This window comes from Collinsella stercoris DSM 13279 (assembly GCF_020735465.1).
Taxonomy (GTDB): domain Bacteria; phylum Actinomycetota; class Coriobacteriia; order Coriobacteriales; family Coriobacteriaceae; genus Collinsella; species Collinsella stercoris.
Window position 1 is genome coordinate 1,381,196 of the sequence record NZ_CP085935.1, and the last position, 115,343, is coordinate 1,496,538.

General features: G+C 61.7%; 98 protein-coding genes, 1 tRNA gene and 1 pseudogene (2 of these 100 running past the window's edge). 39 read left to right on the plus strand and 61 right to left on the minus strand.

The features are described from left to right. The 7 genes from LK434_RS05915 to LK434_RS05945 all read left to right on the plus strand — a co-directional run. Positions 1-211, plus strand: the 3' portion of a protein-coding gene (locus LK434_RS05915) for a restriction endonuclease subunit S domain-containing protein (RefSeq protein WP_040360511.1). 1,358 nt of this gene lie to the left of the window's left edge; 211 of the gene's 1,569 nt are visible here — the last part of the coding sequence; its start codon lies beyond the left edge, outside the window; its stop codon occupies positions 209-211. Positions 212-416: 205 nt separating this feature from the next. Beyond that, a complete protein-coding gene (locus LK434_RS05920; RefSeq protein WP_050754942.1) occupies positions 417-3,950 on the plus strand; it encodes a CAP domain-containing protein in 3,534 nt (1,177 codons plus the stop codon). A gap of 169 nt (positions 3,951-4,119) precedes the next feature. Then, on the plus strand, positions 4,120-5,259 hold the full coding sequence (locus tag LK434_RS05925; RefSeq protein WP_006720117.1) for a Wadjet anti-phage system protein JetD domain-containing protein: 1,140 nt from the start codon (positions 4,120-4,122) through the stop codon (positions 5,257-5,259). A gap of 56 nt (positions 5,260-5,315) precedes the next feature. Then, positions 5,316-5,789 carry a hypothetical protein gene (locus tag LK434_RS05930; RefSeq protein WP_040360510.1) on the plus strand — a complete coding sequence of 158 codons (474 nt, stop codon included), beginning with the start codon at positions 5,316-5,318 and terminating at the stop codon, positions 5,787-5,789. Then, on the plus strand, positions 5,779-7,008 hold the full coding sequence (locus LK434_RS05935; protein ID WP_148334453.1) for a restriction endonuclease-related protein: 1,230 nt from the start codon (positions 5,779-5,781) through the stop codon (positions 7,006-7,008). Before LK434_RS05930 ends, LK434_RS05935 begins: the two co-directional genes overlap by 11 nt. Continuing rightward, entirely contained in the window at positions 7,008-10,202 is a 3,195-nt protein-coding gene (locus tag LK434_RS05940) for a pPIWI_RE_Z domain-containing protein (RefSeq protein WP_006720114.1), read from the plus strand. The genes LK434_RS05935 and LK434_RS05940 overlap by 1 nt, the downstream gene beginning before the upstream one ends. Continuing rightward, positions 10,199-12,841 (plus strand): pPIWI_RE module domain-containing protein, encoded by a 2,643-nt coding sequence (locus tag LK434_RS05945; RefSeq protein WP_006720113.1) that lies wholly within the window; start codon positions 10,199-10,201, stop codon positions 12,839-12,841. The genes LK434_RS05940 and LK434_RS05945 overlap by 4 nt, the downstream gene beginning before the upstream one ends. A gap of 60 nt (positions 12,842-12,901) precedes the next feature. Here LK434_RS05945 and LK434_RS05950 read toward each other — a convergent pair whose 3' ends face one another. From LK434_RS05950 to LK434_RS05960, 3 genes are all read right to left on the minus strand, one after another. Next, the gene (locus tag LK434_RS05950) at positions 12,902-13,849 is read right to left on the minus strand and encodes a hypothetical protein (protein WP_006720112.1); all 948 of its coding nucleotides are present in this window, start codon (positions 13,847-13,849) and stop codon (positions 12,902-12,904) included. A gap of 482 nt (positions 13,850-14,331) precedes the next feature. Continuing rightward, positions 14,332-14,538 carry a hypothetical protein gene (locus LK434_RS05955; RefSeq protein ID WP_148334449.1) on the minus strand — a complete coding sequence of 69 codons (207 nt, stop codon included), beginning with the start codon at positions 14,536-14,538 and terminating at the stop codon, positions 14,332-14,334. A 51-nt stretch (positions 14,539-14,589) separates the two neighbouring features. Next, positions 14,590-15,048, minus strand: a complete 459-nt coding sequence (locus LK434_RS05960) for a VOC family protein (protein ID WP_006720109.1) — start codon at positions 15,046-15,048, stop codon at positions 14,590-14,592. 187 nt (positions 15,049-15,235) lie between these two features. Here LK434_RS05960 and LK434_RS05965 point away from each other — a divergent pair, with 187 nt between their 5' ends. Next, positions 15,236-15,505 carry an ATP-binding protein gene (locus tag LK434_RS05965; protein ID WP_198002268.1) on the plus strand — a complete coding sequence of 90 codons (270 nt, stop codon included), beginning with the start codon at positions 15,236-15,238 and terminating at the stop codon, positions 15,503-15,505. 389 nt (positions 15,506-15,894) lie between these two features. On the opposite strand, the gene LK434_RS05970 is transcribed toward LK434_RS05965, so the two are convergent. From LK434_RS05970 to LK434_RS05980, 3 genes are all read right to left on the minus strand, one after another. Next, positions 15,895-16,890, minus strand: a complete 996-nt coding sequence (locus LK434_RS05970; RefSeq protein WP_006720107.1) for a nucleotidyl transferase AbiEii/AbiGii toxin family protein — start codon at positions 16,888-16,890, stop codon at positions 15,895-15,897. Further along, positions 16,874-17,491, minus strand: coding sequence for a DUF6088 family protein (locus LK434_RS05975; protein WP_006720106.1), 618 nt, complete (start codon positions 17,489-17,491; stop codon positions 16,874-16,876). The genes LK434_RS05970 and LK434_RS05975 overlap by 17 nt, the downstream gene beginning before the upstream one ends. A 607-nt stretch (positions 17,492-18,098) precedes the next feature. Then, a complete protein-coding gene (locus LK434_RS05980) occupies positions 18,099-18,836 on the minus strand; it encodes an alpha/beta fold hydrolase (RefSeq protein WP_006720104.1) in 738 nt (245 codons plus the stop codon). A gap of 770 nt (positions 18,837-19,606) precedes the next feature. Between LK434_RS05980 and LK434_RS05985 the strand changes: the two genes are divergently transcribed. Both LK434_RS05985 and LK434_RS05990 read left to right on the plus strand, forming a co-directional pair. Next, the gene (locus LK434_RS05985) at positions 19,607-19,741 is read left to right on the plus strand and encodes an iron dependent repressor, metal binding and dimerization domain protein (protein WP_083784177.1); all 135 of its coding nucleotides are present in this window, start codon (positions 19,607-19,609) and stop codon (positions 19,739-19,741) included. Between the two features lie 583 nt (positions 19,742-20,324). Then, on the plus strand, positions 20,325-20,744 hold the full coding sequence (locus LK434_RS05990) for a YjdF family protein (protein ID WP_040360509.1): 420 nt from the start codon (positions 20,325-20,327) through the stop codon (positions 20,742-20,744). A gap of 308 nt (positions 20,745-21,052) precedes the next feature. On the opposite strand, the gene LK434_RS05995 is transcribed toward LK434_RS05990, so the two are convergent. Together LK434_RS05995 and LK434_RS10520 are read right to left on the minus strand one after the other, a co-directional pair. Continuing rightward, positions 21,053-21,253 carry a restriction endonuclease subunit S domain-containing protein gene (locus LK434_RS05995; RefSeq protein ID WP_006720100.1) on the minus strand — a complete coding sequence of 67 codons (201 nt, stop codon included), beginning with the start codon at positions 21,251-21,253 and terminating at the stop codon, positions 21,053-21,055. A gap of 252 nt (positions 21,254-21,505) precedes the next feature. Continuing rightward, the gene (locus LK434_RS10520) at positions 21,506-21,640 is read right to left on the minus strand and encodes a hypothetical protein (RefSeq protein WP_006720099.1); all 135 of its coding nucleotides are present in this window, start codon (positions 21,638-21,640) and stop codon (positions 21,506-21,508) included. A gap of 162 nt (positions 21,641-21,802) precedes the next feature. Here LK434_RS10520 and LK434_RS06000 point away from each other — a divergent pair, with 162 nt between their 5' ends. From LK434_RS06000 to LK434_RS06025, 6 genes are read left to right on the plus strand one after another with little or no spacing between them, the layout of a single operon-like run. Next, positions 21,803-22,531: a lantibiotic protection ABC transporter ATP-binding protein gene (locus tag LK434_RS06000; RefSeq protein WP_006720098.1), complete on the plus strand. Its 729-nt coding sequence runs from the start codon at positions 21,803-21,805 to the stop codon at positions 22,529-22,531. Further along, complete coding sequence (locus LK434_RS06005; RefSeq protein ID WP_006720097.1) at positions 22,528-23,298, plus strand: ABC-2 family transporter permease; 771 nt, start codon at positions 22,528-22,530, stop codon at positions 23,296-23,298. Before LK434_RS06000 ends, LK434_RS06005 begins: the two co-directional genes overlap by 4 nt. Beyond that, the gene (locus tag LK434_RS06010) at positions 23,298-24,113 is read left to right on the plus strand and encodes an ABC-2 family transporter permease (protein WP_227917660.1); all 816 of its coding nucleotides are present in this window, start codon (positions 23,298-23,300) and stop codon (positions 24,111-24,113) included. The genes LK434_RS06005 and LK434_RS06010 overlap by 1 nt, the downstream gene beginning before the upstream one ends. Then, entirely contained in the window at positions 24,106-24,507 is a 402-nt protein-coding gene (locus LK434_RS06015; protein WP_006720094.1) for a hypothetical protein, read from the plus strand. The genes LK434_RS06010 and LK434_RS06015 overlap by 8 nt, the downstream gene beginning before the upstream one ends. 45 nt (positions 24,508-24,552) lie before the next feature. Then, positions 24,553-25,215, plus strand: coding sequence for a response regulator transcription factor (locus LK434_RS06020; protein ID WP_227917661.1), 663 nt, complete (start codon positions 24,553-24,555; stop codon positions 25,213-25,215). Then, positions 25,203-26,630, plus strand: coding sequence for a sensor histidine kinase (locus LK434_RS06025; protein WP_227917662.1), 1,428 nt, complete (start codon positions 25,203-25,205; stop codon positions 26,628-26,630). Before LK434_RS06020 ends, LK434_RS06025 begins: the two co-directional genes overlap by 13 nt. A gap of 87 nt (positions 26,631-26,717) precedes the next feature. Here LK434_RS06025 and LK434_RS06030 read toward each other — a convergent pair whose 3' ends face one another. The 5 genes from LK434_RS06030 to LK434_RS06050 all read right to left on the minus strand — a co-directional run bounded on the left by LK434_RS06030 (position 26,718) and on the right by LK434_RS06050 (position 29,905). Beyond that, complete coding sequence (locus LK434_RS06030; RefSeq protein ID WP_147351882.1) at positions 26,718-26,969, minus strand: histidine kinase dimerization/phospho-acceptor domain-containing protein; 252 nt, start codon at positions 26,967-26,969, stop codon at positions 26,718-26,720. A 52-nt stretch (positions 26,970-27,021) separates the two neighbouring features. Continuing rightward, entirely contained in the window at positions 27,022-27,648 is a 627-nt protein-coding gene (locus tag LK434_RS06035) for a GyrI-like domain-containing protein (protein WP_006720090.1), read from the minus strand. 437 nt (positions 27,649-28,085) lie between these two features. Continuing rightward, the gene (locus tag LK434_RS06040) at positions 28,086-28,592 is read right to left on the minus strand and encodes a TIR domain-containing protein (RefSeq protein WP_006720088.1); all 507 of its coding nucleotides are present in this window, start codon (positions 28,590-28,592) and stop codon (positions 28,086-28,088) included. Then, positions 28,582-29,424, minus strand: a complete 843-nt coding sequence (locus LK434_RS06045; protein ID WP_040360667.1) for a macro domain-containing protein — start codon at positions 29,422-29,424, stop codon at positions 28,582-28,584. Before LK434_RS06045 ends, LK434_RS06040 begins: the two co-directional genes overlap by 11 nt. A 22-nt stretch (positions 29,425-29,446) precedes the next feature. Continuing rightward, positions 29,447-29,905 carry a helix-turn-helix domain-containing protein gene (locus LK434_RS06050; RefSeq protein ID WP_006720086.1) on the minus strand — a complete coding sequence of 153 codons (459 nt, stop codon included), beginning with the start codon at positions 29,903-29,905 and terminating at the stop codon, positions 29,447-29,449. A 119-nt stretch (positions 29,906-30,024) separates the two neighbouring features. On the opposite strand from LK434_RS06050, the gene LK434_RS06055 reads away from it, so the two are divergent. The 7 genes from LK434_RS06055 (at position 30,025) to istB (LK434_RS06085) (ending at position 36,795) form a co-directional block, all read left to right on the plus strand. Next, positions 30,025-30,228, plus strand: coding sequence for a hypothetical protein (locus LK434_RS06055; protein ID WP_006720085.1), 204 nt, complete (start codon positions 30,025-30,027; stop codon positions 30,226-30,228). After that, positions 30,209-31,282, plus strand: coding sequence for a site-specific integrase (locus LK434_RS06060; RefSeq protein ID WP_006720084.1), 1,074 nt, complete (start codon positions 30,209-30,211; stop codon positions 31,280-31,282). Before LK434_RS06055 ends, LK434_RS06060 begins: the two co-directional genes overlap by 20 nt. Before the next feature lies 1 nt (position 31,283). Then, complete coding sequence (locus LK434_RS06065) at positions 31,284-31,652, plus strand: plasmid mobilization protein (protein WP_006720083.1); 369 nt, start codon at positions 31,284-31,286, stop codon at positions 31,650-31,652. A gap of 253 nt (positions 31,653-31,905) precedes the next feature. Then, the gene (locus tag LK434_RS06070) at positions 31,906-33,039 is read left to right on the plus strand and encodes an Abi family protein (protein WP_006720082.1); all 1,134 of its coding nucleotides are present in this window, start codon (positions 31,906-31,908) and stop codon (positions 33,037-33,039) included. A 517-nt stretch (positions 33,040-33,556) separates the two neighbouring features. Then, complete coding sequence (locus tag LK434_RS06075) at positions 33,557-34,399, plus strand: hypothetical protein (protein WP_227917663.1); 843 nt, start codon at positions 33,557-33,559, stop codon at positions 34,397-34,399. A 169-nt stretch (positions 34,400-34,568) separates the two neighbouring features. Next, positions 34,569-36,041, plus strand: coding sequence for an IS21 family transposase (istA, locus tag LK434_RS06080; protein WP_227917664.1), 1,473 nt, complete (start codon positions 34,569-34,571; stop codon positions 36,039-36,041). Next, positions 36,025-36,795, plus strand: coding sequence for an IS21-like element helper ATPase IstB (istB, locus tag LK434_RS06085; protein WP_227917665.1), 771 nt, complete (start codon positions 36,025-36,027; stop codon positions 36,793-36,795). The genes istA (LK434_RS06080) and istB (LK434_RS06085) overlap by 17 nt, the downstream gene beginning before the upstream one ends. Positions 36,796-36,887: 92 nt before the next feature. Here the strand turns inward: istB (LK434_RS06085) and LK434_RS06090 are convergent, their stop codons facing one another. After that, positions 36,888-37,298 carry a hypothetical protein gene (locus LK434_RS06090; RefSeq protein ID WP_006720079.1) on the minus strand — a complete coding sequence of 137 codons (411 nt, stop codon included), beginning with the start codon at positions 37,296-37,298 and terminating at the stop codon, positions 36,888-36,890. Between the two features lie 653 nt (positions 37,299-37,951). On the opposite strand from LK434_RS06090, the gene LK434_RS06095 reads away from it, so the two are divergent. Next, entirely contained in the window at positions 37,952-39,598 is a 1,647-nt protein-coding gene (locus tag LK434_RS06095) for an Alw26I/Eco31I/Esp3I family type II restriction endonuclease (RefSeq protein ID WP_050754941.1), read from the plus strand. Here the strand turns inward: LK434_RS06095 and dcm are convergent. From dcm to LK434_RS06125, 6 genes are all read right to left on the minus strand, one after another. Further along, positions 39,580-40,788 (minus strand): DNA (cytosine-5-)-methyltransferase, encoded by a 1,209-nt coding sequence (dcm, locus tag LK434_RS06100; protein WP_006720076.1) that lies wholly within the window; start codon positions 40,786-40,788, stop codon positions 39,580-39,582. The genes LK434_RS06095 and dcm overlap by 19 nt on opposite strands. Positions 40,789-40,798: 10 nt before the next feature. Next, a complete protein-coding gene (locus tag LK434_RS06105) occupies positions 40,799-42,376 on the minus strand; it encodes an N-6 DNA methylase (protein ID WP_187371191.1) in 1,578 nt (525 codons plus the stop codon). Between the two features lie 217 nt (positions 42,377-42,593). Further along, the gene (locus tag LK434_RS06110) at positions 42,594-43,235 is read right to left on the minus strand and encodes a DNA-3-methyladenine glycosylase family protein (protein WP_040360507.1); all 642 of its coding nucleotides are present in this window, start codon (positions 43,233-43,235) and stop codon (positions 42,594-42,596) included. Positions 43,236-43,257: 22 nt separating this feature from the next. Further along, the gene (locus LK434_RS06115) at positions 43,258-43,584 is read right to left on the minus strand and encodes a hypothetical protein (RefSeq protein WP_006720073.1); all 327 of its coding nucleotides are present in this window, start codon (positions 43,582-43,584) and stop codon (positions 43,258-43,260) included. Next, a complete protein-coding gene (locus LK434_RS06120) occupies positions 43,581-46,085 on the minus strand; it encodes a hypothetical protein (protein ID WP_006720072.1) in 2,505 nt (834 codons plus the stop codon). Before LK434_RS06120 ends, LK434_RS06115 begins: the two co-directional genes overlap by 4 nt. A gap of 236 nt (positions 46,086-46,321) precedes the next feature. Further along, on the minus strand, positions 46,322-46,630 hold the full coding sequence (locus LK434_RS06125; protein ID WP_227917666.1) for a hypothetical protein: 309 nt from the start codon (positions 46,628-46,630) through the stop codon (positions 46,322-46,324). A gap of 170 nt (positions 46,631-46,800) precedes the next feature. On the opposite strand from LK434_RS06125, the gene istA (LK434_RS06130) reads away from it, so the two are divergent. Both istA (LK434_RS06130) and istB (LK434_RS06135) read left to right on the plus strand, forming a co-directional pair. After that, positions 46,801-48,267 carry an IS21 family transposase gene (istA, locus tag LK434_RS06130; RefSeq protein WP_227917667.1) on the plus strand — a complete coding sequence of 489 codons (1,467 nt, stop codon included), beginning with the start codon at positions 46,801-46,803 and terminating at the stop codon, positions 48,265-48,267. After that, entirely contained in the window at positions 48,257-48,991 is a 735-nt protein-coding gene (istB, locus tag LK434_RS06135) for an IS21-like element helper ATPase IstB (RefSeq protein ID WP_006720070.1), read from the plus strand. The genes istA (LK434_RS06130) and istB (LK434_RS06135) overlap by 11 nt, the downstream gene beginning before the upstream one ends. Positions 48,992-49,043: 52 nt before the next feature. On the opposite strand, the gene LK434_RS06140 is transcribed toward istB (LK434_RS06135), so the two are convergent. Together LK434_RS06140 and LK434_RS06145 are read right to left on the minus strand one after the other, a co-directional pair. After that, the gene (locus tag LK434_RS06140; protein ID WP_227917668.1) at positions 49,044-49,313 is read right to left on the minus strand and encodes a hypothetical protein; all 270 of its coding nucleotides are present in this window, start codon (positions 49,311-49,313) and stop codon (positions 49,044-49,046) included. Continuing rightward, positions 49,262-49,819, minus strand: a complete 558-nt coding sequence (locus LK434_RS06145) for an IS1/IS1595 family N-terminal zinc-binding domain-containing protein (protein ID WP_227917669.1) — start codon at positions 49,817-49,819, stop codon at positions 49,262-49,264. Before LK434_RS06145 ends, LK434_RS06140 begins: the two co-directional genes overlap by 52 nt. A gap of 46 nt (positions 49,820-49,865) precedes the next feature. Between LK434_RS06145 and LK434_RS06150 the strand changes: the two genes are divergently transcribed. Then, entirely contained in the window at positions 49,866-52,547 is a 2,682-nt protein-coding gene (locus LK434_RS06150; RefSeq protein WP_227917670.1) for a DUF4116 domain-containing protein, read from the plus strand. 370 nt (positions 52,548-52,917) lie between these two features. Here LK434_RS06150 and guaA read toward each other — a convergent pair whose 3' ends face one another. Beyond that, positions 52,918-54,528, minus strand: a complete 1,611-nt coding sequence (gene guaA, locus LK434_RS06155; protein WP_040360659.1) for a glutamine-hydrolyzing GMP synthase — start codon at positions 54,526-54,528, stop codon at positions 52,918-52,920. A 188-nt stretch (positions 54,529-54,716) separates the two neighbouring features. Between guaA and LK434_RS06160 the strand changes: the two genes are divergently transcribed. Beyond that, positions 54,717-55,862, plus strand: coding sequence for an asparaginase (locus LK434_RS06160; RefSeq protein WP_006720065.1), 1,146 nt, complete (start codon positions 54,717-54,719; stop codon positions 55,860-55,862). 4 nt (positions 55,863-55,866) lie between these two features. Here the strand turns inward: LK434_RS06160 and LK434_RS06165 are convergent, their stop codons facing one another. Next, positions 55,867-56,571, minus strand: coding sequence for a nucleoside-diphosphate sugar epimerase/dehydratase (locus tag LK434_RS06165; protein ID WP_148334443.1), 705 nt, complete (start codon positions 56,569-56,571; stop codon positions 55,867-55,869). A 611-nt stretch (positions 56,572-57,182) separates the two neighbouring features. Between LK434_RS06165 and LK434_RS06170 the strand changes: the two genes are divergently transcribed. Continuing rightward, the gene (locus LK434_RS06170) at positions 57,183-58,688 is read left to right on the plus strand and encodes an ATP-binding protein (RefSeq protein WP_006720063.1); all 1,506 of its coding nucleotides are present in this window, start codon (positions 57,183-57,185) and stop codon (positions 58,686-58,688) included. Between the two features lie 221 nt (positions 58,689-58,909). Beyond that, on the plus strand, positions 58,910-59,368 hold the full coding sequence (locus LK434_RS06175; protein WP_148334441.1) for a hypothetical protein: 459 nt from the start codon (positions 58,910-58,912) through the stop codon (positions 59,366-59,368). Positions 59,369-59,451: 83 nt separating this feature from the next. On the opposite strand, the gene LK434_RS06180 is transcribed toward LK434_RS06175, so the two are convergent. The 7 genes from LK434_RS06180 to LK434_RS06210 all read right to left on the minus strand — a co-directional run bounded on the left by LK434_RS06180 (position 59,452) and on the right by LK434_RS06210 (position 63,481). Further along, positions 59,452-59,799, minus strand: coding sequence for a hypothetical protein (locus LK434_RS06180; protein WP_006720061.1), 348 nt, complete (start codon positions 59,797-59,799; stop codon positions 59,452-59,454). A gap of 15 nt (positions 59,800-59,814) precedes the next feature. Continuing rightward, complete coding sequence (locus LK434_RS06185) at positions 59,815-60,294, minus strand: hypothetical protein (protein ID WP_156777677.1); 480 nt, start codon at positions 60,292-60,294, stop codon at positions 59,815-59,817. An 8-nt stretch (positions 60,295-60,302) separates the two neighbouring features. Then, the gene (locus LK434_RS06190; RefSeq protein WP_040360503.1) at positions 60,303-60,794 is read right to left on the minus strand and encodes a hypothetical protein; all 492 of its coding nucleotides are present in this window, start codon (positions 60,792-60,794) and stop codon (positions 60,303-60,305) included. Positions 60,795-60,845: 51 nt separating this feature from the next. Then, a complete protein-coding gene (locus tag LK434_RS06195; RefSeq protein ID WP_040360502.1) occupies positions 60,846-61,076 on the minus strand; it encodes a hypothetical protein in 231 nt (76 codons plus the stop codon). A 156-nt stretch (positions 61,077-61,232) separates the two neighbouring features. Continuing rightward, a complete protein-coding gene (locus tag LK434_RS06200; RefSeq protein ID WP_006720057.1) occupies positions 61,233-62,027 on the minus strand; it encodes an FxLYD domain-containing protein in 795 nt (264 codons plus the stop codon). Positions 62,028-62,129: 102 nt separating this feature from the next. Next, a complete protein-coding gene (locus LK434_RS06205; RefSeq protein WP_050754939.1) occupies positions 62,130-62,810 on the minus strand; it encodes a DUF4230 domain-containing protein in 681 nt (226 codons plus the stop codon). After that, positions 62,786-63,481 (minus strand): MerR family transcriptional regulator, encoded by a 696-nt coding sequence (locus tag LK434_RS06210; protein WP_040360501.1) that lies wholly within the window; start codon positions 63,479-63,481, stop codon positions 62,786-62,788. The genes LK434_RS06205 and LK434_RS06210 overlap by 25 nt, the downstream gene beginning before the upstream one ends. 411 nt (positions 63,482-63,892) lie before the next feature. Between LK434_RS06210 and LK434_RS06215 the strand changes: the two genes are divergently transcribed. From LK434_RS06215 to LK434_RS10560, 7 genes and pseudogenes are all read left to right on the plus strand, one after another. Continuing rightward, on the plus strand, positions 63,893-64,255 hold the full coding sequence (locus tag LK434_RS06215) for a YccF domain-containing protein (RefSeq protein WP_006720054.1): 363 nt from the start codon (positions 63,893-63,895) through the stop codon (positions 64,253-64,255). Between the two features lie 384 nt (positions 64,256-64,639). Further along, positions 64,640-65,800: a DUF389 domain-containing protein gene (locus LK434_RS06220; protein WP_227917671.1), complete on the plus strand. Its 1,161-nt coding sequence runs from the start codon at positions 64,640-64,642 to the stop codon at positions 65,798-65,800. Between the two features lie 234 nt (positions 65,801-66,034). Beyond that, entirely contained in the window at positions 66,035-66,631 is a 597-nt protein-coding gene (locus tag LK434_RS06225) for an HD domain-containing protein (protein WP_006720052.1), read from the plus strand. Positions 66,632-66,636: 5 nt separating this feature from the next. Then, entirely contained in the window at positions 66,637-67,650 is a 1,014-nt protein-coding gene (locus tag LK434_RS06230) for a putative ABC transporter permease (RefSeq protein ID WP_006720051.1), read from the plus strand. Positions 67,651-68,007: 357 nt separating this feature from the next. Then, positions 68,008-68,865, plus strand: a complete 858-nt coding sequence (locus LK434_RS06235; protein ID WP_006720049.1) for a metallophosphoesterase — start codon at positions 68,008-68,010, stop codon at positions 68,863-68,865. A gap of 56 nt (positions 68,866-68,921) precedes the next feature. After that, entirely contained in the window at positions 68,922-69,779 is an 858-nt protein-coding gene (locus LK434_RS06240; RefSeq protein ID WP_148334439.1) for a hypothetical protein, read from the plus strand. A gap of 96 nt (positions 69,780-69,875) precedes the next feature. Next, positions 69,876-70,023 (plus strand): annotated as a pseudogene (locus LK434_RS10560) (YccF domain-containing protein). Between the two features lie 203 nt (positions 70,024-70,226). Here the strand turns inward: LK434_RS10560 and LK434_RS06250 are convergent. The 6 genes from LK434_RS06250 to ligA all read right to left on the minus strand — a co-directional run bounded on the left by LK434_RS06250 (position 70,227) and on the right by ligA (position 82,798). Then, positions 70,227-71,462: an IS256 family transposase gene (locus LK434_RS06250; protein ID WP_006722195.1), complete on the minus strand. Its 1,236-nt coding sequence runs from the start codon at positions 71,460-71,462 to the stop codon at positions 70,227-70,229. A 545-nt stretch (positions 71,463-72,007) separates the two neighbouring features. Further along, a complete protein-coding gene (locus tag LK434_RS06255) occupies positions 72,008-76,825 on the minus strand; it encodes a 2-hydroxyacyl-CoA dehydratase (RefSeq protein ID WP_006720045.1) in 4,818 nt (1,605 codons plus the stop codon). 2 nt (positions 76,826-76,827) lie between these two features. Next, positions 76,828-77,628: a TetR/AcrR family transcriptional regulator gene (locus LK434_RS06260; RefSeq protein WP_227917673.1), complete on the minus strand. Its 801-nt coding sequence runs from the start codon at positions 77,626-77,628 to the stop codon at positions 76,828-76,830. Between the two features lie 351 nt (positions 77,629-77,979). Next, positions 77,980-78,834, minus strand: coding sequence for an HAD-IIB family hydrolase (locus tag LK434_RS06265; protein WP_006720042.1), 855 nt, complete (start codon positions 78,832-78,834; stop codon positions 77,980-77,982). A 69-nt stretch (positions 78,835-78,903) separates the two neighbouring features. After that, complete coding sequence (locus LK434_RS06270) at positions 78,904-79,965, minus strand: serine hydrolase (protein ID WP_006720041.1); 1,062 nt, start codon at positions 79,963-79,965, stop codon at positions 78,904-78,906. A 619-nt stretch (positions 79,966-80,584) separates the two neighbouring features. Continuing rightward, complete coding sequence (ligA, locus tag LK434_RS06275) at positions 80,585-82,798, minus strand: NAD-dependent DNA ligase LigA (RefSeq protein ID WP_040360644.1); 2,214 nt, start codon at positions 82,796-82,798, stop codon at positions 80,585-80,587. Between the two features lie 492 nt (positions 82,799-83,290). Between ligA and LK434_RS06280 the strand changes: the two genes are divergently transcribed. Further along, positions 83,291-84,052 (plus strand): SDR family NAD(P)-dependent oxidoreductase, encoded by a 762-nt coding sequence (locus LK434_RS06280; RefSeq protein ID WP_006720039.1) that lies wholly within the window; start codon positions 83,291-83,293, stop codon positions 84,050-84,052. Between the two features lie 349 nt (positions 84,053-84,401). Here LK434_RS06280 and LK434_RS06285 read toward each other — a convergent pair whose 3' ends face one another. The 14 genes from LK434_RS06285 to LK434_RS06350 form a co-directional block, all read right to left on the minus strand. Next, positions 84,402-85,073, minus strand: coding sequence for a helix-turn-helix domain-containing protein (locus LK434_RS06285; protein ID WP_227917674.1), 672 nt, complete (start codon positions 85,071-85,073; stop codon positions 84,402-84,404). Between the two features lie 514 nt (positions 85,074-85,587). After that, on the minus strand, positions 85,588-85,788 hold the full coding sequence (locus LK434_RS06290) for a hypothetical protein (RefSeq protein WP_006720036.1): 201 nt from the start codon (positions 85,786-85,788) through the stop codon (positions 85,588-85,590). Between the two features lie 13 nt (positions 85,789-85,801). Further along, entirely contained in the window at positions 85,802-86,398 is a 597-nt protein-coding gene (locus tag LK434_RS06295) for an Rnf-Nqr domain containing protein (protein WP_006720035.1), read from the minus strand. Then, the gene (locus tag LK434_RS06300) at positions 86,395-87,057 is read right to left on the minus strand and encodes an Rnf-Nqr domain containing protein (RefSeq protein WP_006720034.1); all 663 of its coding nucleotides are present in this window, start codon (positions 87,055-87,057) and stop codon (positions 86,395-86,397) included. Before LK434_RS06300 ends, LK434_RS06295 begins: the two co-directional genes overlap by 4 nt. Further along, positions 87,057-87,650, minus strand: a complete 594-nt coding sequence (locus LK434_RS06305; protein WP_227917675.1) for an FMN-binding protein — start codon at positions 87,648-87,650, stop codon at positions 87,057-87,059. The genes LK434_RS06300 and LK434_RS06305 overlap by 1 nt, the downstream gene beginning before the upstream one ends. After that, positions 87,637-88,569: an RnfABCDGE type electron transport complex subunit D gene (locus LK434_RS06310; RefSeq protein ID WP_006720032.1), complete on the minus strand. Its 933-nt coding sequence runs from the start codon at positions 88,567-88,569 to the stop codon at positions 87,637-87,639. The genes LK434_RS06305 and LK434_RS06310 overlap by 14 nt, the downstream gene beginning before the upstream one ends. A 4-nt stretch (positions 88,570-88,573) precedes the next feature. Then, on the minus strand, positions 88,574-89,959 hold the full coding sequence (gene rsxC / locus LK434_RS06315; protein WP_227917676.1) for an electron transport complex subunit RsxC: 1,386 nt from the start codon (positions 89,957-89,959) through the stop codon (positions 88,574-88,576). Between the two features lie 522 nt (positions 89,960-90,481). Then, positions 90,482-90,859, minus strand: a complete 378-nt coding sequence (locus LK434_RS06320) for a DUF1648 domain-containing protein (protein WP_006720028.1) — start codon at positions 90,857-90,859, stop codon at positions 90,482-90,484. Positions 90,860-90,874: 15 nt separating this feature from the next. After that, positions 90,875-91,954 carry a redox-regulated ATPase YchF gene (ychF, locus tag LK434_RS06325; protein WP_006720027.1) on the minus strand — a complete coding sequence of 360 codons (1,080 nt, stop codon included), beginning with the start codon at positions 91,952-91,954 and terminating at the stop codon, positions 90,875-90,877. Positions 91,955-92,264: 310 nt separating this feature from the next. Beyond that, the gene (locus LK434_RS06330; protein ID WP_006722195.1) at positions 92,265-93,500 is read right to left on the minus strand and encodes an IS256 family transposase; all 1,236 of its coding nucleotides are present in this window, start codon (positions 93,498-93,500) and stop codon (positions 92,265-92,267) included. Positions 93,501-93,963: 463 nt separating this feature from the next. After that, a complete protein-coding gene (locus LK434_RS06335) occupies positions 93,964-95,229 on the minus strand; it encodes a 4Fe-4S binding protein (RefSeq protein WP_006720026.1) in 1,266 nt (421 codons plus the stop codon). Positions 95,230-95,370: 141 nt separating this feature from the next. After that, positions 95,371-96,033 (minus strand): hypothetical protein, encoded by a 663-nt coding sequence (locus LK434_RS06340; RefSeq protein ID WP_040360499.1) that lies wholly within the window; start codon positions 96,031-96,033, stop codon positions 95,371-95,373. A 159-nt stretch (positions 96,034-96,192) separates the two neighbouring features. Next, positions 96,193-97,536, minus strand: a complete 1,344-nt coding sequence (locus LK434_RS06345; protein ID WP_040360498.1) for a 6-phospho-alpha-glucosidase — start codon at positions 97,534-97,536, stop codon at positions 96,193-96,195. Between the two features lie 178 nt (positions 97,537-97,714). After that, positions 97,715-99,307 carry an alpha-glucoside-specific PTS transporter subunit IIBC gene (locus LK434_RS06350; RefSeq protein WP_006720022.1) on the minus strand — a complete coding sequence of 531 codons (1,593 nt, stop codon included), beginning with the start codon at positions 99,305-99,307 and terminating at the stop codon, positions 97,715-97,717. Positions 99,308-99,617: 310 nt separating this feature from the next. On the opposite strand from LK434_RS06350, the gene LK434_RS06355 reads away from it, so the two are divergent. Beyond that, positions 99,618-100,340, plus strand: coding sequence for a UTRA domain-containing protein (locus LK434_RS06355; protein WP_006720020.1), 723 nt, complete (start codon positions 99,618-99,620; stop codon positions 100,338-100,340). 123 nt (positions 100,341-100,463) lie between these two features. Here the strand turns inward: LK434_RS06355 and LK434_RS06360 are convergent, their stop codons facing one another. The 10 genes from LK434_RS06360 to LK434_RS06405 form a co-directional block, all read right to left on the minus strand. Further along, the gene (locus LK434_RS06360) at positions 100,464-102,113 is read right to left on the minus strand and encodes a hypothetical protein (RefSeq protein ID WP_006720019.1); all 1,650 of its coding nucleotides are present in this window, start codon (positions 102,111-102,113) and stop codon (positions 100,464-100,466) included. 363 nt (positions 102,114-102,476) lie between these two features. Further along, on the minus strand, positions 102,477-105,689 hold the full coding sequence (locus LK434_RS06365) for a LamG-like jellyroll fold domain-containing protein (RefSeq protein WP_227917677.1): 3,213 nt from the start codon (positions 105,687-105,689) through the stop codon (positions 102,477-102,479). A gap of 476 nt (positions 105,690-106,165) precedes the next feature. Beyond that, entirely contained in the window at positions 106,166-107,803 is a 1,638-nt protein-coding gene (groL, locus tag LK434_RS06370; protein ID WP_006720015.1) for a chaperonin GroEL, read from the minus strand. A 123-nt stretch (positions 107,804-107,926) separates the two neighbouring features. Then, complete coding sequence (gene groES, locus LK434_RS06375; protein WP_040360497.1) at positions 107,927-108,214, minus strand: co-chaperone GroES; 288 nt, start codon at positions 108,212-108,214, stop codon at positions 107,927-107,929. Between the two features lie 146 nt (positions 108,215-108,360). Beyond that, positions 108,361-109,602, minus strand: coding sequence for an ATP-binding protein (locus LK434_RS06380; RefSeq protein WP_040360496.1), 1,242 nt, complete (start codon positions 109,600-109,602; stop codon positions 108,361-108,363). 339 nt (positions 109,603-109,941) lie between these two features. Further along, positions 109,942-111,594, minus strand: a complete 1,653-nt coding sequence (locus tag LK434_RS06385; protein WP_006720012.1) for an amidohydrolase — start codon at positions 111,592-111,594, stop codon at positions 109,942-109,944. A gap of 229 nt (positions 111,595-111,823) precedes the next feature. Further along, positions 111,824-111,899, minus strand: a tRNA-Thr gene (locus tag LK434_RS06390). A gap of 101 nt (positions 111,900-112,000) precedes the next feature. Then, on the minus strand, positions 112,001-112,822 hold the full coding sequence (locus LK434_RS06395; RefSeq protein WP_006720010.1) for a purine-nucleoside phosphorylase: 822 nt from the start codon (positions 112,820-112,822) through the stop codon (positions 112,001-112,003). A 212-nt stretch (positions 112,823-113,034) separates the two neighbouring features. Continuing rightward, a complete protein-coding gene (locus LK434_RS06400) occupies positions 113,035-114,207 on the minus strand; it encodes a hypothetical protein (protein ID WP_006720009.1) in 1,173 nt (390 codons plus the stop codon). 382 nt (positions 114,208-114,589) lie between these two features. Continuing rightward, a protein-coding gene (locus LK434_RS06405) for an isocitrate/isopropylmalate dehydrogenase family protein (RefSeq protein ID WP_006720007.1) crosses the window boundary here: on the minus strand, positions 114,590-115,343 show its 3' portion. Its footprint extends 332 nt past the window's final position; the window shows 754 of its 1,086 coding nt (coding positions 333-1,086); its start codon lies off the right edge, out of view; the stop codon is at positions 114,590-114,592.

Consider the following 115,343-nt stretch of genomic DNA (forward strand, 5'->3'; position numbering starts at 1 on the left):
AATCAGAGAGCTGGAGAAGCCGGATTGGCTTGAAGAGGCCAAGCTTGCCCACAAGATTCGGAAGAAACGGAATCTCGTTCACGCAACCCTATGCGTTAAAGCCGATGATGTCAACGAGCAGACCGCACGCATGGTAATTGAATATCTCGACCGGGTGCTGCGCACGCGTGGCGCCAGCTGCCTTGAGCAAGTTACCCGCAACGAGCAGTGAATCTATGACTTGATCCGTTCAGCCCAACCTTATCATCGGCATTATTGGGAGTGCCGTTATTTGGCAGCACATGGCACCTTTGCAGCAATCTAAGATTCCTAGCATGGAATTCGAGAACGAGGCGATGACGGACGCCCACATCACATGTGGTTCGCGTTGTCGCCCCCTAGTTTCGGAGAATCCCGAAGGAGCAAAGGAGCAGGCCATGAAACACACCACCCACGCCCACATCACCCGCGCCATTACGGCGGGGCTCGTCGGAGCCATGCTCACACCGAGCATGCTGGCGCCGGCATCCGCTATCGCGCAAGAGGCAGGATCTCATGCGAGCCAACGCGCGGCCGTGCGCCAATCCATCGCGCCGACGCCCGCATCGCGCGCCCTCGCCACGCTTGTCACCGCCGCCAACGGCCAAGCAATCATGACGCTCGAGCAGGCGCGCGCATTGCTTGCCCAAATTGAAGCCGAGGCGGCGGCTGCCCAGCAGGCGGCGGTGCAGCAGGCAAAAGCCGCACAGGACGCTCGGCAGGCGCTTCAGGCCGCGGCTTCTCAAGCGCGAGAATCCGCCGAGCAGGCAGCAGCCGAGCTTCAGGCTCAAATCGGCGGGCTCAAACAGCAGTTAACCAACGCTCAGGCAGAGGCGGACGCCCTGGCACAGCAGAAGACCGATGCGGAAGCGGCGCTTGTCGAACTCGACGGCAGGCTCACCGCAGCCAAGGACGATGCCAGGTCGAAGCAAACCGCGCTCGATGAGGCGCAGCAGAAGCTCGACGCCGCCCAGCAGGCGCTCGACGCCCTTGGCGACAATCCCACTGCCGACGAGCAGGCCGCCTACGACGCCGCCAAGCAGAAGGTCGATGCAGCCGAGGCGGCGCACGCCGCGGCGCAAGATGCACTCGACGCCGCAACAACAACACTCTCCCAGCTTACCGGCGAACTCGCGCAGGCCCAGGAGGAACTCGCTGCCGCGCAGGACCAACTCACCGCAAAGCAAACCGCTGCCGGACAGGCCCAGCAGGCCCTCGACAACGCCCAGGCAACCTATGACCAGGCGCTCAAGGATGCCGATGTTCAATCCATCGAGGAGGCAGAGCGAAACCTCGCCACTACGCAGGCTGCAGTCGACAATGCAAATAAGGATGTCGCGGACACGCAGGCGCGGATCCAAGCACTTTCCGGTCAGATTGAGCAGATCGATGCGCAGATCGTCAACGAGCAGGCGAAGGTGACCGCAGCGCAAGACACCGCCGCCACGGCAGAAACCAACGTCATCTCCGCCCAAGCAAAGCTCGACCAGGCCGCATCGGCACTCGACGACCTCAAAGGGGCCCAGGAAGCATGGGACAAGCAGGCCGCCCAGCTCAAGCAAGATGTCGAGTCCGCACAGGCGGATGTCGCGACAAAACAGGCGGAACTCGACCAAGCGAACCAAGCCGTTGACGATCTCGCCAAACAGACAAGCGACCTGCAGCGCCAGATCGATGGGCTGAAGGCCCAAATCGGGGAGGCCGCGAGGCTCTCAGTCGAGGACTTCGGCGATTTCCTCATCTGGTGCATGCAAACGGGAAACCAGTCGGGAAGATACGGCCTCAATAACGCCATCATGACGCTTTACGGCACCGTTTGGAATGACCTCGAACCCGGCCCGGACGGCCGCCCCATGCGCCCTGGATCGCCCCAGCAAAACGGCAACATCCAGATGGACGACAAATGGGACGGCGAGCTGCACGTCGGCAACGTGATCAGCGACTTCACCGACCTCACGGACGCAGCCGATGCCAGCTCAATCGACAACATACTCAAAGCACTCGACATCATCGAGGCCGCAAATAAGATCCGCACGGAGGCAGGGCTTGATGGGCTCATGATCACGCAGGACATGATGGTCATCTCCATTCTGCAAACCAACTGGTCGAGCTGGAACCTCGAGAGCAACCATGTGCTGGATCATGCCGCAAACATCATCTCGAAGTACAACCCGAACATGTCGAACGGAATGAACGTGGCGGAGAACCTCGCGGCGGGATTCACACCCGAGGGAGCGGTGAATGCCTGGTACAAAGAGCGCGAGGTTTTCCAGCAGCTGTGTCGTGAACACCTGGGGCATGAGGTCTCAGATGCCGAGGCATGGGAGACGTTCAGCAACACGCCCGAGCTTCAGGCGCATTTTGCCGAAATCGGCCACTACATCAACATCCTCGATCCCTCCTACACCGTGACGGGCGCTGCCGTTAGCGGGCAGGTCTCGGGGCAGGTCTACAACTACTCCAACGCCTTCAAAGATCGCGTACAGTACTGGTCCGAGGGTTACAACGACGGCAATCGCTACACGGTTGCCGAATACCGCGCGCTGATTGAGCGCGCGGTGGCCGAGGGCGTCAACGACCCGTTCGGGCCCGTACCCGAGGACTCCCCCGCGGCGGAGAGCATCAAGAAGGAAATCGCCAAGCTGAAAGAGCAGTTGGACGGCGCGAACGAGAATCTCTCCGCCGCCCAGCAGACGGCTCAGGATTTTACCGCGGGACTTGCAGGGGCGACTCAGGAGCTTAAGCAAAAGCAGCAGGCCCTCAAGGACCTGGGCGAACGGCCGACGAACGAATCCCTGCAAGGAGCCTATGACCAGGCGCTCAAGGAACTCGATGCCGCCAAGCAGGCACACAAGCAGGCCGATGCCAACCTCAAAGACGTGCGGGCGTCCGCCGAAAAGGCGATCGGAGACCTCAAGGCCGAGAAGAAGGGGGAGCAAGACGCACTCTCAAACGCCCAGGGGGCGCTCGATGACCTCAAGCAGGCCGCAAAAGATGCCCAAGCGAAACTGGATGAGACCAAAGCTCATTACGCCGATCTCATGAAGGTGCATGCCGATCTCGAGCAAGCCGCGAGCGATGCGGATGACGCCCTGAAGACACTGGCTGCAGCCCAGGCGGCCGTCAATGGACTCACGGAACAGATTGCGCAATGCGAACGCGATGTCGATGCCGCAAAAACCGCCGTCGCCACAAAACAGGCCGAGCTTGCCGCACATCCAGGCGCCTCCAAGGAGCAGCTCAAGGCCCTTGAGGACGCGCGCACGTCGCTTGATGCCGCAAAAGCAAAGCTCGCCGAGCTCACCGCCGCCCGCGATGAGGCACGAACGGCACGTGACAAGGCGGTCGCCGCAAAGGAACTGGCAGACGCACGCGTTGCCGAGGTTCAAAACGACATCAAACTCAACGAAAGGCTCCTCGCGGAGGCCGAAGCGGGGCTGCCCGCCGCACAGCAGAACGCCGCACACTGGCAGGATGTCTTTGCTCAGCAGGATGCCCATGACATCGTCGTTGATGGGTTCAACGGTAGCGTGCAAGACCCCGGCATTTCCCAAGCGCTCGCTCGAGCGCATGATACATACGTGGCAAAGCTTGAAGCCGCAAATGCAGCCAAGGCGCACGTTGCAGCCGCACAGGCGGCCCTCGACGAGGCGCTCTCCAAGCAGGAGACGACCGACACGGAGCTTGCGGAAAAGCTCGCCGATCTTGCCATGGCGCAAGACGCGTACAGGCGCATAGCAGCAGAGCTCAACTCGGCAGACAGCTCCTCCCAACAGCCCGGCGGCGTGGCAACCCAAGCTGTCTACGAAGCGGGCACTTTCGATGACCTGCCTCAAACCGGCGATGTCACCGCGCTCGCCGTAACGGGCCTCGCACTTGCGGGCGCGGTTGCGCTCGTGAGCGGCAAGCACTTCCGCCGCAAGGGGGAGTAAACAGCAGGTGCGGGACCTGGCGCTGTGGCTGCCGGGCCCCGCACCCCAGTGTGAACCGCCGCCCATCGAAAAGTTTTGTCCGGACGGAATTGCATGCTCATGCTGTGGGGGACTCTATCGAATCAAGTCGCCCGTGCATTTCATCGGCGCCTGAGCATGAGGAGGGAACATGGGATACGGAACACCCGAACGCGTTTTGGCAGAGGGGGCGCTGCTCACGTGGCTCACGGACTCAGCGGGACTGCCGGAGGGCAGGGCGCGCGGCGTGGCGAACAGCCTGGCGAATCGCCCGCAGCTCGCCATTAAGCGCAAGGCGCTCATGCACGTTCTGGACACGTTCGTGGGGCATGAACGCTCCGTCGAATTCTTCAACATGCTCATCGAATCCCACGTTCTCGAACTCCAGAAGGGCGACGGCGGACGCCCGGGGCCAAACGACACATTCGCCATTCGCCCTCCTGCCGCTTCGGACAACCACAAGACGGCAACAAGCAAACCCGCACCCCAAGCCTTCCGTCCTTGCTCCGCCTTCCTGCGCACCCGGAAGCTAGAGCTTGCGCAAGTCCCGCTCCAAACGGAGAGAAACCTCGAAAAGCTCCGCAGCCTTGACCGATGGCTCGCGCAGGCCGAGATCACCCCGCCAGTTCCCGCTACGGACAAGCAACGAGCCTACGAGATTTTCAACGACGAGAAGGCGCTCTCAGAGCACCTCGACGGCTCGTTCGGCCGCCTGCTCAAGCGGATCGGAGTCGACAACGACGCCCTCCACATCATCGATCTCGACAGGCAACGCCTTGAGGCCTTCATACCGCATGGCTCAGCCGCGCCCATATTGGTCGTTGAAAACGGCGACACCTATGAGAGCCTAAAGTACGTCTTGGGCGAAGCGGGACGTGACCGCGTGTTGGGACAGCAGCTGGGAGGCATCGTCTACGGGGCGGGAGGCGCCGTCTGCACGCCCGGGCTGCTCGACGAGACGCTCGACGGCGTCAACTACCGCAAAGACCACGTCCTGTACTGGGGCGACATCGACCGTTCGGGCGTCGCCGAGGTCTCGCGCGCACGCGAGGTCTGCGACGTCTCCATCCGCTTGGCGAAACCGTTCTACCGCAAGATGGCCCAACTCCAAAAGGAGCGCCTGCACAGGGGATTCGACATCGAGATGGCCCCGCGCCAATCGTTCCCCGAGCATCTCGACGAGATCTCACGCGAAGTGCCGCTCTTCGCCCGCTGGATGTTCCTGCAGACCATCCGCGAGGGGAAACGCATCCCCCAGGAGATCATCCCGTTGGAGGTGTTGCTGGAATAGGGATGGCTGCCAACCCGCAACGGCAAACCCACCAATCGGAAAGGACGCTCCCCACCATGCTCCTCTACGACCACTTCTTCGGCGCATACAAGAACATCTACCTCGACTACGACTACCCGCGCACCATGGACGGCCATGACGAGCTGCCTGTACGGTTCACGCGCATCAACATGCACGGCGACCACGACACGGCCGAGACCATCGCCCCGGCCTGCGACTCGTGGGATGCAAGCGGCTTCACCGATGCGGAACTTGTGAAACTCGAGCGCTTCCTTGCCGACAACATGGCCTCCCTGCTCGCCGAAGCCGAGCAGACACGGGGCGATGACGCCCACATGACCACCATGGACATCGAGTTCACGGAGTGGGAGCTATTGCGCATCTTGCGGGCGGGCTACCTGAGCGGCATGGCACCCGGGGAGTTCATCGTCAATGCCGCAGCCAACTACATGGTCGAGCTGGAGCGAGACGCCCTTTGCCCAGCCGGGCCCGAAGCCGATACGAGCGGAGGCGCCTCCCATGAACAATAGGCCTCCCAGCATGCACGACGGAGCGCAGGGCGAACCCGCAAGCAACGGCTGCGAGTCTACGCAGCTCCGCAACCAATTCCTCGAGACGGTGTTCCTCATCGCCGCTGGCCTGCGCAAACGCGAGGAACTCTTTGCGGCCAACCCTCGACGCTATCCCTACTGCAACGAGCTGCGGCTCGGCATCCAGCGCTTCGCAGCGCTACATGCGCAACACGCCGAGGACAACCAGGCGCTACGCAATCTGCTGGACGGTCTCAGCGAGTCAGGCTTCATCCGCACATGGTGCACACGCGACCTGTCAACGTGGATTGAGCAGTGGACCCCTGCCGCACGCGAGGAGCTCGGCAACCTGGAATGCCTCGAGCTCGGACCCTTCGCCGAAGTGGGTGGGAGCTTTTTCAACATCACCGGGGATTGCCTGGAGTTCCTCAGGCTCAACGGCAACGGCAACACCGATGACTTCCACGAGAACCGCGTGTATTCCATGCTCAGAGACGCTGGGCAGGCGGCATATGTGTTCGGCCGTAAATTCCTCATCTTGCACCCCACGCTCAGCTGGGAGGAGCGTACCGCGGCGGCTCACGCGAATCTCGCCGTGCTCGAGGTCGATCAACTCGATCAAGGCGAAGTGGCGCACATCGACGGCGCATGGGTCCAGGAGCTCGTCGACACCGCCTACGAGCGGGCGCCCCTCGGCCTTAAGGTCTGCCCCGTCTGCGGGTGGACCATGTCCCTGCACGGCCTGCGACCCATGTGCCTCGACGCCCGCTGCACCGTGCGTGTCGACGCAGATGAGTACGAAAATCTGCCCGATGTCCCGCCAAACTCGTACCGCCTGCGCCGAGGGGTGATGCGCTTCATTGCCAAGCCGGGCATCCTCGAGCTCCAGATCGCCCACAAGGTCCAGGCCTTCGGCCTCCCCTTTGAGCTCTGGCCGCTCCTGGACACCTGCGACATCCTCATCACCCTGCCAGGCGGTCACACCATAGCCGTGGACGCAAAAGACCACCACGATATCGACCGGCTCGTGCGCAGCATCGAGAGCGACGACATGCGCGAGGCCATGGCGGCCAGCGAGGCCATCTACGTTGTCCCCGCCGATACGCCACCACCCCGGCGACGGGCCGCGAATCGCCGTCTCGCTCACAAACCCGGCTACTCAATCAAAACGCTACGCGAACTCACCCAACACCTCAAGACCGAGATGGGGGATGCGTGATGGGTATGTCGGATGCGAGGAAGAACCTCGAAAAACTCCGGGCCGAGATTGCGATGCGCTTTGATGACCCCAAGGAGGGGTGCCGCATCGCGCGAACCATCACCGATGTCGAGCAGCTGCTCGTCCTCTCTCGAAGATACGATGGGCCGCATCGCGCCGATAAGGCCAACCTGCTGCTCTGCAACTACCACCTGCTGCAGCCCGAATCCTTTGGCGAGCGCGAGCACGCGCTCCAGATGGCGCGGCGGCACCTCAGGCACCTCTCCTCTGGATACAGTTGGGCAAACAAGCTCGAGGCCTACATGGAGGATGAGACGAGAGCCTTCCGCATGTTCGACATGGTTGACGGCAATATCGTCCGCCGCCAAACCGCCTTTGGCGAAGGTCCAGACGAGGGCGAGCGACGCGAGGACCTATACATGGTATGCGTGCTCGAACCCATCCCTTGCAAGCCCCGCGGCCCCCAAGTCAAAGCAGGCGTGCGCCACACCTACTGGGCCAAACCCGAGCGCGAGATGCGCGACAATCCCCGGAGCGCGAGCGATACGCCGCCCAGAAGCCCGCGCTCGATCTCGATTCCCCCGGCCATGCTCGAAATGGCCAAGGCGGCGGAATCACGCAAGGTCAATGACATCCCGCACAAGGGCGTACGCCCCGCCATAACCTTCACACTCGATGAGCTCATTTCCGCCGCGCGCGAGATGGGTGAACTCACAGGGCAGACGCACCTCGCCCTCGTGCTCGAGACCGCCCTCGAGCGCGGCTTGTTCAAGCGCCTCGAGGGCGCCACGGCGTCCGCCGCCGAAGGCATCACCATCGAGCGGGCGATCAACATGGTGGGTATCGTGGGATCGGGCAAATCCGTGTTCGCCAACGTCCTCACCTACGCCTGCGCTAAACGCGGGCTGCGCGTGGCGACGGTGCACAACTCCATCTCCGATGTCATCGAGTCGTTCGAGCTGTTTGAGAGCCTCGGCATCGAGGCCTCCCCGCTGATCTCCAAGAACCGCCGGCTCGAGCACCTCGATGAGCTCGCGTCAAAAACCGGCGGCATGCTGCTGGACAACGCTGTGGCGCGATACCTGGAGGCGCCCTGCCTGCTGGACGGCATGGCCGAACATGCGGACGCTCCAACCGGTTACGGCGATTGCCCCTGCTTTGGCCTCAAGGACCCACGGGGCAACAGGCGCGCCTGCCCCTTCTTCGACATATGCCCCGCGCAATCCATGGCCCGTGCGGCGCTCAGCTCGCGCGTGGTCATCACCACGACCGCGGGCTTTGCGCTGACCACCGTGAGCGCCGAGCGCCAACCGTTCTTCGAGCATGCCCTAGCCGATTTCGACCTCGTCATCTTCGATGAAGCGGACCGTGTCCAGTCCCAGCTCGACGCTCTCTTTGCCCCTTCCGAGAGCTTTGGGGCTTACATCCGCGAATCGGCCGATGCCGTGGCACGAGCGCTCAAGCGCCCGCCGCGCGAGAAGGTCGACGACCCCAACCTCGAGTACCTGCACGACCTGCGCGGCAGCTCCGACTCCATCGCCAAGGCCCTCTCGGCGGAGGCGCGCAAGCCCGCCATCGCGGAGTGGAAAGAGCTCAAGGGCCACACGTTCACCACGCTCTCTCTGCTCGAGATGCTCAAGGGAACCGACGAGGCCCCCGAGGACCAGCGCTTGCCCGATTCGCTCATCGAGGATCTGCAGCACTGCATCGACACGCGCGGCGATTATCGCCGCGAGGACGAAGACATGGGCGACGTGTACCTGCGCAGCGCCATTCACGCGGTGCGCGATGGGGCGAACGATGCGCACTTCAGGCAGGAATTCGACAGCTATCTCAAGCAGCGCGGGGTGGAGCTCTCCCCCACCCTGCGCGAACGTCTCGCCTTCGCTCTCAAGGCCGTGAGCTTTGACGGCCACCTGCACGACCTCGACCATGCGTCCGACATGCTCGCGTTTAAGGACGAGTCGATTGAGATGCTCTACGACTTCATCCACGCCTCGACCAGCCGCCAGGCCCCCTACCTGCCCGCCTCCCCCGTGGGCAATCTATGCGGCTTCAAGATCACCGACGAGCACGACATCGAGCTCTATCGCCAATTTGGAACCGGACGCGCCCTTATGACCGCGCTCCCATGGCTCGACACCGATGAGCAGGGCAATCCGTGCGGGCCGCATGCGCTGATGCTCTCGGGCTCGAGCTATGAGCCGGGCTGTTTGCAGTTCCATATCAACCAGCCAGTCGACTACCTGCTCGACGCGCAACCCGAGTTCGCCGAGTTCCTCACACGCTCCACCGTACGCGACCTGGAGCCGGGCGTTGCGGTCTCGGGAAGCGGCCCACAACGCGGCGAGAACCTTCGCCGCCTGCTCAAAAGCGTTGTGGACACCCTCGTTTTCGAAATGGACGATCCACACTCGCACAAAGCGCTCGTCATCGTCAACAGTTATGAACAGGCCGCCATGGCGCGCGACACCCTGCAGGGCGAGCTGCGCCGCCGCGGGCGTAGCGAGAGGGTGTGCAGGCTTGTCCCCCATCGCGAGGGCGCAATGCCCGACCCGTTCTCCCTGGAAAACGATGATAGCCTCCCACGCGCCGAGGTGCATCGATTCGCCCATCATGAAGCGCGCATCCTGGTAGCACCCGCCATGGCAATCGAGCGCGGATTCAACATCGTGGACAACCTCGGCCATTCCGCCATCGACACACTCATCTTTGCCGTGCGTCCCATGGGCATCCCGCAAGACCTGGTTGTCCGCTTCAAGCGCATGGTCGGCCTGATATGCGAGCAGTCGCGGCACCTCGACTCCCGGCCGCCCTCGTTCGAGCGCGAGATTCGCGAGGGCGCATGGCGGTGCTGGGTCACGCTCGAGCGCGATGAGGCCCTCCGCCTGAGCGACCACGCAGCACTCGACGACTACCTGACGCGCGACATCATAGCAACGCTCATGGTGCTGCTGGTGCAGATCTTCGGCCGCCTTGCCCGCGTTCGCGACCCGGAGCGCCGGCCGCCGCACATCTACTTCGCCGACTCCGCCTTCACCGGAGGCCAAGACACGACCCGCGCGTCATTCCGCACGCTCGAACTGCTCATCAGCTATATGAATGAGCTGATCGGCGGCAGCGGGCAACCCGTCGTGGCGCAAGCGCTCTACGGCCCGTTCTTCTCCGCCCTCACGAAGGGAATCCAACCATGACCAACTCAAACCAGCCCAAAGTGCAGGGCAGCGGCACTCAAGATACAAGCTCGCTGCACCTCATGTCGCTTGTCCCCGACTCCTCGTTCACCGCGACCTACCACCTGCTGGACATGTCCCCCGAGCTGCACGATGCACTCATCGATCTGGTGGGAGACGCGCGTATGGCGCACAACATCAGCAACAGGGCGCTCGATGACCAGCTGCTGCAGTACCTAGACCAGCCGGTGCGGGTCAAGCCCGTCTCGCGCTTCCGCAATGACCGCATTCCCGGCTGGCTCACCGCGAACGCGCCCATCGACCTGCCTCGACTGTGCGCGATCCTCACCAACTGGGTTGCGAGCGTATGCCCCAAAAGTAAGTTCGGAGATGCGGATTACAGCCGTGTCGTCAATCTCATCACGCCCAATGAGCTGGCGCGGCACACGCGCTCCGAATCCATCGCCCTTTTTGACGAGGACCGCCGCCCTGCCGGCAACCTGACCTTCACGGGGTTTTCCCTCTCCATGTCAGACAGGATCGACGGCAAGACCTGCCATCTCTCCTGCGGGCAGGACCTCAACTTCGAGCGCATCTTGAGCAGCGACGGCTCCCCTTGCGAGCTGCTCTCTCAGATTCTTTGGCACGACGGCTTCGCTTACGCCATCTGCCTCAAGCTGAGCACCCAGACGGTGCCGCCCCGCCAAGAGGCGCGCCTCAATGTGAAGGCCTCGATCCGCCGCTTTGCACAGGGGACCTGGACTTTTGGCAAGGGTCTTGAGCCGTACCTCCAAAGTGACGTCAACGCGCTTGTCCGCTGGCCCGGCTCGCGTTGGTGCCGCGTTCCCTATGGGTACGACCCAAAGGGCAAGAGCATTGACTGGAATAGGGCAAGCGCTCGCAACCTCAAGGACTTTGCCGGCGTTGAGCTGCCCGATGTGATCGACTACCTGCAGCACATGAACGACTGGACCCAACCTGGGCGCGAGCTTCAGATCCTGTCTCCGCAAGCAGTCGCGGCGACATGGCAGACCTCCCATAAGGTCAAAGCCGGACTGACCATCAACGACAGGGCGGAACTCTTTGAGTTCGTCGCCTCGTGCCTGGAGGGGATCGCAACCCCCTCTCCCGATCCCGTATGCGAGCGGTTCATGAACCTGATCAAGCTGCCCGACGAGAAGAAGCTCAAAACCGATGACGGGCGCGCTGCATGGGTGCTCGCCAACAGGCATCGCCTTGCCGCCGCAACGGGCAGCCAGCGCATCGAGCTCGAGTTCATTGGCACACAGGCCGATTCCCACGAACTCGATGCCGCGCGCAGGGAGGTCATCGCATTCCTCGGGCCCGAGGGCGAGGTCGATGGAGTCAGCATCGGCATGACCACACGCACCCCGGACCAGCTCCTCACCATGCTTCCGTCCAGCTCCATCGCCGACGTGCGCGAGCGGATGAACATGGTGCTCAAGACGCTGGGCACGGTGCACGGAGGCATCCCGACCGCATGCATCGTCATCCTGCCCAACTACTCGCTCGCCCACAAAACAAGCTCGTTTGATCCCAAGCAGGCGCTCCGCATGGGCCTTGCGCTGAGCGGGAGGTTGTCACAGTTCCTCGTCCCGAGCGTCAGCGGGAAGGCGCGCCGCGAGGACGACGAGCCCGTTGTCCATGGCGGCAAGAGCTCTCGGGGCAACAAGGCAGATGAACAGGCCGACACCTTCGGCTATCGAGTGACGGGTGCCGTGCGCGACCTCATGCGCCAGCTCGGATTCATATACCAGTTCAAAGACGCACCCGCCCTCAAGTCCTCGGCGCCCCTCTATGGCATCCACCTCACCGCCCTGCAAAAGACGCAGAATTGGGGAAAGGAGGCGCTCATCGCCACGCGGGTCAACTACAAAAGCGGCAGGACCGATGCGCTTCTTCCGCAGGTCAGCATGGACTGGATTCCCTATTGGAAGGCTCAGCTGGAGCTTGCACGCATGACCAGCCCCATGAACGCCAGCGCTCCCTCCCGCGCCGACGGCTTCATGCTCAAGCGACTGATTGACAGGTTGAGATACGAAGCGCCCCAGGATGCGCTCTTGCTCGTCCACTCGTACGGTCTCATCCGCACGAAACCCTGGTGGCCGGGCATCTCAGACGGAGGCCTTGCCAAGGGCGCGCTGCGCTATGGTCCCACCTGCACTCCCGACAAGCGAAAGGTGCCCATCCCGGACCACGTGTTCAACTGCGATGGCACGCAGCTGAACATCCTGCGCATTCGGCTTGGCGAAGGGGGCGAGGTGCCCGACTACTACACCGATCTCGCCTCAAAGAACACGGGCGATGGCGCCCGGGCACCCAAGCGGTCCCAAAAGCAGGGCATTTTCAAGGCGGACGGATACCTGCTCGCGCTTGCGCCCAGGCCGGGTGACCCGCAGTACCTCAACGCGATGTGCGGCTCAAGCGTCGTGCGCCCCAACGTGCTCGCCCATGCAAAGTCCCTGAGTGAATACGTGCTGCTCACCAGCGATGACGAGGACCTCGCGCTCGAATGCGTTCGCCGCGCCGAGGCGAGTCGCGGGAATATGGTGCAGCTGCTCAAGAGCGACATGAAGGTGAACCTTCCCGCGCCGCTTCATCTGGCGGAGAAGATGGAGGAGTATCTCTGGGGTCGTTAACGACAATCGCGACGAGCTGTCAACAGGGCACCCACCGAACTCCGCATGGCCACAGAGACGTCATGACTCCGCCGGCGCGCGACCGCCCAGCGCGTCATGCGGCATGACGTTCCATGCGGCCATCCAGACGCCCAGGATCTCGTCGAGGTCTTCCACCGTACTCACGCGCGTCTCCTCCAAATCCCCGAGGGAGCGCTTCATCAGCTCGGTGGGCATGATCTTCCCATCCTCATGGGCAATGTCGAACACGACGCTCTCCCATGTCGCCTTGAGGGCGAAACGGTCCGCGAGCTCGCGGTACCGATCCGCCAGCTGGACGCGGAAATCGGCGAGCTGCTCTGGATCTTCGAAGTCCACGTCGGGGAACTGCGCCTCGAGCGATCCACTCACCACGCCCCCACGGGGCCCGTACGTCTGGCGCACCAGCTCCAGGAACGAAGGTCGCTCTCCACCTTCTTCCCTAAGAACCTCTTTCATATGGTCCGCCATAACAACCGGATAGAAGGCGACCACGTTACCCGGAAAGAACCATGCACCGCCCGACTTTGTAAGGCGTGCCACGATGACCCCGCATGGCCCCTGCTCGCCCTCGCGGAAAAGCCCTTCAGAAAGCGAGTAGTCACGCACCCAAAACATCTCGCCCGTGTAAACATCCAGCAGCTCGAGGCGATGCGCGGCAATATCGACATGTTCGACGGAAAACATGCTGCTGAATTGATTATTCACCGCCTCGCGAAGCTTGCTCAGATAGCCGTTTCCGCGTCGGTCGGGATTCTCCTCGCAGTACAGCTCGATACCAGAGAGTCCGCCCTCCAAAGGCTTGTCGAAGATGGCCCGCTCCAACGCTAGCTCATGGAGACGCTCGACATGCTCATATGACAGCTCATCGAAATCAGGCTCGACGTGAGCGATGAACTCCTGGTACGCCGCCCCCGCGAAGCCGGGGTAACGACGCTTGAGAAAGCTAATCACGCGGCCAAACTCGACACCTGGTGCTTGCGAGGACATACGAGCTCCTAACTGGGCGCATTTCGGTGGCACCCAAAGCCAAGCCGGAGGCATGCGGACAAACGAGGGCGGGAAACAAGCGTCCGCGGAAGGTAAAATACATACCGTGCGGGCGTTATCAGATTCAATTTTTGCAAGCGCCGAGCCCGGTGTCAACGACCTGCGCAGGACGGTTTGCTCGTGACGTGGATATGTCCCGGTATGAGGGCATATCTTCCCAATCCGCTGGCTTATGCCCCCATAATCGTCAGTTTAAGACACTTATTTTTTCGATTTTGCAAAAGTTGGTTTCTTAACCCTCACTCCCGAGTTGGCGAGCAGGTTGGAGCTTCGTTGTTGGCGCGATCGCTTCGTGCGCATCCGATAGGCCTGTTTAACAAAAGGCCTATCGGATGCGACTGGCCGCCCATACGGCGACGGCGTTTCCCGTGCGGGAGCGAGCGGCCCCGCGTGCCCTATCGCGCGATATCCCCGCATGACGCTCAGAACACCTGCTCGCCGAGCAGCCACCTCGCGAGGTCCAGCACGAGAACGCCCTCCCGGGTATAGGGCTCATGCCTCGTGCGAGCGATGAGAATTCGGAGGCTGTTGGCGCACGAGACAACCCAGCAGCCCATGCCGGAATCGAATGGAACGACGGGATGTCCCCACGCCCCGACATCGTGCTTCACCCTGAGATCGATGAGCATGAGAAAACCTCCCATTTCCCAGGCACCGAGAAATGGTAGGCAGTTCGCCTATTAATCGTCCAGTGGCTGCATGATCTCTAGGATGATCCCATCAGGATCGCGGAAATAGAAAGCACGGCTGCGGCCAAAGCCATCGTGGCGAAAATCGAACTCCTGTGGCGAGGAGAGGCACTCCACGCCCTGCTCCATCAGCTTTTGATACACCGCGTCGGCGTCGTCGGCGTAAAAGCAAAGCTCCGAGATGGAGGTGGTGAAGAGGTCGGCTGCTTTGTGGGCAACCTCGTCGCCGACGAACTGGATCAGCTCCACGGGCGGCATATTCAGCTGGTCCGACCCGTTCAGGTACGCGACACGAGCCCTGCAGTTTCCCCGTTGGAACATCGCCTCGGTCTCTCCGCCTTCCATCAACAGCTCGCCCTCGTAGCGAAGCCCCAAGATGTCGCGGTAAAAAGCTACCGAACGATCCAAGTCGCTGACAGTCAACCCGACGTGATAAACCTGCCCAATCATTTCTTCCTCCTGCCTGGATTTTTTGCCCGATTTTATCAAGGGGCAGAATGAACGGTCAAAACCTCGTCGGCGTTACTTTGATGGAGGCTGCACCCTACCAGCTGGTTGCGACCATTCCGGAATCAATGCCCGCAGCATAGCGCACTTGGGCTGACATGCTGGATTGGCTCGTTGGCCGCAAGCATGAATCGAGCGGAGAGCCAGACAGAGGACCGCTGTTCACAAGGAGGGGGCGGACCTGCCGTTCCAGCTGGTGTCGAGGCGCTACGAGAGGAGGTCGACCATAGTGACCACGAACGTCGGGATAGGCGCGTGGGCGAAGGTGTTCGGGGACCCGGTGGTGGCGAGTGCCATCGCCGACCGCCTGTGCCACCACTGCACGGTGCTGAAGATCACCGGGAGGTCCTACCGCACTAAGGGCCTCGCGCCGGACCGGGACGCCGGAAACGGCGCCTGACGTCGGCGGAAACGGCGGGGATGCGTTGGCGCGATCGGCGCGATTGCGTTGGTGGAATCGGTGAAAGACGGATTGACATTAACAAAGCGGCGCATCCCCAGTGATCACCTTGATGCCCCGGGTGCCCTCGAGCGCCCAAAGCCGCTCCATATACGTATTGCGGTCTACCCAAGCCACCATCAGCTCCTTCTCGATTTCGAAACTCGAATATATCTAAAGTTTCGAAACCGAGAAGGCAACATGCGCAAGGGCGCGTCCGCGCGCAAGCAAGATCCTGTTCTCAACGCCGCCCGTCGAAAGGGAACACTCCGCTCCCGGCGGGAAAGCCGTCGCGTTGCCAGTTCCGCCTCTTCGATTCCGGCAGGCACCCGGGATTGGGGCGCCCTTGATCAGCTTAGCCCGTTGATGGTCTCCTCGAGCTCCGCCATGTAGGCGACTATCTCATCGATGCTCGGGTAGCTGCCGAACAGCATCGGCCTCATCGAAGCGTAATCGGCCGCCAACTCGTCGAGCCTGTCCTTTGGAGGGGCGAGCCTGAGCGTGCCGGGCCTCGCGTCGGCCAGCTTGGCCCACGGCGTGCGATAGAACTTCTCTTTGAACCTGACCACCTGTTCGAGAAGGCCAGGCTGCGCTACGGCGCGGCCGAGCACGAACGAGTGGCCAAGGCGGTACATGTCGTAGTAATGGCGGGAGTAGCGCCTGGGCATAGCCTTGCCCTCGGGCCTGTTGGCCTCCTGGTGCAGGATGGTGGCTTTCTCCCAGAACGTGCGCTCGGGACTCGCGGTGCGCACCGTGGTCGACAGCTCGGGTCCGAACGGAACCACGTCCGCCGCGTACGGGGTTATCGCCGCCTCCTCGGAGGACGACAATGCCGCCATAGGTCCTATCTCCAGCTTGATGGTGTCGAGTGTGCCCGCTGACTCGTAGGAGCGCGGGTAGTCGAAGTACACAGTCTCCTCCTCAGCCCCGCACCTAACGGACGCTTCGGTGCCGAGGGACTCGGAGAGCGTAGCCCTGAGCTTCGGGACGAAGGCATCGGCCAGGAAGGCGTTCGTGCGCTCGATGCTGTCGGCCTTGAACCGCTCCTGCGCCGAGTTGCTGCGCGGCTCCCACGGTTCGTCCTTGCCGTAGCCCAGGAGCCGCCAATCGAGTATGAGGTCGATGTCCTCCGAGAAGCGCTCGATGAGCCCGAAAGCCTTCGACAGGCTCGTACCGCCCTTGAACACCATGGACTCGGCGAAGCCGCTTCTGTGGAAAAGGTGGTCCAAGGTGTAGCACACCCAGAAGTCCTTCTCGACGACGGCCGGCGCAAGCGCCATCCTCCGCGCGGCGGCCTCGAAGACCAGCCTGCGCTCGTCGGTCGAGGCCCTAGCGATCCTGTCCATGCTTCGCCTCCCATATCTTCTTCGCGGCGTCGGCAACCCAGGAGGTGAGCCCCGCCGACTCTTCCAGGAACGCGCCGGCCTGCTCTTCCGTGAGGTTGCGCGCGAGCGTTCCGATTTCCTCGTCGCCCACGTTCTCGCGTCCGAGCGCCTTGAGGGCCTGCACGATGGTGCAGGTGATCTGCGAGCAGTCGAGCAGGTCGCGGTTGGCGCGGTGCCGGAGCTCGATATCGTACGGCCCGTACTCGTAGCGCTTGTACGGGCCGCTGCTGACGTAGACGAGCTTAGCGGGCACCTGCGTGTCGAGGCCCAGCGCATTGAGCGCCGCGTCGCCGGACGGTGCGACGATCCACTTGTTGGCACGGGCGACGGCGCGCACGACCTCGTCGGCGCTGGCCGGCACCTCGGTGCCCATGAGCGCGCTGCGCTCCGGCGCGTAGTAGACGCCGCGGATGGCGCGGGCGATCCCTCCCTTTGCATGCAAGCGCCCGAGCGCGTTGGCAGTGTTGCGTCGGCCTGCGACGTCGGAGAAGTCGGCGGCTGTGAAGGCCCTGCCGGCGCCGAAGCTCTCTATGCGCTTAGCGATGGCCTCTGCTTCTGTCATAGCGCTCCTCCTTTTTGATGAAAATAGTATATATCTTTTTCATCAAACTGCCTTTGATTGTCTTCGTCGCCCGCGCATCGCACCTGCGGTCCCTCGCCGCGCCGGCGCGCGCGTGCGCACGAAAGCGGTTGCGCCTCCCAATCGCGGCCTGGGATTAGCACCGAGACATCCCGAAGAAATCGTCGCTGGGCCCTTTCTCGCGCGTTGCACACTTTCCGGGCGGCGGGGCCTCGACGATCAGATTGTCCGCTTGCTATCAATCCTGTCATCGCCAGGTCAATATGCGTTGAATCGATGCAGCAGGCGCATAAAAGCAAATGAAGGCCAAAGACGCCCATTCAAGATCAGCCGCACGCAGGCGGGTATCGAAAGGAGGCATTGCCCTCCTAGAATGTCCTCTCTTCCCGCATGAACTCGGGGATGTTGGCATGAATGATGCCATCCCTTTGCTGAATGGGGTCACTTCACGTCAACAGATACTTGGGATAGCTGTCCTTAATCAGAGTGAAAGGCCGGTATATCAAATTAGAGGTTTATTGAGAGGCTTCGTGAGTTCGTGTGGGTAGGGATCACGAAGCCTCCTTTTTTCTTATCCAGGAAAACTTGCTTATGGGCGACCCTCGAGCGCCTCGAGATAGACCTCGGGATGCCACAAGCTCGCCTCGCCGTGCCGCCAGCCAGGGCGCTCGACGAGCGTGCTGTCCGGCATGGCCTTAGCCAGGGCGCGCGCCGAGCGCACCATGATGCGGGGCTCCTTCCCGCCGACGAGGATGGTGGCCCGCGCCCCGCAGCCCGCGAGCTCGGGCTTCAGCCGGTAGGAGCTGTTCGCCCGCATGAAGGCGATCATGTCCCGTTTTGATATGGCGCAGCTGTCACGGTAGTAGGGCTCGTAGAGCTCCTCGGGGAGGTGGAGGCTCGCGAACTGCGCCCGCGTGAACCAGGGACGCCGCACGAGCGGGTAGCTCAGGGCGACGGCGGGCGCGACGAGGGCGCGGGCAGCACGCATGGGGAGCACAAGCGCGCTCTCGATGACAGCGCGCTCCGCGATCCTCGGCCGCCGCGCAAGGGCCTCGAGAGCGACCTGCGCCCCAAGGGAGACGCCGCCGAGCGCGTCGACGTGCCCACCGAGCTCGCGGTCGATGAGGGCAACGAGCTCGGAGGCATTGTCCTCAATCGAGGTGAACGGGCGGTCCGAGCCAGCGTGTCCGTCGAGCACGGGGAGCACGACACGGTACCCATTGGCGGCGAGCAGGTCGGCGACTGCCCGGTAGTTCCACCACGAGAGGCCGCCCCCGTGCAGGAGCACCGCCGTCCGCAGGCCCGAGCCGAGCGTGTGAGTGACCATCTTGATCCTTTCGACGGGGACATTGCCCGGCCGCGCCGTTGGAGGCTCCCGCGAGCCTGGACCGACGCATGAGCGCACGGCTCTTCTCGTCCCGTGCGCTCCATTATACGGGCGGCATGCGGGAGTTTTTAACATTGGGCCCTCGGCATGTTCTTCTCGGCATGAGACGCTTTGGAACACGGGGCGACGCTTTGCGCGAAGCGCCGGGAGGTTATCGACATATTCTCGGACGAATGTGCAAAAGCGTTGATTGACGTGCATGGATGGTTGTTCTAATCGTTCTTCTCGTCCCCTGCGGAGCAAGACCCGGAACGGGGCTTGCGGAGCCCGCGCAGTGACCGCGTAGGGAGCGCGAGCGACCGGAGCGGGCACGGAGCGGTGCGGAGGGTGACAGCGGAACGCTGGCACCCTCGGCTGCGGAGGCAGACCGCTTGCGGGCTGCCGGAGCGTGGAGCAAGACGGGTCGGGCGCCGCCGTGTGGTCCGATGCGGGCGGGATCTTGCGCGGCGGCCGGGCTGGCTTGCGGAACAGGAGCGTCGACTCTGGCGGCGCGACGGGCGAGCGACCTTGGCGCGAGCCGCTTGCTTGCGTCGCTGCAGACCTCAGCCGCACGAGCAGGATGGGAAGCGGCTATAGGGACGGCATTGGCGCGCATGAATGGCGGCATGGGCGGGAGTTTGGGACGGGCGCGTAACCTGAGCGGCGATTGACGGAACCGTCCGGGAGGTGCGCTGTGGAGGGTCTGGATCGCGATTACTGGGTGCCGGAGCATGTTCGGCCACGACGTGCGCCTTACAGAGGAGGGCGAGCGTGCCGCGTCGGCGACGCTCGAACGTCATCGCTTCTTCGAGCGGCTGCTCATCGAGTCAGGCGTGGACGCCGAGACCGCCTCGGCGGAGGCCTGACGCATGGAGCGCTGCCTGTCAGAGGGCTCCTGCAGACGTTTCGCGGCCTATCACGGGAGATGGACGAGCTGCCGCTCGTCTATCTCCCTGTCGCACAATTACCTCTTTCAATAGGCCGCGCCCCAACGAATGGGTACCATTTATCCGGGTGCACTTGGGGCAACGGGTTGAAATACCTGCGCAAGGTCGCTCGCAGAACACGCAACATCAAACACGACAGATGCCGGACCCCGGACGACAGCACCGCGAAAGACGAGCATTCCGACCACAACCGAACAATTCCAGCTACTAGGCAGGCGCCCGCATGGGCGCCTTTTTTCAGGGAATCAGTCGCTCGTTCATGAACGCAGCCATCGGCCGCTTCATGAACGAGCGACCGGCTTGACCTAGATCGAACCGCCTTCATCTCCGTCTAGGCGCCGGCAATCAACATCGTAAATCCGCGCGTGCTACAATGCGGGCACCAGAGATGAAAACACAGTCCCCGTCGGGTAGTCGTGGGCGTGCGGGAGTCCGCATCAGTAACCTGCCTCCTTGGTTGTCCCTTCTCTGCATGGTCATCTATATAAAGGAGGAGCCAACCATGCAGATCAGCGTGTCGTCCACCCTGACCGTATATCACGACGGCCAATTTTGGGTCGGTCTGGCGGAACATGTCGAGGACGGAACATACGACGTCGCCCGCATCGTCTTCGGTGCGAAGCCGTCCGATGAGGAAATCCTGCGATTCGTTGTCAACAAATGGGCGAAGCTCTCGTTCTTCGGCGACGATTCGGCCGAGGCGAGCAAGCCCGCGAAGAACCCCAAGCGACGCGCTCGCGAGGCGTCGAGGGCCCTCAAGCAGCCGGCGATGGGCACCAAGGCGCAGCAGGCGCTCGCGAATCAGCGGGAGACGCTGAAGTGGGAATCGGCCCAAGCAAGAAGCCAACGCCGCGCGGACGAGGCGGAGGCGCGCTTCGAGCAGCGGAAGCTGAAGCGCAAGCGGAAGCATCGAGGGCATTGATCGCCATTTGCGGCGAGCCTTATGCAGAAGCCGCGTCGGTTCCACTCGAAACCGACGCGGCTATCCATTCATAACTCGTCAACAGTCGATCCCCATCTCACTCGTATTCGATATATGCATCCTGAATACGAGGCCGTCAGATCATAACGGCGAATGCCGGTTATCAATGCAAGAGTCTGCGGGAATGTAGATAGTGCCTCGCGGTTCAGGCCGGCAATTTTCCACCGCGTCGCCCATATGGCCCTCGAAGAGTTCGCAACCGTAACAAACGTTGGGAGGCCTTTAGCGGCAGCCCTGGTTCCATCGGACTATTCGGTTCCGATCGCTTTGCGCGGGAAGTCGAGCAGGCGGTCGCGGTAGTACTCGTATTGTTGATTCCGTGCCTCGATCTCGGCGGGGAGGCAGTCGGTCAGCGATGCCGTGGGGGTGTCGAAGCGGTCGAGGACATCGACGACCTTCCGCTGGGTGGCGATGGATGGGGCGGGTATCTCGACTCTCGCTAAGTCCACAGGCGCGACTTCGATTACCCTTGCCCTTTCGCCGCCTTTCGTTTGGATATCTGAAAGTCCTGAGCAGTAGCTAAATATGCTAGGTATCTCGGGATAATGCTTTCAGTCGCATACGCGCAAGAGTGTCCGCTGATTGCAACCGGCTGTTCGCCTTCCCACGCCAATGGTGTGCAAACATCTTCGATATTCTCGCTTGTTATGGCAATAATCACGTCTCCAGGGTTTGCCTTTTTCGATTTAGTGTATTGCTCTTCAGATCATCGTGGTGTGCTCGTAGCCGCGCTCCACGAGGAGCCGCTCGGCAACGTCGAGAATCTTCTCGACCGTCTCCTCCGGGTACTTATTGCGCGCCGCGGGCAGCTCCGTCCTTATTATCGCGATAAACATACCATGAGTGGCGTACGGGTCGAGAAGGGCTGGCGCCAAAAGAGCCCAACGGCCGTTACAGCTTCGTTAGAAACGCGCCCCACCATGGATGGTGAACCCGAAAGGTAAGGCGCGCGGGCACGGCGACTCGGCCCGCGCGCCCGGAAGAGAAAGGACGAACCCATGGGTTACATGCTCGAGACGCGCGGGCTCACCAAGCGCTTCGGCCGCGGCGACCAGGCGCAGGATGCCGTGGCCGACGTGAGCCTTCATATCCGCGAGGGCGAGGTGTACGGGCTGCTCGGCCCCAACGGCGCCGGCAAGTCGACAACGCTCAAGATGATCTGCGGAATGCTGCAGCCGACGGCCGGGGAGATCCTCTTCGCCGGGCACGCCTGGCGCCGCGAGGACCTCTACGCCATCGGCAGCCTCATCGAGGAGGCGCCGCTCTACCCCAACCTCACCGCGCGCGAGAACCTGCGCGTGCGCACCACGCTGCTGGGCCTTCCCGAGAGCCGCATCGACGAGGCGCTCGCCGCCGTGGACCTCGCGGACACCGGGAAGAAGCGCGCCGGGCGCTTCTCGATGGGCATGCGGCAGCGCCTGGGGCTCGCCCTGGCGCTTCTCGCCCGGCCGCGCCTTTTGGTGCTTGACGAGCCCACCAACGGCCTCGACCCCATCGGCATCGAGGAGCTGCGCGACCAGATCCGCGGCTTCGCGGCGGCGGGCACGACGGTCCTCGTCTCCAGCCACATCCTCTCCGAGGTGCAGCAGATGGCGGACACCATCGGCATCATCTACCGGGGGCGCCTCGCCTACGAGGACGCGCTTCGGCCCGGGCAGGACCTCGAGGAGCTCTTCATGAGCGTCTGCCGGGAGGGGCGGCGCTCCCGCGGGGAGGTGGCGGCATGACGGGCGAGAAGACCGGCCTGATCGCGGGCTTGCGCGCCGAGGCGCTGAAGTCGCGCCACGCGGCGCCGGTTCGCCTGGCCGTGCTCATGGCGCTGCCGATGCCGCTGCTCGGCGCGATGCCCTACCGGGGCGTCCAGTCCTTCAGCGCGTGGAACTACTGGTACGCGCTCTTCCTGCCCGTGGCGCTCTCGCTCGTGGTGGCGTGCGTCGCACGGGCGGACGCGCGCACGCGGATGCGGGGCCTGCTGGGCCTTGGCTTCCCGCTCGGGCGCGCCTGGTGGGCGAAGGCGCTCTGGTGCCTCGCGCTCTGCGCGCTCTCGAACCTCGTGGTCTTCGGCGTCTACCTCGCGGAGTCGGCGTTCTCCTCGCAGGGCCTCACGGCCGCCGGCACGCTCACGATGCTCCTCTGCGCGCTCGCCAACACGGTGACCGCGGCGTGGATGATCCCCGCGGGGCTCTTCCTCACGGCGCGGCTCGGCATGCTCGCGGGCATCTTCTGCCCGCTCGCCGCGCAGCTCGTGGGCGGGTTCGCCTGGTCGCTGGTGCCGCTGCCGCAGCTCTTCCCGCCGTCGGCGAGCATGGTCATCCCCACGAGCTTCATCCCCGTGCTGCCGAGCGGCGAGCCACTCGCGGCGGACATGGCGCTCGGCGGGGCGCTCACGGCGGACGGCATGCTCACACTGGCGGGCCTTGCGGTCTGCGCGCTCGCGTTCGCCGCACTCACGGCGGCGGGCGCGGCTTGGTTCGCACGCTCCGAGGAGAGGTGATGGCCATGACACGACTCTTCGACCCGACGCCGCGCATGACTCTCCCGCGGGCCCTGCTCTCCGAGGCCCTGCGCCTGGCGCGCTCCCCGCTCACGGCGGTGCACCTCGTCTGCGGTCTGGCAGCCGGTCTTGCCTGCGGCGAGTACTTCTCCGTAACCCGATGGGACCCGGCGCTGGGCGCGGACGCCTACGTCCAGTTCCTCGGCGCCCTCATGCCGCTCATGTCCGCCATCGTCTGCGGGCTCGCCGTGGACGAGGAGCGCGCTGCCGGGCGCCTCGCCAACCTCACGGCGGTCCCCTCGCGCGGGTGCGCCGTCGCGGCGAAGCTGCTCGCCCTTGCGACGCTCGGCGCGGGCGCGCTGGCCGTGGCGCTCGGCGTGTTCGGGGCCGTGCTCGCCGTCGCCGGGCGCCTGCCGCTCGGGCCCGCTCCGCTTGCGGCCGCCTGGGCGGGCATCGTGCTGGGCAGCCTGCCCCTCTATGCGCTGGGGCTCGGCGTGGCCCTGCGCCTCGGCCGCAACGCCGCCATCGGCGCCGGCGCGGCGGGGATGCTCCTCGCGTTCTTCTCAGTGGGCGGACTTGCGCACGGCCTCATGACCGGCAAGCTCACCGGTGCCCTGGCGACGCCCCTGAGCTGGGTGCCGCTCGCCTGGCCCGCGCGCCTGGGGTCGCTCGGGGTGGAGGCCTTCATCGACGCCGCACGCGCGGCGGCCCCTCTCCTCACGACTGCGCTCGCTGGCCTCGTGCTCACCCTGACAGCCGCCGCCGTCCTTCTCGCCTGGTTCTGCCGCTTCGAGGACGGGAGGGCAGATGCGTAGGAAGCCGCTCGCCGCCGTGCTCGTCCTCCTCTCCGCAGCGCTCGTCCTGGGCGGGAATGCCCTGCTCGACGCCGGCTGGGGGTCGGCGCTGCGCTCGATCGCCGACCGCGTGCTGCCCAACCCTGAGATCGCCATGTGGGCGCCCGCGCCCGAGCCCGGTAGCCACGCGAGCTCCTACGCCGACGCCACCGGGGCGGGGGCGAACTACGTCTACCTGGTGGACGCGGCGGACGATAGGGGCAATGTCCGAGAGCTCCAGCTCATCTTCTTCGGGCGGGAGTCGGACGGCGAGGGCTGGCTCGAGATCGAAGCGCACGGCGGCTCGGGCGTGCGCTACCGCGCGTGCGACGCGGCCGAGGCGCCCTCGGCTGCGCGCGGGGCTCTGGACCGCTGAGCGCGGCGCAAGTACAATGCCGACGGGAGTTTCAGGAGGTCGAATATGGCGAGGATACTGGCAGTGGATGACGAGCGGGCGATCCTCGACGCGCTCGCGCGCGTCCTCGGCCGCGACGGCCATGAGGTCGTCAAGGCAGCGGACCCGACGGCGGTCCCGGGGACGGACCTCTCGCGCTTCGACCTCGTGCTCTGCGACGTCATGATGCCGGGGCTCGACGGCTTCGAGCTCGTGCGGCGGATCCGCCCGGACTTCGACGGGCCCATCATCTTCCTGACCGCGCGCGTGGCCGAGGAGGACGCCGTGGCCGGCTACGGCCTGGGCGCCGACGACTACGTCCGCAAGCCCTTCGGGGCCGCGGAGCTGCGCGCCAAGGTCGCGGCCCATCTACGCCGTGAGCGCCGGCCGCGCTCGCACGCCCTCTCCTTCGGGGAGGTGCGGATCGACCTCGGGGCGCACGGCCTCGCCGTGGGCGGCGAGGCCGTGCCGCTCACGCCCACCGAGTACGCCATCTGCGAGTACCTCGCCCGCCACCCCGGGCAGGTCATGAGCCGCGCGCAGATCCGCGAGGCAGTGCTCGGCTGGGAGAGCGACGCCGACGACGCGGCCATATCCATGCAGGTCAGCCGCGCCCGGAGGAAACTCTCCGAGGCCGGCGCCGACCCGATCGCGACCGTCTGGGGGATGGGGTACAAGTGGCAGCTCTGAGGACCGGGGCGCGAGGTCGCGGGGGCATGCCGCTCTCCTTCGTCATCGCACGCTACTTCGCCTACGCGTTCGCGGCGGTCGCCACGGCGTGGCTCGCCTCGTTCATGGCGCTCTCCGCGGCGATCAACGCGGGCCTCGTCTACGAGGCGAGCTGGGGGCCGGCCAACGCGCGCGAGGTCGCGGAGGGCCTGGCACGCGACGGCGTCTGCGGGCAGCAGGACGTGCCGACGGCGTACCGCTACCTCATCCTGAACAAGAACGGATACGTGCTGATGACAGACCTCGAGGGCACGCGGCTCGAGGGCGCGGCGGAAATGGCCCGTGCGGCACTCGCCGCGGATCCGGGCACAGTGGAGATCGAGGGCGGGGGCTCGGGCCTCACCCATGCCGCGTTCCCGCTCAAGGGCGGCGGGGCCTGCGCGCTCGTCAGCGAGTACCTGCCGCAGTGGGTCTCGCGCGACCTTGCCGGCCTGCTTCCCAACCCGCAGAACCTCATGCTCGTCGGCGCCGCGGCGGGAAGCGCGCTCGCGCTCGCGCTCGTGGCGCGCCGCGCGAGCCGCGTGATCTCGCGCAAGATGGCGCCGCTCGCGGAGGCGGCGGGGCGCGTCGGCGCGGGGGAGCTCGACTTCGCGGTCGGCAGCACCAACGTACGCGAGGTAAACGACGTCCTCGCCGCGGTGGACGCCATGCGGGCCTCCCTCGCCGAGTCGCTCGAGGCCCGCTGGGCCGCGGAGCGGGGGCAGCGCGAGCAGGTGGCGTCGCTCGCCCACGACCTCAAGACGCCGCTCACCGTGCTGCGCGCCAACGCCGATTTCGTGGCGGAGGAGCTGGAAGACGAGAAAGACGCCGACCTCGCGGCCGCCGCGCGCGACATAGCCGGCGGTGTCGAAAGGCTCGACGGCTACGTGCGCCTGCTCATCGAGGCCTCGCGCGGGTCCGGCGGGGCGGAGAAGGCCCCCATGCGGCCGGCCGAGCTCTGCGAGCAGGTCCTCGCCGAGGCAGCCCAGATCGCCCGGGCGCGAGGCGTGACGCTCGACGCGGCCACGGGCCCCGCTGTCGCGGGCGCGCCCGAGGCCCCGCTCGACCGAACCGCCCTGGCGCGAGCCGCCGCTAACCTCGTGGCCAACGCCGCCGAGCACGCGCGCTCGCGCGTGGCGGTCTCCTGCGACGTCGAGGGCGGCCACCTCGTCATCGAGGTGTCCGACGACGGACCGGGCTTCTCTCCCGCCGCCCTCGAACGCGGCTGCGAGTGCCTCTTCACAGACGACTCCTCCCGCTCCTCGCGCGACGGAGGCCGCCACTACGGGCTCGGTCTCCACGCCGCCTCCGAGGCCGCGAGCGCCCACGGGGGCTCCGTCTCGCTCGCCAACAACCCCTCGGGCGGCGCGGTGGCCACCATCGTGGTCCCCCTGTGAGGGCCTGACGACTCAGGCCCTCACACCGGCGTGGCTCGCAACCAAACGCTTCCCGGATAATAATGCCCGTTGCGGGGATCGCCCTGGCTAGTCGCCGCCCATGTGCATGAGCATGTCAGCGATGCGAGTCGCCATCTCGTCCGCCGCTGCACGGATGTTGGCGACCCAGGACGCAAGGCCGGTCTGATCGGATGCCTCCGCTTCAAGCACGTCGTAGTTCGCGGTCACCGCCATGAGCGGGGTGACGAGGTCGTGCGAGGCGGTGCAAACGAACGCGCGCTCCCGCGCCTCGGCCTCCGCCACCGGTCGCAGGGCACGTCCCGCTGCCGCCCACGCCACGGCGAGCGCCCAAAAGCCGAAGCGATCGGCGTCACTCGCTTCGCTAAATCAACTATATGGGATGACGGATCACGGTCTTAAGCTTCTCCGGCGCGCACTTGCGCGGGTCGGAGAGGTAAATCTCGTGATACAGGCGAAATACGGAGAAGTCGGGGGCGTAGCCCTCCTCCGCTGCGAATGCACGCATGGCATCTATGGTCGTCGGCTCTTCGTCGTAAGGCCCAGTGTGCATGCACTGAACGCAAAGGCCCTCGTCGAGCCTCAGCAGCTCGACCGCCGAGAAGTCCAGCTTCTTCTTGGCGGCAGCTTCCGAAACGGCCCAGCCGAAGTCCTCGCGAGTGACGAAATCGGGCAGGCGGATACACGAGATGAAGTTGAAGTCGTCCTTCCTCGTGTAATCGATCTCGCCACCGGCGCGGTCTTGCCACCAGAAGCCCTCGAGCGGCGGCACGACGAAGTCGAAATAGCCTTCGATTTCCCGCGAGCCCTTCTTCGACATCTTGATGGTATAGGCAACGCCGTAGAGCAGCGGCAACGTTCTCTGGTACTCGCCATCTTCGGCATTGGGATTACCCTTGCCCCGCACGGCGACGTAGCTCATGGGCGGAACGGTAACGACGCCCGGCTTGCTCGACGGCCTGTAGAGCTCCCTGAACTCCTTCTTGAAATCGTATACCATCGCAACAAACCTCCCTGAGCTTGGATTTCCATCGAATCGGTTCAAATAGAGCAACGGACGCGGCTTCGGAAGAAACCGCGTCCGTTGGCAGACATTATATCATAGAATCGAACGTATGTTCTACTCCCACTCAGTAATCAAATCGTGCATTTCCATGGTCTCTCGTTTACGTGGTGCACCGCCGTCTCCCCACTCACCGGAATCGGATGGTTTTCGGGTACCCGAGTTGAACTCAAAATGAACTCAACACCGATCTTTCGGTCGGCGGCTTCTAGGACGAAAGGACCACGCGCTGCGCACACGATGAGAGCCCAGACGGCCATCGCATACACGCGAAGACTGGTACTCCAAAACCCGTACAGCCAAACCCGACTACAAGCTCATCGATAACCCACTGTCAAACCGTTCTCAAGATAACAGCACGATCTTGCTTCAGCTCAGAGCTCCTTTACGGCCTGATAATCCCAATAATATTTTCCGTTTTTGTAATATTGCATCGCCACGTGCTTCCCGGACCATTTGATACAGTCCGGGCATTTGTCCCTATCAACGCGTGTCGAGTTGTACAGGACAACGATAGCCAACCCGTCACTTTTCGCCTTCTCGCACTCGTACTCAACGTAGCTGCGATAATCGACATGGTGGCCACGGGCGCAAGCCCTGGTCCATCTGTTGTAGCTCGAGCACAGTTGGCAGCCGCCACTCCTGAGATCCTTAGTTTTCTCTCCCACAACGAGCACAAAACGTTTCGAGACATTAAGTCTCTGGCTAAGTGATTTTTTGATACTGCAATTCAAGCTCGTGTCCCGAGCCTGATGAAGGTCGTGGGCATCGATGAAGTCCAGCGAAAGATACTTGCTCTCCTTCCATTTGTACAGCTGCTCAATTGCATCTTTGTCCCCGTCCCAATCCCCGGCGATATACGTCTTCGTCCTATAGGCCATACCGTGAAACTCCCTTCATCTCATACAGATCAACTTTGCTCATTGCTTCACTGGTGAGAACGATACTGATAGGCTGCGAGAAATAACAGCCCGTCGATCTCAAAGTGCACAACATACACTTCAGCAGTTCGCTCACACTCTTTTGCCGGACATCATCAAATCGAGTAATTCCCGATCCCAGGAGCGGAAGCGATATTGGCCGTCCCGCATACGCCCTGCAAAGCTCTTGCCACATATTCATGAGACATCTCTCATATTCGGCCATCGTCAAACGAGCCTGTTTTTGCTCATCGAAATGCGAAAACGCGAGCAAGAGATAGTCCTCCCCAAACCGCTTGATTGTCCCAAGGTCATATTGACGGCGACCGTCGCGATCATATACAGGAAGAGGCGAACTCTTTTCGCTTTCAATTTCACTTCTTAATTCAGCCAAATCATCAACATGGCAATCGATGAACTTACCGTTCAACGAGGAATGGGAGATAACGATGTCGTCGACGTCGGAATCGAAGTACTCATTGAACGGAACAACCTTTTTCCCATCTTGGGCAAAAAGGTCTCCTTCGACTATCTCGATTCGATTGCCATTTATTTCTAGTTCGATATGCTCTCTGTAGAGACAGGCTAGAATAAAGCGGATGGATACTACGAGTGCAGCGAAAACAGCAAGCACAATGAGCAGATAGACCCACCATACTTGACCGGGAATCATGTCATGAAGTGAAATACCAGAAACCGCAAGCGCTGTCTCCACCACGGCTACAATTCCGGTAGCGACGGAAATCGCATCCTTTTTCAGAATAGATAATTTTGCACCCTGAGGCAGACCCATGTCTCCTCCGATCTCAACCAACTCACTCACCAAACCCGCGCTTCCAGTCGAGGTACTCCTCCTCGGAGATCTCCCCGGAGTCACGCCTCGCGCGCATCGCCGCCCACGCTCTGACCGCCGCGTCGAGCTTCTGGGCGCCGGGCGCCGCGGGGTCCACGGCGACCCGAGCCCCACCATCGTCGGCCTCGGGCGTCGCGCCGAACCCCTCCTCGAGCCGGAACAGGACCTCGAGCGCGTCCCGGGCAGTATCGACCCCGTAGTCGACGAGGGAAGCAGGATCTACCTCCAGGGCGCGAGCAATCGCCTTCAGGTGCTGCGGCCGGGGCGTCCTGAGCCCGAGCTCGTAGTTGCGAACCGCGGACTCGGTCACGCCCGCCATCTCGGCGAGCTCGCGCTGCAGGAGGCCGCGCCTCGTCCGGAGCTCGCGTATCCTGCTGCCGTCCGCCATGTCTCCCCTGTCTCTCTTGTATATCTGGTGCACCTGCTTATCTCAGGATAACGCATCAGGATATGAAGGATTGTCATGTTGACCGTTCGATTTCGTGCTGCTAGTATCCGAACTGACAGCACGTTTTCGTGCTGTCGCGAGATTGGAGAGAGATGGAGAGCAGAACCATCGGCGCGGACGAGGTCGCCGAGGCCCTCGGCATGTCGCGCGCCTACGCCTACAAGCTCATCCGCCGGCTCAACAAGGAGATGGAGGAGCGGGGGTGCATCACCGTGCCCGGGCGGGTCAGCCGCGCGTACTTCGAGAAGCGCCTGTTCGAGGGCGAGGGGGATTCCGATGTCGGTGACAAGGGATAAGCGGAACGGCACCTGGTGCGTCCAGGCCTGGTACAAGACCTACAACGGCAAGCGCGCCCACAAGGTGAAGCGGGGCTTCAAGACCAAGCCCGAGGCGCTCGCGTGGGAGCGCGACTTCTACGCCGTGCAGGCGGGCGACATGGACATGAAGCTCGTCGACTTCCTCGAGCTCTACAAGAAGGACATGGGGCCGCGCCTGCGCCTGAACACCTGGAAGACCAAGGAGTCCATCATCACGAAGCGCATCCTCCCCTACCTGGGCGAGAAGCGCATGAACCAGATCGCCCCGGTCGACATCGTGAGGTGGCAGAACGAGCTGATGGCCCTCGAGAAGCCGGGCGGGGGCGGGTTCTCCGCGACCTACCTCAAGACCGTCAACAACCAGCTCTGCGCGCTCTTCAACCACGCCGTGCGCTTCTACGGCCTCTCGTCGAACCCGTGCCGCAGGGCCGAGTCCATGGGCTCGAAGTCCGCCGACGAGATGAGGTTCTGGACCAAGGACCAGTACCTCAGGTTCTCGGACGAGATCATGGACAAGCCGCTCTCCTTCCACGCCTTCGAGACGCTCTACTGGTGCGGCGTGCGCGAGGGGGAGCTGCTCGCCCTGGAGCCGCGGAGGTTCGACTTCGAGCGGGGGACCCTCACCGTCGCGGAGTCCTACCAGCGCATTGACGGGCAGGACGTCCTCACCGACCCGAAGACCCCGAAGTCGAAGCGCGTCATCGCCATGCCGCGCTTCTACGCGGAGGAGATGGAGGCGTTCCTCTCCGCGCTCGACCTCGACCCCGACGAGCGGATCTTCCCCGTGACCAAGTACTTCCTCAGCCACGAGATGGCGCGCGGGAGCAAGGCGGCCGGCCTCGAGCCCATCCGCATCCACGACCTCAGGCACAGCCACGTGTCGCTGCTCATCGACATGGGCTTCACCGCGCTCGCCATCGCGGACCGCATGGGCCACGAGGCAGCCGACATCACCTACCGCTACGCCCACCTGTTCCCCAGCGTCCAGGCCGACATGGCCCGCGCCCTGGACGGGGCGAGAAGGGAGAACTGACATGCCCTGCCCCAACTCCGCCCGCGAGAGGAGCGTCACCATCGGCTTCCGCGTCACGCCCGAGCAGGCGAGGCGCATCGACCTCATGGCCCGCGCCTCGGGCATGACCAAGCAGGACTACCTCTACAAGCGGGCCCTCGAGGAGGAGGTCGTCGTCAAGCCCGACGTGCGCGTCTACAAGATGCTCCGCGACGAGATGGCGCGCGTGTACCGGGAGCTCAGGCTCATACGGTCCGCCGACGAGGTCGACGAGGGGCTCGCCTGGACGATCGACTTCCTCGCGCGGGAGTTCTCCGCCATGCGCGGCGAGGCGGAGCCCTCGGACGTCGAGCGGGAGGACGCCCTCATCTTCGGCATGTCCCGGAGGTGAGGGGCGAGCGTTCCGCCCTCTTCCGATGCGGGGCATCGCCTACGCCGCCTGAACCGCTGCGCTTTGGAAGCATGCTCCCGGCTCCCCGCTTCCGTAGGGCCAACGGAGTGCCACAAGCGTGTGGGTTTCCCCGAAGCCTTTATCTCTCAGGCGAAGTGGGGTATACTGCCTGCAGTGTGAAAAGCCCTCGGGCTTTTAGCGGCTGCGGGTACCTGTACCTTCAGCCGCATTTTTCTTTTTTGGAGGCACGACCATGAAGGATCGTCCGCTCATCTCGGCAGAGCGCCAGGTGGCCCACCTCGCGGAGCGGGGCGTCCGCTTCGACATAATGGGCCCCGAGGACGCTATCGCGTTCCTCCGCGACAAGAACTTCTTCTTCAAGGTCAAGGCCTTCGCGAAGTGCTTCTCGAGGTACTGGGACCCAGCGTCGGAGAACTACGGGCGCTACGTGAACCTCGACTTCGCCTATCTCGCTGAGCTCACAAGGCTCGACCACCATCTCCGCGAGGTCGTCCTCTCGATGACGCTCGACATCGAGCACTACATGAAGGTCCATCTCAACCGAGCCATGATGGACGACGGCGCCGACGGGAAGGAGGTCCTTGACCTCCTCTTCGCCCATGAGAGGGAGCGGAAGGAGAGGTTGCTTGAGGAGCGGTTCGACCCCCGGAGGTCGAGCGCGGCCATCGAAAGGATCGGGGCCATCGCCGACCGCCTGGACGGAGCGGACGGTGCCGAGCAGGCGAGGCTCCTCCTCGAGCTTCTTCACATCGCCGAAGACCAGACCCTGGGAATAGACCCTGAGCACCTCGAGCGCAGCATCTCCTACCTCGGGGACTCGAACTACACCCGGGACCTCGCGAATAAGTACGGCAGACGCGAGGACATGTACGTCTGGAACTACCTGGAGCTCGTCTCCTTCGGAGGGATCATCGTGCTCTACAAGTTCTACTTCTACGAGCTCAGGAAGGCGCGTAGCGAGAAGGCCGAGTCCGTCAAGCAGCTCCTGTTCCCCGTGAAGGCCCTGCGCAACGCAGCCGCGCACAACGGCAACGTTCTGAACACGATCGGGCAGCGCCTTCAGAAACCCGTCGGCGCCATCGCAACGGCGGCGAAGGAGGAGCTCGGAATCGATCGGGAGCTTGTCGCCCTCACGAGGCGCTTCCCCGTCGTTCACGACTTCACCGCGCTCGTGCTCTACTTCGACAGAATCGTCAATGATGCGGACGCGAGGTCGGAGAAGGCGGCGTGCCTTCACGCTCTGCGCGAGCGCTTCCTCAAGCGCGCCGACTACTTCGAAAAGCAAATCGAACTGGACCGGGGAATCAGGGTGCTGGGGGAAGTCATGCGTTCGGGGGCCGAGGCGATGTCCTCGGATTCCCTATGAATCGCCGTCCTGATTTCCGAGAAATTGGGCGCCTGCAGGGCCCGGCGAGACTCCAGGGCCCTGCAGGGCCGAGCGGGAAAGAGTAAGTCCGAGTAGGTCCGAGCAGCCCAGCAGTAACCCGTCTGCCAACAGCATAAAATCCGCAGCTCAGGCGCATGACATGCCGTCACGCAAATCGGCTGGTTCGGGTAAGAGTAAGTCCGAGTGGTCAGAGTAGAGCCCGACTTCCCCCTCTCGGCCGGGCGCAGAGCCGATAAGGCGAACTCCAGAGACAACCCAATAACGACGAGCCGAGGCCGGCGGATGCCGGTTATTCCTCGTGCGCGCAGCCTGTCACGGGCCCCGCTTTCCCCGCAAGGGCCGCGATGCTTTTCCGGCTTCTTTCGGGCTCGGCCGCCCCCGCTCAGAGCGACGCCGGCGAAGCTCCCCCGAAACAACCTGTTGATGTGCAATAAGAACTGGTCCGAGGGGACTGCGGTGGAGAACTTGGACCAAAGGAGTTCAAGGAGGCCATCGCATGGCATACAGCGAGGAGCAGAGAAGGAGCGCCCTCGAGACATTCATCAGGTTCGACCATAGCCATGCTGACGCAATTGCCGAGCTGGGGTATCCCAACCGGGGGACGCTCAGGGGCTGGTGGAGGGAATACGAGAGGACCGGCGTGGTGCCTGTCCGGAAGTCCGTCTCCGACCCGACATACACCGACGCGATGAAGCGCGCCGCGGTCGACTATTACCTCGGCCATGGCAGGGGCCTGGCACGGACGGCGAGGGCGCTCGGCTATCCCAAGAGCCGCCAGCTGCTCGGCGAGTGGATCGACGAATATGCGCCGGGCCAGAGGAAGCGCAGGGGCCCGGGCCCGGATCGGGGCCCCGTGCCCCTGGAGGGGAAGGTGCAGGTGGTCGCGGAGCTCGAGGCCAGGACGGGCACGGCGGCGGAGGTCGCCGAGCGGAACGGCGTGTCGCGGACCGCGCCTTGCGCATGGCGCAGGGAGATCATGGGCCATAATGGAGGGAGACACCAGGAGAAAGGGCTTCCCGTGGCCAAGGAGATCGACGAGCTTCCCGACGACATCGGGCGGCTGCAGGACATGCCGAGAGAGGCGAAGGCGCGCCTCAGGCAGGTGCAGCTCGAGCTGGACGTGCGCGAGGCGACCCTCGAGATCGTAAAAAAAGACCCGGGCACCGACCCGAACCGGCTGACGAACAGGGAGAAGGCGTCGATGGCGGAGGCGCTGAGGGGGAGGTGGAGCCTCCGGGAGCTGCTGGCCGCCGTAGGCATGGCCAAGAGCAGCTATGAGTACGCGAAGGGGGCCCTGGCCAGGGGCGAGGGCCCGGTGTTTTCTTTCAATAAGAAGTGACCAGAAATATCACCAGGACTTGAACATCCCGATGATCTGTTTCTGCACATCCCGTTCACGGGACATGGCGTCTCTCCGCACATGAGCCGGAGGGCACGGCCATGCCCCACAATTCCTTTCTGGCGGGCAAGACGGCGACGAACGTCCCGCCAGAAGGAGGAAAGGAAAGATGACCGTGTCCCCTGACGTACAACAATGTATCAGACGGATGGATGCCGACGGAGCCGGGCCGACCGAGATGGCGGGGGCCCTCGGCGTGTGCCGCAACAGCGTGTACAAGTATTCGAGGATGGAGGACCTCTCCCCGCAGCCGCCCGTGGCGGAAGGGAGGAAGAGGCCTGCAATCGACAGGTACGCCGGTTTTATCGTCGGCATGCTCGTGGACGACCGCTCCGTCCCCAGGAAGCAGCGCCACAGCGCGCAGAAGATCTTCGACAGGCTCGTCGCCGAGCAGGGCTACGCGGGATCCTATCCGACGGTGTGCCGCTTTGTGAGGGAATGGAAGCTCGCGCGGGAGCAGTCCCCACGCGACGGCTTCCTCGAGCTCGACTGGGCGCCGGGCGCCATGCAGGCCGACTATGGCGCCTTCACCGCCACCGTCGCAGGCGAGAGGCTCGAGCTGAAGCTCCTCGTCGCGACGTTCCCGCATTCGAACGCCCGCTTCTGCATCGCGATGACGTGCGAGAAGGCAGAGTGCTTCTGCGAGGGGCTCGCCGAGATATTCGAGATGGCGGGGCGCGCGCCGCGCCTCGTCGTGCTCGACAACGCCACCGAGGCGGGGCGGATGCTCTTCGGCAGGGTGACGGAGTCCAAGCTCTTCTCCCAGCTCAGGGCCCATTACCGCTTCGAGGCCAGGTTCTGCAACCCCGATTCCGGAAACGAGAAGGGATCGGCGGAGAATGCCGTGGGGTTCCTGCGCCGCAACCTCCTCGTCCCCGTGCCCTCCGTGCCGAGCCTCGACGCGCTGAACTCGATGCTGCTCTCCGGCTGCAGGAGGATCAACGCCGCGGCGGAGAGCAGGCTGCACGGACCTGCGCCCAAGGCCTTCGCCGAGGACCTCGCGGCGATGATGGCCCTTCCGGGCGTGCGCTTCGACTCCGTGAGATGGGTGCATGTCCGCTCGGACAAGAGGGGCTACATACAGCTGGGCGGCGTCTCCTGCTGCGCAGGCCCCGCCTGGCGCAGCCGCGACCTCCTTGCTGGCGCCGGAGCGCGCACGGTCGAGATCATGGACATGCACGGAAGGCATGCGGCATCCCTTCCGAGGTCGTGGAGGCAGGGAGAGCTCGTGAGGAATCCCGCGTCGCTCGTGCCTGCGCCGGTGGCGAGGCCGGGGGCGTTCGGCGAGTCGGTCATACGCAGGGACATGCCGGAAGCGCTCCTCTCCCATATGGACCGGCTGGAGAAGGATGACCTCAGGCGTGCGCCCAGGGCCATGGGGAGGGCATCGGACGCGTCCGGCTTCGATGCCGCGTGCCAGGCCGCGGAGCGCCTCTTCGCAGAGGGCAGGGTCCCGGACGATGCCTCGTGCGACGCGCTTGCGAGGAGGATCGCCTCGGGCGGCGCGGAAGGCGCGGGGGTCGACCTTGCCGCATACGACCGCCTCGCGGGGAAGGGGGGCTCCGATGGGAAGCGGCGCTGAGGCCCTTGCCGAGCGCGTCGCCGCCGCCGGCGCGAGATGCTCGCTCACGAAGTCGCTCCTCGCCGACTGGGGCGTGCGCGGCACGCCGAGGCAGGTAGAATACCTTGCCGAATACCTCGAGGCAGAATGCGCAAGCAGGGATGCCTCGAGGAGGGCATCCCTGCTCAGGAGGTGCGCGCTTCCGCAGGCGAAGACGTCCGACGGCCACGACTGGACATCCGCCTCCTGGCCGGAAGGCTTCGGCCGGGCGGACCTGCCCTCGCTCTCGTTCCTCGAGAGGCGCGAGGGCCTCGTGCTCATGGGCGATGTCGGCGCCGGCAAGACCCACATGCTCGAGGCGATCTGCTCGCTGTGCTGCCAGCAGATGCGCCCTGCAAGGTTCTTCACCGCATCGTCGCTGGTCATGCGCCTGAGGCGCGCACGCGATGCGGGATCGCTCGACCGCGAGCTCGCCCAGCTCGCGAAGGCCGACATCCTGGGGATAGACGAGCTCGGCTTCCTCCCCCTCGACACCGACGGGGCGAGGCTGCTCTTCCAGGTCATATCCGAGAGCCACGAGCGGCAGTCCCTCGTGATCACCACGAACCTCGAGTTCGCGCGCTGGGGCGCCGTCTTCGGGGACGGCCAGATGGCTGCTGCCGTGATAGACCGCATCTGCCATCACGGGAGGCTTCTGAAGTTCAGCGGCGAGTCCCGGCGCATGAGGCATGCCCTCATATCGGGAGATAGCACGCCTGGAGGGCAGCTGGCCTAGCAGTCTCCATGCGGCGCATTCAGGCACAGGAATTGAACACCGGATGTCCGGTTCCCGTGCCTGCAGCGTTCAATTCCTGGTGATATTACCGTTCACTTCTGCTTGACAAAACACACCAGCGTCGGGAATCCCTCGGCGTCCCTGCGGCCGCGCTCGCGGGCCATCTCCTCGCGGCGGCGCTTGACGTAGCGCTGCACGGTGGAGTAGCCGCCCGTGTAGCCCTCCTCGTCGCGAAGCCTCACGTAGACCCTCGTCGCCGTGTGGCGCTGCTTGCGCCAGTTCCTGCAGTCGTCGTCGAGCCAGGAGTCGATCGTCTCCTCGTATGGCGCGAGGACCTCGCTCTCGTGCTCGCGGCGCCTCGGGGGCTCGGGCGACAGGTCCTCCATCCTGGCGCGCTTCCTGACCGTCGGCTCCGACGCGCCGACCGCCCTCGCAATCGAGGCGATCGGCTCGCCGCCCCTTGCCCTCTTGCGTATATCCTCTATCTTGTCCACGCCGATCATTCCCCTCTGGCCCTCCTCGCGTCGCAAACCGAGGCAACGACATTGTTGGGCCGATTGCGGGTGGTCGGCGTGCCCATGCTCAAAGCCGAAAGAATTTCGTGCTCAGGCCCGAAACTTTCCGACGCTCAAACCCGCAACTTCGAGGCCATCAAACACAGCTCAGCCGCCCACGCCCATGGCCCCCTGTGTGCCAGCGCAGGCCGGGAGCGTGGACGGCGGCCGTGGCTGAGCGCCGCCCGCGGAACAGACCCGCGAAGCGGGGCTGTGGAGCGGAAGCGCGAAGACACAGACGACGGCCATGCTCCCGGCCGTCCCCGGGAGACTTGCATGCCGCCCGCTACCCGCATGGCAGGCCCGACCCGCGCCCCACGGCACCCCTGCCCATGGCGCGGGCCAACCCCCGATGAGCCTGCGCTTGCGTGGCTTGTGCGCACGGCCCGGCGGCAGGTAAATTCAATGACAAAGCAGCTCCTTCGCATTCAAGTTGCAATTAGCACACGGTCATGTGGCATTCGGCTAACGTACTACCCAAGAACACCTTCATTTGTTAATTGAACTCAGCCAGTGGCATATGCGGTTGCGAAAACGACCATTTAGCGGCACCATTACCACCGTGAAATTTAAATGCGCTCGCGTGATGAGATGGAGTTGCTATGCCAAAATTACCGCCTAATGAAGTGTTCGAGAGGTATGAGGAAGAGATTGTTACCGACCCTGCATACGCTGGAATGCCTGACCTCTATAAAGCCGATGGAGGCATTCAGTGGGAGGCTCCTTCAAACAGGGGCGCTGGGCAGTTTCAATTCACGCATGATAAGCGACTTGTCTGGTGGAAGAAGAAGGCAGAGGAGGTAGGAATATCTACAAGCGAGGATAAATGGATTAGCAAAGTTGCGAAGCTGATTCACCCCACCAAGCAAAAGCCCTGCAAATGCTGCGGCAGGATAATGGATATCAGGTATTGTTATCTTAGCTCCATCCTAATCAAGAGGATTATGAAACTGCCATATGTTACGGATGAGCTTGAAGTTGATTACTGCACTAACATCCTCGATCTTGTCGTTGAGTTTGAGAGTCTCTACGGCGAAGAACGCCTCAACGATTTGGGGCGTTGCTTGAAATGCAAGGCGGTGCCAGATATACCTTTCTTTGATAGCACTGAGGACTTCATTGAGTGGCTGAACGACTTCTATATCCCTTCCGAACCCAGCTTGCTAAGCCCTGGAGCGATGTCGAATGCTCCAGACAGGCTAGACGGCTTTCACACATACAACAGATGCTGCAGGTCTACTGCTGACAAGGGTCGTTCGAAGAGCAACCTCGCTTCATACTCAACTGACCGCAGGGCTTTTGAGTATTGGGTCGACGGCAATTGGGTCGAAGCAAATATGGCCATGGGACTTTTCCGCAGCGATACAGAAGTGCAGCAAATTCCCTGCATGAATGATGACGGGCAAACGTATCATCCATTGCCTTGTGCAGCCGATCACATCGGACCTATCTCACTCGGCTTTTCTCATAGGCCAGTGTTTCAACCGCTGTGTACACCTTGCAACAGCGCAAAGAACAACAGGATGTATTATTCAGACGTGCAGAAGCTTATAGCCGCAGAGCAAGATGGAGAAGACATCGCATCCTGGTATTGCGCACCCGTCTGGAACCGACTGAAGAACCTTGTGGAAATGCCCGATGACGCTGTGAAGCTCTCACGTGTTCTACGCGACAACCGGCACAATGCCATGATGCTCCTCGAAAGGTTGATGTTGGATGGCCACCTTGTCTTTCTCACGACATTCTTAAATCTGTTATACGCGAATTACGAATACGACATTTCAGATTGGTGGATGGACGACAAGAGCACTGTCTACGTTAACTTCAGCGTAAGGCCATCGACGCTCGAGTACTCGCGAATCAAAAAGGCCCGGAGAATCCGCGTCGCCTTCCAGGCTCTGAATACCTATGCGCAAAAGGAAAACCGTAACGGGCTTCTGGTTGAGTTTGCTGGAGCTAATGCCCTATACGCAGAAATCGAGCGTACGGCCTCTGCGTTCGAGTCGCCCTATTATTACCAGGACCTGAATGAAGCGCTAGCCGAAGAGCTATCGGAGGATTTCTCAGACGCCGAAACACTCAAGAACATCGCTGATGGCTTGCCATGCTCGGACGTATTCGAGGGCGATAGGCAATATCAAGCGGCGAAGCATGCAATCGACGCTTACATGGACGGTGTTGGCAAGCATCTAGCGTCTATGTGGGATGACCCTCGCTACACGCGCACCGACTACGACGACATGTTCTGATAGCGCTCAACGTACGATGCGGGATCCGTTAACCCTCTCATGAGTTTTTGATATTCGCAGGATGGGGCGCAAGCGTATTCCTCGGCGCTTGCGTCCTCACCTGCTGCAACTTCCGGCAAATCGCCTATCGCATCCATAACGGACGGCACCAATGGATAGCTCTCGTCAACACCGGCATTGGTGATTCGCGAGATGCTCTTAGTTCTGACTTCGATACGCGTGATAGGCGCGAGCTCAAACGAATCGACTACATGTTGTGCAGCGCCTAGGACGATAACCCTTTCCCTACGCTGCGGGACTCCATAGTTGGCGCAGTTGACCTTGTTGACTTTGAAGGCCTCAACGTGCTCTCCAAGCTCGGAGAGGATGCGAGGAAAGAACGTGCCCTTCTCGAAGTTCAATATGCCTGCGACGTTCTCGAATATGAATCCGTCTGGTTTGACTTTCGCAAGCACTTTCGTGTACTCCTTGAAAAGCCAGTTGCGTGCATCTTGGATTGAGCGATAGTTGGCCGTCGAAAACCCCTGACAAGGTGGACCGCCGAGGACAAAGAGCGGGGAGTCAGGATTATCCTTCCTAAACTTCGCCGCTGCATCGCAAATTGAATTAAGAATCTCGGGGTCAGAGATGTCACCGCAAATTGTTGCACCGTCAATATTTGCAGCATGCGTCTTAAGGAAATCGGGAACGATGTCATTGGAAACGACCGGTTGCCACCCAGCCCAGACAAAGCCAAGCGCAAGACCGCCTGCACCTGCGAACAGGTCTATGAACGCTCCCTTAATCGGAAGAGCTTTTGCAACCTGATATGCCAAAAGCGGAGGTACAGCGTTGCCTATCTGCTTGGCAACCGACGCCTTTGACCCGAGGAAAACGAAGTCGTCCGGAAACGACTGGATTCTTGCCGCCTCGCGATATGTAAGTGTGCGGTCCTGCGTGTAATGTGTGTTGCAGCCGCAGCCAGGGCGGTTGAAGTTCGTGCTGATCGTATATGCGGGCATATCCCGTGTCAGCCTACCATAGTAGGTTGACCTGCTGCCCTTCCCCTCGGCATACGATCTTCTAATTTGGTCGAGACGCTTCGAGGGAACGCTTTCGGGAATGTTCTTCCAGTTGCCACCCTCTGGCACATAAGAAATGCCCATCATATCGAGCTCGCTGAGCGAAGGGGCGATGTGATTATCAAGCACTTTGCTTCTCCTACAGTTCCATTACAAGTTGTCCATCGGGATTAACGGCTTCTTGCGCGACGCCTAGCTCATCCGGCGACAGGTCGTACGCTTCAGCGACTAAGTCGTCAATGAGCGCCAGCATTGAGCTATCAGATGGGTCGGCAAGAATCTCATCGACAACGACCGACATCTTTTCAAGCAAATCGTCGCTTAGATTCGGATACGGCACCCTCTTTAGCATCCCGGATGATACGTGGTTTGTGGTTAGGACCGTGCGCGCCATGAACTCAAAGACGCTGGAATTCAGCACCCCCAATAGCGCCCTAAGCTTCTTTGGATCAGTGCATGTCGCGACGCCAAGCGAGTTGCCCGCAACATGGCCAGACGAAAGCAGCGTCGCCTTTACGCGCTTTTTCTGAGATACGCGCGAAACGTCCCGCCAAACGACCTTCTCCGACATTGCGGACGGAGGTATAGGCGACTTACTGTCATCGTAGTACCACTTCTCGTTGTCAGAGAGCCGGTAGCATGTGACCATGAAACCCTTTACGAACCGATACGGGCTCCTGTCGCAAAGACGCTCGCTTATCCTAGTCTCGTCAACCTCTCTGCCGAGGGTAATATCGCCGCAGGAACCCAGCGTCGGCATGAGCGACAGCTTCTCTATAAGGCGAATCTCTTCTTCTTTGTAACCAACTGGGATAATCCAGCCGTTGGTCAGGGAGTAATTCCAGAAATGGTCATCCAGTGCATAATCGACCGTTTTCGATTTGAGGTGGCTAACCACTCGACCGGGCTTATCGTTTCTGTTCGCATCAAGAACGAGATAAATTGCGGCCTGGTCGGCACCGGCAAACAGTTTTAGCTCTGCCGGGTAATAGTGAAGACTTCTGAGAGAGAAGTGATCGAGCATTGACCGTCTTAGAACTGCAGAGGATGTATCAGCTGCGAGTGATGACGGCATCACGATCCCGCAGATTCCAGATTCTTTGACGAGCCTCAACGCAAGGGCCAGCCCGAAACGAGAGAGGTTCAACGCGCCTGCGCCGAAAGACTTGCCTCCCTTAACTTCGGGATACCGTTCTGTCAGCAACCGTCCGTAGGCATTGGTTAACGTCTGATACGCTTCGTACTCATCCTTGGTGGCAAAGGCGTTTGCCTTAAGTGATTTCGTCGATGACCAGGGTGGATTGGTAACGCAAATATCGAAAGAACCATAGAGGGCTTGGTCGCAATCAAATGCGTCCATTACTTGGGTGTTAACAACGACTTCAAATGGCGCATCCGTTGCCGCCTCGCAAATCGTTTCCGTAGCCGCATTGATAATCGCTTCGTCTATATCCCAGGCCGTAACAACGACCTCCTTCGGATGGTTGTTTGCGGTTGCGAGCACGGTCAAGAACGCAGCAATTAGACGGCCATCGCCACAGAAGGGGTCGATTACGTTAATGACGGAATCCTGGCGTAGATCAAAGTTCTGCATGATATCGCCAATCATGGCGTCATACACTTGCTTCGGCGTCAAGAACTGGCCTATAGCCTTAGACCGGTTCCTCGGCGTGCAATCAAAACCGCTCGTCATAAAGGCGCAGTAGTCGCGACTCACGCCCGATTCGACCTCGAGCAATCGTTCTTGAGACGCAGCATCTTTTAGACCCGAATATGCGGACACGCCCAGGTACCCAACCCTTCTAGATAGACTCAACACAAGCATTCAATTATGTCACGTCTGCGGAGAGGCCACGACGGCGCTCTCGTGAAAGCAGACGATTGGCACCAACTTCAACGCTAGAAGATAATGACGGCAGGCTGGCAGCTTGCCATTACGACCAAAGCATTTCGGGCTGAGCGAATTCTTTTACGAGCCCCGTATTCAAGGCGCGGTACAGGTATCGCACTGCCGTTGATGAATATGGACGCCATAGCGAGCAAACGACCGCCTGAACTTCCTTGCTGACAATAGGAGCGCCATAGAGCCATTCGAACGCTTGGCGAAGCGCGCCATCCTCTACGGGCAATATATCGGGACGACCAAGATAAAACAGCAAGAACATGTCGCAAGTCCATTTCCCTATGCCGGGGAGCTGAACTAGCGTTTTATAGACATCTTCATCAGGCAACTCGGCTAACGATTCGAGATCGTTGGCTAGTGCATACTCCGCAAGCGTCTTGAGGCTCTGCACCTTACGAAATGACATGCCGCAGCTCTTGATGTTTTCAGCAGGGATGCCAGCTATGCATTCGGGCGTATAGTCGCCATCGCACAGCTCCCGAAGGCGAGATTCGATAGCACGGCCTGCTTTCATCGAAAGCATTTGTTCTATGATCGAATGCGCAAGGCTGTGGAAAGCCGATTCCGGCCGACTGTATTCAAGGTCGCCGATATACTTCATCAGATGACATAGGCGATAGTCTTGCTCGGCGAGAAACGTCACTTCTTTTGAGGTTAGCGAAATAACTGGCATGTTTTTGCTCCTGGCTGCAAGGCTACGCTTCGGTGTTTGCTAGACGCTCGATGAATGCTTTGATGTCAGATTCTCTTTGGTCGGTATTGAGCGTCTGTTTTATGTCATTCAACTTGCTCTGTCTTCTCTGTGAGTAATCAGTTAGGAAATCGGCGTACCTAGCCGCCTTTGCCTGATGCTCTTCTGGAACATCTTCGGCAACCTTGAACGTATCCTGGTCAATGACCGTTTTCTCGTCAGGCGAGGTTACCCACAACAGAAAGTCCGCGTATTGATCTGAAACGGAGAGATCATAGGATCTGCCGCCAACCTCGATCACTATGTTGCCGTTGAAACTGGTCTTTATCATCGTTCATCTCCTACTTGAAAATTGTATTTGTTAAGGCGCATTTTCAGGTATCTCTCGCCTCCGTCAAGAACGTCGGCTATCGACTGCTTGATGTGGCTGTCATTCATTACGCCAGACGTGTAGCTTATTGATCCCTCGTCGTTCTTGCATACAACGACCGTGCGTGCGTCGCCGTTCACAACAACCGGTGCCGAGTGGCTTACCACGAAAAACTGGACATTGAGTTTTAGCTTCTTCAGCCGGTCAATCAGGAAATCCTTGATAGTCGCAACGTCGAGATTATCCTCTGGCTGGTCGAGGACGATGTACACCCATCTGCCTGCAACAACCTCATCGTTCAGGAACAACTTCAAGAGCGCTTGGGCCTTTGTGCCGGGAGACATATCATCTATCGACACATCTTTGAGCGTAATGATTACGCTTAGGCTATCAGAACCGGCAACCTCTTTTTTTACTAGCTCAAAGAACTTGTTGTAGTGCGCAACGACGCCCTGTTTCGCACTTATCTTGACCTTATTGCCGTTGAATTTCTTGTGCATTCTGTCACTGTTACGCTGGCACAAGAATGCCTCGACAAGAGTCTGGTGGTTGCGAGTAGTTGAGCTGCTCAACGGCTCAGCAAACTTCTCGTCAAACGTCGACTCCTCGCTATAGACAAGGTTGATTGATATTCGGTCCACTTCATTCTGCAATTCGACCGGATCAATAGGCTTGTGCATCTTCTCATAGGCTCTTTGTGCCTGTTCGTTCAGGTAGTCCAAAGATAAGCGAAGCTCAAGAAGATCGTCGAGGAATGCAGCGACCTTGGCAGTCTTCTGGCCATACTGCGTAAGAGCCGTCGAACCGCTTGCATTGTTATATTCACCAATCGTGGTTTCGAACAGCGACACGAGTTGGTCACGGCCCTCGAACCACTCCGGATTTACTTCGTTCAAGAGGAGTGATAGGCGGGCGACCCTCTGCCTGAGGTTGGTGAGTTCGCCCTTTATGGCGCTCGCCTCATCATCTAAGGCAACGAACAGCTCCTCGTCTTCGGGATAGCTGCTTTTGAAGGTGATTGAACTCGCTGTTTTCGCCGCAGACGCTAGCGACTCCTCCATGCTCGAAAGCTCCGACCTCGCCTTGTCTATCTTGGGCCAGTCTTTTGCTGGGAAGGTTGGTGTATCGATAGACACACCCGACGGCATTTCCGAATCGAGATGGTCCATACGGATAGAGCCAGACTCGTACTTGGCGCAAAAAGCGAGCAGCAGTTTCTTCTCTAAATCAAGGATTTCGATAAGGCGGCTTTTAGCCTTACCCGACTCCTTTTCTGCATCCGCTTTCAAAGGTGAGACATGTTCGCCCAGAAACGGGATCTCCTCATACTTCCCGTCCCTGTAGATGCACTCTAGTTCGCCCTGACCAAGGTAGAGGCATGACGGGTGGTCTTTCATCGGAACGCCCCCGTGCATCGTGAACTTGACGCTATCCTCGTCCACGAACTTGGCATATGTGTGGAGGCCCTTGCCAGCCAACAGACAAGCTAGCAGCGACTTGCCACTGCCCCGCGAACCGACGATGCCATTGAAGCCTGGAGAGAAAGCCAATTTGAACGTTTGGCGACTTCCGCCGTCACCGTCGGTGAGTATGTCAAATGATACCGACTCCAAGAATGACGCAGTGTTCGTCTGCGGCAATGAAGGGCATTCGTCCGAGGTCTTTATGCGACTTTCCGGATCACTAATCGCAAGCAGCAGTGAATCGAGATCGCCGTCAAAGTCAATCCATGTGAACTTCGACCCTATCTTGTCTGCCGTCAACGCATCGCTGAAAAAGAGAGCAGCGACTGTCGCATGAAGTTCTTTCGCTAAACCATCCGATATGGCTTTTCGGCTCTTCTCGCCACCTTCTACAGCCATAGCATGGCTGTAATAGAAGAGCCTGTCCTTATAAGCTCGATTTGCAAGCAGCGGATTTTTACGGGTACCGTTTGGCAAGTAGTCGGATAGGCTTCTATCCTTGTTCTCGTGCGGTATGAAAAAGTGAGGGATAGACGCCGCCTTTTCCTGGAAGTCTTCAAGGTAGATAGCAATGCCCTCGGTCATCCTGGAGAACTGCTTGCGTGGTAGCGCGCTTAGGCTCTCTTTGGTTAGACCGTCCTCCTCTTTTGCAGCAAGTATTGCGGAAACGAATAGCTCGTCAACAATTGCGGACATCGCCGCAGCCTGTTCCATTGCGAACCAGACTATAGCGTGGAAGTAATCGCCCTTTTCGCCATTGCCGGGAACCAAATGATACGCGTCTATTGTCGACTTCTTGAGCTTGACGTTAATTTCCACGCCACCTATCAGAGTCTTACTCCTCTTGGCCAGAGCTACCTGCAATCTCTCCAACAGCTCGACATCAACGCTGTTGTGATCGGTCACCGCCAAAACATCGAGGTCGCTGTGCAGCACACTCGATGAGAACGTCTTTTCGTCATAGCGTCTGCTGTAGCACGAGCTCGAATGAATGTGCATGTCACACTTCTTGAATGTTCCTTCGGCCAGTCTTAAATCGCCCGTCACAAGCACAACCTTTCGCAACGCAACGCCTCACTTTTACCTTTGCATTTTCTCATGCGAGGTGGACAACAACAACGAGCTCTCCGTTCATGCGCCGACTTTGTGACGCGCTGCGACGATGCCCGTACCGGTAAAGGTGCGGGCATCGTTCGTCTATGCCCGCCTTACGAGACAGGGCTGTGTTAACCCGCCTATGACATGGAAATCTCCGGGTGGAACGGGTGCGGCTGCCGCCAGAGCCCGCGCCGGCTCGTCCGGTATGTCCCCGACCCCATCTGCGCCCGCAGCAGCGAGGCGGCGTCCCCGCCCCGGCGCGCCTCGCGCGCCCGGCAGAACCACGCGAGGCAGTTGGGGAGGCGCCTGGTGGACACGCCCCTGAAGCGGGCGAGGAACGCCTTGAGCGCGGAGTGCAGGGCGTTCACGCGGTTGAGCGGGGCGCGCGGGCCGGAGGAGGCGAACCTCTCGTGGGCCGCCACGCCCATCTCGGTGTTGATGTGCAATAAGAACTGGTCCGAATGAGCGCCGGGATTTGAGCACCGTGCGCATTAAGAATTGAGCATTTTGATCATGAGGGCCGCACCCCAAGAACCAGGGGCGCGGCCCTCGCCGTATTGTTTTTCCGGGCGAAGGCTTTGGACGGACCCGCCCGGAAAGGATGGAGGAGATGACCGTGCCCCTGGATGAAATCAATGATATACGTGAGATGGACGCCGTGGGCGTCCCGCGGGCGGAGATCGCGAGGAGGCTGGGGCTGAGCCGCAACACCGTCGCCAAATACGCCGATATGGCCGACATGTCGCCCGCGGCGCCGGAGCCGAGGTCGAGGGCGCGCCGCGCACTCGGACCCGACGACGCCGCATGGATCGATGCCGTTCTCGAGGCCGATTCGGGCGCACCTCGCAAGCAGCGCCATACCGCGAAGCGCATCTATGACCGGCTGGTCGCGGAGAGGGGCTACAAGGGCTCCTACTCCACGGCGCGACGCCACGTGCGCGAGTGGCGAAACTCTCACCGCCAAGGCGCCGAAGAGGGCTGTCTCGAGCTCGAGTGGGCACCGGGGACCGCGCAGGTCGACTACGGCAACTTCGAGGCCGTGGTGGCCGGAGAGCGCCTCGCGCTCAAGCTGCTCGTCGTCTCGCTGCCGCACCCCGACGCCCGCTACGCCCGGGCCTGCATGTCCCAGCGCTCGGAGTGCATGTGCGAGGGCCTCTCGCGGACCTTCGGGCAGATCGGGCGCGCGCCGGCGGCGCTCGTTCTCGACAACGCCACCGAGGCGGGCCGGATGTCGCGGGGCGAGGTGACGGAGTCCCATCCGTTCTCCCTGTTCCGAGCCCACTACCGGTGCGCGAGCCGCTACCGCGACCCCTACTCCGGCAACGAGAAGGGCTCCGTGGAGAACGCCGTCGGCTTCATCCGGCGCAACCTGCTCGTCCCGGTGCCCTCGGTCGGCGCGCTCGAGGAGCCCGACGGGATGCTCGAAGCCGGCTGCGCGCGGCTCAACGCGGCTTCCTCCTGCCGCGACGGGCGCCCGGTTACAGAGGCGCTCGCCGAGGACCTCGCGGCGATGGCCGCGCTTCCGGCGGACCCCTTCGACGCTGTCAGGTGGGTGCGGGCGCGCGCCGACAAGCGAGGCTACGTGACGGTCGACGGCCGCGAGTACGTGGCCGGGCCGGCCTGGCACTCCCGCGAGCTGTTGGTCGGGGTGCGGGCCTCGACGGTCGAGATCCTGGCCGACCGCGGCAGGCGCGTGGCGCTGCTGCCGCGCGCGTGGGGCGCGGGCGGGCCGGTGCGCAACCCGCTCTCGCTGGTGCCGGCGCTCGTGGCGCGCCCCAGGGCCTTCGGCGAGTCGACCGTCAGGAGCGACATGCCCTCGGGCCTCGTCGAGGCCGTCGACCGCATGGACCCGGCCGGGCGCCGCCAGACGCTGCGCTCGATATCCCGCGCCGCGGAGGTATCCGGCTTCGAGGCCGCCTGCGGGGCGGCGCTGCGCGTCGTCGAGGGCGGACGGGCGCCGGACGACGCGACCGTGGACGTGCTCGCCAGGAGGATCGCCGCCGGCGGCGCGGAAGCCGAGGGCGGTGCCGATCTCGGCGTCTACGACGGGTTCCTGAGGGGAGGCGCGCGCCATGCCGGTTAGCGACGGGCTCGCGCGCAGGGTGGTCGATGCGGGCAGGCGCTGCTCGCTCACCACCTCGGTGCTCGAGGAATGGGCGCGACGGGGCACGCCCAAGCAGATCGAGTACCTGGCGGGCTACCTCGAGGCGGAGCGCGACAGCCGCGACGCCTCCAGGCGCGCCCAGCCGCTCGGGCGCTGCGGGCTCCCGGCGCCCAAGACCTTCGACGGCTACGACTGGTCGGCGGTGTCGTGGCCCGACGGCCTCGGCCGAGAGGACCTGCTTTCGCTCTCGTTCCTCGAGCGCCGGGAGGACCTCGTGCTCATGGGAGACGTCGGCACGGGTAAGACCCACATGGCGAGCGCCCTGTGCCGGCTGGCCTGCGACAGGCGCCCGGGGGCCCGTTTCTTCACCGCGTCGTCGCTGGTGATGCGCCTTCGCCGCGCCCGCGACGAAGGAAGGCTCGACCGCGAGGCCGCGCAGATCGGCCGCGCGGCCCTGCTCGTCATCGACGAACTCGGCTTCCTGCCGCTCGATGCCGACGGGGCGCGGCTCGTGTTCCAGGTCTTCGCCGACGCCTACGAGCGCCAGTCGGTGGTGATCACGACGAACCTGGAGTTCTCCCGCTGGGGATCGGTCTTCGGGGACGACCAGATGGCGGCTGCGGTCATCGACCGCATCGTGCATCACGGCAGGCTCGTGCAGTTCAAAGGAGAGTCGTACCGCGTACGCCACGCACTCATGTAGGGCGGGCTGCTCAAAAATGGCGCGCACATTCCGTGCGCGCCCTGCTCAGATTTTACTGCCCATTCTGCTCAAATCTACTTGACGAAACACACTCGGCCAGGGCGCGCACGTAGCCGCGCTGGCGGTCGGTGGAGACCACCGCCCCCTCCAGCGCGCGGCCCGCCATGGCGCGCCGGGCGTCGGCGACCCCCATCTTGCCGCGGCAGGCCGCCACGGCCATCGCGCCGCCCCTCGCGTCGACCATGGTGAGCACGCCGACCTTGTCCGAGCTCACGCCGGCAGCGGCCCCGTCGCCCCCGCGCCGGCGTGCGGGGCGGGGCATGGAAAACCCGCCGACCTCGAGTGGTTGCCCGAAAGCGAGTCGGGCACGAGCGCCTCGTCGGCCTCCACCGGGCAGCCCGGGCCCGCCTCGAAGGCCGGCAGCATCGACGCCATCACCTCGCAGAGGCGGTGGCGCATCGAGAAGCCGGTCTTGAGCGAGACGCCGCACGCGGCGGCGGCGTCGCGCAGCGTGGCGCCCGCGAGCATCGCCTCGGCGTAGCGCGCCCAGGTCGCCGCGGGCAGCCTGGTGGTGCCGAGCACCCGCCCCGTCGACGCCCGGAAGCTGCGGCCGCACCCGCGGCAGAGCCTCCTTTGCGCCCCGTCGGCGTCGCGGCCCCTCCTGACGGTGCGGGGGCACCCGCATCTGGGGCACGCCTCCGGAGGCTCCTCCTCCGCGCCCGCCGGCATCTCGCCGGCGACCGCCTCGAGCAGCAGCCCCAGCATCTCCTCGCGCTCCTCGGGGCGCATCGCCCTCACGATCGCCCCGTATCCGAACCTGTCCTCCACGCCGCCTCCGATCGCCCGATTACTGACGATCAGAGGTTACGGCCCCGTGGGGACAGAAGATGTAATTAGCGGGTTAACACAGCCTACCGAAAAAAATCCCTTCTGCCCCATCCTCAAAGTCGTATCAAGAAAGCACCTTACATATGCCTTATGTTCCACCGCTGTAAGGAACAATGGGCTCAATCTGAGATATGTTCCAGAAAAGTACATGGATTATCAAATGGCCCTATTGGCCGTCTCGGAAAATGGCGAAGCACTACTCGATGTCCCTCCGGCCCTCTTATCGGGTGCAGAGGGATATGAATTGTGCTTGAAAGCTGTTCAGAACGACGTTTCTGGATTCATTTTATCTAGAGTTCCAAAATGTTATTTGACAGGAGATAGAGGGAAAGCCCTGTGCAAGGCAGCTGTAGTTTTTAACGGCCATGCCATCAAATATGTGCCGAAACGAATGCTATCAAAAACCCTTGTAAGCTGCGCCTTAGAAAAACCTGCGCCGACAAGAGAATACCGCGACTTTTGTGGCACCCCCATACACCAAGGTCCGGACGGTAATCAATTCACCTCGCCATTATCGTTTATTCCAAAACGATTCATATCAAGGGAAATAGTTGAAATGGCGGTAAGGTCATACCCTATATCCCTACAAGATGCGTCCAGCGAATTCATCTCCAAGGAGCTTTGCATGTGGGCGCTTGACCAAGATCCCATGAATTTGGAGTACATTCCAAGCCCTGATAGCCCCCTCATAGAATACGCCATAGATAAAAAAACCCCAAGTGATAATGAAGATCCCTGCCCCCTGTTGAGCATCGGACTATGTCGTAGAGCTCTTCAAAGGAACCCAGAGTTACACATCGATACACTTCCGAGTCAAATTCAAGAACAACTAAAAGCCGAAGGGTTGATAGCATCTCCAGATTCAATCATAACCATAACCCCCATTAAGAGCGCCATCCCTTACTGCAAAGATAAGACTCTCTTCCGAATTCCCAAGACCATCTCCAAAGACTCGCACTTCATATACGATCTAACCGAAGGAGATGGGCCTGCGCGAACCCTGTATTACATCACCGATCTTCACCTTGAATTCCAGATTGAGAAAGCAGGGAAAAACGGCAATTCAGAACATGATGTTGCCTATGAAGCTCACAACTATACTGAAGATGACATAAGGAAACGCATCAAGCGGAAACTGAAAACACTCGTCAATAGCGCAGACAATCAATATGACATGCTACTCATAGGTGGCGATGTCGCAAACAGCATCGAATTGGAATCTATATTCTATGAAGAGCTCACCAGCCATGATGGATGGAAGGGCGAAATCGTCTGCATCCTCGGCAATCATGAGTTGATTGCCGACGGAACAAAAACATGTTCCCCTCGAAAATGCACGGCCGGAGAATCCATAGATGAGATCGTATCGGCATACCGCAAGGCGATTGGTCCGAGAGCAACGTTGCTGGAAAACCAACTATATATGCTGTACAAAGGCAGAAAACGAGTCGTTCTTGACGAAGCCGACATCATCAACTCGAGTGTTGATGAGTTAACCGAAGCGTGCAATATGTCCTCGATGCTCATATTGGGAGGCATTGGTTTCTCGGGACTGAACCCCATCTACAATGCCAATTCGATTTTGTATAACAGCTCCATGACCTTAGAGGAGGACGTCGCTCGCTCTAAGCGATTTCGAGCAGTGTATGAGAAAGTATTAACCTGTGCAGAAAACCTCCGTGTCATCGTTCTCACGCATACCCAAATGGCCGATTGGTCCACCGATGCATATAACCCAAAAGGGATCTACGTGAATGGGCACACGCATCAGAATACGTTGCTGCTTGACAAATCAGGCGTTATATTGTCGGATAATCAAATTGGATATGCGCCCAGACCATGGAAACTCAAAGGGTTCAACCTTGACATCAGGAGAGTTGACATTTTTGCATCCTATCCCGATGGAGCGCATCAAATCGGGCACGACCAATATATTGAGTTCAATAGATGCATGGGTATCTCCGTACAAAGCTGTAAATATCCGGGTGAAATATATGCCCTGAAGCGCTGCGGCTACTACATGTTCATATTAAAGGACGGCGAGAGGCTTTACCTACTTGTGGGAGGACGGAGAAATAAGCTCACCCATGAAATTGATTACTATTTTGAACATCTACCGGTATATGTGGATCGCGTTCAGGGCGCTTTCGGCCCATACCAAAATGCCCTGCATATGATTGCCGATGAGGTTAAACAATTTGGCGGTAGTGGAACAGAACATGGATGCATCGTTGACATTGACTATTTCAATCACATCTATTTGAACCCCTTCGACGGCAAACTCACACCTTACTTCGCATGGGATATGGATAACAAAATCACGTTTAAAACAGTGGGGCAGCTGCTCAACGGTTCTCCCTTTTTACTCCAAGAGAGCTCCATGCTCGAACGCTACAAAAAACTGTCGAAGCGCAGAGCTCTTCCGATGCTGAGCGGACACGATAACGATAACGAGGGGATGGCCACCATACCTTCATTGGTCTTAGATAGGGCAATCTACAAACCTTCGAGAATCATGCGGTCGATTCAATACCTGTTCGATCAAAACATCATCAGGCTGTGGAGGGACGAAATCCTGTCTTTCGACCCCTCAATTGCCAATACGCAGCTAATTTACGCGATAGAGCAAGCGGAACAGGAATGCAATGAAACATCCGGAAACTACTAACGTAACCGAATAAGCACCAATCAATCTCTTACTCCACCAACAAGCATTCCAGAATACTGGATTTGCCCGTTCAGAAAGGTCATTGGGTACCAACATCATTTACTGGGTACCAAATGGGTACAGACTATCGATAGCCGCACAATCATATTCTGGCACACATGCAACTCCGCATGAGTCCACCACTCTCGCCAAACAACGAAGATTGCGTCAAAATAGCAATGTGGCAATATACAAATATAGTGTTTTAACTGCTGTTTTGATACTTCAGTAATACTCTGGCTTACATTTTAAAAAGCCTCACGAACGAGAAGGGGGCGCATCATCAAGTAAGATAGTGCGCCCCTGATACTACAACGTTTTTCTTCGTATATTATTCCCACTCGATGGTCGCCGGTGGCTTGCTCGTGATGTCGTACGCCACGCGGTTGATGCCGGGGACCTCGGCCACGATGCGGCCGGAGATGCGCGCGAGCACCTCGTAGGGTAGGCGCGCCCAGTCGGCGGTCATGGCGTCGCTGGACTCCACGGCGCGCAGGATCACGGGGCGGGCGTAGGTGCGCTCGTCGCCCATCACGCCCACGGACTTGATGTCGGGCAGCACGCAGAAGTACTGCCAGCAGGCGTGCTCGCTGTTGCGCTCGCCGGTCTGCTCGAACAGGCGGGCGTTGTAGGCGTCCAACTCCTCGCGCACGATGGCGTCGGCGTTCTTCAGGATCTCGAGCTTCTCGGGGCTCACCGCGCCGATGATGCGGATGGCCAGACCCGGACCCGGGAACGGCTGGCGGTACACGATGTGCTCGGGCAACCCCAGCGCCAGGCCGAGCTCGCGAACCTCGTCCTTGAAGAAGTGGTCGAGCGGCTCGATGAGGTCGAAGTGCACGCCCTCGGGGAACGGGATGAGGTTGTGGTGGCTCTTGATGGTGGCCGTCTTGCCGCCGGTCTTGCGCGCGCCGCTCTCGATGATGTCGGGGTAGATGGTGCCCTGCGCTAGGTACTTCACCGGGCGGCCGTCGGTCTCCAGGTCCTTCGCCACGGCGAAGAACTCGTTCCAGAACTGCGTGCCGATGATGCGGCGCTTCTCCTCGGGGTCGGTCACACCGTCGAGCAGCGCAGCGTAGCGCTCCTCGGCATGCACGTGCACGAAGTCGACGTCGAACTGCTTGGTAAAGACTTCCTCGACCTGCTCGGGCTCACTCTTGCGCAACAGACCGTGATTGATGAACACACAGGTCATCTGGCGTCCCACCGCGCGGGCGCCGAGGGCTGCGACCACGGAGGAGTCCACGCCGCCGGACAGCGCCAGGATCACGCGGTCCTCGCCCACAGCGGCGCGGAACTCGCCCACCATAGTCTCGACCAGGTTGTCCATGGTCCAGCTCGCCTCGAGGCCGCAGATGTCGAACAGGAAGTTGCGCAGCAGCTGTTGACCATACTCGGTGTGCTTGACCTCGGGGTGGAACTGCGTGGTGTAGATGCGACGCTCGGCGTTCTCCATCGCCGCCACGGGGCACACGGAGGTGCTCGCCGTCACGGCAAAGCCCTCGGGCACGCGGCTCACGGCGTCGCGATGGCTCATCCACACGGTCTGCTCGAGCGGAGTGGCGTTGAACAGCGCGCTCTCACGATCGCGCTCGATGGTCGCGGGGCCGTACTCGCCGATCTCGGAATGACCCACCTCGCCGCCGAGCGTCACGGCGGTCACCTGATGACCGTAGCAAAAGCCCAAAATGGGCAGGCCCAAGTCGTAAATCGCAGGATCGACCGTGGGCGCGTCCTCGGCGTACACGGACGCGGGGCCGCCGGAGAGGATGAGCGCGGAAGGCGCCATCTCGCGCACCTCGTCGGCCGTGATGTCGCACGGGACGATCTCGGAATACACATGCAGATCGCGCACGCGACGGGCGATGAGCTGCGCATACTGTGCGCCGAAGTCGAAGACCAGCACCTTCTGCGCGGTCTGGCCGGACGTATTCTGGGACATGAACCCTCCCAACTGAACCGCCACCACGGACGGCACCATGTACATACGTAATTGGTTTATCATACTCGCCATGCTGCCCATACGCAGAATTCCTACAGCATTTTATCGAGGGCGAACCGCAAGCGAAACGAACCCAAATAGCTACAATAGTCCCCGTACGCTTTGCACCCTATCGAACGTGAGTCCCCATGAAACGCATCCTCCTCATCGCAACCGGCGGCACTATCGCATCGGCCGAGGACGGTAACGGGCTCTCCCCCGCCCTCACCGGCGAGGAGCTCGCCCGCAGCGTTCCCGAGATCGAGGGTCTTTGCGAACTCGACATCGTGCAGCCCATGAACATCGACAGCACCAACATGCGCCCGGCCGACTGGTTGCGCATCGCCCAGGTCATCCGCGAGGGCTACGACGACCACGACGGTTTTGTGGTCATGCACGGCACCGACACCATGGCCTACACCGCGGCGGCGCTCTCCTACCTTATCCAGGACAGCCCCAAGCCCATCGTCCTCACCGGCTCACAGCAGCCCATGGGCAATCCCTTTACCGACGCCAAGATCAACCTGTACCAGAGCCTCGTGTACGCGGCAGACGACCGCTCGCGCGACGCATCGATCGTCTTTGGCGGCTATGCCATCGCGGGCACGCGCGCCCGTAAGCAGCGCACCATGAGCTTCAACGCCTTTGCCAGCGTGAATTACCCCGTGCTCGCCTATTTGCGCCAGAACAAAATCATTCGCAGCGGCTCCGTTGCCGTGGCGGCAGGGCTAGCCGAGGCAGAGACCGGCGTATGCCAAACGTGTGTAGCCGAGGACGCCAAGGCGCCCTACTGCGAGGAAACCGAATCCGTCGGCTGTGAAACCGCCGAGCGCTCCAATCACGCATCCGCCAAAGTGGGCTTCACACGGCCCCGCTTCTTCTCTGCGGTAAACGATCGCGTTTGCGTGCTCAAGCTCACGCCGGGTCTCACGCCTGATATCTTCCGCCTGCTCAAACCCGACTACGACGCCGTGATTCTCGAAACCTTCGGCATGGGCGGTGTGCCCGAGCTGGGCGCCGACGGCGCCTCCTACCAAGAGGCCATCTTTGACTGGGTCGACTCGGGGCGCACCGTGGTCATGACCACGCAGGTGCCCGAAGAGGGCCTTGACCTGGGCGTGTACGAAGTGGGCCGCGCTTACGCCGAGCATCCCGGCATCCTCAAGGGCGGCGATATGACCACCGAGGCCCTCGTGGCCAAGACCATGTGGGCCCTCGGTCAGACGCGCGACCCCCACGAGCTGCAAAGTCTGTTCTACCAGACCATCAATCACGACCGCGTGGATGAGTGGTAGGCAGCTACGGATTTGCAGGCAGCGCGAGCGTGCATACCGCGTCGACCGCTTGGGTAAAACCGCCCGCTTCCCGGGCGGGAAACGTACGGTCCGCAGCGGCCAACGCGTCGTAGCCCGCGCCTTTGAGGGCAAAGGCGGTTCCAGCCGCCAGAAGCATGTCCCGATCTGCAGGACTCGTCGCGATCACCGCCACAGAATCAAAGCCCCATCCGCACGCCGCAACGAGCTCCGCCAACACATTCGCACGGGCAGCAGGGCGCAACAGGCAAGCGTCAGCGTCAGCGCGCGAAGGCAAATCCGAGCCGCAGCCGCGCATAGGCAAATCCGGACCACCGCAACACAAAGGCAGGTGTGGGCAGACGCATGAAGGCGAACTGACACCGCTATATGCAGACGAGTTGGACGAAGGCGTGCGGCATCCATCATGCGAATCCAAGCCGTACGTGATGCGTGAGTTTGAGCCGCGAGAGTCACAGAAGTCATCCGAAATAACCGTCGCCCGTCCCTCCATCGCCTCGAACGCCACGCCAGCATGCTCGGAATCCATATCCGTAAACACAATGACCTGCAGACCAAGCTTATGCGCACGAGCAAGGGCATTTTGCTCGGCTGCGGAAAACCCGAGTCTCCCCGCGCCAACGACCAGCACCCGCGGCACACGCAAAAATGCCCCGCCCCTCATTACGCTCAGCGACACCTTGCACGCCATCCCGGCCCACCGCCTCGACCCGTCTCCCCCTGAGATGTAAAGTACACTTTACATCTCAGGGGGAGAGACGGGTCTCAGACAGGCACAATGAGTCTCGAGTGCCGATCAGGCCCATCGCGATTACAGGTTAAAGCGCGTTTTCACCTGCCAAGATATGCGAGCTATCGCAAAAGTGAATGCATCAGGTACGCAGTTTTGCACATCAGAATCGCTTGCGAGGGCCTTTTCAAATGATTCCAAGTGGCAGTCTCAACTACACTTCCACCACGTATCAGTTACATTTCAGTTATAGCATCAGTGATATTGCAACTGATAATGTAGATTGGCACACAGCTAAGACGCGCCCTGCAATCTCCCTGCATAATATCGCGCCTAGTAATTTCTCCAATTGGAATCGCAAAAAGACCCGGCATTATATTCCCAGTTTATACGGTATTACCGACAAATTGCGATCAGATTCTGAGACCGTTTTTTACAACTTGCAAACAGCACAAAACTTCGTCAACACGAATTACGCAATCAAGTCATATCCCGTATCTAAGTTCCATATCACTTACAATTAAGCTAATATCACTGATAATAAAACTGAAATAATTACTGAGGAGGCATACATGATAACTGAAGAACGAGTCGCCTCAATCATCACCAGACTCCGTAAGCAGGGCACCGACGATGCAAGCGTTGAAGTCAAGGAGTGCCGGTCTTCACTCTCCAAAGACATCTGGGAGACGGTGAGTGCCTTCGCGAACACGCATGGAGGACTCATTATCCTGGGCCTCAGCGAGCGCAACGGATTCACTCCTGTTGCGGATTTCGCCATCGAGCGCGTATGCGATCAATTCATTGCCGGCGTTAACGACCGCAATGGAGAAGGCAAAGTCGTAAATCCCCCTCGATACGACATCGCGCGCATCGAACATGAAGGTGCGGAGCTTCTTGCGATAACTCTCGAGGAGCTCCCGGCGAACTCAAAACCCTGCTATATCAAAAGCAAGGGCATGCAAGCGGGTAGCTACAAACGCTGCGACGACCAGGATTTGCTGCTCAGCGCAAGCGAGACCCTTTCCCTTTCATCCGCCGCACTGTTTGAAAGCTACGACAGGACCCCAGTCTTCGATGCCCGCATTGAAGACCTTAACGACGCGCTTCTCACGGCGACGTTCGAGCGAGCGCTCACGCAGACTCCCCGAGCTCTTACGGGAACGACGACTCGCCTAGAGCGGATGCGTCGCCTCAACTTCATTGATGCCGACGGCAACATCACGCGCGCCGGCATTCTGGCTGCAGGCATATATCCACAACAGTTCTTTCCACGCCTCATGATCGATGTCGCAGTCCATCCCGGCATGGAAAAAGGTGACGGCGGGGCGATTCGCTTTGCAGACCGTTCGCTTTGCGAGGGCACGATTGGAGAAATGATAGGAGACGCCGTGCAGGCCATCAGACGCAACCTCAAAACAAGATCAACGGTGCGGGGTGTTGGGCGCGTCGATGAGATCGAGATTCCCGAGGAAGTGTTGCGCGAGGTAATTGCGAACGCACTTATCCACCGTGACTACAACCCGCGCTTTGACGGGCAGGCGATCAACGTTGACATCTTTGACGACCGCATCGAAGTCAGGAATCCGGGCGGCCTCTACGGAAGCATGCGCAAACAGACGCTCACAAGTGGAATATCCTGCTGTCGCAACAGCACGCTCATGCGCCTCATGTCGCTCGTACCCCTGCCGCTAGAGGCGGGCTCCCCCGCCGAGGGAAACGGGTCCGGCATCCCCATGATGATCCATTCCTGCAAGGAGCATGGACTCAAGGAACCACTGTTCTGCCCCGGCATCGACCAGTTCAAGGTGACTCTTTTTAGACCGAGCTGGGACATGGATGCCAGCAGCGCCCCTCGCGATAAGCAAGAGGTCAGCGAGAAGTCGGTGCGTCTTGGAGAAGAAGCCATTCATGACCTTTTGGCCAAGTACGGCGAAATGAGCGTGAATGAGCTGCAGGAGCAAACCGGACTCAATAAAACCCAGGTGCGCAACCGCCTGCGAAAGCTTATAGCCGCAGGGAAGGTCATCCCCACGGCACCAGCGAGCAGCAAGAAGAGGGCGTATAGGACGGCGTAGCAAAGTAGTACGAAATAGAAAGGACGGATACAAATGCATGACTACCAACACGCCTGCTTTTGCATTAGCCCATTTCAGCTCCCCTGATTCCTCGTTAAAAAAACCAACAGATGCAAAGTAGTTGTTTCCCTCAGCATCCACTAATAAATACCGCCCACCCAACTCTTAACGAACTTGGCAAGAATTGATCCCGACGGCACGTGTCAAAAAGGAATTCGCGTATGACGCCTCAGCACAACAAGATCCTCAAATACGCTTTGCAATTTCGAGCTGCAATTGATAATGCACTTGAAGCGAATGAGGTCAATTCAAGGACATTTAGAAACTTTCCGATCGGATGTTGCGACGATGCAAGCGACCTACTTGCCCAATATCTGCTCGAACTTGGGATAAGAACAAATAATGTCTGCGGAACCTTTTACTCTGATTCGGGAGAACAACAAAGCCATGCATGGCTTTGTTTAGACGACAATACCTATCTCGATATAACTGGCGACCAGTTCAAATTCCATAAAGAGCCGCTGTGCTTCTCCACTCCGGTCTACCTCGGACCACCAACCCCTTTTCATGACCTCTTTCACATCGAACGAGTTTCACCAGAAAACGGTATCGACTCCTTTGGAGAACCCGCCAAGTCAAACCTGAAACAGCTTTATAGAACAATCTGCTTGTACCTATAGACGCATTCGCCGAGACGTTCCCGGACTGCTTCCAGGACCCCGTTGCCACCAAGGCAACTATCGCAGAATGCGAGGATGCGAAGTTACTCGAATCGGCCTTGTTCTTGAACCTGCATCACTACAGCCAATGGAACGACTTCGGAGAGCTCGGGGCGGTCCTCCGCCGACTTGCAGTGAAATCTCATCTCCATACCGCAACCGATACGGTCATTCGATACCTTCGCTTTGCCATCCACCTCAAAAGGCATCTGTTCGCAACTCTTAACGGCGTTCGCTTCGGCTGAGCCGAAAACATAGTGAGCAGATTGAGCGAATTGGTCACTATTAAAGCCGATATTCGTCACCCTCTCAGCCAACAGAATGAAGCGAAAACCCCAAAGTGCATGGCAGCGCAACAATCTCCATATATCTTGCGCTATGCCAGCACCCATTTGACGCAACGTCCCCTATCGTCCATGCCCCTCGATCTCTCGATAGAGCTGTTCTGCCGTTAAGGTAGACAGCTTCGACTCATGCCGCAATCGCGATTTGACCCTATTGTCATCCAGGTAGCGCTCGACCCCCACGGGCAAATAGTTCCTCTTTTCCACCAAAAAACGCCCCAAACGCCGCAGAGGAGCACGAATCCTCATCTCCTCATGAAGCAACCCCTCCGCGTCATCCCCCTCAATATGCCAATATTCACGCAACACACGAATAATTACGGCCCGGTCATTGGTCACATCAGCAAGCGACCCCACTGCCGCCTCAACATCCGAGCAGTATTGTTCAAACGCAGCGTTTCGCTCGCGCTCATCTATATAATCTCTACCACACTGACGAACGACTTCGAAGCTGCGCATCAATATCCTCGAAACAGTGCTTCCGCCCTCATTACGCGCGTTGGTCATTTCAAATCTCCCTTCAACATGCTTGCGATACCCCATCAGCTCTCTCATGCTTTGTTATACGACTGATCTGCATCGAGCGCGGTGATTAACGACGCCTCGAGTTCGTCAAGCTTGTCGGGCGCGCAGGGGTAGATCAAGATATACATGTGCTGCTTGTACTTCGCGTCGGCATACACATCCACGTTCCCCTTGCCCGTCAAGTCGTTATGAATGCTCGCGCCAACGCTCTCGGACTTACCGACGTACAGATCGCGGAACTTGCTGAAATCGCCCTTCTTAACCGCATGGGCATACGTTGCGATGACGTAGCAGCCGCTAAATGCCATATAGCTCTCTCCAGATTGGGCAGCTGCGCCATTCTGGATCTCCCAGTTTTGTATGAACTGCTCGACAGGCATCTGATTTCCAGCCCCATCCAACAGGGCGCGACGAGCGGCCTTGCGAGCGTTTTCTCGCTCACGCGCTTCGACACTCTCTTTGACCGAATCTCCGACTGCACGGCCTTTTTCGGCCGCCGCGTCGGCGGCGCCCCTCATTGCTCCCCTTACCTTATCCATTCCCACCGCAAGCGCATCCGGCGCCTTATCCTACAGCGCATCCGCAGCCTGCTTGGCAAAAGGGGCGACATCGGGTAATTTTTTGACGACCACCTTGGCGGCAGGTGCGTACTTTTTCACACCAGCAACCAATTTCACTGCCTTTCCGCCGGGAATAAAGTCAACAGCGATTGTTGCGATCTCTATCGCGGCATTTGCCGCAGCTGCGATGTCGACGGCACTCTTCTCATCGAGTCGCTCCTTATCTGTAGCCTCAGTCATGACAAGCTCCTTCGTGTGGAAAGCCCAACAATTTATCCCCATTATTAAACACCGATTTGACTTGCCAACTTTGGCATCCGGACCAAGGGTATATTTGCGCAGGCAGACGGAAGGGGCGGTAGTCAAACCGCCCCCTTAATCTCTTTCGGTATGCTCCTATTCGGCGACTTCGTAATAGTCGATTGCAACCCGCGTCTCGACCGCATCAACTTCCGAAATGGTCTCAAATTTAACTTTTTCGCCTGCAGGCCATGAGGTTGTCGAAAGATACGCATCCTGGACACGCACGCCGTCGGCATCATACAAACCCAACGTCATACTCACGTTCCCGAAATCAACGCCCGTAGTGTTTTCGACAATCGCGACATACGTGATAAGCCCATAGCCATCGTTTTGCTTCTCAAACGTAACTGACGACATGAGCGTCTCAAGAGCCTCATCAATCTGGCTCTTCTTGGTTGCAGCGGCACCGTTGGCGATCATCTCGTCAAACACCTCTTGGTGTTTCTCATCGACCTTCAAACCATATTCATCGACAAATTCTTTCAGGAGCATTGAACGCTTATCGTAAATGGAGTTCCATTCCTTATAGAATTCCGCACTCGTAACAGGATTGTTCTCCAATGCCTTATCAGCATCATCCAATGTGTTGATATAAGCCAGCACGCTTTCCTGCATTTCCGTATCTTCGAAAACGCGGGTCCTTAATTTATCTACATGCTCCCTCTCGATATCTATATATTGCTGAAGCGACTTCATCGAAGTCGTATCGACGCCATCTTCCTCGTACTTGTCCACAAGGTCGGCACGGGCCATGACAGACTCTGCGATAATCTCCATCGCCTCATCGTCAGCATAATCCGGGCCTGGATCCTTTTGCTGCTGACACCCGGTCAGTCCCGTCAACGCCAAGCATCCCGCCAAGGCAAACATCAGGCTCTTCTTCAACATCAATCTATCCCTTTCTATCCCCACGACAGAACCGTCGCGTTGAATACCGCAAACACAGCCAATGCGAGTACGACCGCAACCGCAATCGCCAAAACAACGTTCTTATTCACTTTTCACCTCAGCTGTTGGATCAACCCATTCAACCTCAACCTTGCAGGCGTCCTTGCCGCAAGCGACATCGAACATGCTTTGCAGATTCGCCTGGGCGTTCTCCTTTGCCTGCTCCAGCAGACCGCTTTCCTTTGCCTGCTGATCGCTTTTCGCAATGCAATCACGCTGGAAGGCATCGACATCCTCGACGTGGATGGGATTGAGTATGTTGTTGCGCTCCTCGAGCACACCCGAAACCTTCATGTTGGGAACGTTTTGCAGGGTCGGCTCGGACAGCGTCACAACAATCGAGGTTTCACCTTTCTCGCTCCATTTCGCCGTACTCAAATCGACCGTCGCCTCAATAGTCCCCGAATAGCGATACCAAAAGCTGTTCTGCGTAAAGGGGATCTCGATGAAGTCGAAGAGTTTGTTTTGGTCCCCCGCCTTCTCGACAATCGTGTAGTCCTGCGACGCGGCGACCATTTCATTTCGATCGACGATGCGGCTCATGATGGTTGTCATGCTGAACGCAGGCGTTTCCGGTACATCTTTGGGGTTGTACCACTGCAAGAGCAGGACGCCGCCTGACCCCAGCAGCAAACCTCCAACCAAGGCGAACACAACGCTTTTGCGAATTGCAAACGTCTTACCGTGCATCAGCCTCTTCAAGAATCCGTTTTCTTTGGACATGACGACGTCCTTTCCCTCCCAATGTTTTCGTCTTGATTTACCAGCAGATGCTCACCTCCGAGCAGTCGCTCAAATGCACCGGGGCCCGCCCAGAGCTCGATGGCCAAATCGATTCCGGGCTCATCCAACATCCGATGCAACCGATCGCGTTCTCCAGCGTCGAGCAAAAGTATGTAGCCGGTTGCGATTTCGGGATGCATGAGCTCCCACATCACGCGCCGCAACATGCCGAGGAGCTCGGTGCCGATACGCTCCTCCAAATAGCGCTCGACTGCATCGTGCACGCCATCTGGGCCCGCGCCCAACGCGCACCGCAGCACACGGGCACGCTCGCGCTTTTCGCACAGCTCCTCGTACGCCTCCGTCGCCCTTTCCGCGACCGCATCTAAATGGCTGCACAGCGCATCGACTCCCGCCGTCGTGTCCATTCTCTCCGCGATTTCCGGCAGGCTGTATCCCTGTTCGTGCTGAAGCTTCACCAGGTAAAGCCAGGCGATATCTTCGATGCTGTAATTGCAGCGGCCCCACGTGCCGTCGGCGGGCTTCAGGATTCCCGCGCCACCGCGCTTGCGGTCGCCGTAACACGACCTCGTGATATCGCGCCTGCGCATATTGAGCAGGCTTTCAACCTGCGAGACTCGCCATCCGCTACGCGGCACATTGCGACCCATGAAACCCCCTCTCGTCCATTCCATCAAGCCTGTTCAATCGTTGAACAGCAAGGCTGAACATGGGGAGAAGCACCGGTGAATAGGCTTTACACGCGTGCGAACTACCCGCCTCAAGCAGACTGGATGTCTCCGCCCAATTGCCGTTGCGCCTCCTTTTTCTCCTGCAACATAATGGCCTGTTCGTCATAGAGCTCTCCTCTCACGAGGTTTCGGCGCGAATGCGCCCTGTCGTGAGAGGGCTTGTTTTTCTCGCGAACTTCGTCGCGAAGTTACGGGAGAGATTGGACGGGCCGAACGCGACTCACCGAGGAGCAATCCCGCCCACCCCACCTTAAGCCGCCCATAAGCTGCTTTGTCCTGCCCGCAACGTACAATGGATGCAGGCTCAGAAACCGCAGGATCGGAGGACCCATGCGACTTATCGGCAACATTATCTGGATGCTCTTTGGCGGAATCTTCACCGCGCTCTACTGGTTCGGCATCGGATGCCTGTTCTGCATCACCATCATCGGTATTCCGCTGGGGCACCAGGCCTTCAAGATGGCCTCGCTCACGCTCGTGCCCTTTGGCAAGAGCATCGAATACGGCGGCGGTGCGCCCTCGCTCATCGCCAACGTCATTTGGCTGCTCTGCGCCGGCCTGCCCATGGCGGCGAGCTACCTCATCGCCGGCGTTATCAACTGCATCACCATCATCGGCATCCCGTTCGGCCTGCAGTCGTTCAAAATGGCCAAGCTCTCACTGCTCCCATTCGGCGCCCGCGTGCTCGGCTAGCCGATCGGCCACAACGAAGAACCTGACCGCACCCCGTCCCCGGGAACACGATGCCGGAAATCGGACGTTTATGTAACGAAAACTGAGACACCTCAAGTAGAGAGGTGTTTTGAGCATCAAAACACCAGTTGGTGTAAACCAACAACACCCCTCTACCCGAGCTCCCCGAAAACTCGTTACACAATCGCCTGATTCCCGGCAAACAGTCCGGTAAAGATCGCATCCAGCCGGGAAAAGCCAAGAAAAAGCCCGGAGATCTACCGTCAATGCACCCGCCAAAGTGGACAGCCGGCAAGCAGATATGTCTCGGCACCCTAAGAGCGCTAGAATTGCCGCGCGGGCCAAAAGCGTGGGTCGTGAATCTGAACGGCAGGTGAAGAGGCTTTGACCAGATACGATGACATGCGGCAAAAGTACATCGATCGCCATCGGCGGCGCCACGGCGAGCGACCTGCGGTCGACCGCGCCCTGCGCGGAGCGCAGCGATTCCTCCGCCGACGCTTCAACATCCGCGAGGGGCGAGCCCCCTACCACACCATTCGCAAGCGCTTTGTCAACGGGGCCCGACTCACCGGCACGCACCTGTGCATCCTCATCGTCGCCATGGTCATTGCCTGCATCGGCCTGGACACGGACTCCGACATCGCCATCGTGGGTGCCATGCTCATCTGCCCGCTCATGGGGTCCGTGCTCGCCATCGCCTACGGTGTCGCTACGGTAGATCGGGCGCTTATGCGCGACGCCTTGGGCGGCCTCGTGCTCCAAATGGCCTTTTGCCTCATCACGTCGACCATCTATTTTGTGCTCTCACCTGTCGCGGGCATGACCCCCGCCCTCGTTGACAACTCGGGGCCCACTATATGGCATCTTATGCTCGCACTCGTAGGTGGCTTCGCGGGTGGCCTGGGCAACTCACGCGACCAAGAACCAGCAACCGTCATCTCGGGCGTCGCCGTGGCCACAGCCCTCATGCCTCCACTGTGCGCGGCGGGCTACGGACTCGCCGCTGCCAATGTCGGGGTCTTCCTTGGGGCGCTGTATGAATTCGGCATCAACGTCGTCTTCATCGCACTCTCCGCCGCGGTCGTTTTGCTGTTGCTGCACACGCCACTCAAACGCGACCTCAACGACGACGGAGTGGTGACGGAAGCGGAAGACGAGCTCGTGCGCGCCGAGTCGCACAAGATTCGCTGGCGCATCATGCTAGGGACCGCTATCTTCGCCATCCCCTGTGTGATACTTACCGGCAACATGCTCGCCACCACCGAGGAGCAGGCCGCCGGAGCCACCGACTACTACGACGCCGCCGAGACCGCGCGCGAGCTCGCCGTGGTGTGCCCGGAGTTCAAGAACTACTCGATCGGCATGGAGGTGTCCGCCCAGGCGCAGGGCGGAGACGGTGTCGAGAGGCAAAACGGCACCAAGCAGCTCGTGGCTCGCGTCACGACGTCGGAGCCCCTTGCCAGCCGAGAGCGTACCATCGCTGAAGAGCTGATACGCCTGGACGCCCCCGACGTGGAGCGCGTCGAATTCAGCGTGGGATAGAGTTTTCGACGCAGATGAGAAGCAACGGGCCGGTCGCCAATAGGAACACCGACGTCGCAGCGGATATCATCTCCAAACGATCGACAGGACTGAAACATCCCATCCGACCAAACGCGAGCAAAGAACAGTTTTTACAACGAACACACCAAGTGCACGAAACTTCAGCTTTCGCATGGTAACGTTTTATATTTAACGTCGGGCAACTCAGCCGATTCGACAATCGGGACTATATTCATGCAAGGAACAACTGCAAGGGGTCTTGCCGTGACAAAAGGGCATGAGGGCGATACGCCGCGCGAGCGCGATCGAGAGGAAGCGGGCTTGCGCTCCACACCGCGCACACGGCGCATCGCCGACGAGGTCGAGCTCGCCGCACGCGCGCTCGAATCGCAGGGGCGCTTTGGCCTCACGCGCGGCTTCATCCAGCATGGAGACGTGAGCGTGCACGCCCATGTGCTCTCGGTCTCCCGCGCGAGCATCGCCATGGCGGACTTCCTCGGTCGCGCCGGAGTCCGCGTCGACCGCGCCTCGCTCATTCGCGGCGCGCTACTGCACGACTACTTCCTCTACGACTGGCACGACCCCGACCCATCGCACCGCCTGCACGGCTTCACGCATCCGTTTGCGGCCCTCGCACGCGCCGAGGAGGATTTTGAACTCACCGCGCGCGAGCGCAACATCATCGCCCGTCACATGTTCCCGCTGGTACCCGTGCCACCAACGTGCCGTGAGGCGTGGATCGTCTGCCTCGCCGACAAGGCGTGCGCGCTGCACGAGACCATCGCGGGCCGCCTGCCCAAGCGGGCATCGAACAAGAATCGGGCGGTGTAACGCCGATGAGCCTTGATGGATTTTTCGCCGCACCAACCACAAGCGGCACCTCTCTGTCGGCGCTGCTCTCAACCGGCGCTCCCCTGTCGGCGTTGTTTCTCTCGTTTTTGGTCTTCTCATTCGCCGGCTGGCTTTACGAATCCACCGTCTGCGCCATGGCGAACTACGGCCACTTCGCCAACAGTGGCTTCCTCCTCGGCCCCTGTTGCCCCATCTACGGCGTGGGGGCAGTCGCGTGCTGGCTGCTGCTGCGCGACATACCCGGCGTCTTCACGCAGTTCCTCGCCGCCGCCCTCGTGTGCAGCGCGATCGAGTACACCGTGGGCGCCCTGCTCGAACGGCTCACCGGTGCGCGCTTTTGGGATTACTCCAAGTTTCCCTTCAACATCAAGGGAAGGGTCTGCCTGTATGGAGCCGCGCTCTTCGGAGCCGGCGCGGTGATCGTCTGCCGCGTCGCCGAGCCCGCGCTCCTCGCCGCGATGCAGCTCATCCCCTCCCTCGCGCTGAAAATCATTGCGCTCGGGTGCGCCGCGTGCATCGCGATCGACACCGTGTTCACCGTAGTGAGCTGGCGCCAGCTCTCCCAAAAACTCGAGTTGTTGCGCATCGAGATCGCCGACAAGTTCAACGACTCCCTCAAGGACGCTTCCACCTCGCTGCTCGACAAGGTACCCGCCCCGATATTGGATTCGGCCGCCGAACTCAAGGCGCGGAGCCGGGCACTCAATTCGTGGCTCGCCGACATGTCGGACGGCACGTTCGAGGCCATTCGCGGAAAGGTGGAGCTCCCCTCTTTCATCGCCGAGGGGACGCGCGGGCTAAGATTGGTCGCCCGCCATGCACATGGCATCGCGACGCGCGCCGAGAAAGCCGCCCCCGAGAAGCTCAAGACCATGATGACCCGGCGCGAACTGCGCTTCTTTAACGCATTCCCCGAGATCAAGCTGAAGTCGTACGAGGGCGTCATCCGCGCAACAAAGCTCAAGGAGCGTGCCCGCGAGCTGTTCCATAGGGACTGATCAGCGACAAAGCTGAACCGATGACGAGCCGTCAAGGCGCGCCCAGATAAGGATGCCAGGCGTTCTTTGCCGGCAACTTCTGCACCACCATTAACACGGACCTCGACGATACCGGCACGCTGCGCGCCTGGATCCCTCTTCGACACGGAGCCCAAAGAGGAGTTCGACGAGTACACCTCGCCGCAGATCTCCGTCTATCTGATGGCACGCAGCTACTAGGCGTCTTATTTTCCAACCCCCCAGTTCTTGATGATTTTCCATAGCCATCTACCAGCTGTTTTACAAAACTTGTTTATTTATTGGGAGACGCGATTTTTAGAATCTTGTATTGTTTAACCCTCCTCGAAAGGAGAAGACATGAGAACCATCGTTGTCGGGGACATGCATCAGAAGCAACATCTGGTCTTGTCGATCGTGGACAACGCCATCCGGCTCCTCGGAGCGAGGCGGGTCGTGCTGCTCGGTGACTATTGCGACGACTACAGCCCCGACAGGGACGAGACCGACGCCGAAAAGCTGCTCAGAGGGCTGGAATACCAGGTGGATTGGGTCGACCGTACGCGCGAGCGCGGCATGCAGGTAGACGTCTTGCTGGGAAACCACGACATGCAGTACCTCATCGAGCGCCAGGGCCCCGGCACCAATCTGAACTGCATCGTCCCCGTCCGGCGCCTGCTCGCCCAGATGAACGTGCGCATGGCTGCCGCCGTCGATGGATGGCTCGCCACGCACGCGGGCCTCACCAGCCAATTCGCGGACATCGTTCTCGAAATCGATGGCGAGGCCGAGCCTTTCGGCGAGCCGTCGTATTCCGCCGAGTCGCTCGCCGCCCAGCTCAACGCCGTATTTGACCACGCGCTGACCGAGATGTTCGAGCATGGTAACGATGAGGAGCTCCTGCTGTTCAACCTCTGCGGCCCCGGCCGCGGCGGCGCGTGCATTCCCGGCCCCCTGTGGGCATCGACCAGCGAACTCACGGTCCTCGGGATGCCACACCTCAACCAGATCATCGGCCACACGCCCGTCTATTCCGTCTATGAGCTTGAGGAGCAAGGCTTCAGTGGCGAGCGTTTCATGGCATGCGACACGTTTTCGACCGATTTCGATTTCCGCCCGCTCGGAGATGGGAGCGTGCTGCTCGCCGATGACGAGACGCACGAAATGCGCCCCGTTACACCCGAGGAAGTAGACTGCGAGTGGACGGGGGCATGCTGATTCCTGCGGATATCAGGCCCATCAGCCACATAAATGGAATGAGAGGAGGCCAACGATTGAGCGACGATTCGAATCTCACCGCTAGAGAATTTCTCAATGCGATTTTCGAACAAATACTGCCCCACGTAAGCAACCCAAAGGCGTTCGCACGTGAATGGGAGCGGCTAACCGGCCAACTGGACAAACAGATCAAAGATCTCAACAAGCTTGAGACGGACGATGATCACGCCGAACAGTGGAAACGTATGTGCAAGCGAGATGATATGTCTCGTCAACTCATCCTCCTCGTTAGAACTCAACTTGCAAACAGCTACCTGTTTGACGATCTATGGCTCCAACACTCCCAAGGGTGCAGCGTACTGAGCGACTACGCTGAGATGCTGAACGGTCCCGGGCTTGAAAGGCGCAGGGGAGATGCCTGGAGCGGGCATACGTGCGACGGCATCAACTGGACCTCATACGAAAGGCGCATGATGCCGGATTTCCCGGAAAAGAGGCTTGATTTCCGTGGCAGTACAACGACTGGCCAGCCCTATTATGGCTGCCTGGATCACGCCATAAGCAACTTGATTTGCAAAGTCTGGGGCTTTTCTGGCTTTATAGACACGAAGCCTCATAAACCTGAACGAGGCTGGTTTCCCTCGACAGCCTTTAACATCGGATGGTGGAGAGACTCGAGCATGTACCTTGCCGTGATGCTCTGCCTTGGAGTGAACATCCTTGATGACCAGCCATTCCTCGAAGACCTGAAAGACACGCAGCAGATCGATATCGACATTATGCCCGAGCCAAAAGAGAAGCTGCGGGCCGTATTGAACGCGAAAAGTATTCGCCCGAAGCTCTGGGCGCGCATACAAGATCAAATAGGGAAGCGCGCGAAAGAGGCTGGCGCGAAGGCTTCTCAGCAACAATAGCTCGAGCAACCCGAACGAGCGGCAGCGGCCATACAATATAGGCACGTGAACACTCGGATGGAAGCCCCCATGCGCCTTGTCGGCAACATCATCTGGATGCTCTTCGGCGGCATCTTCACCGCGCTCTACTGGTTCGGCGTCGGGTGTCTGTTCTGCATCACCATCGTCGGGATTCCCCTTTGGCCTGCAGTCGTTCAAGATGGCGAAGCTCTCGCTGCTGCCGTTTGGCGCAACAGTTCGATAGCGCTGTCATTTTTCCACTTGTGTAACCGGACCAGTCACTACCAATGCCATTTAATGGATGAATGTCGCTTTATTTGAAGATAAATGCCTTCAGCTCTCTGAGCTATCTCATTTGGTGCGCAGATAACTGACATATATCTGTTTACCGCATCGCTCGATGGTCAAGTCCATTTTTGTGTGTAAATTCGCAACCGCCGCTTTCTCCTATGCCGCGAGCCTCAGCTGGCGCTGCTCGCGCGCGATGACCTCCAGGCGCGGGACCACGCCCTGCAGCTCCTTCACGGCCGGCGAGTAGAACAGCCTGCGACCGGCCGCCCAGCGCTCGCCCTCCTCGATGAGCACGGCCCCGATCAGCCTCGCTATCGAGTCCGCGTTCGGGAACACCTTGACCACCGACGACCTCCTCTTCACCTCCCCGTTCAGCCTCTCGAGGTGGTTCGACGTCCGCACGACCCGCCGCAGCGCCTCGGGCAGCTCCATCACCGTCATCGCGTCGTCGAACCCGGCGTCGAGCCGCTCGACCGCCCTGGGCGCGGCCCCGGCGTAGTCGGCCGCGATCTCGTCGCGCCTGCGACGCGCCTCCGCCATGGTCTTCGCGTTGAACATCTCCGCGAGCTCGCCGCGCAGCCCGACCCTCAGGCGCTTCGGCGCGGCGTCGACGACGTTGCGGGCGAAGTGGGCCTGGCAGCGCTGCCAGGGCACCTCGGGGAACACGGACTGCAGCGCGGCGACGAGCCCCTCGTGCGCGTCGGTGGTCGCGAGCCGGACCCCCGACAGGCCGCGGCGGCGCAGCCCGGCGAGGAACCGCGTCCAGCTCTCGGTCGTCTCGGCGTCCGCGACCTCGAAGCCGAGCACCTCCTTGCGGCCGTCCGGCGTGAACCCGATGGCCACGAGCAGCGCCTTCGCCACGACCCTGTGGCCCTCGCGGCACTTGATGTAGGTGGCGTCCGCCATGAGGAACGGGTGGTCTCCCTCGATGGGCCGCGCGAGGAACTCCCCGACGATCGCGTCGAGGTCGCGGCACGCCTCGGAGACGCACTGCTTCGAGAAGCTCTTCCCGCAGATGGTCTCCATGACCCTGCCGACCTTGGCGGTGGAGACGCCGGAGACGACCATCTCGGCCATGGTCGTGACCAGCGCGGCCTCGCTGCGGCTGTAGTTGTCGAAGACGAGCGTCCTGAACGGCGCGTTCCGGTGCCTCGGGACCGTCAGCTCGATCGTGCCGACGCGCGTCGCCAGGGGCCTCTCCCTCGTGCCGTTGCGCACGTCGGTGCGCGCCTCGGCCCTCTCGTAGCGGGCCGCCCCGAGCTGCTCGTCGGACTCCGCGAGCAGCACCGCGTTCAGGGACTTCTGCAGCAGGGCCGCGAACGCGCCGCCGGTGTCGCCGGCGAGAAGGGAGAGGATCTCGTCCTGGTCTAGTGTAAGATTGATTCGAGCCATGCTCGTCCTCCAAGTAATCGTTGTGGTTTGGCGATTGCAAGTTTACTTGGTCGGCGGGCCTCTGGCTCGCCTTTGCTATTTACACCACTTTACGGACGCGACCTCGCTCGATTCTCGTTAACGGCCCAGCCGCCCCCTTCTTTCGCCATTCGCCGGTCACACAAGCACCATTTTTGACAATCGCTGTCGCCAGAGCGCTCATTTTGTGCCAAAGCAGCGTTGGCGGCGCGCGCTTTCGGAGATGCGCGCCGCACTTCTTGAGGTTTTTCGTATCGAAATTAAGAACTCGCGAGTAGGCCGAAAGTGGCGGTAGGAAAAACCGCAGGTCGCCGGAGGCCGCAAATGCCGCCTACTCGACGAATCCCGATTTGAATACGAAAAACCTCATTTAGACTTGCCGGCTTGGAACGTAAATGACAAAAAGGAGACGAGCCCGGTGATGAGCTGCCTCCCATTTCTTGGACATAAGAGAAAGAAGGCGGCTCGGGCGGCCGCCTGCTTTTTGATCGAAACTTATCCTCGGCCAAGGCTCCCGATCGAGGTACTTACTCCTCCGCGTCGCCCTTGCTCGCGCGCTTCCAGTGCAGCCCGCGGCTCAGACGGCGCGTCACGCGCTCGACCTCGGCATCGCTCGTGAGGTGATGCGGCTTCATGCGGCTCGTCACCGAGTCGCGGCGGATGGTCGCGATCGGCTCCATCACGAAGCCCTTGCCCGCGCGCATGTTCTCCTTGGCCACGGAGATCATGAGCTTGATGCGGTTGAGCTGATTGACCTCGCTCGCACCCGGGTCGTAGTCAACGGCCACGATATTGCTCTCGGGATGCTGACGGCGCAGCTCCTTGATCACGGCCTTACCCACCACGTGGTTGGGCAGGCACGCGAACGGCTGCGTGCAGATGATGTTCGGCGCCCCGTGGTCGATCAGGTCGAGCATCTCGGCGGTGAGCAGCCAGCCTTCGCCCATGTTGTTGCACAGCGACAGGATCTGGCGCGCCTTCTCCTGCATCACCGCGATGGGCTCGGGCCGCTCGAAGCGGTCACTGCGCTCGAGCATCTCGTCCACGGGCTTGCGCATCCAGTCCACCAGCCCGATGGCAGCGTCCATGGTGGCGCGCGTCACGGCGGAGCTGCCCAACTCATTCTTCTGCACCTGTGCATTGCTCATCGAGTACAGGAAGAAGTCGAGCAGGCCCGGCACCACGGCCTCGCACCCTTCAGCCTCGATGACGTCCACCACGTGGTTGTTCGCCGTGGGGTGGAACTTGACCAGGATCTCTCCCACCACGCCCACGCGCGGCTTGGAGCCCTCGCCCACCAGCGGCATGGCGTCGAACGCGGTGATGGCCTGACGGGACAGCTTGGTGAAGCTGCTCCGCGTGAAGTTCGGCGCGAGACGGCGCGCCCGCTCCATGAAGTCCTCGAACAGCTCGTTGGCGGCGCCTTCCTCGGCCTCGTAGGGGCGGCATCGGTAGAGCATCTGCATCATGAGGTCGCCGAACAACACGCTGTACACGCATGCCTTGAGCAGCGGCACGGTGAGCTTGAAGCCGGGGTTGCTCTCGTCGAGCTTGACGGCGGAGAGGCTGATCACCGGAATATCCGGGTGCCCGGAATCGCGCAGCGCCTTGCGGATGAGCGCGATGTAGTTGGTGGCGCGGCAGCCGCCGCCGGTCTGGGTGATCACCACGGCGGTCTTGGACAGATCGTAGCGGCCACTCTCGATGGCCTCCATGATCTGGCCCGTGACTAGGATGGACGGGTAGCAGATGTCGTTGTTCACGTAGCGCAGGCCGGCCTCCACGGCACCGCGGTCCGTGGACGGGAGCAGCTCCAGGTTGTAGCCGCCCGCACGGAAGACCTCCTTGATGAGGTCGAAGTGGATGGGTGCCATCTGCGGGCACAAGATGGTGTAACCCGCGTCCTTCATCTCCTGCGTGAACGGCACCTTGGGGTACGCGGCGCTCTTGCTCGCGCGCTGGGCCTCCAGCGCGTACTTGTGCGTGGCGAACGCCGGTGCATCGACGGAGGGCTCCACCGGCGAGGCCTCGCCCAGCTCAAAGGCATCGCCCGCCGCCGCTGCCTCGGCGGCGCGCTCGGCGGCCTGGTCCTTGAGGGCTGCCATGAGCGAGCGGATGCGGATGCGCGCGGCGCCCAGGTTGGACACCTCGTCGATCTTGAGCACCGTGTAGATCTTGCCGGACGCCTCCAAGATCTCCTGCACCTGGTCGGTGGTAAGGGCGTCCAGGCCGCAGCCGAACGAATTCATCTGCACCAGGTCGAGGTCGTTGCGCATGGTCACCAGGCGCGCGGCGGCGTATAGGCGGCTGTGGTACATCCACTGGTCCACCACGCGGATGGGACGCTCGGGCTTGACCAGGTGCGCCACCGAGTCCTCGGTGAGCACGGCAAAGCCAAAGCTCGCGATGAGCTCGGGCAGGGCGTGGTTGATCTCGGGGTCGTTATGGTACGGGCGGCCGGCAAGCACGATGCCACGCCCGCCGTGCTCCTCGATCCAGTGGATGGCCTCCTCGCCCATGGTCTGAATGTCCTGATGGAAGCGCGCGTCGGCCTCGTACGCCGCGTTCACGGCGTCGTCGATCTCGGTGCGGGTGAGCTTGGGTCCGCGCACGCGCCCACGGCCGGCCTCCGCATCGGCCACGCGCTCGACCGCGAGTAAATCGTACAGGCGGTGCTTGAGCTCGATCTTGTCGTGGTAAGGCACGAACGGGTACATGAACTCGACGTGCTTCTCGGTGATATCGTCGATGTTCAGGCCGAGCGCCGTGGGGTAGCTCATCACGATGGGACAGTTGTAGCAGTTGCCCGCCGAGGGGTCCTCCTTGCGCTCCCAGCGCACGCAGGGCATCCAGATGAAGTCCGGGTCCTTGTCGATGAGATTCATCACGTGGCCGTGGGAGAGTTTGGCCGGATAGCACACGCTCTCGCTCGGCATGGACTCGATGCCCGCCTCGTATGTGGCCTTGCTCGAGTTGTCCGAGGGCACCACCGCAAAGCCCAAGCGCGTGAAGAACGCATGCCAGAACGGGTAGTTCTCGTACATGTTGAGGGCGCGCGGAATGCCCACCGTGCCGCGCGGGGCCTCCTCGGGGCTCAGGCACTCGCGGTCGAAGAGCAGCTTGTTCTTGGCGGCGAACAGGTTGGGGACCTCGGTTTTCGCCTTGCGATGACCCGCGCCCTTCTCGCAGCGGTTGCCCGTAATGAAACGACGCCCGCCGCCGAAGTCGTTGATGGTGAGCTGGCAGTTGTTGGAGCAGCGGCCGCAGCGCGCGTGCTTTTGCTCGACGGTGAGCGCGGCGATCTGCTCGGCGGAAAGGACCGTGGAAGTGCCGTCCGCGCCGGCGCGGTCACGGGCGAGTAGCGCCGCGCCGTAGGCGCCCATGCAGCCAGCGATGTCGGGGCGCACGGCGTCGACGCCGGTGAGCTGCTCGAAGGCGCGCAGCGTGGCGTCGGACATAAAGGTGCCGCCCTGGACGATCACCTGGGTGCCGATCTCGTGCGGGTCGCGCAGCTTGATGACCTTGAACAGGGCGTTCTTGATGACGGAGTAGGACAGGCCGGCGGCGATGTCGCCCACCGTCGCGCCCTCCTTTTGCGCCTGCTTCACGCGGGAATTCATAAAGACGGTGCAGCGGCTGCCCAGGTCGACCGGGTTCTTGGCCTCGAGCGCCGCAGCGGCAAAGGCGCGCACGTCCATGTTCATCGACACGGCGAAGCTCTCGATAAAGCTGCCGCACCCGCTGGAGCACGCCTCGTTGAGCATGATGTGCTCGATCACGCCGTCGCGCACGCGCAGGCATTTCATGTCCTGGCCGCCGATGTCGAGGATGAACTCCACCCCGGGCAGGAACGCGCGGGCGCCGCGCAGGTGCGCGACGGTCTCGATCTCGCCGGAATCGGCCTTGAGCGCCTCGATGAGCAACGCCTCGCCGTAACCGGTCGTGGTCACGTGGCCAATGGAGCAGCCCTCCGGGATGTGCGCGTAAAAGTCCGCCATGATGGTCTTGGCGGTGCCCAGGATGTCGCCGTTGTTATTGCCGTACCAAGTGTGCAGGAGCTGGCCGTCCTCGCCCACCATGGCGGCCTTCATCGTAGTGGAGCCGGCATCCAGGCCAATGAACACACGACCCTGGTAGCCCTCGAGGCTACCGCGCGGCACGACCTCCTGCGCATGGCGAGCACGAAAGCACTCCAGGTCCTCGGGCGTGGCAAACAGCGGCTCCAAGCGCGCGACCTCGTCGCCCTGGGTGTCGCCCAGCGCATCGATGGCCTCGATGAGCTCGCCGAACTGCGAGAGCTTGCCGCTCTCGTGCGCCATGGCGGCACCCGACGCCACGAACAGGTGCGCGTTCTCGGGCACGATGATGTGCTCGTCGTCCAAGTTGAGCGTGAGGTAGAAGCGGCGACGCAGCTCGGAGAGGTACTGCAGAGGGCCGCCGAGGAACGCCACGTGCCCGCGAATGGGGCGGCCGCACGCGAGGCCCGAGATGGTCTGCGTCACCACAGCCTGGAAAATGGAGGCGGCCACGTCCTCAGGGCGGGCGCCCTCGTTGAGCAGCGGCTGTACGTCGGTCTTGGCGAACACGCCGCAGCGGCTGGCGATGGGGTAGATGGTCTGCGCCTGGCGGGCGAGCTCGTTCAGGCCGGAGGCGTCGGTGTGCAGCAGCGTGGCCATCTGGTCGATGAACGCGCCGGTGCCGCCTGCGCACGTGCCGTTCATGCGCTGCTCGATGCCGGAGTCGAAGTAGATGATCTTGGCGTCCTCACCGCCCAGCTCGATGGCCACATCCGTCTGCGGGATGAGCGTTTCCACCGCGCGCTTGCTGGCGATGACCTCCTGCACGAACTCAAGGCCGAGCCACTGCGAGAGCAACAGGCCGCCGGAACCGGTGATCGCGCAGGTCATGCGCGCCTCGGGCAGCACGCTCACCGCGCCCACGAACAAATCGCGCGCGCAGGCGCGCACGTCGGTGTGATGGCGCTGGTACTTGGCGTACACAATCTGGTTCGCGCTGTTCAGCACGGCGAGCTTGACCGTGGTGGAGCCCACGTCGATGCCCAGGTGGAGCTGCCCGTCAGCATTCTGGGGATTCCAAATGGCGCCCTCGGGAACCTGGAGTGCAGCGGGATCCCCGCATGCGACGGGCGTCGATGCGCCCAGGTCCGACTCCCCGCCTGCAGCCGGGGTCGACGCCTGCACGTGCACCTCCCCGCCTGCGGCCGGGGTCGACGCCTGCACGCGCGCTCCCTCACTCGAGGCAGGCGCATCCTGGCACGTCGCCGCCCCGCATGTGCCGCAGCATCCCGCCTGGGCGTCCTGCACGTTCTGCATATCGTCTGCCATGATCAGTTTCCTTCCTGTTGGAAAGATGCAAAGCCGCCGGCAATACTCGCTGCTAGGGCCGTCATTGTGTCACTCGAAGGTACGCCGCAATTGTCAACGCCCTGCCCCTCTTGCCCTGCGCATTCGGCACCAAAGGCAAACTGGAGGCCGCACGCGGGCACGTTGACGTCGATGGGCATGCCGTACAAATCGCCCGGGCGCACAAAGGCGATGACGGTCATGATGCGCGCCATGGTCTCGGGGGTCTCGGCAAGGTCGCGCTCAAACCAGCGCTGCACCACGCCCACTTCGGACGCCACGACCGACGCCAGGTAATAATCGAAAAACGCCCCGAGCGCGCCGGGGAAGATGCCCGTCTGCATACGACCGGACACCTCGATGCATGCCATGTCGATGACCTTCTTGATGAAAGCCTGGTCACCACCGGGCCCGATGAGCGCGCCGATCAGGTCGCGATTTTCGGCGATGTATCCGAGCAGCTCGACGGAGCCGGGAGCGGGCTCAAGACGCTCGATATTCTGGTACAACTCGGGCAGGGTGGCCTCGGCGATGGCGCGCACGCGCTCGCGCACCTCGGCCAGCACGCCGGCCTCGACCTGCTCGATAAAATCGGGAATGTCCTTGTAATGCGAGTAGAACGTACGGCGCGTAAGCCCTGCGCGCTCGGTGAGCGCCGCCACGCTTATGCGCGATATGTCCTCCCCCGCCTTGATCTCCGCCGCGAGGGCCGAGCGCAGTGCCCGCTGTGAACGTAAGCTGCGTCGATCGGATTTACCGGCGGGCGCACCCATTGGCTGAGGCATGACGCCCCTTTCCAGATTCGGTGTTAATTCACTCACTGTGCATTATTGCACACCGTGTGCATCAACATGGAATCAGCACCGAATTTGTGCCAATGTCGCCTGCCGGCACCATGCTGCCGGTACCATGGCCCAACCCGCGCGCAACACATCGGCCCCCTTCCGCCGAGTGAGCGCTTTTCCAACGTTTGAGACGCTGAAACGTTGGAAAAGCGCTCACTCGGCGGAAGGGGGCCGAAAACAATTCGCCAGGAGCACGTCACCCGGCCCGCCACGCGCCGCGGTCAGACGCCGGCGCCCTAAAGCGTCGCGGCAGCCGGCGCGGATGCGGACCGCAGTCGCAACCAGACGCCGCTACGCGATCTGAATGCGCTGCTGGCGGCGCAGCGTGGCCAAGATGTGCTTGGGCACGGCGTGGAACTCGCAGCGGCCGATCGTGGCGCTCGCGGCGGCCTTCGCCTCCGCGCTGCCGTTCGCCGTTGCGTACGAGTGCTTAAAGCGCGAAAGCATCACGAGGTCATTGCCGCCGTCGCCATACACGGCGATCTCGTCCTCCTCGATGCCGTAATACGCGCCCAGCCACGCCACCGAAGCGCCCTTGTTGCAGTCCTTGTCGGTGATCTCGAACATCACGGGGTCGAACGGTGCGTTGACCACCGTGTCGGTGTGCTCAGCCAAAAACGCCTTGAGGTCGCGGTCGAGCTCGGCGGTCGTCACGCGGCAGTTGATCTTGCACACCTCGTGCGAAAGGATGCTCGCAAGCGGCTGGTCGAAGAACTGCTCCTCGTGTGCACCGCCGCGGGCACGCATGCCGCGCATGATGATGCGCCTCATGAGGCCGTCGCGCTTAAAGCCCTCCTGGTGCATCTCGTAGCTGCCGCTGGAGAACATGCCGTCGGGCGTGCAGCAATCGAAGCATATCTGGGGAAATTCCCGCACCAGCTCCTCGACGAACGCCGGGTCGACGCCAAAGGTCTTGAGCACCTCGCCGTTTTGCCCGCGCACGATCGAGCCGTTCGCGCACACCGCGTCGATCTTGAGGCCCGTGAAGCCGTGGTCGCCTATGGGCAGCACCGAGCGGCCCGTGGCGGGCACCACGTGCGCCCCGAGCTCGATGGCCTTTTTGATGGCCGAACGGATGGTCCGGTCCGCCTCGTGCAGGCCGTTGAGCAGGGTTCCATCAAGGTCACTGGCGAATAGCTTGATCACGCGTGTCTCCTTATGCCGGGGTTTCCCGCACTATTGTACGCTGCCTCGACGCGTCGCGCGGCGCACGGCCTAGTCGTCATCAGAGCCCGAGGGGACCAAATCTCCGCAGCAGTCGGCGAGCGCCCGCGCGAGCTGCCCCACGAGCGCCCGATTCGACTCCGTGTCGGGCATGCCGGTCATGATGGACATGATGTACGTCCTGCCGTCCAGGTCGACAACGCCGGCGTCGCTCACGCTGTTATAGGACGGATCGGAATCCGAGCACCAACCGGCCTTGTTGTGCACCACGGCGTCCAGGCCCTCCAGGCCGTCGCGGATAAACGAGACCGTCGTCTGACCCGTCAGGTCCCAGAGCCACTGGGCCGTCTCGGAGCCCCCGCCCACATATGCGAGCATCTCCGACCACAGGCGCGCCGAACTGCGCGCGGCATACGTGGGGAACCAGCTGTCCTCGCGGTACACCGCGTCGTTGGCGCCCAGGCCCGTGACCCAGTCGTCGAACCCCTCGAAATCAAACGCGTCGCGCAGGGCGCCGTATGCGTTGTTATTGGAATAGATGACGGCCGCCTCGATAAGCTCATAGACGGGATACGAACCGCCGCTATATCCGCCCGACGAGTCCGCCACCCAATTGACGGCGCAGTAGTCGTCGAGCGACACCTCGCCCTTCTCCACAAGGCTTTCGCACACGTACATCGAGTACAGGGCCTTGAAGGAGCTCGCGCCGTACACCACCAGATCGGGCTGATAGGCCAGACCGCTGCCGGTCTGCGCGTCCACGAACACCATCGACACGCTGCCCTGCTCCTCGATGGCGGCGAGGGCGGACTCCACCGATGCGCGGTGGGCGGAGGACACCTTGGGGGCGTCGAGACCCGCCAGCGAGTAGCTCACCAAACCGTCCGACGTGGGGATGTCGTCAAACGTCGCCGCCGAGAGCTCGAAGTCGTCTGCCTGGGACCGCTTGGCCTCGTCGGCGTCGGACGCCGCCTTCGCATCCTTCGCCTTCGCCTCGGCCGCTTGCGCCTGCGCGCTTTCCTGACCGGCATCCGCCGACGAGCCCCTTGCGCCCGCTATGGCACCCGGAATGAACACGATGCACGCAAGGACGCACACGAGGACCACGTACATACCAGGCGGAACGGTTCGCAACGCGTCCGCTGCGCGATCCCACGCGCCCTGTTGGCGGCGCCCTCTCGGAACCGTGTACGCGAAATCCCTTGCGCTTCTCGTCTGAGGCTGCATCCGCCGGTTGCGGCCCCTCGAATCCCATTGCTGAGGCAACGGCTGACGCGCGGTGCCCGCTGCGGGGCGACGTGCCGGCACTCGGCGGGACGCACCTGCTCCGGCGCGCTGCTGACGAGCCGACGCCAGGCGCACGCCGCTCGTCCGCATCGCCGACGAGCCGGAAGACCGGCGCGCACCCGTGTCATGCCGCGCATCCGAGGTCCGACGCCGGCCGTATGCGGCATCACCGCGCCCGCGCGAGGCCTGCCGTCCGTGTACCCTGCCGTCCGATTGTCGCCCCGCGCGATTCCCGCCAGATGCGCGTCGATTCCCGCCAGATGTGTATCCCATGCCCATAACCATTGCTCGTGAATGTGACTATTTCGTCACAGAATGGTACCCCCTCCCGCACGGGGCACCATCCAATCCCCACGCCGAAAGGCTCTTTTTTCACGGGCGAGTAACAAAAGCGGCACCTCTTTGACAGGGGCTGCAGATTCTTTGACAGGGGCCTGCGGACGAACTACGCCGCCGGGATCTGCCCCGTGGCCAGGATCTGCTCCAGCGCGGCCTCATCGAGCACGGGAACGCCCAGGCTCTCCGCCTTGGTGAGCTTGGAGCCCGCCTTGGGACCCGCCACCAGATAGCTCGTCTTTTTTGACACCGAGCCGGACACCTTGGCACCGAGCAGCTTGAGCGCCGCACCCGCCTCGTCGCGCGTGCGGTTGACGAGCGTTCCCGTGAGCACGAACGTGAGGCCGGCGAGCGGCTGGGCCTCGGCGAGGTCTGCCGCCACGCCCGTCTCCTGCGCCGCCTGTGCGTGCGCCGCACCCAGGTCTTCCTCCAGCGAAAGACCCGCCTCGCGCAGGCGCTGCAGCACCTCGAGGTTCTCGGGCACCGCGAGGAACTGCCGCACGCTCGCGGCGATCTTGGGCCCGATGCCCTCGCAGCCCGCGATATCCTCCTCGGAGGCGGCGGCCAGGGCGTCGACCGTGAGGAATCGCTGCGCGATGACCTCGGCCACGGACTTGCCCACATGGCGGATGCCCAGCGCGAACAGGACGCGCGAGAGCGGCTGCTCCCTGGAACGCGTCAGCTCGTCGACGACCTTCTGCGCAATGGTCGCCCCCACCTTGATGGAATCGCCCGCGCTCACGCCCTTCTTCTTGTCATCCTTGAGGTACGTGCGGCCGGTGTCGAGCGCTGCCACCGCATCGACCGTGAGATGGTAGAAATCCGCGACGTCGTGCAACAGGCCCGCCTCGATCATCTTGTCGATGAGCTCGTCACCAACACCGTCCACATCCATACAGCCACGGCTCACCCAGTGCAGCAGGCGCTCCTTGAGCTGGGCGGGGCAATCGAGCGACACGCAACGGTACGCGACCTCGCCGTCCTCGTGCACCACCGGGCTTCCGCACGCGGGGCACGTCGCCGGCATATCCCACTCGGCGGTGCCCTCGGGACGCTTGTCCAAGACGGGTCCCACGACCTCGGGGATCACGTCTCCCGCCTTGTGCACGATAATGGTGTCGCCCGGGCGCACGTCCTTACGGCGGATCTCGTCGAGGTTGTGCAGGGTGGCGCGGGCGATGGTGGAACCGGCCACCGTCACGGGATCGAACTCCGCAACGGGCGTGAGCACGCCGGTGCGCCCCACCTGGATGCGAATGTCGCGCAGAACGGTGGTCTTTTCCTCCGGCGGGAACTTGAAGGCGATGGCCCAGCGCGGCGCGCGAGCGGTAAAGCCCAGGTCGCCCTGCTGATCGAAGCTGTCGACCTTTACCACCACGCCGTCGATGTCGTAATCCAGGTCGCCGCGGTGCGCCAGCGCGTCGGCGCAAAAGGCATGGACCTCGGCGGGAGAGGTGCAGCGGGCGACGGACCCGTTGACGGAAAACCCCGCGCGGCGCAGCCAATCGAGGAAGGCGTGCTGGGAATCCACGTGCAGCGGAGCTGTGTCGGCAATCGCGTAGATAAAGGTCGCCAAGTGGCGCGACGCCGTGACCTTGGGGTCCTTTTGGCGAAGGCTGCCCGCGGCGGCGTTGCGCGGGTTGGCGAACGGCTCGCGGCCCTCGGCGTCGGCCTCGGCGTTCAGGCGGGCAAAGCTGCCCTTGGGCATGTAGACCTCGCCGCGGACCTCGATGGGCGCGGAACGGTCGGCGCCCATGTGCGCAAGCGCGGCCTCGGAGAGGTGCATGGGCACATCCTTGATGGTGCGTACGTTGAGCGAGACGTCCTCGCCCGTGGTGCCGTCGCCGCGCGTCGCCGCGCGCACAAAGGCTCCGTTCTGGTACGTGATCGCCACGCCTAGGCCGTCGATCTTGAGCTCGCAGGTGTAGGCGACGCGCCCTGCACCCAGGGCGTCCTCCGTGCGGGCGAGCCACTCGTCCAGCTCCTCAAGATTCATGGCGTCGTCCATGGAGTACATGCGCGCCATATGCGTGACGGGCGTGAACTGCTCGGACACGTAACCACCCACGCGCTGGGTGTAGGAATCCGGCGTCACGAGCTCGGGGTGCGCCGCCTCAATTTGCTGGAGCTCGATGAGCAACTTGTCGAACGCCGCGTCCGAGATCTCGGGGGCGTCGAGCGCGTAGTAGCGGTACGCGTGGTAATCGAGCAGGTGGCGAAGCTCCGCCGCGCGCGCGGCCGCCTGGGCACGGGCGTCCGCGGTCTTAGCCGCCGCCTCGACAGGCTGGGTGCCCTTGACGCTCCCGGTCTCCTCCGCCGCCATTTCGCCAAACAAACTCCGCTGGTCCGCCACGCGCGCCTCCTCAGTCAAAAGATTCAACGGATACAGGGTACCATCACCCCTTTGCCGCCGCGCGTTTGCGCGCCCACTCCCATGCCTTAACACATGGCAGGGCTCCGCAGGGCGGCGGAGCCCCTTCCGGGCGACATGCCGAAGGCGGGTCCCAAGGACGGCCTCAGATCGCAGCCCCTCCCATCGGGCCCCTGGACAGGGCTCCCCGGTCGTGACGTTTCCGGGCCATGCCCCCTCGCTGGAAAACCGCAGGCCGCCCTCTGCGCTACCGGATTTCGGGGCGAAGAATCCCAAACGCGTATGCTTGACAAACCGATTGCGGAATGACGCTCCGCCGTCCATCCCGTCTGAGGGGCGGTTCGTCCACGGAACGGATGCGCCGCATTTACACTGATGGACTGTCGAGTGCGCGCGCCGCAGCACGCACGAACCTATAGAACGCGAGCAGAAAAGAGGGTCGTCATGAAGCAGCTGAACGAGAAGGTCGCCGTCGTCACCGGTGCCGGCCAGGGCATTGGCAAGGGCATCGCGCTGTGCCTCGCCAAGCGCGGCGTCAAGGTCATCGCCACGGGCCGTCGCCTGGAGCCCATCGAGGCCACCATCGCCGAGATCAAGGAGCTCGGCGGCGAGGGCTTTGCCATGACCTGCGACTCCGCCGACCGCGAGCGCGTGTTCGAGGTTGTCGAGAAGGCCGTCGCGACCTACGGCTCCATCGACGTCATCGTGAACAACTGCCAGGCCATCGTCCCCTCTCAGCCCGTCGAGGACACCGAGTACGACAACATGCTCAAGGCATGGGAGTCCGGTGTGATCGGCTCCCTCAACTACATGCAAGCCGCCTTCCCCTACATGAAGGAGCAGCACGAGGGTCGCATCATCAACTTCGCCTCCGCCACCGGCATGTTCGGCATCGCCGGGCAGCTCGCCTACGGCTCCAACAAGGAGGCGCTGCGCGGCCTGACCAAGATCGCCGCCAAGGAGTGGGGCCAGTACGGCATCTGCGTGAACATCGTCCTGCCCGGCGCCGAGTCCCCGGCCGCCAAGGCTTGGGCCGAGAAGTTCCCGGAGGAGTACGCCAAGCAGGTGAACCTCAACCCCATGAAGCGCTTTGGCGACCCCGAGACGGATATCGCCCCGGTCGTCGCGTTCCTCGCCGGCCCGGATTCCTGCTACTTCTCCGGCCAGAGCGTCATCGTGGACGGCGCCAACAGCATCATGCCGTAAGGCGTTCGCGACACGCGCTTCATGGCGCCGACAAGCCCGACCCGCAACGCCAGCGCGGGACCTCGCGCATTTCGTGCCGAGCCCAGCCTGCAGAGCCGGCACAGGATCACGCGCATTTCACGCCAAGCCTTTCCCTTGGAGGATATGAACGGTCACTTCGTTCATAAGCTCCACAGGAGCCAATGAACCACCATTTAGATGGAGGATATGAACGACTCAACCGTTCATATCCTCCATCTCTTTCACTCGACCCGCGAAAAACAAAGCGTGCAGGACCCGGAGCGCTACAGGGCACACGTCCTGAACGCCATCCAGACATGCGGGGGGGGCGCATGCACAAGCAAAATGCCTAAGAAAGGCGCAACGCGATAAGCGGAATATAGGTCAAGACAAGGGCGAACGCGACGAACGTCACCGTCACCAACGTCCAGTGCGGTAGAAGCCAGCGCCATGCGAACGTCTGCGGCAACTCGGCTCCAGGCGGATAGCCCTCCAAATATGCCGCAATTTCGACAACGCTCTGCAGGTCATGGTCTATCTTGATGCCGCCAACTTTGAACCAGGGAATCAGAGCGGCCAGCGATATCGCAAGGCCTATGATCCGCTCAACATCTGCGATTTGGTACGCCGCGCTGGGGTCGAGGAATTTATGTGCGATCGTCACGACAATAACGCCGATCAACTTCTCCAAAGACCAAAGGCACTCAAAGAGAATGGCAAGCTTGAAGATCTTACGCTCGCCCTCGATTTGACGCAGGCGCTCCTCAGACCGCTCGTCCAGCAATGCATCGAGGGTTATGCCGAGCACCGAAGACAGGCGCTTCAGACTCTCGGCATCTGGCAGCGTTCGACCTTTCTCCCAGTTAATCACCGTTTGTCGCGACACAAACACACGGGAGGCAAGCTCCCCTTGTGTCATGCTCGCATTCTCCCGCAAGCCGCGGATACGGGACGCAAGGGGGCCGACGCTTGTGTGAGCATCGAGCCCGGTGGCATGAATTGTGTCGCTCCCACCATCCATGAGGACTCCCTTCGAGCGCCCTTGGAAAACCATACGCAGAGTCTACCCCCACACGATGAGCCCATATTCCGTTTGACACGAACTGGCAGAGTCGAAATCCTTTAACACCATCAATCGCCTGCGAAAACACGTTACTACGCATACGCGATGGCGATCATGGCCGCGGCAAGCAGGACAACGTATAGGGTGTAAAACGCCGGAAGGTTGGCAAGGAGCACTCGATAGAAAAAGGTGCTCGGGGGCTCCTTTCCCTCTGGATAGCCCTCCGAGGCTCCATGTCGTGCGCATCGTGCCGGGCTTCACTTCTGGAGGATATGAACGGTCACTTCGTTCATAAGCTCCACAGGAGCCAATGAACCGCCATTTAGATGGAGGATATGAACGATTCAGCCGTTCATATCCTCCATTTCTTTTCCGCCAACTTAATCAACGCACCGCAATCATAGCAATGGAGGGCATGGGCAAAAACGCCCACGCCCTCCGAAAAGAAAACCTATTGGCAGTCTGTGGCAAGCTACTCGGCGGCGTCGGCCACCTCGACAGCGGCGTCCGCCTCAAGATCGGCTTCGGCCTCGGCGGCACGGGCGGCCTTGTACGCGCGCCACTCGGCGTACTTGTGGACGCCAGCGCACACGGACAAAACGAGTGCGACGGGAACTGCGACGGCGCCCACGACGAGCATCGGGGCGACGGTGTAGAACACGGATTCGAACATCACGCAAACCCCCTTACGCGAACAGGCCACCGGCGATACCGGCAACACCGGTAAAGGCCAGAGCCATGAGCGACGCGGTCACGAGCGTGATGGGCAGACCGCGCAAGGCGGCGGGCACCAGGCGCTCGTCGATGCGGTCGCGCACGAAGGCGAACAGCACCACGGCGAGGAGCACGCCCAGGCCGGCGCCGATCGAGCTGCCCAGGGCGGCATCCCACGTGAGGGTATCGGCAACGGCGGCGTTGCCGAGGGACACGGCCAGAACGGCGGCGTTGCAGGCCACGATCGGGCACACGCGCAGCAGGCGCTCACGCTCGGCGACCGATTTGCCGGCACCGAGGATCGTGGCAACGACCACGATGACGGCCCAGCTCACCAGCACGTACGCGAGCGGCGCCAGGTACGCAACGCCCCAGGGCTGCATGAGCTGCGTGTAGAGAGGCCAACCCGGGGCACCGGCAACGGCGGTGGCGACGGCAATCATGGCGCCAAAGCGGAAAGAATCCTGCGGACGGCCAGCCACCAAAACCACCGACACCATGCCGATGAGCTGCGCGAACACCAGATTGTTATCGAGAGCTGCGGTAAACAGCGCGTTGAGGAACGTCATGAGCGCTCACCTCCCTTAAGGGAATCCTCGTCGGCGGCGGCGCCCTTGGCGCACGCCTGCTCGACGGACTGGACGAACACGGCGACGAGCGCCAGCACCAAAAGCGAGCCCGTGGGTTTGCCGAAGGCGGCGATCGGCGAGGCGGCCAGCTCGCCCATGGTGAGGCCGAAGACCTGACCGGTGGTGAGCATGCCGTTGATAAAGCCGACGAAGGTAAGCGCCGCCAGCACCATGGCAGCGGCGAACATCGCGGTCATGAGCGGCGTCTTAGCCGGGGCGACCGTCAGGCCGTCGCTCGCGATCCACGCCGCCACCAGGGCATTCACCGCAACAAGCGGCAGGTAGATGCCGAGGGACTCGAACACTACGGGGTTGGCCACGCGGACGGCGAACCCGAGCAGCGTCGCTGCGGTCACACTCACCATGAGCATGACCGGAACGCGCGACCACATGCTCGTAAAGCAGCGCAAGAGCGGCGCAAGCGAGGCCATGAGCACGATCGCAGCGGCGGTGACCAGGCCGATCATCAGGCCGTTCTCAAACGAAGTCGCCACAAAAAGCCCCGGCAGGGCCCCGGCAACAACCAGGAACGTAGGCGTGTGGACCATCTTGGAAATGCGAGCGTCCTGCTCGCGCACGATATTCTCGTTCAGAGCCATTAGTTGCCTCCCATCTGGGCGTAGGCGGCAAAGGCGATGTTCAGGCAGTCGACCACGGCACGTGAGGTGAAGGTGGCGCCGGAGACGGCGTCGACGTGGGTCTGGCCCGCGCCGGCCTCGTCGACCGTGAGTTCGCCGGCGGCAGCAGTGCCGGCAAAGCCGCCGAAGTACTCCTCGGTCAGCGCGTTGGTGCCGATGCCGTCGGTCTCGTCCTCGGCCACGACCTGCAGGCCCGCCACGGTGCCGTCGGCGTTGATGCCGACCATGAGCTCGACGTCGCCGTGGTAGCCCTGAGCGGAGGTCACGTCGAAGACCCATGCGCCCGTGTCGGCCTTGTACACGGAGTTGAGACCCTCGACCGCGGGCGCGGACTGGGCCTCGAACGAGGTGGCATCGGGGAACAGCAGCTTGCGCTGGGCGCCGCCCTTTGCCTCATCGAGCGCGGCGTCGGAGGCGGCAAACGCGTCGCCGAGCCCGTAGTGGACGCCGGCGGTCACGCCCGCGCACAGCAGGGCGACGATGAGGACCGCGCATGCGGAGAAGATGGCGCCGTTGCGACGGCGGGCCATCGGGCACTTGTTAGACGAGGGCATGCTTCACACCTCCAGCGGGCTGAGGACGCGTGTAGCGGTCGATCAGCGGGGTGAACATGTTCATGAACAGGATGGAGAACGCCACGCCCTCGGGGGCGGCGGCGAACAGGCGCACGAGCGCGGTGATGACGCCGCAGCCGATGCCGAAGATGATCTTGCCCTTCGGCGTCATGGGCGTGGTGGTGTAGTCGGTGGCCATGTAGAAGGCACCAAGGGCCAGACCGCCGGAAAGCACCTGATACAGCGCGTCCCGACCGGCAATGCCGGTAATGACGGCGACGGTGGCGATGAACGGCACGGTGGCCCATGCGTCGACCACGCGCATCACGAGCAGGAACACGTAGCCGGCGAGCAGCGTGATGATGCAGGTCTCGCCGAGCGCACCGGCGTGCAGGCCGAACATCATATCCAGGTAGCTGTAGGGCTCGGCACCCGCGGCGTTCATCGCCAGCGGGGTGGCGCCAGTGATGGCGTCGAGCGGACGACCCATGATGTCGGGGTAGGCACCCAGGGCGATGGGCATGGCGAGCATGATGAACACGCGGCCGGCGACCGCCGGGTTGGCGAAGTTGCAGCCGATGCCGCCAAAGAGCATCTTGACCACCGCGACGGCGAACACGGTGCCCAGGATCGCCGGGAAGTACCCGCAGTCGGCGGGCAACGTGAAGGCGAACAGCATGGCGGTGACCACGCAGGACAGGTCGCCCGCGGTGCTCTCGCGGTGCATGAGCTTGCAGCACACGTGCTCGGTCACGAGCGCGGTGGCAACGCACACGAGCACGAGCAGCGGGGCGCCCAGGCCGTACAGGAACACAGACGCCACGAGCGTGGGCAGCAAGGACAGGCACACCATGCCCATGATCCACTGCGTGGAGCCCTTGCCGTGGAAATGAGGCGACGCCTCGTTGATGAGGTTCATGGTCTTACGCCTCCTTCTTCTCGGACGGGGCCGGAGCGGCAGGCTTGGCCGGGGCGACGGGCTTTGCCGGCGCGGTCAGGCGCGCGACCTCGCCGCGGTACACGGCCTTGCCCTCGCGGATCGCCGCGGTGATGCGGCGGTGCGCCGGGCACACGTACGCGCAGGAGCCGCACTCCATGCAGTTCATGACGGCAAACTCGTCGAGCGCGACCACATCATGGCTGCGGGAGGCGCCGTCGAGCGCAAAGGGCGACAGCGACAGCGGGCAGGCGCGCACGCAGCGGCCACAGCGGATGCAGGCGGTCTCGTCCGGCAGGACGGCGGCGTCGTGCAGGACGACGATGGCGTTGTTCGCCTTGATGATTGGGCAGTCGATGTCGGTGATGGTGCGGCCCATCATCGGTCCGCCCATGATGATCTTCTTGGGTTCCTTGACCATGCCGCCCGTGGCCTCGATGACATCGCGGACGCTCATGCCGATGGGAATGCGGTAGTTGCCCGGCTTGGCGATACAGTCGCCCGTGACCGTGACGGTCTTGCAGGTGAGCGGCATGCCGTAACGGAAATACTGTTCCACGCGGGAGATGGTGGTCACGTTGACCACCAGGCAGCCCACATCGATGGGCAGGCCGCCGGCGGGCACATCGCGGCCGGTCGTGGCCTTGATGAGGACCTTCTCGCCGCCGGCGGGGTACTTGGTGGGAATCGACATGACCTCGATGCGGTCCTCGCGACCCTTCTCCTTGACCACGCGCTGCAGCTCGAGAATCGCCTCGGGCTTGTTGTCCTCGACGCCGATGACGGCGGCGGGGATCTCCAGCGCCTCGAGGGCGCGGAACACGCCGTCGATCACGCGCTCGGAGTGCTCCATCATCTGGCGATAGTCGCTCGTAATGTAGGGCTCGCATTCCATGCCGTTGACCACGAGGAACTCGAAGCTTTTGCCTTCCGGAGCGCGCATCTTGAACCAGGTGGGGAACGACGCGCCGCCCAGGCCGACCATGCCAGAGTCGCGCACGCAGGAGATGAACTCCTCCTTGGTGCGATACTCCGGGGCCTTGAGCTCCGGGTCGCTCTCCATCTTGCCGTCGGAGACAATCTCCACCACGGGGGCGGTGGCGCCCGTGGGCAGCTGCTCGGTCGCCACCTTGGTCACGGTGCCGGAGACGCTCGCGTGAATCGGCGAGCCAAGCCCCTCAACCTGGCCGATCAGCGTACCGACATATACATGATCACCCTCGCTCACCACCGGCTTTGCCGGCGCGCCGATGTGCATGTTCAGCGGAATGAGCACTCGCTCGGGCGGCGTGATGGACGTGCAGGCAAAATCCCGCATGTCCTTGCACTGGGGCGGATGCACGCCACCCCGTGTCTTGTGCAGAGAGAACATTGGCTTCCCTTCCATATCTCCCCCAACAGTGCGTGGCCCCGCAAAAGGCGCGGCCACGGCGCATACCTAGGGAAAAATTGTAACGGGTTTCGCCCCTATATGGGGTGCCAATGAGCAGATTAATGCAGCTTGAAACGTTTTATCACGCCATTCATCGCGAGCGGCGGGGCGCTCCCGCGTGCGCACAGTGGGTAACTTCATGTGCCCAGACGGCGGGCAGCCCCGGCGCCACATGACGGGCGGCCACCAATCATCGCGCAGCAGGAAACCGCAGGATCGCGTGCGCTGGGCGGCATCGGGCATCCATGCGGCAGACGACGGGCGACGCCGAAGTGAGATGGCTTCCGGCGCCTCCAGCGGGCAGCCCCGGCGCCCAAGTGGCAAGCGGCTTCCGAAGCCGAACGGCAAACGGCCTCCGTCCCCAAGGCGGCAACATCTTTAAGCACCCGCGATACGCAAGCGGCCCCAACAACGGAGCGAGCCGTCATTGGGGCCTTTCGAGCGCCATGCACCGCGATCGAGCTATATGCCGATCCCCGTGCCGGAAAAAACGCCGTACAGGATAATCGCCGTCGCGATGACAAAGACCACGCTTTGGACCAAGGCGCTGCGGGCGGCGCGCTGGAACGTCAAGGCGGCGAGATTCGCATCGTCACGATAGCTCTTCGCGTTCCGCAAACCCACGACGATCGTGGCGGCAGACACCAGCAGGCCAAGACCGGGGAGCAAGACGAGCTCCCATTTAGAGCCCCAGCGCAGCACCTCGCCCGCGGAGCTCACCTTCATGGGCACCTGATCACCCAACTGCGGAAAGACCATGAAAACCGCGACGAGCGGGATGAACGAGAGCACCAGGGCCAACGCGGCCTTGACGCCGTTTTGCTTACCAAACGAGAACATCACATACCCCTTTTGCTACACGTTGAAGCGGAAATGCACCACGTCTCCGTCATGCATCACGTAGTCCTTGCCCTCCATGCGCAGACGGCCGGCAGCCTTGGCCCCCTGCTCGCCACCGAGCTCGATGTAATCGTCGAAGGCGATGGTCTCGGCCTTGATGAACCCGCGCTCGAAGTCGGTGTGGATCACGCCGGCTGCCTGCGGGGCCGTGGCACCCTGGCGCACGGTCCAGGCGCGAACCTCCATCTCACCCGCGGTAAAGAAGCTCTGCAACCCCAGCAGCTTGTAGGCAGCCTGGGCGAGCACCTCGAGACCGGAGCGCTCCAAGCCCAGGTCGGCAAGGAACATCTGCGCCTCCTCGGGATCGAGCTCGGAAAGCTCGGCCTCCACCTTTGCGCAAATGGGAATGGGCTTGACGCCGTCGATGGGATCGAGGTCCTCGGCGAGCATATCCTCGTCCACGTTCGCCACGTAGAGCATGGGCTTCATCGTGAGCAGGAACAGCCCCTTGGCGGCGGCGCGCTCCTCGTCGGTCATCTCGAGCGTGATGGCGCGGTTGCCCTCGTTCAACCACGCGACCAGACGCTTGGCAATCTCGAGCTTGGGCATGAGCTCCTTGTCGCGCTTGGCCTCCTTCTCGAGCTTGGGCAGTTGCTTCTCGAGCGTTTGGATGTCGGCCAAGATGAGCTCGGTCATGATGGTCTCGGCGTCGCTCGCCGGATCGACGAACGCACCGGTGTGGTTGACCTCGCGCATGACGTCCGGGTCCTTGAAGTAGCGGACCACCTGGCAGATGGCGTCGCACTCGCGGATGTTGGCGAGGAACTGATTGCCCAGGCCAGCGCCCTCGGCGGCGGCACCCTTGACCAGGCCCGCGATGTCGACGAACTCAACCGTGGCGGGCACGATGCGGCCCGGGTGCACGATGTCGGCGAGCGCCTGGAGACGGTCGTCGGGAACGTCGACGATGCCCACGTTGGGGTCGATCGTGGCGAACGGATAGTTGGCGGCGAGTCCGCCCTTTTTGGTGAGTGCAGTGAACAGCGTGGACTTGCCCACGTTGGGCAATCCGACGATTCCAATGGAAAGCGCCATGGGGTTCCTTCATGTTTCCAAGCGCACACGCGCGTTCGTATACGTAAACCTTGCCATTATAGACCGATAACGGCAAACAAAGCTCGCACCCGGCAGACCGAGGCAACGGAAACGCAGAACGGCATCGCGAGGAAGTCCCTCCTCGTCACTACAATAAAGTTGAAATAGTCCGTTGGGTGTCAAACAAAAAGCCGTCGAGACCAAACAAAAAGCCGTTGGGGGCCAAACAAAGAGTCGCGTCCGGGCCGTCGGGGGCCAAACAGGAGGTCAAGTCCATTTTTGTGTGTAAATTCGCAACCGCCGCTTTCTCCTATGCCGCGAGCCTCAGCTGGCGCTGCTCGCGCGCGATGACCTCCAGGCGCGGGACCACGCCCTGCAGCTCCTTCACGGCCGGCGAGTAGAACAGCCTGCGACCGGCCGCCCAGCGCTCGCCCTCCTCGATGAGCACGGCCCCGATCAGCCTCGCTATCGAGTCCGCGTTCGGGAACACCTTGACCACCGACGACCTCCTCTTCACCTCCCCGTTCAGCCTCTCGAGGTGGTTCGACGTCCGCACGACCCGCCGCAGCGCCTCGGGCAGCTCCATCACCGTCATCGCGTCGTCGAACCCGGCGTCGAGCCGCTCGACCGCCCTGGGCGCGGCCCCGGCGTAGTCGGCCGCGATCTCGTCGCGCCTGCGACGCGCCTCCGCCATGGTCTTCGCGTTGAACATCTCCGCGAGCTCGCCGCGCAGCCCGACCCTCAGGCGCTTCGGCGCGGCGTCGACGACGTTGCGGGCGAAGTGGGCCTGGCAGCGCTGCCAGGGCACCTCGGGGAACACGGACTGCAGCGCGGCGACGAGCCCCTCGTGCGCGTCGGTGGTCGCGAGCCGGACCCCCGACAGGCCGCGGCGGCGCAGCCCGGCGAGGAACCGCGTCCAGCTCTCGGTCGTCTCGGCGTCCGCGACCTCGAAGCCGAGCACCTCCTTGCGGCCGTCCGGCGTGAACCCGATGGCCACGAGCAGCGCCTTCGCCACGACCCTGTGGCCCTCGCGGCACTTGATGTAGGTGGCGTCCGCCATGAGGAACGGGTGGTCTCCCTCGATGGGCCGCGCGAGGAACTCCCCGACGATCGCGTCGAGGTCGCGGCACGCCTCGGAGACGCACTGCTTCGAGAAGCTCTTCCCGCAGATGGTCTCCATGACCCTGCCGACCTTGGCGGTGGAGACGCCGGAGACGACCATCTCGGCCATGGTCGTGACCAGCGCGGCCTCGCTGCGGCTGTAGTTGTCGAAGACGAGCGTCCTGAACGGCGCGTTCCGGTGCCTCGGGACCGTCAGCTCGATCGTGCCGACGCGCGTCGCCAGGGGCCTCTCCCTCGTGCCGTTGCGCACGTCGGTGCGCGCCTCGGCCCTCTCGTAGCGGGCCGCCCCGAGCTGCTCGTCGGACTCCGCGAGCAGCACCGCGTTCAGGGACTTCTGCAGCAGGGCCGCGAACGCGCCGCCGGTGTCGCCGGCGAGAAGGGAGAGGATCTCGTCCTGGTCTAGTGTAAGATTGATTCGAGCCATGCTCGTCCTCCAAGTAATCGTTGTGGTTTGGCGATTGCAAGTTTACTTGGTCGGCGGGCCTCTGGCTCGCCTTTGCTATTTACACCACTTTACGGACGCGACCCAAACAGGAACCACGTCCGGGCCGTCGGAGGCCAAACAGGGGGGCACGTCCGGCCTCTGAGCGCTAAACATGAATCCGCATTGAAAATGTGTGGGGTTTATTTTTAATCGTCGAGTACAGGCGCGCTTTTACAAAAGAAATGCCTGATAAATATTGCGGTCAAACCGCGTCTACTCGGGGACGCGCAATTAAACCCCACACATTTTATTTCTTAACCCCTCCCATGTTGGACAATCACAGTGAAAGGCCCACTTTTGAGTCGACTTTGCCCCACCTTCGGCCCGAAGGCGAGTTCAGAGTTCGAGGCCCGTTAAGGTGAATTCGAAACCCATACCAGCTCGCAAGCTCGAATCTCAAATCCTAGTCGCCGAGCTTTTCAATCTGGTCAAGCGCCTTGCCGAGCTTTTGCTTGACCTCGGCCTTTGCCTCGGCATATTCGGCCTTCGCCTCGGCGGCGAGCTTGGCCTTGCGCTCGGCCTCGGGATCGGGCACGACCAGGTCGGCACCGTCGCGCTCGACCATCTTGAGCGCACGGTCGCCGCACACCTCGGTGCACAGGCCGCAACCGATGCAGTACGTTGGCTCCACGGTGAACTTCCCATTGGCAGTCAGGTCGCAGGCGAACACCGGGCACGCCGCGACGCAATCCCCGCACATGGTGCATTTGTCATGGTCGCATTCGGGAAGCTGCACGCGCACGTTCTCGGCCAAGTCGGGATGTTGCTGCAGCGTCGAGAGCATGAGCTGGCGCCCCTGGGTGAGGACGCGACGGCGTTTTTGCGTGGTGGTGCCGCACGCGGCGTTGAGGGTCCTCTCCAGCGCGCTCACGCGGCTCGTGTGCTCGCGGATGCGCTGCGTCACGGTCGCCACGGCAGCGGTCGCCGGCGTGAGCTTGGACACCGTCAGACCCGTCTGGCGCACGATGTTGTCGACGAACTCCTTGCGCTCGTACTCGCGGCGTTTGTTGCACACAAGGTCCTTCGGGTCGACCTCGAGACCCATGCCACGACCGACCCACTCCTCGGCAGTCGCGATGGCCTCGCCGAGCATCTCCTCGCCCACGGCGTTTCGACAGGCCGTGCAGATGTCGAGCGGCAGGTACACGCTCACGTTGGGAAAATCGGTGAGGATGGAGAACCACGTCTCGCGCGTGACATCGCCCACGCAGGCAAGCACGACTTCGTTCTCGCGCGGGATGCGCTTGAGGGCACGCGTACAGGTGACGTAGGCCGTCTCGTGGGCGGTCGCCGCGCGAGCCACGGCGTCGTAAACCTTCTTGGGCTGCAGGCGCGGACTCACGAACGCCTCCGTGGGACACGATGCCACGCACAGGCCGCACTTGCGGCAGCTGTCGAGCACGTCGATGGCACCGTCCTCGATCTCGATGGCGTTAACGGGGCACACGTCGATGCACGCGCGGCAGCCGCTCTTGTCGGACTTGCAGGCCAGGCATGGAATGCAGTTCACACGCGGACGTTCTTTGTAATCCGCCGGGTTCCAATGCGGCTTGGAATCGTCCACCGTGCCGATCAGCGCGTCGGTAATGCCGCCGAACGGGTTTTTGAGCGCATCGATGCCCTTGCTGATATCGATAATGTCGTCGAACATGTCGCGCTGCTGAGCCATGCGTATCCCCTTGCGCTCGATTTACCGAAAAACACGCCCGCCATCCAGACGGGCGCGTTCACAGCACCATATTGTACTCAGCGCCGACTCACTTCGCGAGAGTTCCAAATGCGGATGCGCGCCCAAGGCGCCTGCCGTCCGCTACGCGCCAAGGCGCGTGCTCGCGAAGAAGCAGGTACCGGCGAGCGCCAGCACCACGAGGGCACCGGAGATATCGACGAGCACCCCGCCGATGCCGCGATGTGCACGCCAGACGCCAAGGCCCTCGGAGCCACGCCTCCACGTGCGCCAGAGCAGCACAGCCATACCGGCAATCCCCACGATGTTTTGCAGGAGCATCTCGGCGCACAGAAGCGCGATAAGGTTCGACACGGCATAGCCCGTGTCCCCCTGCGCGTAATGACGGTAGACGAACCGTAGCAAATACGCCACGAATGGCTGCAGACACGCGGCGATGAGCGTGATCGATGCGGCGGGGTTCTCGGCGAACGTCGCTTGCAGGCCCTCGGCCGAAAGCCCACTGCCCGCCATGGACAGCACCGCGACCGTTCCAACCAGCACAAGGCACAGCACGACCTCAACCGTCGTGAAGATGCGCTTCGTGAGCTGCTCACGGCCAGACAAGTTCTCCTCGTCGAGTGCCGGCAGCCACCAGGATCGACGGTCGCCGGGGGCATTGGCTTTGTGTGCGCCCGCCGTCTCTCCGTTGCGAGCTACTTGGCCCTGCACGCCCGCATGCCCCTCGCGCCGAGAATCGGCCTTCGTACCAGCCGCCGCAACCTGCGCCCTCGTCTTCTTCGCCACTCCCAGCACATCCTTTCGCCCGCCAACACGCAACCATGCCACCGCAAAGGTTATCACGACTATCCCAAGTGCCGCAGATCGCCCCGAAAGAGGCGGGCGCACGCCTTGCATGCGGCGCCCGACGATTGAGGGGCGAGGTGCGGTGCTTGGAGAAGCCGACTACTTGAGCTCGGGCCAGTAGTCCTTGTTGACCTCGATCAGGTCATCCAGAATCTGCTTGGCAACCTTAGCGGACGGGATGGTGGCAGAAAGCGTCAGCGCCTGCCACAGCTTTTGGTACGAACCCTCGACCCATGCCTGCACAACCAGCTTCTCAACGGAAACCTGCTGCTCGAGCATGCCCTTCTGCCACTGCGGAACCTTGCCCTGGCAGATCTTCTCGTAGCCGTTAGAGCCAACGATGCAAGGCACCTCGACCATGGCGGTCTCATCGAAGTTGGAAACGGCGCCGTCGTTGGGAACGATGAGCAGGAAGCGCTCGCCGGTGTTCTCGGCCAGGGCGCACGCCAGGTCGACGATGTAGGTGGCGTGGGCGTCCGCCTCGAAACCGGCGCCCTCGGCGGTACCGCTCTCGATCACCTTGCGGCAAGCACCGAAGACCCTCTTCTCGCGGCCGTCCATGACCTCGTTGGCGCGGGTGTAATTCGGGTTAGAGGTCTCGACGACGTAATCGGGGTAGGTGTAGTACTTGAGGTAGGTGTTGGGGATGGTCTCGGGGTCAATCGCGTAAACGTCCTTGGCCTTGCCGAAGGTATGGATCCAGGACTCGTCGATATGCTGCTCCTGTCCCTCCTCATGGCTGATGCCGTCGAGATAGCCGTTCTTGGCCATGTGCTTCTTGATCTGGGGCATGAGGTCGTTGCCCTGCTTATCGAAGATCTTGGTGAACCAGCCGTAGTGGTTCAGGCCGTAGTAGCTGTACTGCAAGTCGCGGTGATCCTTAAGCCCGCACATGACGGCCATCTTGTCCATGAGGTCGATGGGCATGTCGCAGATGTTGATGATCTTGGAGTCGGGGCGCAGTACGCGACAGGCTTCGGCTACGATGGCGGCAGGGTTGGAGTAGTTGAGCATCCAAGCGTCCGGGGAATACTTCTCCATGTAGTCGAGAATCTCGATGACGCCGCCGATGGAACGCATGCCGTAGGCGATACCGCCGGCACCGCAGGTCTCCTGGCCCACGCAGCCGTACTTCAGCGGGATCTTCTCGTCCAGCTCGCGCATAGCGTACTTGCCGACGCGGATATGGGCGAGGACGAAGTCGATGCCGGTGAAGGCCTCCTCGGGGTCGGTGGTGTAGGAGAAATCGAGCTCGGGAGCGTTTTCCTTAAAGTAGATTTCGCAGGCCTTGGCTACGATCTCCTGGCGCTCCGCGTCGTTGTCATAGAAGACGACCTTGTCTACGGGGAAGCGATCATGCTCTTTGAGCAGCATGAGGGCGATGCCCGGGGTGAACGTGGAGCCACCGCCGGCGATGGTTACTGCGTAGCTTGACTTAGCCATGGTTGATCCCTCCTGGATCCGGCCGCTGTTTTCATGTGGAGGCGCCGCCGCGGCCATATGCGGCGCCCATGTAGTACCAAATGCGGTCTGCTCGGTTTTGGTGCGGGAGGGGCAGGGTCCCGAAGACGAAGGCGGCGCGGAGGTGTGCGGTGTTATCGTCGCCGCGCCGCCCCATCTGCTAGAGAAGCGCTTCGAAGCGCTCGCGGACCTTGGGCACCTTGAGGCCGATGATGACCTGCATGCCCTTGCCGTTCTTGGCGATGCCGCTCGTGCCGATGCTCTTGAAGTCGCGGTCGTCGACCACGAGGGTCTCGTCCTTCACGTTGACGCGCAGGCGGGTCACGCAGTTGGTCACGTCCACGATGTTGTCGGCGCCGCCGAGCAGTTCGAGGACGGCTTCGGCCATGGCTGCGTAGGGATCGGAATCGTCGACGTCGATGGAGGCTCCTTCGGCGAGCTCGCCGGTTTTGGCTGCACGGTATTCGGCCTTGCTGTGGAACTTGACCTCCTCGGCATCGTCCTCGCGGCCAGGGGTCTTGAAGTCGAATTTCACGATGAGGAAGCGGAAGACCACGAACCAGATGACGGTGAATACCAGGCCAACGGCCAAGCCCATGGCGTACTGCTGCCAGTGGTTGGCCATCAGCGGGATGAAGTTCAGGGAGCTAATCTCGATGAGGCCGCCGGCAAACACGCCTACGCAGCCAACCAGGTTCATGGCCATGGCGAGCAGGGAGGCGAGCAAGCAGTGGACGATGAACAGCGGCGGCGCGATGAACAGGAACGTGAACTCGATGGGCTCGGTCACGCCGCAGAAGATCGCGGTGAGGGTAATGGGGATGAGCAGGGAGAGCAGCTCCTTCTTCTTCTCGGGCTTGGCGGTGGCGTAGAAGGCAAGCGCGATGCCCGGGCAACCGAAGATCTTCGACCAGCTGGAACAGGTGAAGGCGGCGTAAGGAGCGAGCTCCTTGAGCGAATCGGTGGATGCGGCGATCTGGGGCAGTGCGGTGGCGAAGGCGCTGTAGATGCCGCCGTCGACCACGGCATTGTCATAATAGAACGGGCTGTACATGAGGTGATGCAGACCGAACGGAATGAGCGCGCGCTCGAGGAAGGCGAACACGCCCACACCCAAGGTGCCGGTGGTCGCCACGAAACCCTGGAAGGCGCGGATGCCGTCCTGGACATGGGGCCAGACGAGACAGGCAAGGAAGGCAACCGGGAGCATCACGAAGAACGTGATGATGTAGACGAAGGTGGAACCGGCAAAGACGCCCAGCCATTCGGGCAGTTCGACCTCATAGAACTTGTTGTGGATGGCGATCACGATGCCGGAGACGGCAAGAGCGCCGATCATTCCCATGTCGAGTGTCTTGATCGAGGCGATCATAGCAAGTCCGGACGTTCCACCCACCTCGGCCGCGAAGTCCACGCCAAAGAAGCCACCCCACTGCGAGAGCAGCGTGCTCACGAAGTACTGGAAGGTGAGATAGCCCACGAGGGCCTCCATGCAGCAACGGGCGTTTTGCTTGTTGGCGAGGCCAATGGGAAGCGACACGGCGAACAGCAACGGCAGCTGGTTGAAAACGGTCCAACCACCCTGAAGGATGACATTCCAGACGCCGTACCACATGGTGCCGGGTGCGGCGAGAGGCCCAAAGATGACCTCGGTCGTGAAGAGCGTGCCGAATCCGATCACGACGCCCGCAAACGCAAACAGCATGACCGGGGTGAACATCGCACCTCCGAACTTTTGAATCTTCTGCATCATGGCAGGAAGTTCCTTTCCCCTCTCGTGCGTCCCGTCCTTTGCGGGGCGCTACGTGCCACCTGCGCGAACATCCCTTGGCGCCTTTACGGGATTACTTGTTCGTACAAGTTGTGTGGCATCATAATTGCTTACTTGTTCGTACAAGTCAATTATTGAGAAGGGGCCTTCCCTGAACGGTCGGTTTTTACCGGTGAACGTGTTTCTATGCTGATGGTCGACGGCATGCGCGATCGTACACCAGCGCGCCCTGTTGCAGTATCATGTTCGTACAAGATCAAACAAGGTAAGCTCGCACGGACGTGGGGTCATCATGCCTAAATCGGTCTACCAAGACATCTATCAAGATCTTAAAGGCCGCATCGAATGCGGCGATATTGCGTATGGCGCGTTTTTGCCCTCCGAAAACGAGCTTACGGGCAGGTACAGCTGCTCGCGCAGCTCGGTACGGCGGGCGCTCGCCGAGCTCGCGTCCGACGGCTATGTGCAGTCGCAGCAAGGTAAGGGCGTGCGCGTTATCCGCGACCCCACGCTCGACGTAAGCCGCGGCTACGACGGGCTTGAAACCTTCAACGAGATGGCAGCGCGCCTCAATTTCACGCCGGTCACGCGATGCCTGGTACTTGAGGACCTCACGGCAGACGAAGGCCTCGCCCGTCTGACGGGCTTTCCTGCAGGAAGCGAGCTCACGCACGTGCTGCGCGTCCGCATCGCCGACGGCAAGGCTCTCTCGACCGACGAAAGCTACTACCTCTCGTCGGTGGTTGAGGGGCTCACGCCCCCGATCGTAGAGGGCGGCATCTATCGTTTTTTAGAGGGGGAGCGCGGAATCAAAATCGCCACAAGCCGCCGCATCATCACCGTTGAGGGCATAACCGAGCAGGACGAGCGCTGCATCGATCTTGATGGGTTCAACGCCGTCTCGGTTATGCGCAGCCACACATTTGACCTTGAGGGCGTCATGGTCGAATACACCGAGACGCGTCAACGGCCCGAGACTTTCTCCCAGTACTCCACCACCACTCGCACGCGATAAGCTGCCGCGTTGGCCCGTCGACCCGTCCGCGAGTCAACCGCACCCCTTCCCACGTGCAACGCCTCCGCATTCCCTACGGAAAACGGGGGCGAGCATGGCTGCAACTGTGGCCAAAGCCACGTGTCATTGCATGCGCTCAAGCACGGTAACCGTATAGTTGTTCCGCTCGTACGGACGATAGAACGTCCTTCCCTCAACCACCTCAAATGCACCGGTCGCCACGAGGTCATCTGCAAGCGACGTGACCTCGTATACGTCGTTTTCCTCCGCATTGTCTTCATCAAGCACCACAATAAATCGCCCGGAGGCACTCAAGACCTCCTCGACATGTGCCGCAAACGACATAACGGGCGCGTACACGCGGTACGCGCGGCCGATACCCGTATCGGGGGCAATGAACGTCTGCGGCACATCGTCGCACATCACCGCATACGTTCCTGCACACAAAATATTACTTGAAATAACGGTGGGCTCACCATCGTTATCGTAGGTGTGCGCCACCGCCTCGAGATAGTCAATCGGCTCATTGTTGAGCTGGGAATACCCGGCGGCCACAAAAACCGCCTGGCCATATAGCCCCACAGCGATGAGCGCCGCACAGCCGCAGGCGATTGCACGCACACCCAAAAGCTTTGCCGCAACGATAGAGATGACCAGCAGCAACGGCGGCAACGCAACGTAAAAGTAGCGAGCAACAGCTATAGGGGATGCCAGAAGCACCGAAGCAGCCAAGGCGAACGCCACCGTACCTGCATACACTGCAACGCCCCACCAAACGTCGACGGCCCAATCATCCGAGCGCTGCACGCGACAATGGGACCCGCGTGCCAGCGGCCTCAATGAAATCATGCAAAACCTGATAAACAGAAAGGCAAGTAGAAGCAGAAGCGCGGCAGCAAGCGCAAGGAACACCAGCGCAACCATTTGGAGCATGCCACCGCTCAGACCACGAGCCTCATCGAGCATCTGGGTCGAAACGAGCGGATATACCATCATTTGAGCAAGGCGGGCGGGCGTGAGCTTAATCCAATAAGACGTTGATACCACGGAGAGCTGGTCCAACAGTTTAAGTAACCACGGGGCGTACAAGGCAAGCTGGCATACGGTCGATACAACAAATGCGCCCATGTTGGATTGAGCATTTTCCGACTTTGCCGCAACGCCGCGCAGCAGATGAATCATGAGCAGCAAGTTAATAATGAATGCGGCAATGGCACCAAAATAATGCAAATATGCCGAGGCGAGGCTCGCTAGGGCAAAAAGAACCCAAAGGCGCGTCGGGCGTCGGGCGCCTGCATCGGAAAGCTTTTTGATATGCAGCGCGCACAGGAAACACGCCCCGATCGAAAAAGCAGCCCAAGAATACATGCGAAGCTGCACGGACATTGACGAGGCGTGCGGCAACATAACGGACATCACGGCAAACAGCAGACCGGCAATATCGCCGTAATCCCGTCGAACGACCGTTGCGCCCAGCACGGCGAACAAGAACGTTGGAAGCAGCGTAACCACGCGATAGACGATTAAATTCGTTCCAAAAATTACGTTCACCAGATGGAGCATCCAGTAGTACAGCACAGGGTGAACGTCCAAAGCAGCAATGTCCCAAATCTCCGCAAACGAGTGGGTCGCCATAGCAACTGAGAAGCTCTCGTCAAACCACAATTCGTTAGTAAAGGCTCCCGTAAGCAGAAATGCGGCGCTCAATACAAGCAGTACAGGCCAAATGATGGAGGGGGGTGGAACAAGGCCGGGGCTCTTCGTGCGCACCATTTCACATCCAATCGCTCGATAAACACCTCGAGCTATTGTATACCTGCGTACAGGATTGAACATGACGAGGGGCGCCCGATATGTGTCGACCATGCAAGACAATAGTGGCTGTTTTGTCTTTTCTCGCAATACGCAACGGTCGTGCGCCCTCACTAACGCCGACCACCAGGGCGTTGTGCAATTCGGGGACGGGTGCAATATTACACATCCGCGCCGTGGCAGCCCAGGCAAAATCCCAATGTGTAATTTTGCACCCGTCCCCGAATTGCACATCGGGCAAAAAGGGCGCCCACCCTCCGCGGTTGGAGGACGAGCGCCCCGTCATGACTGGAGTTGTTCGCGTGACGCTACGTCACTAGTTCGTCATTGGCGCCGGGGGCGACCGGAGCGCTTGTGGCTCCGCGCTCCCGCCAGCGTGATTAGGGTTCCGGCGCCGGCAACGCCCGCAACGAGCAGCATCGAAGCATCGCCGGTTTGGGGCAGACCGCCCTCGGGCTTAGGCGCAGGCTTGGGGCCGGCCGGCTTCTCCTGAGCAGGGGGCTCGGGGGTAACCGGGGGCTCAGGCTCAGGAGTGACCGGCGGCTCGGAGTCGCCCGTCCCCTCGCCCACCGTCACGATCGTGAAGGAGTGCGGGGCGAGCTCCAGCTCGTGCGTGGCGCCCGTGGCCCGTTCGGTGCGCTCCTCAACCGTCACGTTGTTGGGGTTGGCCAGGTCGTTCTCCTGATAGAAGTTGTCGCCCGACAGCGTCTGGACCTTGAGGGTCTTCCCCGTGAGGTCCATGTCCTTCACGGCGAGCGTGACCTTCTGCGACAGCGCGGCGTCGGCACCGGCCGTCTCGACGTCGTTCAGACCCAGGTTGACGATGGCGATATACAGGGTGCCGTTCTCGTCGATCGAGGCCATCACGGAATGCTGCGTCACGCCGTTGGACAGCGTAGCCTCGTTGGACAGCGTCGTTCCCACCATCTTGGAGCCAAAGCTGCCGTTGAGCATCTGGAAGATATGGGCGCTCGGCGTGGCAAAGAACTTAAACTCGCCGGTGCCATCTTTCTGATTGTTCAGGTCGCCCTGGGCAACCGCCTGAATCACGGCCTGCTGGGTGGGGCCGAGCGAGTCGGCACCGCTGGAATAGTAGTCGACCAGGCAGTGCTTTTGGATGTAGGGGCTCCCCTGCTCGGCGTACTCCATGATGGCGCGGGCGATGTAGAGCGCATGCGTCTGCGAACGCACCATGGGGTTGGTTGAGCGGAAGATGCCGTACTCGGAGATGACCGGAACCTTGGTGTCGTCGCCCGTCACCTGGCGCATGTGATCGACATGGCCCTGAACGCTGTTGGCCACACCGTCGCCCAGACGCATGACGTCGAGGTACCACTGGGTCTTGTTCTCGACGGTCGGGGCATCGTTGTTGTAGGCGGGGTTGCCGACCTTGTTGGTGTAGGGGTGCACGGCCATGCCGTCGTAGAGGTGGTCGGCGCCCTTCGCGTGCATCTTGTCGACGAAGTCGTTTGCCTCCCAAGAGGTGTAGATGTTGATCTCGGCGTCCCCATCGATCTGCTTCATGGTGTCGCGCATCTTCTGGGAGATGTCTATGAATCCGTCGCGCGCGACTTGGTAGTCGACCTTGACCTGCCTGCCCTGCTCGGGAATCGCGCCATGCTCGCCGTCGCCGAAGGTGAAGAAGCCGGTGGTCATGTCAAGCTGGTAGACCTTGTCGGTTGGGCCGGCGTCCTTGATGTTGTCAACGGCGGTCCACAGCTCGTCGCCCACGTAAACCTTGACGGAATCCTTCACCACCGAATCGCGGGCGCGGCCGTTCTCATCGGTGCGCGGGATAAGCGCGTAACGGCAGGCGAATTCCTGGTTTTTCTCGCCCGTGGAATAGGACTTGGCGACGTTCCAGTCGCCGCGCACGACGGCGTACTGCTTGTTGAAGGTCGCGGTGCCGCCGTCGACGTAACCCTCGAGGGCGCCGCCGTTCACGCTGGGCATCCAGTACTGCTGCGACGAGGTGCCGTCGTCGCCACCCTGGTTGTTCTCGTTGCCGATCTCAAAGTAGCGAATGCCAAAGGGCTCGGGATGGCCGAGCTCGGCGCGCTTGTCCGCCCAGGCAATGCCGCCGTTGGGGTTGGTGCCCTGACGGGCGTTGAGGAACTCGACCATATCGGCGGCGTCAAGCGCGTCGCCGCGGCCGATGCCGTACACCATGATGATCTCGGAGTTCATCTGCTCGGCAAATTCGGCAACCTCAAGCAGGCCAAACGCGGGGATAAAGCCGGCCTGGCCCTGGTTGTTATAGAAGCCGTGAATCTGCGGGGTGCGCTCAATCTCCGGAGTTGCGGGGTTCAGGTCGCCGATGGACTCGGTCCACACGTAGTTGTTGGAGATCGTGCCGCCCGGGTAGCGCAGGGAGCCGAAGCCCGCCTGCTTGTAGAGCGCTGCGAAGTCGTCCTTGACGGTGCCGTCCGGATTCACAGTGCCGTACCCGTAGTTGGAATAGCGGTGGTTGATGCCAAAGAGCGAGTCGTCGATATCGCGGCCGACCGCTGTCGGGTCGACGGAGATGATGGCGCCCAGCGCGCGAACGGCGGCGACTGCCGCGGCGAGCTCGCTCTTGGCCTCCTTCATGGCCTCGACGTCCTTGCCCTCCAGAGCGGAGCGCGCCTTGTCGATGGCGGCCTTGAGCGCTTGGTGCTCGGCGGTGTCCTTGACAGATGCCGCGTCGTAGAGCTTCTGGGCAGCTTCGACGTCGCGGGCGAGCTCGTCGGCCACGGTGATATCGCCGTAGGAGAAGTAGAGCTGCTGGACTTCCTGCTCAGTCAGGGCGCGGTCGAAGATGCACAGCTCGTCGATCTTGCCCTGGAAGCGGGACATGTCGGAGGCGTTCTTGTGCTCGCCAATGAGGAGGTCCATCATGCCGGCGGGCAGATTCTCCGACCAAGAACCCGACCCCATCTTTTTGCCGTTCACGTACAGCGCCACGTTGCGAGGGTCACCCGTCTTGGTGATGACGAGGTGTTCCCAGCTGCCGCGCTTGGGATCGGAGCCCAGATTGATGTCGTTGCCGCCCACATACGAGACGAACTCGCCGCTATCGCGCTGGTACAGCAATGTGCGGCCCGCATCCGCAAACTGCAGGATGGCCGTCTTAGCACCCGGGGCCTCATCGGTTGACTTCACCCACAAGGAGATGCTGTACACCTTCTGCGAGTCGACCGCCTGGGCGACCTTGACGTCGAAATCCTTGGTCTTGTCGGCGAGAACAAGTGAATCGCCAAGTGCCTCGAGGTCGCTCTTCTCAACCGTCGCCCCCTCGCCGGCAACCGTCAGCTTGAGCGAATCATTTTTACCTTCGTTGAGGTAACTGCCGTCCTCACCCATCTTCTCAAACGACCAGTAGCCCTGCGCGGTCTGCGGCGTGACCGTCTGCTCGGCGACCGCCGAGGGGACGGTCATCACGCATGTCGCCGCAATTGCAGCGCCGGCGAGCGCGCATGTGACGACATGGCGCGGGCGCCTCAGCACATTGCGAAATAACGGACGCCCCGATATTTCGAAGCCCAGCGTTCTTTCCATCTGTCTCCTATCAACCTTGCTGCAAGTGCAGCCCGACATATCCGAGCAAATGTAACAAACACTTTCGAACAATTGCTGTTCATTTCGACCAGTGGCTTATATTTCCACAGTAACGGTAGGTTGAATGGGTTTTTTCAGTATGTATTCGATGTGATTTAACAACAAACGCCAGATGTTCGATATTGGCAACAAGCTTGTATTCGCACATCTTCGAACATTTTGACCCTCCTCTACTCCACTCGAGCAGGGGCGTCATCGCCGTCGGTGGCAAACGATGTGCAATTCGGGGACGGGTGCAAAATTACACATCCGTGCCGTAGCAGCCCAAGCAAAATCCCAATGTGTAATTTTGCACCCGTCCCCGAATTGCACACCCGAGTTGAACAACGCAAAAATCCCCCGGCGAACCCATGCGCGCAGCTTGTGAGCGCGCAGTGTCGCCGGGGGATGTAAGTGAATCAGCTAGGCCTTACGGCTTAGTACATGCCGCCGCCCTGAGCGCCAGCCGTGGCAGCCGCGATGGCGTCCTCGAGCTGGGTGTTCTTGGGCACGTCGGTGACGGTAGCCTCGGTGATGAGGATGAGGGAGGCCACGGAAGCGGCGTTCTGCAGCGTGGTGCGGGTGACCTTGACCGGGTCGAGCACGCCCATCTCGATCATGTTGCCCCACTCGCCGTTGGCGGAGTTCAGGCCCTCACCCGCGGGGAGCTCGGAGACCTTGTCCACGATGACAGCGCCCTCATAGCCGGCGTTCTTGGCGATGGTGGCCACCGGAGCGGTGAGCGCCTTCTTGATGATGTCGATGCCGATCTGCTCCTCGGGATCGGAGACCTCGAGGCCCTCGAGCGCGGGCAGGGCGTCCATGAACGCCACGCCGCCGCCGGCGACGATGCCCTCCTCAACGGCAGCGCGGGTCGCCTGCAGGGCGTCCTCAACGCGATGCTTGATCTCCTTGAGCTCGGTCTCGGTGGCGGCACCGACCTTGATCACGGCAACGCCGCCGGAGAGCTTGGCCAGGCGCTCCTGGAGCTTCTCGCGATCGAACTCGGAGTCGGTGTGCTCCATCTCGGCCTTGATGGCGGCAACGCGGTCGGCGATGGCCTCCTTGGAGCCGGCGCCGTCGACGATGGTGGTATTGTCCTTGGTGATGGTCACGCTCTTGGCGGTACCGAGCATCTCGGCGGTGATGTCGGCAACCTTGATGCCGAGCTCGTCGAGAGCGGCCTGGCCGCCGGTGAGAACGGCGATGTCCTCGAGCATGCGCTTGCGGCGATCGCCGTAGCCAGGGGCCTTGACGGCGCACACGTTGAGAGCGCCGCGAATCTTGTTGAGGACCAGCGTGGGCAGAGCCTCGCCGTCGATGTCCTCAGCGATGATGAGCAGGCCCTTGCCAGCGCGGGACACGGCCTCGAGCACGGGCATGATGTCCTGAACGTTGGAGATCTTTTGGTCGGTGATGAGGATGTAAGGATCCTTCATCACGGCCTCCATGCGGTCGTTGTCCGTGACGAAGTACGCGGAGACGTAGCCCTTGTCGAACTGCATGCCCTCGACGGTGTCGATCTGGATGTCGAACGTCTGGGAGTCCTCGACGGTGATGACGCCGTCCTTGCCCACGACGTCCATGGCGTCGGCGATCTTGTTGCCGACCTCGGCGTCACCGGCGGAGATGGTGCCGACGGAAGCGATCTGCTCCTTGGTCTCGACCGGCTTGGCGAGGTTCTTCATCTCGGCAACAGCGGCGTTGACGGCCTTGTCGATACCGCGACGGATGGCCAGCGGGTTGGCGCCGGCGGCGACGTTCTTGAGGCCGTCGTTGACGATGGCCTGGGCCAGCAGCGTGGCGGTGGTGGTGCCGTCACCCACGGTGTCGTTGGTCTTGGTGGCGACCTCCTTCACCAGCTGGGCGCCCATGTTCTCGATGTTGTCCTCGAGCTCGATCTCCTTGGCGACGGAGACGCCGTCGTTGGTGATGGTGGGAGCGCCGAAGGAGCGCTGCAGGGCCACGTAACGGCCCTTGGGGCCCATGGTGACGGTCACGGCGTCAGCCAGGGTGTTGACGCCCTTGGCGAGCTTGGCGCGAGCGTCGGTGTCGAACGTGATGTTCTTAGCCATTGTTCAATCCTCCAAATGAGAGATGTGCGATGCCGCTATGCGGATGAGTCGCTATGCCGCGGCGGCGAAAAAAGCGCGGACAGAGATGCGCGCTGAGCGCATCCGAGCGCAGACGAAGTGCCGTTACTCGACGACGGCGTAGATGTCGTCGGCGCGCATGAGCAGGTAGTCCTCGCCGTCGACCTTGATCTCGTTGCCACCGAACTTGCCATAGATGACGATGTCGCCCTCGTGGACGTCGAGCGGCATGCGCTCGCCCTTGTCGTTCATCTTGCCAGCGCCCACGGCGATGACGGTGCCGCGCTGCGGCTTTTCCTGAGCGTTGCTGGCGATGTAGAGACCAGAGGCGGTCTTCTGCTCGGCGGCATCGGGCTTGATCAGAACGCGATCTGCAAGCGGCTTCAAAGACATGCTGTCCTCCTTTTGCTGGTGCCCGGCGCGCAGCCGGGCATCCCGCGGTTTGTGTACGCGATGAATACTACCCAGCTGTGCGGACTTATACAACGGAAAGGCAAAAAATCTTATGAATCAGCACTTAGATTTCTTTAGTCACCGCATTACCAAGTAGAAAGCAGCCAATCAATGAGGTTCTCTATCCTCACACCCTGCTCCGTTGTTCCAAGACGCACTCTGTCGGCAGTAAGGACCACCTTGGGGAACGAATCGCGCACGAGCGCAAACGGCGCGAGCTCGCGATCGAATGTTTCAGGCGCAACGAGCGTTTCCGTCACTTGGATATACATGCGGTCCCCGCGCTTCTCGGCTATGAAATCGATCTCCCCCTTGAGAAGTGAGCCGACCGTCACGCGATAGCCGCGACGAATGAGCTCGTTGTACACCACGCACTCGATTTGCGCACCAAAATCCTTGGGTGCGAACCCTGTGGCTAGGTTCCTCAGACCCGTATCCACGGGATAGAACTTGCGCTGGGGCCGCAGCACCTGCTTACCCGCGATGCCCGCCTGCTCGCATTCGCCCAAGATAAACGCGCTCTTGAGCGCCGCGAGGTAATTGTCGACTGTTTCGATCGTCGTCTTTCTACCGGAGCTCGCCAATGCGTTGACAACGCTCCTGGTGGAATACAGGCATCCGGACGTAGCGAATACATAGCGAACGAGCTTGGACAGTAAATCCATGTCGCTTACTTTTGAGTGCATTGCGACATCGTTGAGGATGATGGTGTCACGGATCGATTCGAGAAAACGCGTGAGCTGCTCTTCCGTGCGCTGCACCATGCCAAACTGCCCGGGCATGCCACCGTATCTGAGATACTCGGCAAACAGCGCATCCATACCGAGGGACTCAGCACCGGCGGCTGCATGAAACTCAACATACTCCGAAAAAGAAAGTGGATGAACGGGGATCTCGACGTATCGCCCACCCAAAAGCGTAGACAGATCCGACGAGAGCACGTGGGCGTTCGAGCCGGTGATATATGTATCGACGTTCGGATGCGTGTGGAGCCGACGAACGACCTTCTCCCAGCCCCGCACATCCTGGATCTCATCTATGAAAACGTAAAAGGGTTTTGACGGATCGGCGGCGTCAAGCGCAGAGGTTATCTCGGATTCAAGCCAAGCGGCATCCGCATCGAGCGGGACCCCAAATCCGTCCATGCGACGGTAAAAGATGTTCTCCGGTGCTCCTAGCTCTTCCGAGACTTGTTCGAGCAACAACCTGAGCAGTGTCGACTTACCGCAACGGCGAACACCCGTAATCACCTTAATGTCCTGCGAACCACGATACTCCGCAAGGAGCCGCTCATAGCGAGGACGATGAACTGTGTCCTTGAGACGCATGAAACCTCCCAAAATGTCGAGCCAGCTCGACAATCCATGTTTGTATTAACAGATTGTCGGGTTGACTCGACATTTTATCCTTTAATTTTCAAATTATCGAGTTCACTCGACGTTTCATGACTTTTTTAATGGAATGTCGAGTGAACTGTACCCAAGCGCAGGGCGCGCTCTGAGTTCATGTTCGGCAGCGGCAAGGCAGCTGCGAGAGACGCCGGCCGGCGGCTTACCGGCGTACCGAGAAGCAGAAACTCGGCTGACATGATCTAAATCTTGCAATATAGAACTGCAAGATTTGGCTTCATGGTTGGAAGCTGCCTCCATCCATCAGCACAAAGACGCTTATACGCGCTCGAATACCCGCTTGCCTGCCAGGTAGGTGGCCTGGACCTTCGCACCCTGGATCTCGCTTGCGTCGCACGCGGTGACGTTGCGGTCGAGGACCACGAAGTCCGCCAGGTATCCGGGGGCAATGCGCCCCAGCTCGTGCTCGCGACCCACCGCGGCAGCACAGCCCGCGGTGTAGATGCGCAGCGCCTCCGCGGCGGAAATGCGCTCGCCGGGCAGCCAGCCGCCCGCCGGCTCAAGGGTAAACGGATCCTGGCGCGTAACCGCGCAGTACAGCACGTCCATACTCGTCACCGCCGTGATGGGCGAATCGGTGCCAAATGCCTGCGCAACGCCGCGCGCCGCGTAGGTTGCAAACGGCCACATGATGCGGCTGCGCTCCTGCCCAAGATCGCGCTCGGGCCCACCCGGGTCGAGCGTGATGTGACCGGGCTGGGAACTTGCGAGCACGTCCAGCTCGCGCAGGCGGTCGATGTCGCCCGGCAGCAGGTTCTCCAGATGCTCCAAGGTGTTGCGACCTTGGCTGGGCGACCCAAACCGCTCGCGCGCCTCCTCGAAAATGTCGAGCGCCTCGTGGATGGCACGGTCGCCGATGGTGTGGATGCGCACGGAATGCCCGCGCTCGGCGGCCGCGAGCACCAGTTTTCGCATGCGATCGGCAGGCACGGTTGGGCGGCCGCAGTCGCCGGGCGTGCGCGCATTGGTGTACGGGTCGGTGAGCCACGCCGTGTGCTGGCTGCTCACCCCGTCGAAGAACTGCTTGAAACCCGGAGCGCGCAGCAGCGGGAACTCGCCCGTAGCGTAGCGCGCCTGCAGCGCTTCCAGGCGCGATTGGTCGTCGAGCAGCGTGGGGTACATATGCGCGCGCAACGTGAGCTTGCCGGAGCGCGCAAGGGCCTCGTACACATCGTCGCGAATGAAGTCGCAGCCCGGATGCGGCATGAGGGCCATATCGCAGATGGATGTGATCCCCTGCTCGGCCATACACGTCATCTGCTCTTCGTAGGCCCGGGCTATGTCACTTTCCGTGAGCCATGCCAAGCAGCGCGGCAAAAGCTCCATGGCGGCCGCCTCACGGATAATGCCCGTGAGCTCGCCGTTCTCATCCTTGTCATAGCTGCCGCCCTGCGGGGGAACCGAATCACGTGTGACGCCCAGGGCCTCGAGCGCACGGGAGTTCATCCATAGCGTGTGCCCGTCGCCGGAGTACATCACGCATGGGCGATCGGGGAACGCCGCGTCGAGCGAGCGCTTGGTGGGTGGGACTGGCGGGTCCCAGCGGTAATCACGCCACCCCTGCGTAACCACCCAGGCGTGGCCCGGCAGGCCCTCGGCAAACGCACGCGTGCGCTTAACCAGCTCGGCCTCGCTGGTGCCCATGTGCATGAGCAAATAAGGGGACTCGCCAAGCGCCGTATGAAAGAAGTGTAGGTGGGCGTCGTGAAAGCCGGGGCAAATGAACACATTGCCAAAGTCGTGAACCGGCGTGAACGCCGGGCAGGCGGCGCGAACGTCCTCGAATGCGCCCACATGCACCACGCGCTCCCCCGCCACGGCGAACGCCAACGGCCGAGCAGCGCACTCCCCTACTGCGCTCGTAAAGACGCGCGTAGACGTAACGATGTAATCGGGCCGTTCGAGTTCCATGGTGGGCTCCCGCCTGTCTTTGCTTGCGCGCCAGGCGCAACAATTCGCCCGTCTCCTGCATTACGCGAGCATGTTCGATTCTACGACAGAAATCACCCCGAGATCGCACGGGCCCAGGCGCCCATCGGTCGATTGCCAGATGTAAACCGCGTAAGGCGGCGTATCCAAAATAACAGCGCAAAATACAAAACAGGCCAGACGCACGAGACATCTGACCTGCTAATTTCGATGGAGCCAGCGACCGGGCTCGAACCGGTGACCCCCGCTTTACGAGAGCGGTGCTCTGCCAACTGAGCTACGCTGGCGGTTCCATGGGCGATGCGCAGCCATGTGCGCACCGACGATTGACTAGTGTACGTGGAAACCCGCCCGTGCGCAAGTGCCCAACACGGCCCAGCGGAAAAAATTATGCGGACTGAGCCAAACGACGGACTACACCCAGCGCGATGTTCTGCGTGGCCTCAGCTGCGGCGTTCGCGGCCTCAAGGACCTCGGCATGGTTGTTGTCGGCACGACCGGCCTTGTTGGTCACGAGCGTGAGGCCCAGGACCTCCATACCCAGGGCGCGCGCCATGATGGTCTCGCACACCGTGGACATGCCCACGTAGTCCGCCTCAAAGCTCGCCAGCATGCGGATCTCGGCGGCCGTCTCGTACGTGGGGCCGAGCAGGCCAACATAGGTGCCCTCGGCAAGCTCGACGCCCACCTCGGCCGCGGCGTCGCGCGCGAGGTCGGACAGGTAGCTGGAATACGCGCCCGCCATGGGGACGAACGGCGCCTCGAGCTCCGCGGCCGCAGCGCCCTCGGCACTTGCCAAGGGATTACGGCCCGTCAGGTTGACCTGGTCGGTGATGAGGCCCACCGTGCCGGGCTCGACGTCGCGCACGGCGCCCGAGGCGCAGCTCAGCATGATGCTGCGGCAGCCCAGCTTATGCGCATGGCGCACGAGCGACGTGACCTCAAGGGCGTCGTAGCCCTGATACATATGGATACGGCCGGGATACACCACCACGGGCACGTCGTCGATCTCGCCCACGAGCACCTCGTACCGGTGGCCCGCAACGGGAATCGCCTCGGCCGGGAAGCCCTCGATGTCGCTATACGGAATGTGGCGCACCACGCGCACGCGCCCGGCGAGGGCACCCAGGCCGCTGCCCAGCACGATAGCGAGCGGATGCTCGACCGTGGGCTTGCAGTGCTCTGCCATCTTCTCAAACGTCGTTTCCATGAGTCGTCCTTTCCTCCGCGCGCGGGCGCGCATTGGCACTCGATCACGCCTCCAGCATAGCAAGACGCCCGCCGTCCGCCCGCGCAAAACTCGCGAGCGGCGCGACGGGCGCGCAAAGAATCGGTCGATTGTCCAGAACCTCAGGTCGCCTTTCAAGCAGTCGGAACATGCTCCCGCAGCTTGACGGCATAGGCCCCAGCGCGAACGGCGCGTTACGCGTACAGGCCGTACACCGTGAGATCGGCCTTGGCAAAGAGCTCGTTGACGTAGGCGGTCCAATCCTTGTTCGCATCCGCTGCCTTGGTGGCATACTCCTGATACGCAACGGCATACGCCTTTTGCGCCTGGACATACGAGGCCGAGTCCGCAGTGAACGTTTCGCCGGCAAGCGCGGACGCATACGCGCCGTCCTCACTCGCCCACGTGCCGGCCTCCTCATCCCACTCATCGCCGGCAAGGTCGATGATATAAGCGGCGTACTCGGAAGAGGTCGCGTTCTTGTCGCCGTTCTCGGGCTCCGCGGGCGCCTCGGGCATCTTGGGAGCGTCCTTCACCACGGTCTGGTAGAACTTCTGGATGATCACCTGCTCGCGCACGATATCCTTGGCCTGATCCTCGCTCACCTGGTACTGGTCGGCGATCACCTCGAAGTCCGAGGTGCCCAGCGTCTCTTCGGCAGCGGTTGCAAGCTCATCGTCATCCACCGTGATCCCCTGCTTCTCCGCCTCGGCGAGCAGGATCTGGTTGCGCGCATAGGCGACGATCATCTCGGCGGACGGGGCGGGGTACGTGTCGTCGTCGCCCTTCACGCTGTCGAGGCTGTACTTGCTCTCGATGGCCTGGCGAGCGCTGATGGTGTTGGTCTTCCCATCCTTGGTCCACGTGGCGACCGTCGTGTCGAGCTGCTCCTCGGTGATCATGGAGGAGTCGAGGCCCTTCGACCCCAAACCGCCCGAACCGAGCACGTAACCGAGCACCGCCGCGACGATCACGGCGATAACCGCGATGGCGATATACATCTTGTGACGGTTACCCGAGGCGGCGGGACGGGACGGAGCGATGGGGGAATCGGCCGAATGGTCGCGAACAGGCCCCTTGTCGGCATCCGCGTCGGATCGCGCATCGCGATCCGCGCCCGCGGCCTCATCTGAGCGCCCTGCAGGCTTGCGCACGCCTTCGAGCAGCTCGGGGTCGGCCTCGGTCTCGCGATCCGCATCGCGCGCAGCGGTCTTGCCCGAGATGTCCTCCGCGGTCAGGCCCTCGTGGACCTCCATCTCGATATCGTCCTCCGGATCGCCGTTCGGGCCCTCACCGCGTCCGATGACCTCGATGCCATCGATGTACTCGTTGTCCTCGGAATCATCCTTCTTCATGATCAGACCCATGCGGTCCGCTCCTTTCTTGAGCGCTCGTGCGCCGCCATGCGGCCACGACGCTCCTTGGTAACAACAAGAGGATACGCCGGCGCGCAGCGCATCCCCTTTAAGGTTTGCTTAACTCCCCGCACATCACCCCGACTCCAAGCGCCAAGCGCCGCAGCAGGGCACACGCTCCTGCGCCTCGTAACGCGCATTGGTGCCGCAGGTCGGGGCGAAAGAGGAGGGTACCGCGCCTTGCGTGCGGGCACGTGCGATTGAACCCCGAGATGCGGCGCCCAAGCGAACACGCGCGTAGCGCCTCAAGTGCCGTAGATTGGCGCGAAAGAGGAGGGAAGCGTACGAAGGTACGCGACCGACGATTGAACGCCAAGGTACGGTGCTTGAGGTGCTACGCGAGGTGGGAGATGACGGCGTCGGCGTATGCCTGCGTCCCCACAGCGCCCTCGGCGCTGCCGGTGAGCGCGCGCTGCACGTCGCCCGTCACCTGCGAACCCTCGGCGAGCGTGGCGCGCACGGCGGCGCGGATGCGCTCGGCGGCGTCCGTCTCGCCCAGGTGGTCGAGCAGCATGGCGGCAGAGAGGATCTCGGCCGTGGGGTTGGCGATGTCCTTGCCCGCGATATCTGGGGCGCTGCCGTGCGTGGGCTCAAAGATCGCCACGTCCGCGCCGATGTTGGCACCGGGCGCCATGCCGAGGCCGCCCACCAGGCCGGCGCACAGGTCGCTCACGATGTCGCCGTACAGATTCAGGCACACGAGCACGTCGAAATCGTGCGGCTCCTGCACAAGGCCCATGCAGGTGGCGTCCACGATCTTGTCGTTGAACTCGATATCCGGATACCGCTCGGCGACCTCGCGCGCAATGCGCAGGTACAGACCGTCCGTGGCCTTCATGATGTTGGCCTTGTGCACGCACGTGACCTTCTTGCGACCGCAGCGGCGGGCGTACTCAAACGCGTACTCCACGATACGGCGGGACCGGGCGATGGAAATCGGCTTGATCGAGATGGCGGAATCGGCGGCGAACGGCTTTTGGCCCGACGCCTCGACCAACTTGCTCAGCTCGACGACCTCAGGAGAGCCCTCATCGAACTCGATGCCGGCGTACAGGTCCTCGGTGTTCTCGCGCACGATCACCAGGTCG

Excerpts from the sequence above, each read along its gene's own strand:
- LK434_RS06395 (WP_006720010.1), bottom strand. The coding sequence starts at position 112,822 with ATGGAAACGACGTTTGAGAAGATGGCAGAGCACTGCAAGCCCACGGTC.
- LK434_RS06020 (WP_227917661.1), top strand. The coding sequence starts at position 24,553 with ATGGCGAGGATACTGGCAGTGGATGACGAGCGGGCGATCCTCGACGCG.
- LK434_RS06075 (WP_227917663.1), top strand. The coding sequence starts at position 33,557 with ATGGCATACAGCGAGGAGCAGAGAAGGAGCGCCCTCGAGACATTCATC.
- LK434_RS05940 (WP_006720114.1), top strand. The coding sequence starts at position 7,008 with ATGGGTATGTCGGATGCGAGGAAGAACCTCGAAAAACTCCGGGCCGAG.
- LK434_RS06215 (WP_006720054.1), top strand. The coding sequence starts at position 63,893 with ATGCGACTTATCGGCAACATTATCTGGATGCTCTTTGGCGGAATCTTC.
- LK434_RS05945 (WP_006720113.1), top strand. The coding sequence starts at position 10,199 with ATGACCAACTCAAACCAGCCCAAAGTGCAGGGCAGCGGCACTCAAGAT.
- LK434_RS06225 (WP_006720052.1), top strand. The coding sequence starts at position 66,035 with ATGCAAGGAACAACTGCAAGGGGTCTTGCCGTGACAAAAGGGCATGAG.
- LK434_RS05955 (WP_148334449.1), bottom strand. The coding sequence starts at position 14,538 with ATGCTCATCGATCTCAGGGTGAAGCACGATGTCGGGGCGTGGGGACAT.
- LK434_RS05920 (WP_050754942.1), top strand. The coding sequence starts at position 417 with ATGAAACACACCACCCACGCCCACATCACCCGCGCCATTACGGCGGGG.
- LK434_RS06380 (WP_040360496.1), bottom strand. The coding sequence starts at position 109,602 with ATGCGTCTCAAGGACACAGTTCATCGTCCTCGCTATGAGCGGCTCCTT.
- LK434_RS05950 (WP_006720112.1), bottom strand. The coding sequence starts at position 13,849 with ATGTCCTCGCAAGCACCAGGTGTCGAGTTTGGCCGCGTGATTAGCTTT.
- LK434_RS06090 (WP_006720079.1), bottom strand. The coding sequence starts at position 37,298 with ATGATCGGCGTGGACAAGATAGAGGATATACGCAAGAGGGCAAGGGGC.
- LK434_RS06250 (WP_006722195.1), bottom strand. The coding sequence starts at position 71,462 with ATGGCTCGAATCAATCTTACACTAGACCAGGACGAGATCCTCTCCCTT.
- rsxC (WP_227917676.1), bottom strand. The coding sequence starts at position 89,959 with ATGTTCTCTCTGCACAAGACACGGGGTGGCGTGCATCCGCCCCAGTGC.
- LK434_RS06290 (WP_006720036.1), bottom strand. The coding sequence starts at position 85,788 with ATGTTCGAATCCGTGTTCTACACCGTCGCCCCGATGCTCGTCGTGGGC.
- LK434_RS06345 (WP_040360498.1), bottom strand. The coding sequence starts at position 97,536 with ATGGCTAAGTCAAGCTACGCAGTAACCATCGCCGGCGGTGGCTCCACG.
- LK434_RS06280 (WP_006720039.1), top strand. The coding sequence starts at position 83,291 with ATGAAGCAGCTGAACGAGAAGGTCGCCGTCGTCACCGGTGCCGGCCAG.
- LK434_RS06260 (WP_227917673.1), bottom strand. The coding sequence starts at position 77,628 with ATGCCTCAGCCAATGGGTGCGCCCGCCGGTAAATCCGATCGACGCAGC.
- LK434_RS06210 (WP_040360501.1), bottom strand. The coding sequence starts at position 63,481 with ATGGGTCGCAATGTGCCGCGTAGCGGATGGCGAGTCTCGCAGGTTGAA.
- LK434_RS06310 (WP_006720032.1), bottom strand. The coding sequence starts at position 88,569 with ATGAACCTCATCAACGAGGCGTCGCCTCATTTCCACGGCAAGGGCTCC.
- LK434_RS06285 (WP_227917674.1), bottom strand. The coding sequence starts at position 85,073 with ATGGATGGTGGGAGCGACACAATTCATGCCACCGGGCTCGATGCTCAC.
- LK434_RS05990 (WP_040360509.1), top strand. The coding sequence starts at position 20,325 with ATGCAGATCAGCGTGTCGTCCACCCTGACCGTATATCACGACGGCCAA.
- LK434_RS06140 (WP_227917668.1), bottom strand. The coding sequence starts at position 49,313 with ATGCCCCGCCCCGCACGCCGGCGCGGGGGCGACGGGGCCGCTGCCGGC.
- LK434_RS06110 (WP_040360507.1), bottom strand. The coding sequence starts at position 43,235 with ATGCCAGTTATTTCGCTAACCTCAAAAGAAGTGACGTTTCTCGCCGAG.
- LK434_RS05935 (WP_148334453.1), top strand. The coding sequence starts at position 5,779 with ATGAACAATAGGCCTCCCAGCATGCACGACGGAGCGCAGGGCGAACCC.
- LK434_RS06120 (WP_006720072.1), bottom strand. The coding sequence starts at position 46,085 with ATGCACATTCATTCGAGCTCGTGCTACAGCAGACGCTATGACGAAAAG.
- LK434_RS06295 (WP_006720035.1), bottom strand. The coding sequence starts at position 86,398 with ATGACGTTCCTCAACGCGCTGTTTACCGCAGCTCTCGATAACAATCTG.
- ligA (WP_040360644.1), bottom strand. The coding sequence starts at position 82,798 with ATGGCGGCGGAGGAGACCGGGAGCGTCAAGGGCACCCAGCCTGTCGAG.
- LK434_RS05960 (WP_006720109.1), bottom strand. The coding sequence starts at position 15,048 with ATGATTGGGCAGGTTTATCACGTCGGGTTGACTGTCAGCGACTTGGAT.
- LK434_RS06170 (WP_006720063.1), top strand. The coding sequence starts at position 57,183 with ATGATAACTGAAGAACGAGTCGCCTCAATCATCACCAGACTCCGTAAG.
- LK434_RS06185 (WP_156777677.1), bottom strand. The coding sequence starts at position 60,294 with ATGGGGTATCGCAAGCATGTTGAAGGGAGATTTGAAATGACCAACGCG.
- LK434_RS06200 (WP_006720057.1), bottom strand. The coding sequence starts at position 62,027 with ATGTTGAAGAAGAGCCTGATGTTTGCCTTGGCGGGATGCTTGGCGTTG.
- LK434_RS06350 (WP_006720022.1), bottom strand. The coding sequence starts at position 99,307 with ATGATGCAGAAGATTCAAAAGTTCGGAGGTGCGATGTTCACCCCGGTC.
- groL (WP_006720015.1), bottom strand. The coding sequence starts at position 107,803 with ATGGCTAAGAACATCACGTTCGACACCGACGCTCGCGCCAAGCTCGCC.
- LK434_RS06385 (WP_006720012.1), bottom strand. The coding sequence starts at position 111,594 with ATGGAACTCGAACGGCCCGATTACATCGTTACGTCTACGCGCGTCTTT.
- LK434_RS06095 (WP_050754941.1), top strand. The coding sequence starts at position 37,952 with ATGCCAAAATTACCGCCTAATGAAGTGTTCGAGAGGTATGAGGAAGAG.
- LK434_RS06065 (WP_006720083.1), top strand. The coding sequence starts at position 31,284 with ATGCCCTGCCCCAACTCCGCCCGCGAGAGGAGCGTCACCATCGGCTTC.
- LK434_RS06070 (WP_006720082.1), top strand. The coding sequence starts at position 31,906 with ATGAAGGATCGTCCGCTCATCTCGGCAGAGCGCCAGGTGGCCCACCTC.
- LK434_RS06195 (WP_040360502.1), bottom strand. The coding sequence starts at position 61,076 with ATGACTGAGGCTACAGATAAGGAGCGACTCGATGAGAAGAGTGCCGTC.
- LK434_RS06300 (WP_006720034.1), bottom strand. The coding sequence starts at position 87,057 with ATGGCTCTGAACGAGAATATCGTGCGCGAGCAGGACGCTCGCATTTCC.
- LK434_RS06320 (WP_006720028.1), bottom strand. The coding sequence starts at position 90,859 with ATGTTCTCGTTTGGTAAGCAAAACGGCGTCAAGGCCGCGTTGGCCCTG.
- istB (WP_006720070.1), top strand. The coding sequence starts at position 48,257 with ATGCCGGTTAGCGACGGGCTCGCGCGCAGGGTGGTCGATGCGGGCAGG.
- LK434_RS06055 (WP_006720085.1), top strand. The coding sequence starts at position 30,025 with ATGGAGAGCAGAACCATCGGCGCGGACGAGGTCGCCGAGGCCCTCGGC.
- LK434_RS06015 (WP_006720094.1), top strand. The coding sequence starts at position 24,106 with ATGCGTAGGAAGCCGCTCGCCGCCGTGCTCGTCCTCCTCTCCGCAGCG.
- LK434_RS10520 (WP_006720099.1), bottom strand. The coding sequence starts at position 21,640 with ATGTTTATCGCGATAATAAGGACGGAGCTGCCCGCGGCGCGCAATAAG.
- LK434_RS05975 (WP_006720106.1), bottom strand. The coding sequence starts at position 17,491 with ATGACAGAAGCAGAGGCCATCGCTAAGCGCATAGAGAGCTTCGGCGCC.
- LK434_RS06335 (WP_006720026.1), bottom strand. The coding sequence starts at position 95,229 with ATGGCTCAGCAGCGCGACATGTTCGACGACATTATCGATATCAGCAAG.
- LK434_RS05970 (WP_006720107.1), bottom strand. The coding sequence starts at position 16,890 with ATGGACAGGATCGCTAGGGCCTCGACCGACGAGCGCAGGCTGGTCTTC.
- LK434_RS06270 (WP_006720041.1), bottom strand. The coding sequence starts at position 79,965 with ATGTACGTGGTCCTCGTGTGCGTCCTTGCGTGCATCGTGTTCATTCCG.
- LK434_RS06060 (WP_006720084.1), top strand. The coding sequence starts at position 30,209 with ATGTCGGTGACAAGGGATAAGCGGAACGGCACCTGGTGCGTCCAGGCC.
- LK434_RS06010 (WP_227917660.1), top strand. The coding sequence starts at position 23,298 with ATGGCCATGACACGACTCTTCGACCCGACGCCGCGCATGACTCTCCCG.
- LK434_RS05930 (WP_040360510.1), top strand. The coding sequence starts at position 5,316 with ATGCTCCTCTACGACCACTTCTTCGGCGCATACAAGAACATCTACCTC.
- LK434_RS06040 (WP_006720088.1), bottom strand. The coding sequence starts at position 28,592 with ATGGCCTATAGGACGAAGACGTATATCGCCGGGGATTGGGACGGGGAC.
- LK434_RS06005 (WP_006720097.1), top strand. The coding sequence starts at position 22,528 with ATGACGGGCGAGAAGACCGGCCTGATCGCGGGCTTGCGCGCCGAGGCG.
- guaA (WP_040360659.1), bottom strand. The coding sequence starts at position 54,528 with ATGTCCCAGAATACGTCCGGCCAGACCGCGCAGAAGGTGCTGGTCTTC.
- LK434_RS06035 (WP_006720090.1), bottom strand. The coding sequence starts at position 27,648 with ATGGTATACGATTTCAAGAAGGAGTTCAGGGAGCTCTACAGGCCGTCG.
- groES (WP_040360497.1), bottom strand. The coding sequence starts at position 108,214 with ATGTCTTTGAAGCCGCTTGCAGATCGCGTTCTGATCAAGCCCGATGCC.
- LK434_RS06355 (WP_006720020.1), top strand. The coding sequence starts at position 99,618 with ATGCCTAAATCGGTCTACCAAGACATCTATCAAGATCTTAAAGGCCGC.
- LK434_RS06230 (WP_006720051.1), top strand. The coding sequence starts at position 66,637 with ATGAGCCTTGATGGATTTTTCGCCGCACCAACCACAAGCGGCACCTCT.
- LK434_RS06165 (WP_148334443.1), bottom strand. The coding sequence starts at position 56,571 with ATGGCGTGCAAGGTGTCGCTGAGCGTAATGAGGGGCGGGGCATTTTTG.
- LK434_RS06255 (WP_006720045.1), bottom strand. The coding sequence starts at position 76,825 with ATGGCAGACGATATGCAGAACGTGCAGGACGCCCAGGCGGGATGCTGC.
- ychF (WP_006720027.1), bottom strand. The coding sequence starts at position 91,954 with ATGGCGCTTTCCATTGGAATCGTCGGATTGCCCAACGTGGGCAAGTCC.
- LK434_RS06160 (WP_006720065.1), top strand. The coding sequence starts at position 54,717 with ATGAAACGCATCCTCCTCATCGCAACCGGCGGCACTATCGCATCGGCC.
- LK434_RS06180 (WP_006720061.1), bottom strand. The coding sequence starts at position 59,799 with ATGGGTGCTGGCATAGCGCAAGATATATGGAGATTGTTGCGCTGCCAT.
- LK434_RS06330 (WP_006722195.1), bottom strand. The coding sequence starts at position 93,500 with ATGGCTCGAATCAATCTTACACTAGACCAGGACGAGATCCTCTCCCTT.
- LK434_RS05985 (WP_083784177.1), top strand. The coding sequence starts at position 19,607 with ATGTTCGGCCACGACGTGCGCCTTACAGAGGAGGGCGAGCGTGCCGCG.
- istB (WP_227917665.1), top strand. The coding sequence starts at position 36,025 with ATGGGAAGCGGCGCTGAGGCCCTTGCCGAGCGCGTCGCCGCCGCCGGC.
- LK434_RS06400 (WP_006720009.1), bottom strand. The coding sequence starts at position 114,207 with ATGGGTCTGATCATGAAGAAGGATGATTCCGAGGACAACGAGTACATC.
- LK434_RS06045 (WP_040360667.1), bottom strand. The coding sequence starts at position 29,424 with ATGGGTCTGCCTCAGGGTGCAAAATTATCTATTCTGAAAAAGGATGCG.
- LK434_RS06305 (WP_227917675.1), bottom strand. The coding sequence starts at position 87,650 with ATGCCCTCGTCTAACAAGTGCCCGATGGCCCGCCGTCGCAACGGCGCC.
- LK434_RS06235 (WP_006720049.1), top strand. The coding sequence starts at position 68,008 with ATGAGAACCATCGTTGTCGGGGACATGCATCAGAAGCAACATCTGGTC.
- LK434_RS05980 (WP_006720104.1), bottom strand. The coding sequence starts at position 18,836 with ATGGTCACTCACACGCTCGGCTCGGGCCTGCGGACGGCGGTGCTCCTG.
- LK434_RS06205 (WP_050754939.1), bottom strand. The coding sequence starts at position 62,810 with ATGTCCAAAGAAAACGGATTCTTGAAGAGGCTGATGCACGGTAAGACG.
- LK434_RS06360 (WP_006720019.1), bottom strand. The coding sequence starts at position 102,113 with ATGGTGCGCACGAAGAGCCCCGGCCTTGTTCCACCCCCCTCCATCATT.
- LK434_RS06365 (WP_227917677.1), bottom strand. The coding sequence starts at position 105,689 with ATGGAAAGAACGCTGGGCTTCGAAATATCGGGGCGTCCGTTATTTCGC.
- istA (WP_227917664.1), top strand. The coding sequence starts at position 34,569 with ATGACCGTGTCCCCTGACGTACAACAATGTATCAGACGGATGGATGCC.
- LK434_RS06175 (WP_148334441.1), top strand. The coding sequence starts at position 58,910 with ATGACGCCTCAGCACAACAAGATCCTCAAATACGCTTTGCAATTTCGA.
- LK434_RS05925 (WP_006720117.1), top strand. The coding sequence starts at position 4,120 with ATGGGATACGGAACACCCGAACGCGTTTTGGCAGAGGGGGCGCTGCTC.
- LK434_RS06115 (WP_006720073.1), bottom strand. The coding sequence starts at position 43,584 with ATGATAAAGACCAGTTTCAACGGCAACATAGTGATCGAGGTTGGCGGC.
- LK434_RS06190 (WP_040360503.1), bottom strand. The coding sequence starts at position 60,794 with ATGAGGGGCGCCGCCGACGCGGCGGCCGAAAAAGGCCGTGCAGTCGGA.
- LK434_RS06000 (WP_006720098.1), top strand. The coding sequence starts at position 21,803 with ATGGGTTACATGCTCGAGACGCGCGGGCTCACCAAGCGCTTCGGCCGC.